The sequence below is a fragment of the Micromonospora sp. SYSU B005 genome (genome assembly GCF_055362685.1).
In genome coordinates, this window is sequence record NZ_JAXCFU010000002.1 from 115,343 (window position 1) to 229,142 (window position 113,800).

General features: G+C 73.5%; 102 protein-coding genes and 1 riboswitch. Of the genes, 66 read left to right on the plus strand and 36 right to left on the minus strand.

What is annotated here, in order from left to right:
* The first annotated feature begins 72 nt into the window (after positions 1–72).
* The 6 genes from SM452_RS05750 (at position 73) to mmsB (ending at position 7,313) form a co-directional block, all read left to right on the plus strand.
* Positions 73–441: a MerR family transcriptional regulator gene (locus SM452_RS05750; RefSeq protein WP_262011908.1), complete on the plus strand. Its 369-nt coding sequence runs from the start codon at positions 73–75 to the stop codon at positions 439–441.
* A 42-nt stretch (positions 442–483) separates the two neighbouring features.
* On the plus strand, positions 484–1,578 hold the full coding sequence (locus tag SM452_RS05755; protein WP_355514572.1) for an oxidoreductase: 1,095 nt from the start codon (positions 484–486) through the stop codon (positions 1,576–1,578).
* 170 nt (positions 1,579–1,748) lie between these two features.
* Positions 1,749–3,101 (plus strand): glycoside hydrolase family 10 protein, encoded by a 1,353-nt coding sequence (locus SM452_RS05760; protein ID WP_463839430.1) that lies wholly within the window; start codon positions 1,749–1,751, stop codon positions 3,099–3,101.
* 202 nt (positions 3,102–3,303) lie between these two features.
* Positions 3,304–4,443 carry a multiple monosaccharide ABC transporter substrate-binding protein gene (gene chvE / locus SM452_RS05765; RefSeq protein WP_071094585.1) on the plus strand — a complete coding sequence of 380 codons (1,140 nt, stop codon included), beginning with the start codon at positions 3,304–3,306 and terminating at the stop codon, positions 4,441–4,443.
* A gap of 84 nt (positions 4,444–4,527) precedes the next feature.
* A complete protein-coding gene (gene mmsA / locus SM452_RS05770; protein ID WP_262011905.1) occupies positions 4,528–6,066 on the plus strand; it encodes a multiple monosaccharide ABC transporter ATP-binding protein in 1,539 nt (512 codons plus the stop codon).
* The gene (mmsB, locus tag SM452_RS05775; protein ID WP_262011904.1) at positions 6,063–7,313 is read left to right on the plus strand and encodes a multiple monosaccharide ABC transporter permease; all 1,251 of its coding nucleotides are present in this window, start codon (positions 6,063–6,065) and stop codon (positions 7,311–7,313) included. The genes mmsA and mmsB overlap by 4 nt, the downstream gene beginning before the upstream one ends.
* A 59-nt stretch (positions 7,314–7,372) precedes the next feature.
* Here the strand turns inward: mmsB and SM452_RS05780 are convergent, their stop codons facing one another.
* Positions 7,373–9,028, minus strand: coding sequence for a glycoside hydrolase family 27 protein (locus SM452_RS05780; RefSeq protein WP_463839431.1), 1,656 nt, complete (start codon positions 9,026–9,028; stop codon positions 7,373–7,375).
* A gap of 654 nt (positions 9,029–9,682) precedes the next feature.
* On the opposite strand from SM452_RS05780, the gene araB reads away from it, so the two are divergent.
* From araB to SM452_RS05825, 9 genes are all read left to right on the plus strand, one after another.
* Positions 9,683–11,365: a ribulokinase gene (gene araB, locus SM452_RS05785; RefSeq protein WP_262011902.1), complete on the plus strand. Its 1,683-nt coding sequence runs from the start codon at positions 9,683–9,685 to the stop codon at positions 11,363–11,365.
* Complete coding sequence (locus SM452_RS05790) at positions 11,362–12,033, plus strand: L-ribulose-5-phosphate 4-epimerase (RefSeq protein ID WP_366619540.1); 672 nt, start codon at positions 11,362–11,364, stop codon at positions 12,031–12,033. Before araB ends, SM452_RS05790 begins: the two co-directional genes overlap by 4 nt.
* 98 nt (positions 12,034–12,131) lie before the next feature.
* Positions 12,132–13,127, plus strand: coding sequence for an ABC transporter substrate-binding protein (locus SM452_RS05795; RefSeq protein ID WP_262011900.1), 996 nt, complete (start codon positions 12,132–12,134; stop codon positions 13,125–13,127).
* A gap of 71 nt (positions 13,128–13,198) precedes the next feature.
* A complete protein-coding gene (locus SM452_RS05800) occupies positions 13,199–14,740 on the plus strand; it encodes a sugar ABC transporter ATP-binding protein (RefSeq protein WP_262011899.1) in 1,542 nt (513 codons plus the stop codon).
* The gene (locus SM452_RS05805) at positions 14,737–15,807 is read left to right on the plus strand and encodes an ABC transporter permease (RefSeq protein ID WP_262011898.1); all 1,071 of its coding nucleotides are present in this window, start codon (positions 14,737–14,739) and stop codon (positions 15,805–15,807) included. The genes SM452_RS05800 and SM452_RS05805 overlap by 4 nt, the downstream gene beginning before the upstream one ends.
* Positions 15,804–16,796, plus strand: a complete 993-nt coding sequence (yjfF, locus tag SM452_RS05810) for a galactofuranose ABC transporter, permease protein YjfF (protein ID WP_013286824.1) — start codon at positions 15,804–15,806, stop codon at positions 16,794–16,796. The genes SM452_RS05805 and yjfF overlap by 4 nt, the downstream gene beginning before the upstream one ends.
* Positions 16,797–16,822: 26 nt before the next feature.
* On the plus strand, positions 16,823–18,325 hold the full coding sequence (gene araA, locus SM452_RS05815) for an L-arabinose isomerase (RefSeq protein ID WP_463839432.1): 1,503 nt from the start codon (positions 16,823–16,825) through the stop codon (positions 18,323–18,325).
* Positions 18,326–18,571: 246 nt separating this feature from the next.
* Positions 18,572–20,650: an RICIN domain-containing protein gene (locus SM452_RS05820; RefSeq protein WP_355508094.1), complete on the plus strand. Its 2,079-nt coding sequence runs from the start codon at positions 18,572–18,574 to the stop codon at positions 20,648–20,650.
* Positions 20,651–20,967: 317 nt separating this feature from the next.
* Entirely contained in the window at positions 20,968–21,957 is a 990-nt protein-coding gene (locus tag SM452_RS05825; protein WP_209310301.1) for a LacI family DNA-binding transcriptional regulator, read from the plus strand.
* Positions 21,958–22,011: 54 nt separating this feature from the next.
* Here SM452_RS05825 and SM452_RS05830 read toward each other — a convergent pair whose 3' ends face one another.
* Genes SM452_RS05830 through SM452_RS05840 form a run of 3 tightly spaced genes read right to left on the minus strand, consistent with a single transcriptional unit; the run spans position 22,012 to position 24,442 of the window.
* On the minus strand, positions 22,012–22,599 hold the full coding sequence (locus SM452_RS05830; protein WP_355508092.1) for a copper resistance CopC family protein: 588 nt from the start codon (positions 22,597–22,599) through the stop codon (positions 22,012–22,014).
* A 20-nt stretch (positions 22,600–22,619) separates the two neighbouring features.
* Entirely contained in the window at positions 22,620–23,852 is a 1,233-nt protein-coding gene (locus SM452_RS05835) for a Dyp-type peroxidase (protein ID WP_355508090.1), read from the minus strand.
* On the minus strand, positions 23,849–24,442 hold the full coding sequence (locus SM452_RS05840; RefSeq protein ID WP_262011893.1) for a copper chaperone PCu(A)C: 594 nt from the start codon (positions 24,440–24,442) through the stop codon (positions 23,849–23,851). The genes SM452_RS05835 and SM452_RS05840 overlap by 4 nt, the downstream gene beginning before the upstream one ends.
* A gap of 229 nt (positions 24,443–24,671) precedes the next feature.
* On the opposite strand from SM452_RS05840, the gene SM452_RS05845 reads away from it, so the two are divergent.
* Positions 24,672–25,076 (plus strand): Fur family transcriptional regulator, encoded by a 405-nt coding sequence (locus tag SM452_RS05845; protein WP_194799099.1) that lies wholly within the window; start codon positions 24,672–24,674, stop codon positions 25,074–25,076.
* A 44-nt stretch (positions 25,077–25,120) separates the two neighbouring features.
* Here SM452_RS05845 and SM452_RS05850 read toward each other — a convergent pair whose 3' ends face one another.
* From SM452_RS05850 to SM452_RS05875, 6 genes are all read right to left on the minus strand, one after another.
* Positions 25,121–25,513 carry an SCO5389 family protein gene (locus SM452_RS05850; protein ID WP_135240588.1) on the minus strand — a complete coding sequence of 131 codons (393 nt, stop codon included), beginning with the start codon at positions 25,511–25,513 and terminating at the stop codon, positions 25,121–25,123.
* 139 nt (positions 25,514–25,652) lie between these two features.
* Complete coding sequence (locus tag SM452_RS05855) at positions 25,653–31,118, minus strand: ATP-binding protein (protein WP_463839433.1); 5,466 nt, start codon at positions 31,116–31,118, stop codon at positions 25,653–25,655.
* Positions 31,119–31,353: 235 nt separating this feature from the next.
* The gene (locus SM452_RS05860; RefSeq protein WP_013286814.1) at positions 31,354–31,584 is read right to left on the minus strand and encodes a DUF2188 domain-containing protein; all 231 of its coding nucleotides are present in this window, start codon (positions 31,582–31,584) and stop codon (positions 31,354–31,356) included.
* 123 nt (positions 31,585–31,707) lie between these two features.
* The gene (locus tag SM452_RS05865) at positions 31,708–33,087 is read right to left on the minus strand and encodes an MBL fold metallo-hydrolase (protein WP_355508083.1); all 1,380 of its coding nucleotides are present in this window, start codon (positions 33,085–33,087) and stop codon (positions 31,708–31,710) included.
* A 36-nt stretch (positions 33,088–33,123) separates the two neighbouring features.
* A complete protein-coding gene (locus SM452_RS05870) occupies positions 33,124–33,468 on the minus strand; it encodes a rhodanese-like domain-containing protein (RefSeq protein ID WP_355508105.1) in 345 nt (114 codons plus the stop codon).
* Between the two features lie 50 nt (positions 33,469–33,518).
* Positions 33,519–33,833 carry a rhodanese-like domain-containing protein gene (locus SM452_RS05875; protein ID WP_194799104.1) on the minus strand — a complete coding sequence of 105 codons (315 nt, stop codon included), beginning with the start codon at positions 33,831–33,833 and terminating at the stop codon, positions 33,519–33,521.
* Between the two features lie 196 nt (positions 33,834–34,029).
* Here SM452_RS05875 and SM452_RS05880 point away from each other — a divergent pair, with 196 nt between their 5' ends.
* Positions 34,030–34,680, plus strand: coding sequence for a class I SAM-dependent methyltransferase (locus SM452_RS05880; RefSeq protein WP_463839434.1), 651 nt, complete (start codon positions 34,030–34,032; stop codon positions 34,678–34,680).
* A gap of 6 nt (positions 34,681–34,686) precedes the next feature.
* Here SM452_RS05880 and SM452_RS05885 read toward each other — a convergent pair whose 3' ends face one another.
* A complete protein-coding gene (locus SM452_RS05885; protein ID WP_402810835.1) occupies positions 34,687–35,889 on the minus strand; it encodes a sugar efflux transporter in 1,203 nt (400 codons plus the stop codon).
* 56 nt (positions 35,890–35,945) lie between these two features.
* Complete coding sequence (locus tag SM452_RS05890) at positions 35,946–37,520, minus strand: FMN-binding glutamate synthase family protein (RefSeq protein ID WP_355508074.1); 1,575 nt, start codon at positions 37,518–37,520, stop codon at positions 35,946–35,948.
* 40 nt (positions 37,521–37,560) lie between these two features.
* Here SM452_RS05890 and SM452_RS05895 point away from each other — a divergent pair, with 40 nt between their 5' ends.
* The 4 genes from SM452_RS05895 (at position 37,561) to SM452_RS05910 (ending at position 40,068) form a co-directional block, all read left to right on the plus strand.
* Positions 37,561–38,172: an RNA polymerase sigma factor gene (locus SM452_RS05895; protein ID WP_318334420.1), complete on the plus strand. Its 612-nt coding sequence runs from the start codon at positions 37,561–37,563 to the stop codon at positions 38,170–38,172.
* The gene (locus SM452_RS05900; RefSeq protein ID WP_463839435.1) at positions 38,165–38,878 is read left to right on the plus strand and encodes a hypothetical protein; all 714 of its coding nucleotides are present in this window, start codon (positions 38,165–38,167) and stop codon (positions 38,876–38,878) included. The genes SM452_RS05895 and SM452_RS05900 overlap by 8 nt, the downstream gene beginning before the upstream one ends.
* A gap of 67 nt (positions 38,879–38,945) precedes the next feature.
* Positions 38,946–39,470, plus strand: coding sequence for a hypothetical protein (locus SM452_RS05905; protein ID WP_463839436.1), 525 nt, complete (start codon positions 38,946–38,948; stop codon positions 39,468–39,470).
* A gap of 37 nt (positions 39,471–39,507) precedes the next feature.
* The gene (locus SM452_RS05910; RefSeq protein ID WP_318334417.1) at positions 39,508–40,068 is read left to right on the plus strand and encodes a DUF5872 domain-containing protein; all 561 of its coding nucleotides are present in this window, start codon (positions 39,508–39,510) and stop codon (positions 40,066–40,068) included.
* 67 nt (positions 40,069–40,135) lie between these two features.
* On the opposite strand, the gene SM452_RS05915 is transcribed toward SM452_RS05910, so the two are convergent.
* Positions 40,136–41,329 carry an endo-1,4-beta-xylanase gene (locus SM452_RS05915; protein WP_463839437.1) on the minus strand — a complete coding sequence of 398 codons (1,194 nt, stop codon included), beginning with the start codon at positions 41,327–41,329 and terminating at the stop codon, positions 40,136–40,138.
* Between the two features lie 209 nt (positions 41,330–41,538).
* Positions 41,539–42,543: a LacI family DNA-binding transcriptional regulator gene (locus SM452_RS05920; RefSeq protein ID WP_262011873.1), complete on the minus strand. Its 1,005-nt coding sequence runs from the start codon at positions 42,541–42,543 to the stop codon at positions 41,539–41,541.
* 135 nt (positions 42,544–42,678) lie between these two features.
* On the opposite strand from SM452_RS05920, the gene SM452_RS05925 reads away from it, so the two are divergent.
* From SM452_RS05925 to SM452_RS05955, 7 genes are all read left to right on the plus strand, one after another.
* Positions 42,679–43,989 (plus strand): ABC transporter substrate-binding protein, encoded by a 1,311-nt coding sequence (locus SM452_RS05925; protein ID WP_463839438.1) that lies wholly within the window; start codon positions 42,679–42,681, stop codon positions 43,987–43,989.
* Positions 43,986–44,984 (plus strand): carbohydrate ABC transporter permease, encoded by a 999-nt coding sequence (locus tag SM452_RS05930; RefSeq protein WP_463839439.1) that lies wholly within the window; start codon positions 43,986–43,988, stop codon positions 44,982–44,984. The genes SM452_RS05925 and SM452_RS05930 overlap by 4 nt, the downstream gene beginning before the upstream one ends.
* An 8-nt stretch (positions 44,985–44,992) precedes the next feature.
* Positions 44,993–45,847 carry a carbohydrate ABC transporter permease gene (locus SM452_RS05935; RefSeq protein WP_463839440.1) on the plus strand — a complete coding sequence of 285 codons (855 nt, stop codon included), beginning with the start codon at positions 44,993–44,995 and terminating at the stop codon, positions 45,845–45,847.
* Positions 45,848–45,886: 39 nt separating this feature from the next.
* Positions 45,887–48,211 carry a beta-xylosidase/alpha-l-arabinosidase gene (locus tag SM452_RS05940; RefSeq protein WP_463839441.1) on the plus strand — a complete coding sequence of 775 codons (2,325 nt, stop codon included), beginning with the start codon at positions 45,887–45,889 and terminating at the stop codon, positions 48,209–48,211.
* A 149-nt stretch (positions 48,212–48,360) separates the two neighbouring features.
* The gene (locus SM452_RS05945; protein ID WP_463839442.1) at positions 48,361–49,467 is read left to right on the plus strand and encodes a glycosyltransferase family 39 protein; all 1,107 of its coding nucleotides are present in this window, start codon (positions 48,361–48,363) and stop codon (positions 49,465–49,467) included.
* Positions 49,468–49,577: 110 nt separating this feature from the next.
* A complete protein-coding gene (locus SM452_RS05950; RefSeq protein ID WP_463839443.1) occupies positions 49,578–51,446 on the plus strand; it encodes a glycosyltransferase family 2 protein in 1,869 nt (622 codons plus the stop codon).
* Positions 51,440–52,594: a glycoside hydrolase family 26 protein gene (locus SM452_RS05955; protein ID WP_355508057.1), complete on the plus strand. Its 1,155-nt coding sequence runs from the start codon at positions 51,440–51,442 to the stop codon at positions 52,592–52,594. Before SM452_RS05950 ends, SM452_RS05955 begins: the two co-directional genes overlap by 7 nt.
* Positions 52,595–52,600: 6 nt before the next feature.
* Here SM452_RS05955 and SM452_RS05960 read toward each other — a convergent pair whose 3' ends face one another.
* Complete coding sequence (locus SM452_RS05960) at positions 52,601–53,926, minus strand: aminotransferase class V-fold PLP-dependent enzyme (protein ID WP_463839444.1); 1,326 nt, start codon at positions 53,924–53,926, stop codon at positions 52,601–52,603.
* 132 nt (positions 53,927–54,058) lie between these two features.
* On the opposite strand from SM452_RS05960, the gene SM452_RS05965 reads away from it, so the two are divergent.
* Together SM452_RS05965 and SM452_RS05970 are read left to right on the plus strand one after the other, a co-directional pair.
* A complete protein-coding gene (locus SM452_RS05965) occupies positions 54,059–54,949 on the plus strand; it encodes an alpha/beta hydrolase family protein (RefSeq protein WP_262011865.1) in 891 nt (296 codons plus the stop codon).
* A gap of 93 nt (positions 54,950–55,042) precedes the next feature.
* A complete protein-coding gene (locus tag SM452_RS05970; protein ID WP_355508051.1) occupies positions 55,043–57,757 on the plus strand; it encodes a helix-turn-helix transcriptional regulator in 2,715 nt (904 codons plus the stop codon).
* A gap of 58 nt (positions 57,758–57,815) precedes the next feature.
* Here the strand turns inward: SM452_RS05970 and SM452_RS05975 are convergent, their stop codons facing one another.
* Positions 57,816–58,574, minus strand: a complete 759-nt coding sequence (locus tag SM452_RS05975; protein ID WP_357208997.1) for a class I SAM-dependent methyltransferase — start codon at positions 58,572–58,574, stop codon at positions 57,816–57,818.
* A gap of 182 nt (positions 58,575–58,756) precedes the next feature.
* On the opposite strand from SM452_RS05975, the gene SM452_RS05980 reads away from it, so the two are divergent.
* The 22 genes from SM452_RS05980 (at position 58,757) to SM452_RS06085 (ending at position 79,362) form a co-directional block, all read left to right on the plus strand.
* A complete protein-coding gene (locus SM452_RS05980; protein ID WP_355508049.1) occupies positions 58,757–61,036 on the plus strand; it encodes an FAD-dependent oxidoreductase in 2,280 nt (759 codons plus the stop codon).
* Complete coding sequence (locus SM452_RS05985) at positions 61,033–61,353, plus strand: putative quinol monooxygenase (protein ID WP_355508047.1); 321 nt, start codon at positions 61,033–61,035, stop codon at positions 61,351–61,353. Before SM452_RS05980 ends, SM452_RS05985 begins: the two co-directional genes overlap by 4 nt.
* Positions 61,350–62,576 carry a cytochrome P450 family protein gene (locus tag SM452_RS05990; RefSeq protein ID WP_402810869.1) on the plus strand — a complete coding sequence of 409 codons (1,227 nt, stop codon included), beginning with the start codon at positions 61,350–61,352 and terminating at the stop codon, positions 62,574–62,576. Before SM452_RS05985 ends, SM452_RS05990 begins: the two co-directional genes overlap by 4 nt.
* Before the next feature lie 53 nt (positions 62,577–62,629).
* Positions 62,630–63,295 carry a TcmI family type II polyketide cyclase gene (locus SM452_RS05995; protein WP_463839445.1) on the plus strand — a complete coding sequence of 222 codons (666 nt, stop codon included), beginning with the start codon at positions 62,630–62,632 and terminating at the stop codon, positions 63,293–63,295.
* Between the two features lie 85 nt (positions 63,296–63,380).
* Positions 63,381–63,764, plus strand: a complete 384-nt coding sequence (locus SM452_RS06000; RefSeq protein ID WP_355508040.1) for a DUF1622 domain-containing protein — start codon at positions 63,381–63,383, stop codon at positions 63,762–63,764.
* Positions 63,765–63,793: 29 nt separating this feature from the next.
* Entirely contained in the window at positions 63,794–64,267 is a 474-nt protein-coding gene (locus SM452_RS06005; protein ID WP_463839446.1) for a macro domain-containing protein, read from the plus strand.
* 74 nt (positions 64,268–64,341) lie between these two features.
* The gene (locus SM452_RS06010; RefSeq protein ID WP_355508036.1) at positions 64,342–66,399 is read left to right on the plus strand and encodes a heavy metal translocating P-type ATPase; all 2,058 of its coding nucleotides are present in this window, start codon (positions 64,342–64,344) and stop codon (positions 66,397–66,399) included.
* 93 nt (positions 66,400–66,492) lie between these two features.
* A complete protein-coding gene (locus SM452_RS06015) occupies positions 66,493–66,900 on the plus strand; it encodes a TOBE domain-containing protein (protein WP_135240553.1) in 408 nt (135 codons plus the stop codon).
* Positions 66,897–67,679, plus strand: a complete 783-nt coding sequence (modA, locus tag SM452_RS06020) for a molybdate ABC transporter substrate-binding protein (RefSeq protein ID WP_355508034.1) — start codon at positions 66,897–66,899, stop codon at positions 67,677–67,679. Before SM452_RS06015 ends, modA begins: the two co-directional genes overlap by 4 nt.
* The gene (locus SM452_RS06025) at positions 67,676–68,473 is read left to right on the plus strand and encodes an ABC transporter permease (protein ID WP_355508032.1); all 798 of its coding nucleotides are present in this window, start codon (positions 67,676–67,678) and stop codon (positions 68,471–68,473) included. The genes modA and SM452_RS06025 overlap by 4 nt, the downstream gene beginning before the upstream one ends.
* Complete coding sequence (locus SM452_RS06030; RefSeq protein ID WP_355508030.1) at positions 68,470–69,522, plus strand: ABC transporter ATP-binding protein; 1,053 nt, start codon at positions 68,470–68,472, stop codon at positions 69,520–69,522. The genes SM452_RS06025 and SM452_RS06030 overlap by 4 nt, the downstream gene beginning before the upstream one ends.
* A 94-nt stretch (positions 69,523–69,616) precedes the next feature.
* On the plus strand, positions 69,617–69,889 hold the full coding sequence (locus SM452_RS06035; protein ID WP_262011853.1) for a hypothetical protein: 273 nt from the start codon (positions 69,617–69,619) through the stop codon (positions 69,887–69,889).
* 49 nt (positions 69,890–69,938) lie between these two features.
* Entirely contained in the window at positions 69,939–70,958 is a 1,020-nt protein-coding gene (locus SM452_RS06040; RefSeq protein WP_463839447.1) for a zinc-dependent alcohol dehydrogenase, read from the plus strand.
* A 2-nt stretch (positions 70,959–70,960) separates the two neighbouring features.
* The gene (locus SM452_RS06045; RefSeq protein ID WP_463839448.1) at positions 70,961–71,359 is read left to right on the plus strand and encodes a 6-pyruvoyl trahydropterin synthase family protein; all 399 of its coding nucleotides are present in this window, start codon (positions 70,961–70,963) and stop codon (positions 71,357–71,359) included.
* A 4-nt stretch (positions 71,360–71,363) separates the two neighbouring features.
* A complete protein-coding gene (locus tag SM452_RS06050; RefSeq protein WP_463839449.1) occupies positions 71,364–72,401 on the plus strand; it encodes a glycosyltransferase family 4 protein in 1,038 nt (345 codons plus the stop codon).
* The gene (locus tag SM452_RS06055) at positions 72,398–73,207 is read left to right on the plus strand and encodes a class I SAM-dependent methyltransferase (protein ID WP_355508022.1); all 810 of its coding nucleotides are present in this window, start codon (positions 72,398–72,400) and stop codon (positions 73,205–73,207) included. The genes SM452_RS06050 and SM452_RS06055 overlap by 4 nt, the downstream gene beginning before the upstream one ends.
* 147 nt (positions 73,208–73,354) lie before the next feature.
* Positions 73,355–74,251, plus strand: a complete 897-nt coding sequence (locus tag SM452_RS06060; RefSeq protein WP_355508103.1) for a lysylphosphatidylglycerol synthase transmembrane domain-containing protein — start codon at positions 73,355–73,357, stop codon at positions 74,249–74,251.
* Positions 74,252–74,320: 69 nt separating this feature from the next.
* Positions 74,321–74,950, plus strand: a complete 630-nt coding sequence (locus SM452_RS06065; protein WP_262011848.1) for a GTP cyclohydrolase II — start codon at positions 74,321–74,323, stop codon at positions 74,948–74,950.
* Positions 74,947–75,636, plus strand: coding sequence for a RibD family protein (locus tag SM452_RS06070; RefSeq protein WP_463839450.1), 690 nt, complete (start codon positions 74,947–74,949; stop codon positions 75,634–75,636). Before SM452_RS06065 ends, SM452_RS06070 begins: the two co-directional genes overlap by 4 nt.
* Positions 75,637–75,743: 107 nt before the next feature.
* Positions 75,744–77,423 (plus strand): extracellular solute-binding protein, encoded by a 1,680-nt coding sequence (locus tag SM452_RS06075; RefSeq protein WP_463839451.1) that lies wholly within the window; start codon positions 75,744–75,746, stop codon positions 77,421–77,423.
* Positions 77,420–78,445: an ABC transporter permease gene (locus SM452_RS06080; RefSeq protein ID WP_463839452.1), complete on the plus strand. Its 1,026-nt coding sequence runs from the start codon at positions 77,420–77,422 to the stop codon at positions 78,443–78,445. The genes SM452_RS06075 and SM452_RS06080 overlap by 4 nt, the downstream gene beginning before the upstream one ends.
* A complete protein-coding gene (locus SM452_RS06085; protein ID WP_262011844.1) occupies positions 78,442–79,362 on the plus strand; it encodes a carbohydrate ABC transporter permease in 921 nt (306 codons plus the stop codon). Before SM452_RS06080 ends, SM452_RS06085 begins: the two co-directional genes overlap by 4 nt.
* A gap of 13 nt (positions 79,363–79,375) precedes the next feature.
* On the opposite strand, the gene SM452_RS06090 is transcribed toward SM452_RS06085, so the two are convergent.
* The 4 genes from SM452_RS06090 to SM452_RS06105 all read right to left on the minus strand — a co-directional run bounded on the left by SM452_RS06090 (position 79,376) and on the right by SM452_RS06105 (position 82,014).
* Positions 79,376–80,113: an amino acid ABC transporter ATP-binding protein gene (locus SM452_RS06090; protein ID WP_355508013.1), complete on the minus strand. Its 738-nt coding sequence runs from the start codon at positions 80,111–80,113 to the stop codon at positions 79,376–79,378.
* Positions 80,110–80,886 (minus strand): amino acid ABC transporter permease, encoded by a 777-nt coding sequence (locus SM452_RS06095; RefSeq protein WP_135240538.1) that lies wholly within the window; start codon positions 80,884–80,886, stop codon positions 80,110–80,112. Before SM452_RS06095 ends, SM452_RS06090 begins: the two co-directional genes overlap by 4 nt.
* A 38-nt stretch (positions 80,887–80,924) precedes the next feature.
* Positions 80,925–81,779, minus strand: coding sequence for an ABC transporter substrate-binding protein (locus SM452_RS06100; RefSeq protein WP_463839453.1), 855 nt, complete (start codon positions 81,777–81,779; stop codon positions 80,925–80,927).
* A 109-nt stretch (positions 81,780–81,888) separates the two neighbouring features.
* On the minus strand, positions 81,889–82,014 hold the full coding sequence (locus SM452_RS06105) for a hypothetical protein (protein ID WP_013286752.1): 126 nt from the start codon (positions 82,012–82,014) through the stop codon (positions 81,889–81,891).
* Positions 82,015–82,047: 33 nt separating this feature from the next.
* Positions 82,048–82,158, minus strand: a riboswitch (SAM riboswitch).
* 128 nt (positions 82,159–82,286) lie between these two features.
* Between SM452_RS06105 and SM452_RS06110 the strand changes: the two genes are divergently transcribed.
* Positions 82,287–82,739 (plus strand): EVE domain-containing protein, encoded by a 453-nt coding sequence (locus SM452_RS06110; RefSeq protein WP_463839454.1) that lies wholly within the window; start codon positions 82,287–82,289, stop codon positions 82,737–82,739.
* Between the two features lie 908 nt (positions 82,740–83,647).
* On the opposite strand, the gene SM452_RS06115 is transcribed toward SM452_RS06110, so the two are convergent.
* Positions 83,648–85,282 carry a hypothetical protein gene (locus SM452_RS06115; protein ID WP_463839455.1) on the minus strand — a complete coding sequence of 545 codons (1,635 nt, stop codon included), beginning with the start codon at positions 85,280–85,282 and terminating at the stop codon, positions 83,648–83,650.
* Positions 85,279–86,613: an SWIM zinc finger family protein gene (locus SM452_RS06120; protein WP_463839456.1), complete on the minus strand. Its 1,335-nt coding sequence runs from the start codon at positions 86,611–86,613 to the stop codon at positions 85,279–85,281. The genes SM452_RS06115 and SM452_RS06120 overlap by 4 nt, the downstream gene beginning before the upstream one ends.
* Before the next feature lie 59 nt (positions 86,614–86,672).
* Here SM452_RS06120 and SM452_RS06125 point away from each other — a divergent pair, with 59 nt between their 5' ends.
* Positions 86,673–87,215, plus strand: a complete 543-nt coding sequence (locus tag SM452_RS06125) for a GNAT family N-acetyltransferase (protein WP_194799155.1) — start codon at positions 86,673–86,675, stop codon at positions 87,213–87,215.
* Positions 87,216–87,709: 494 nt separating this feature from the next.
* Here the strand turns inward: SM452_RS06125 and pgi are convergent, their stop codons facing one another.
* On the minus strand, positions 87,710–89,344 hold the full coding sequence (pgi, locus tag SM452_RS06130) for a glucose-6-phosphate isomerase (protein ID WP_262011838.1): 1,635 nt from the start codon (positions 89,342–89,344) through the stop codon (positions 87,710–87,712).
* Positions 89,345–89,588: 244 nt separating this feature from the next.
* On the opposite strand from pgi, the gene SM452_RS06135 reads away from it, so the two are divergent.
* From SM452_RS06135 to SM452_RS06145, 3 genes are all read left to right on the plus strand, one after another.
* Positions 89,589–91,556 carry an ABC transporter ATP-binding protein gene (locus SM452_RS06135; RefSeq protein ID WP_463839457.1) on the plus strand — a complete coding sequence of 656 codons (1,968 nt, stop codon included), beginning with the start codon at positions 89,589–89,591 and terminating at the stop codon, positions 91,554–91,556.
* Positions 91,557–91,633: 77 nt separating this feature from the next.
* Positions 91,634–92,683, plus strand: coding sequence for an aldo/keto reductase (locus tag SM452_RS06140; RefSeq protein ID WP_463839458.1), 1,050 nt, complete (start codon positions 91,634–91,636; stop codon positions 92,681–92,683).
* A 201-nt stretch (positions 92,684–92,884) separates the two neighbouring features.
* Positions 92,885–93,427: an RNA 2'-phosphotransferase gene (locus SM452_RS06145; protein ID WP_355507997.1), complete on the plus strand. Its 543-nt coding sequence runs from the start codon at positions 92,885–92,887 to the stop codon at positions 93,425–93,427.
* A 7-nt stretch (positions 93,428–93,434) separates the two neighbouring features.
* Here the strand turns inward: SM452_RS06145 and SM452_RS06150 are convergent, their stop codons facing one another.
* The 6 genes from SM452_RS06150 to SM452_RS06175 all read right to left on the minus strand — a co-directional run bounded on the left by SM452_RS06150 (position 93,435) and on the right by SM452_RS06175 (position 99,358).
* On the minus strand, positions 93,435–94,718 hold the full coding sequence (locus SM452_RS06150; protein WP_463839459.1) for a sulfite oxidase: 1,284 nt from the start codon (positions 94,716–94,718) through the stop codon (positions 93,435–93,437).
* An 82-nt stretch (positions 94,719–94,800) separates the two neighbouring features.
* Positions 94,801–95,439, minus strand: a complete 639-nt coding sequence (locus SM452_RS06155) for a hypothetical protein (protein ID WP_262011833.1) — start codon at positions 95,437–95,439, stop codon at positions 94,801–94,803.
* Positions 95,436–96,842: a selenium-binding family protein gene (locus tag SM452_RS06160; protein ID WP_262011832.1), complete on the minus strand. Its 1,407-nt coding sequence runs from the start codon at positions 96,840–96,842 to the stop codon at positions 95,436–95,438. The genes SM452_RS06155 and SM452_RS06160 overlap by 4 nt, the downstream gene beginning before the upstream one ends.
* A gap of 16 nt (positions 96,843–96,858) precedes the next feature.
* Positions 96,859–97,584, minus strand: coding sequence for an ABC transporter ATP-binding protein (locus SM452_RS06165; protein ID WP_355507993.1), 726 nt, complete (start codon positions 97,582–97,584; stop codon positions 96,859–96,861).
* Positions 97,557–98,393 carry an ABC transporter permease gene (locus tag SM452_RS06170; protein ID WP_262011830.1) on the minus strand — a complete coding sequence of 279 codons (837 nt, stop codon included), beginning with the start codon at positions 98,391–98,393 and terminating at the stop codon, positions 97,557–97,559. The genes SM452_RS06165 and SM452_RS06170 overlap by 28 nt, the downstream gene beginning before the upstream one ends.
* A complete protein-coding gene (locus SM452_RS06175) occupies positions 98,390–99,358 on the minus strand; it encodes a sulfonate ABC transporter substrate-binding protein (RefSeq protein WP_402810910.1) in 969 nt (322 codons plus the stop codon). The genes SM452_RS06170 and SM452_RS06175 overlap by 4 nt, the downstream gene beginning before the upstream one ends.
* Before the next feature lie 143 nt (positions 99,359–99,501).
* On the opposite strand from SM452_RS06175, the gene SM452_RS06180 reads away from it, so the two are divergent.
* Complete coding sequence (locus SM452_RS06180; protein WP_262011828.1) at positions 99,502–100,668, plus strand: LLM class flavin-dependent oxidoreductase; 1,167 nt, start codon at positions 99,502–99,504, stop codon at positions 100,666–100,668.
* Positions 100,669–100,715: 47 nt separating this feature from the next.
* On the opposite strand, the gene SM452_RS06185 is transcribed toward SM452_RS06180, so the two are convergent.
* The 7 genes from SM452_RS06185 to SM452_RS06215 all read right to left on the minus strand — a co-directional run bounded on the left by SM452_RS06185 (position 100,716) and on the right by SM452_RS06215 (position 106,278).
* Positions 100,716–101,225, minus strand: a complete 510-nt coding sequence (locus SM452_RS06185; protein WP_463839460.1) for an NUDIX domain-containing protein — start codon at positions 101,223–101,225, stop codon at positions 100,716–100,718.
* Positions 101,226–101,266: 41 nt separating this feature from the next.
* A complete protein-coding gene (locus tag SM452_RS06190; protein WP_463839461.1) occupies positions 101,267–101,827 on the minus strand; it encodes an NADAR family protein in 561 nt (186 codons plus the stop codon).
* A 403-nt stretch (positions 101,828–102,230) separates the two neighbouring features.
* Positions 102,231–102,872, minus strand: coding sequence for an SRPBCC family protein (locus tag SM452_RS06195; RefSeq protein ID WP_463839462.1), 642 nt, complete (start codon positions 102,870–102,872; stop codon positions 102,231–102,233).
* Positions 102,869–103,234, minus strand: a complete 366-nt coding sequence (locus tag SM452_RS06200) for an ArsR/SmtB family transcription factor (protein ID WP_120569558.1) — start codon at positions 103,232–103,234, stop codon at positions 102,869–102,871. Before SM452_RS06200 ends, SM452_RS06195 begins: the two co-directional genes overlap by 4 nt.
* Positions 103,235–103,333: 99 nt before the next feature.
* Positions 103,334–104,008 carry a peptidoglycan recognition protein family protein gene (locus SM452_RS06205; protein ID WP_120569559.1) on the minus strand — a complete coding sequence of 225 codons (675 nt, stop codon included), beginning with the start codon at positions 104,006–104,008 and terminating at the stop codon, positions 103,334–103,336.
* Between the two features lie 71 nt (positions 104,009–104,079).
* Positions 104,080–104,826, minus strand: a complete 747-nt coding sequence (locus tag SM452_RS06210) for a lysozyme (protein ID WP_463839463.1) — start codon at positions 104,824–104,826, stop codon at positions 104,080–104,082.
* Between the two features lie 126 nt (positions 104,827–104,952).
* The gene (locus tag SM452_RS06215) at positions 104,953–106,278 is read right to left on the minus strand and encodes a flavin monoamine oxidase family protein (RefSeq protein ID WP_463839464.1); all 1,326 of its coding nucleotides are present in this window, start codon (positions 106,276–106,278) and stop codon (positions 104,953–104,955) included.
* A 122-nt stretch (positions 106,279–106,400) separates the two neighbouring features.
* Between SM452_RS06215 and SM452_RS06220 the strand changes: the two genes are divergently transcribed.
* The 8 genes from SM452_RS06220 to SM452_RS06255 all read left to right on the plus strand — a co-directional run bounded on the left by SM452_RS06220 (position 106,401) and on the right by SM452_RS06255 (position 113,698).
* Positions 106,401–106,751, plus strand: coding sequence for a YciI family protein (locus SM452_RS06220; protein WP_013286726.1), 351 nt, complete (start codon positions 106,401–106,403; stop codon positions 106,749–106,751).
* The gene (locus tag SM452_RS06225; RefSeq protein WP_355507980.1) at positions 106,748–107,956 is read left to right on the plus strand and encodes an RNA polymerase sigma factor; all 1,209 of its coding nucleotides are present in this window, start codon (positions 106,748–106,750) and stop codon (positions 107,954–107,956) included. The genes SM452_RS06220 and SM452_RS06225 overlap by 4 nt, the downstream gene beginning before the upstream one ends.
* Positions 107,957–108,096: 140 nt before the next feature.
* Positions 108,097–108,909: an ABC transporter ATP-binding protein gene (locus SM452_RS06230; protein ID WP_463839465.1), complete on the plus strand. Its 813-nt coding sequence runs from the start codon at positions 108,097–108,099 to the stop codon at positions 108,907–108,909.
* Positions 108,906–109,622, plus strand: a complete 717-nt coding sequence (locus tag SM452_RS06235) for an ABC transporter ATP-binding protein (RefSeq protein ID WP_262011818.1) — start codon at positions 108,906–108,908, stop codon at positions 109,620–109,622. The genes SM452_RS06230 and SM452_RS06235 overlap by 4 nt, the downstream gene beginning before the upstream one ends.
* Positions 109,623–109,635: 13 nt before the next feature.
* A complete protein-coding gene (locus SM452_RS06240; RefSeq protein WP_194799177.1) occupies positions 109,636–110,514 on the plus strand; it encodes a branched-chain amino acid ABC transporter permease in 879 nt (292 codons plus the stop codon).
* A complete protein-coding gene (locus tag SM452_RS06245; RefSeq protein ID WP_463839466.1) occupies positions 110,511–111,656 on the plus strand; it encodes a branched-chain amino acid ABC transporter permease in 1,146 nt (381 codons plus the stop codon). The genes SM452_RS06240 and SM452_RS06245 overlap by 4 nt, the downstream gene beginning before the upstream one ends.
* A 52-nt stretch (positions 111,657–111,708) precedes the next feature.
* Positions 111,709–112,980, plus strand: a complete 1,272-nt coding sequence (locus SM452_RS06250) for an ABC transporter substrate-binding protein (RefSeq protein WP_463839467.1) — start codon at positions 111,709–111,711, stop codon at positions 112,978–112,980.
* Positions 112,981–113,071: 91 nt separating this feature from the next.
* On the plus strand, positions 113,072–113,698 hold the full coding sequence (locus SM452_RS06255; RefSeq protein WP_262011815.1) for a TetR/AcrR family transcriptional regulator: 627 nt from the start codon (positions 113,072–113,074) through the stop codon (positions 113,696–113,698).
* Positions 113,699–113,800: the final 102 nt, after the last annotated feature.

The window sequence follows — 113,800 nt, forward strand, 5'->3', positions numbered from 1 at the left end:
TGAGCACCCACCGCCGGCCCGGGCGCCGCTGCCCGGCGGGCGGGCGGGGACGCACTGACACGGGGGGGCGCGATGCGGATCGGGGAGCTGTCGGCGCGTACCGGGGTGAGCGCCCGGTCCATCCGGTACTACGAGCAGCAGGGCCTGCTCGCCGCCGTGCGGACACCGAGCGGGCAGCGGGTCTTCGCCGAGTCGGCGGTGGACCGGGTCCGGCTCATCCAGCGGCTGTTCGACGCCGGGCTGAGCAGCCGCCGGATGGCCGAGCTGCTGCCCTGCGTGACCGATCCGGAGATCCGCACCTCGTGGCTCACCGACCGGCTGCGCGAGGAGCGGGCCCGGATGACCGCCGAGATGGCGCGGCTCGCGCACGCCGTCGCGGTGCTCGACGACGTCGTGTCCGACATGAGCGTGACCGAGGACACCCGGGATCGGGCCGCCTGAACGCTTGCCCTTGACACCGGTGTCAACTCCTAGCGTCGGGTCATGAACGCGACTCTGGACACCGCCTCGCCGCTGGCGCCGCTGCTGGCACCCGTCACCGTCGCCGGGCTGCCGGTGCCGTCCCGCTTCGTGATGGCGCCGATGACCCGTAACCGCGCGCCCGGTGGCGTGCCGACGCCGGAGATGGCCGGCTACTACCGCCGCCGCGCCGCGGCGGGCATCGGCCTGATCGTCACCGAGGGCGTGCTGGTCGACCATCCCAGCGCCGGCCACGAGGACACCGTGCCGCGGATGACCGCCGGTGCGGCCGAGGCCGGCTGGCGGGGCGTGGTCGAGGCGGTGCACGCCGCCGGCGGCCGGATCGCCGCGCAGCTGTGGCACCTGGGCAGCCTGCGCGAGCCGGTGGACGGCCGTCCGGCGTGGACCCCCTCGGGGGTACGCGAGCCGGGCCGCCCGGCGCCGCACGCGATGACCGCCGCCGACGTGGACGTGCTGCTCGCGGCGTACGCGGACGCGGCAGGGGTCGCGGTGCGGGCCGGGTTCGACGCGATCGAGATCCACGCCGCGCACGGTTACCTGCTGGACGAGTTCCTGTGGCCGTACACGAACCGCCGGACCGACGCGTTCGGCGGCTCGCCGGAGCGGCGGGCGGCGTTCCCGGCGGCGGTGGTGCGCGCGGTACGCGCGCAGGTCCCGGCAAACCGGCCGGTGATCGTGCGGTTCTCCCAGTTCAAGGAGCGCGCGTTCGACGCGCGGATCGCCGAGACCCCGGCCGAGCTGGCGCGGATCCTCGGGGCGTTCGCCGAGGCCGGCGCGGACGTGCTGCACGCCTCGCAGCGCCGCTTCTGGCAGCCGGCGTTCCCCGGCTCGCCGCTGAACCTGGCCGGCTGGGCGAAGCGGCTCACCGGCCTGCCGTCGATCACCGTCGGCTCGGTCGGGCTGCGGCGGGACTTCCTGCGCCCGGACGGCCCGGAGTCGGTGGCGGGCCTGGCCGCGCGGCTGGCGGACGGGGAGTTCGACCTGGTCGCGCTGGGCCGCGCGCTGCTCGGCAACCCGGCCTGGGTGACGCACGCCGTGGCCGGCCGGCTGGACGAGATCGTCGACTACCGCAAGGCGCACGAGGACGTCTATCCCTAGGCGGCAGGGGTTGACGCCGGGGGATGTTATCGCTCACAGTCGATGGCAGGGCATGAGCGCCGCAAGGCTCACCGGGCGAGCCGCGCTGGGCGTACCTCGACACCGTCACCGGACGCGGGGTCGGGGACTCGCACCACCACCATCGCGTAACCCCCGGAAGAGGAATCCGCATGAGACGAAAGAGAGCCTTGCTGACCACCGGCATCCTGGCCGGCGCGCTCGCCGCCGGGATGGCGGTGGCCCTGGCGCCGTCCGCGAGCGCCGGCACCACGCTGCGCGCGTCGGCGGCCGAGAAGGGCCGTTACTTCGGCGCCGCGGTCGCCACCGGCAAGCTGTCCGACAACACGTACGCCACTGTGCTGAACCGCGAGTTCAACTCCGTGGTGGCCGAGAACGAGATGAAGTGGGACGCCACCGAGCCGCAGCAGGGGCGGTTCAGCTACACCGGCGGCGACCGGCTGGTCAGCCACGCCCGCGCGAACGGCATGTCGGTGCGCGGGCACGCGCTGCTCTGGCACCAGCAGCAGCCGTCGTGGGCGCAGGGCCTGTCCGGCAGCGCGCTGCGCAACGCCGCGATCAACCACGTCACCCAGGTCGCCACCCACTTCCGCGGGCAGATCTACGCCTGGGACGTGGTGAACGAGGCGTTCGCCGACGGCGGCAGCGGCGGGCGCCGCGACTCGAACCTGCAGCGCACCGGCAACGACTGGATCGAGGCGGCGTTCCGGGCGGCCCGCGCCGCGGACCCGGGCGCGAAGCTCTGCTACAACGACTACAACACCGACGGCATCAACGCGAAGTCGACCGGTATCTACAACATGGTCCGCGACTTCAAGTCGCGCGGCGTGCCGATCGACTGCGTCGGCTTCCAGTCGCACCTGGGCACCACGATCCCCGGTGACTACCAGGCCAACCTCCAGCGCTTCGCGGACCTGGGCGTCGAGGTGCAGATCACCGAGCTGGACGTGATGACCGGCGGGAACCAGGCGAACATCTACGCCGCCGTGACCCGCGCCTGCCTGGCGGTGTCGCGCTGCACCGGCATCACGGTGTGGGGCGTCCGGGACTGCGACTCGTGGCGCGGCTCGGACAACGCGCTGCTGTTCGACTGCTCGGGCAACAAGAAGGCGGCGTACAACGCGGTGCTCGACGCGCTGAACGCCGGCGGCAACAACCCGCCGCCGACCACGACGCCGCCGCCGAACAACCCGACGACCCCGCCGCCGGGCCAGGGTGGATGTTCGGCCTCGGTGACGCTGAACTCCTGGACCGGTGGCTTCGTCGCCAACGTGAAGGTGACAGCCGGCTCGTCGGGCACCCGGGGATGGACGGTCACCATGACGTTGCCGGGCGGCGCGAGCATCACCAACACCTGGAGCGCGACGGCGAGCGGTAACAGCGGCACGGTGCGGTTCGCGAACGTGGACTACAACGGCCAGCTCGGCGCCGGTCAGAGCACCGAGTTCGGGTTCCAGGGCAACGGCAGCGGATCGGGCATGACGCCCACCTGCTCCGCGACCTGAGCCGGGGCCACCGCGAGGGCGGCGCGCGCCGCCCTCGCGGTGCTCCGCCACGCCGTCCCGTCCGACCTGGACCGCCGTCTCTGTTACGAGAAAGAGACATGCGCATTTCGCGCGATTGGTTGACGGGGCAACTTGTGAGCGTTAACACTCCCCTGTGAGGGTTACCTGTGTCACAGGGACCGCCACGACAGGGAGGACGCTCGTGCGCAGACGACTTCTGGCCGCACTCAGCGGTGCCGCGCTCGCGATCAGCCTGGCCGCCTGCAGCGGCGAGGGCGCGGGAGGCGGCGGAGACACCAGCTCGGCCAAGCCCGGCGACCTGACGATCGGCGTCTCGATGCCGACGCAGACCTCGGAACGATGGATCGCCGACGGCAACTCGGTGAAGGAGAAGCTCCAGGCCAAGGGCTACAAGGTCGACCTGCAGTACGCCGGGGACGACATCCCGACCCAGTCGCAGCAGATCGACCAGATGATCACGCAGGGCGCGGACGTGCTGGTCATCGCCCCGATCGACGGCACCGCGCTCAGCGGCCAGCTCCAGGCCGCCGCGGCCGCGAAGATCCCGGTCATCTCCTACGACCGGCTCATCCGCAACAGCCCGAACGTGAGCTTCTACGTCAGCTTCGACAACTACAAGGTCGGCGTGGCGCAGGCCAACGCGCTCCTGGTCGGCCTCGGCCTGCTCACCAAGGACGGCGCCAAGGGCACCGCGACCGGCCCGTTCAACGTGGAGCTGTTCGCCGGCTCGCTGGACGACAACAACGCCGGCTTCTTCTTCAACGGCGCGATGGACACGCTCAAGCCGTACTTCGACGCCGGCACGCTGAAGGTCAAGTCGGGGCAGACCAAGATCGAGCAGGCCGCCATCCTGCGCTGGCAGCAGGAGACCGCGCAGAAGCGGATGGAGGACCTGCTCACCTCCAGCTACAACGACGGCAGCAAGGTCGACGGCGTGCTGTCGCCGTTCGACGGCCTGTCCCGCGGCATCATCACCGCGCTGCAGAACGCCGGCTACCGCGGCGGCGCCAAGAAGATGCCGGTGGTGACCGGCCAGGACGCCGAGGTCGCCTCGGTCAAGCTGATCAACGACGGCGTGCAGAGCTCGACGGTGTTCAAGGACACCCGGCTGCTGGCCGAGCAGGCGGTCATCGCCGCCGAGGCGTTCCTGCGCAAGGAGGAGCCGAAGGCCAACGAGACCAAGGCGTACAACAACGGCGTCAAGGTCGTGCCCGCGTTCCTGCTGCCGGTGCAGACCGTCTACAAGGAGGACATCAAGTCCGTCCTGATCGACTCCGGCTACCTGACCGAGCAGGAGGTCGCCGCCGGACGGGCCGGCTGACCCGCGCGGCGACGGGCCCGGCGGCCACCGCGCCACCGGGCCCGTCCGCTCCGGACACCTCGACCACGAGCAGGACGGATACCCATGAGCGATCACATCCTCGAGATGCGGGGCATCACGAAGACCTTCCCGGGCGTGGCCGCGCTCCAGGACGTCTCGCTCGCCGTACGGCGTGGCGAGATCCACGCGATCTGCGGTGAGAACGGCGCCGGCAAGTCCACCCTGATGAAGGTGCTGTCCGGGGTCTACCCGGCGGGCAGCTACGACGGCCAGATCGTCTTCGACGGCGAGCCGGTCGGGTTCCGGGGGATCCAGGACAGCGAGGCCCGCGGCATCGTGATCATCCACCAGGAACTCGCCCTGGTGCCCTACCTGTCGATCGCCGAGAACATCTTCCTCGGCAACGAGCGCCGCGGCCGCGGCGGGCTGATCGACTGGCACCGGACCAACGCGGAGGCCGCGGCGCTGCTGCGGTCGGTCGGGCTGCACGAGAACCCGGTCACCCCGGTCATCCAGCTCGGCGTCGGCAAGCAGCAGCTCGTGGAGATCGCCAAGGCGCTGTCCAAGAAGGTGCGGCTGCTGATCCTCGACGAGCCCACGGCGGCACTCAACGACGTCGACTCGGCGCACCTGCTGGACCTGATGCGCCGGCTGCGCGACCAGGGCATCACCTGCATCATGATCTCGCACAAGCTAGGCGAGATCACCGCCGTCGCCGACTCGACCACTGTCATCCGCGACGGCCGTACCGTCGAGACGCTGGACATGTCCGACGGCGCCGTCACCCAGGACCGGATCATCCGCGGCATGGTCGGGCGCGACCTGGCCGCCTTCTACCCGACCCGCAGCGTGACGCCCGGCGACGAGGTGCTGCGGATCGAGGACTGGTCGGTGCGCCACCCGACCCAGGACCGCCTGGTCGTCGACCGGGCGTCGCTGCACGTGCGCGCCGGTGAGGTCGTCGGCATCGCCGGCCTGATGGGCGCCGGGCGCACCGAGCTGGCGATGAGCGTGTTCGGCCGGGCGTACGGCCGGGACATCAGGGGCCGGCTGTTCGTCAGGGGCCGTGAGGTACGGGCGCGCACTGTCGCCGAGGCCATCGCCAACGGCATCGCGTACGCCACCGAGGACCGCAAGCACTACGGCCTCAACCTCATCGACGACGTCCGCGGCAACGTCTCGGCCGCCGCGCTCGACAAGCTGGCCCGGCGCGGCTGGATCGACGGCAACCGCGAGATCCAGGTCGCCGAGCGGGGCCGGCGCGACATGAACATCAAGGCGCCGACGGTGATGTCGGTGGTGGGCAAGCTCTCCGGCGGCAACCAGCAGAAGGTCGTGCTGGCGAAGTGGCTGTTCACCGACCCGGACGTGCTGATCCTCGACGAGCCGACCCGGGGCATCGACGTGGGCGCGAAGTTCGAGATCTACACGATCGTCAACCGGCTGGTGGCCGACGGCAAGGCCGTCGTGCTCATCTCCTCCGAACTGCCCGAGCTGCTCGGCATGTGCGACCGCATCTACACCCTGGCGGCCGGCCGGATCACCGGGGAGACGCCGGTGGCCGAGGCCACCCAGGAGAACCTGATGGAACTCATGACCAAGGACAGGGATCTCGTCCGATGACCAGCACGAAGCCTCCTCCCGCCACGAAGGTCGCCACGCCGGACACCGGCGCGGCGGCGACCCTGCACACCGGCACCAGCGACCCGCGCGCGCTGATCCTGGGCAACCTGCGGCAGAGCGGCATCTACATCGCCCTGGTGGTGATCGTCGCGTTGTTCGCCGTCCTCACCGACGGCGTCTCGCTGAGCCCCGGCAACCTGACGAACATCGTCCTGCAGTACTCCTACATCCTGGTGCTCGCGATCGGCATGGTCATCGTGATCATCGGCGGCCACATCGACCTGTCCGTGGGATCGGTGGTGGCGCTCACCGGAGCGGTCTCGGCGGTGCTGGTCATCCGCGAGGGCATGCCCTGGTGGGCCGGCGTCCTGGCCGCGCTCGCGGTGGGCGTCGCGGTCGGCGCGTGGCACGGGCTCTGGGTCGCGTACGCCGGCATCCCGGCGTTCATCGTCACCCTGGCCGGCATGCTGCTGTTCCGCGGCCTGACGCTGCGCGTGCTGGACAACATCTCGCTGTCGCCGTTCCCGGAGGAGTACCAGCGGGTCGCGGCCGGCTTCCTCAACGGCCTGCTGGGCGGCCAGGGCTACGACGCCTTCACACTGTTCATCGGCGCGTTCGCCGTGGTCGGGTACGCGGTGGCCGTGTTCCGGACCCGGGTCGCCCGGGTGCGCCACGAGCAGCCGGTGGAGTCGTTCCCGCTGTTCGTCCTGCGGATCGTGGTGGTCGGCGCCGTGGTCATGTGGTTCGCCTGGCAGCTCGCCCACGCCCGGGGCCTGCCGATCGTGCTGATCGTGCTCGCCGTGCTCGTGCTCGTCTACGGCCTGCTCACCCGCCGCACGGTGTTCGGCCGCCAGGTGTACGCCATCGGCGGCAACCTGCCCGCGGCGATGCTGTCCGGCGTACGGGTGAAGCGGGTCAACTTCTGGATCTTCGTCAACATGGGCTTCCTGTCCGCCGTGGCGGGTGTCATCTACTCGTCCCGCTCGAACGGGGCCCAGCCGGCGGCGGGCAACATGTTCGAGCTGGACGCGATCGCGGCGGCGTTCATCGGCGGCGCGGCCGTCACCGGCGGCGTCGGCACCGTGGTCGGCGCCATGGTGGGTGGCCTGATCATGGCGGTGATGAGCAACGGGATGCAGCTCATGGGCGTCGACCAGTCCGTCCAGTCGGTGGTCAAGGGCCTGGTGCTGCTCGTCGCAGTGGCGTTCGACATCTGGAACAAGCGCCGGGCGGCCGGCGCCCGGTGACGGCCGGCCGGAGGCTCGCCCCTTCGTCCGGCCGACCGCCGTTCACCGGCCGTAGCCGCTCACGCCCGGCTCCACCGTTGGTTGGCGTTGCCGTGGCAGGTCCAGACGATCACCCGGGTGCCGTTGGCGGTGCCCGCGTTGTCGACGTCCAGGCACAGCGACGGGAAGCGCCCGTTGCTCACCGTGCCGTTGCCGTTGACGGTCCACTGCTGGTTGGTGCCGCCGTTGCAGTCCCAGATCTGCACCCGGGTGCCGGCCGTCGCGCTCGTCGGCACGTCCAGGCACTTGCCGAGCACCTGCAACGCCTGCCCGTTGGCGGTGAACTGCTGGTTTGCGTTGTTGTGGCAGTCCCAGATCAGCGTCCCGGTGCCGTTGGCGGTGCCGGCGTTGTCCACGTCGAGGCACCGGCCGGACGACTCGCTGCGCAGCCGGAACGTGGTCGGGACCGGCGGCGGGGTGGTGGTGCCGCCCCCGCTGACCCGGTAGACCACGGTGCCGTGCGCGGGCACGCTGGCGGAGATCGTGCCGGTGCTGGTGGAGGTGGCGTCGGTCCACGCGTCGCGCAGCGTGAAGGAACTGCCGCTCTTGCCCACCGCCGCCGCCGTGGTGGAGACGGTGGTGGTCGAGCCGCCCTGGTTGAACAGGGCGACCGCCACGTCGCCGTTTGCCAGCGGCTTGGCCAGCACCCGCCGGGTGCCGTCGAAGGAGACCTGGGCCGCCTGGCGGCCGAGCGCGTCCTGGTTGATCGCGACCAGGTTCGCGTTGCGCAGGATCGCCAGCGTGGCGGCGTTCGCCGACCGTACGTCGTTGCCCATCATCAGCGGCGCGGCCAGGACCGCCCAGAGCGCGAAGTGGCTGCGCATCTCGGTGTCGTTCATGCCCCCTCGGCCGACCTCGAGCATGTCCGGGTCGTTGAATCCGCCCGGCGCGGCGTAACCGGCCAGCGGCACCGTGACGTCGACGATGTTCTGGATGCCCATCGGGTAGCCGTTCGTCTGGCCGGTGTTCCACGCGTTGGTGATGTCCTCTGTGGTCCGCCAGAGGTTCGCCACGTCGCTCCAGTTGCGCTGCGGCCCGGTCTTGGCGTGGTAGCTGTTGGGGTTGATGCTGTAGACGATCGGCCGGCCGGTGGAGGCCAGCGCGTCGCGCATGATGCCGAACCGCGCCACCTGGTCGTTGATGGTGCCGGTGCCGGAGCACCAGTCGTACTTGAGGTAGTCCACGCCCCAGGCGGCGAACTGCCGCGCGTCCTGGTACTCGTGGTTGAGGCTGCCGGTGGCGCCGGGGAACGCGCCGCCGACCTGGGCGCAGGTCTTGTCCAGCGGCACCTGGTAGATGCCGAACAGCAGGCCCCGGGCGTGCAGGTAGTCACCGAGGGACTTCATCCCGCTGGGGAACCGCTGCGGGTGCGCCTGGAGGTTGCCCTGCGCGTCCCGGTTCGGGTCGAACCAGCAGTCGTCCACGACGACGTATTTGTAGCCGAGGTCGCGCAGGCCGTTGCTGACCATCGCGTCGGCGGTCTGGCGGATGAGGGTCTCGTTGATGTTGCAGCCGAAGGTGTTCCAGGTGTTCCACCCCATCGGCGGGGTACGGGCGACGCCGTTGTCCAACGCCCGGGCGGGACGCGGGGCCACAGCCTGGTCGGTGACTGTCGCGGCGAGCGCCACCGCCGCGACGCCCAGGACGGCGAGCGTCCGTCGGGTCCATCTGCGCACTGATCCTCCTCGGTCGCCGGGCGCCGGCCGTGCCGGCGTCCGGTTGGGAGCGGCCCGCCGGTCGCGTGGCGTCGCCCGGGATGCGCGGGGACGTACGCGGCACGGCAGTGGAGAGGGGCCGGCCGGTCACCGGCGGGCGTTCGTGGGTGGTGGGGTCCGGCGGTCGACGGGGTCGCCGTCCGCGTCGCCGCCCGGCTGCGGCGCCGGGGTTTCCCGGACGGCGGCGCCACGAAGCAGGGATGGCGAGAATGTTATCGCTGACATCAAACCCTGTAAATAGCGATGAGGTCCGTGCGGCCCGTGCCGGCAACCGTTCGCGTGGGTGCCGGGGCCGGGAAAAGTGCCGCTGAGGGGCGCTGTGCGACCTCGGGAGGCCCTCGCTGCGGCTCGGAGTCCGCAGCGCCGATCGCGGCGGCCCGACGATCCACTAAGGCATCGATTGTTGTCGCTAACAAGGCGCTCGCCGGGGCCCGGCGGCCGGACCGGGCACGCGTCCGTGTGGATCTCCTCCGGGCGCGGCCCCGCCGGTCCGTGCCGCCCGGCCGCGGTGGTCCGGCGAGGGTGGTTCCTCGTTACGTAGCTGTTGCCCGGAGGTGTCTTGACGGATGTATATGTGAGCGCTAACACTAACTCCGTGACACGGCGGAGGTGCAAATGAGCGAAGTGGACGCGTCCGACCGGTACGTGATCGGTGTCGATTTCGGCACGCTGTCCGGGCGGGCGCTCGTGGTACGCGTCCGGGACGGTGCCGAACTCGGTACGGCGGTGCACGAGTACCGGCGCGGGGTCATCGAGACCGCGCTTCCCGACGGCGGCCCGGCGCTGCCCCCGGACTGGGCCCTCCAGGACCCGGACGACTACCGCGACGTGCTGCGCCACGCGGTGCCGGCCGCGCTCGCCGAATCCGGCGTGGACCCGTCCCGGGTGGTGGGCATCGGCATCGACTTCACCGCGTGCACCGTGCTCCCGACGCTCGCCGACGGCACACCGCTGTGCGAGATCCCGCAACTGCGCGACCGGCCGCACGCCTGGGTGAAGCTCTGGAAGCACCACGCCGCGCAGCCGCACGCCGACCGGATCAACGCGCTGGCGGCCGAACGCGGCGAGCCGTGGCTCGGCCGCTACGGCGGCAAGATCTCCGCCGAGTGGCAGTTCGCCAAGGGCCTGCAGATCCTGGAGGAGGACCCGGAGGTCTACCGCCGGGCCGAGCGCTTCATCGAGGCCGCCGACTGGATCGTGTGGCAGCTCTGCGGCGCCGAGACGCGCAACGTCTGCACGGCCGGCTACAAGGGCATCCGGCAGGACGGCCGCTACCCGTCGGCGGACTACCTGTCCGCGCTCGACCCCGGCTTCGCCGACTTCGTGACCAAGCTGGACGGTCCGCTGCTGCCGCTGGGCGCGCGGGCCGGCACGCTCAGCGCCCGCGCCGCCGCCTGGACCGGGCTGCCCGAGGGCATCGCGGTCGCGGCCGGCAACGTCGACGCCCACGTCACCGCCGCGTCGGCCCAGGCGCTGCGGCCCGGCCGGCTGGTCGCCATCATGGGCACCTCCACCTGCCACGTCCTCAACGGCACCCACCCGGCCGAGGTGCCGGGCATGTGCGGCGTGGTCGACGGCGGCATCAGCCCCGGCGCCTGGGGCTTCGAGGCCGGGCAGAGCGGCGTGGGGGACATCTTCGGCTGGTTCGTCCGCCACGCCGCCCCGGCCGGGTTCGACTCGCACGAGCGGCTCACCGAGGCCGCCGCCGCCCAGCCGGTCGGCGCGCACGGCCTGGTGGCGCTGGACTGGTGGAACGGCAACCGGTCCCTGCTGGTCAACCACGACCTGAGCGGGATGATCGTCGGGCTGACGCTCGCCACCCGGCCGCCGGACGTCTACCGCGCGCTGCTGGAGTCCACGGCGTACGGCACCCGGATGATCGTCGAGGCGTTCGCGCAGGCCGGTGTGCCCGTCGACGACCTGGTGGTGGCCGGTGGGCTCACCTCCAACCGGCTGCTCATGCAGATCTACGCCGACGTCACCGACCGGCCGCTGAGCATCATCGGTTCCGCCCAGGGCCCGGCGCTCGGCTCGGCCATCCACGCGGCTGTCGCCGCCGGGGCGTACCCGACGATCCACGAGGCGTCCGCCGCGATGGGGCGCATCGACGAGGCCGTCTACCGGCCCGTACCGGAGAACGTCCGGGCCTACGACGCCCTGTACGCCGAGTACCGCGCGTTGCACGACCACTTCGGCCGCGGTGCGAACGACGTCATGCTCCGCCTGCGGGCGATCCGTAACGCGGCGGTCGACGCCGCCGCGGACCGCGCCGCCGCGACCCTGGAGGTGGTCGGATGAACAGCGAGGTCGACGCGCTGCGCGAGACGGTGGCGCGCCTGCACCGCGAACTGACCCGCTACGACCTGGTGGCCTGGACCGCCGGCAACGTGTCAGCCCGCGTACCCGGTCAGGATCTGATGGTCATCAAGCCCAGCGGCGTCGACTACGACGACCTGACCGCGGCGGCCATGGTGGTCTGCGACCTCAACGGCACCGTCGTCGACGGCGACGGCGCCCCGTCCAGCGACACCGCCGCGCACGCCTACGTCTACCGCGCGATGCCCGAGGTCGGCGGCGTCGTGCACACGCACAGCGGGTACGCCACCGCCTGGGCGGCCCGCGGCGAGGCGATCCCGTGCTGGCTGACCGCGCAGGCCGACGAGTTCGGCGGGGAGATCCCGATCGGGCCGTTCGCGCTGATCGGCGGCGACGACATCGGCAAGGGCATCGTCAGCACGCTGTCCGGGCACCGCTCACCCGCGGTGCTCATGCGCAACCACGGCGTCTTCACCATCGGCCGTGACGCCCGGGCGGCGGTCAAGGCCGCGGTGATGTGCGAGGACGTGGCCCGCACCGCACACCTGGCCCGGGCGCTCGGCCAGCCGGTGCCGATCGCGCCGGCCGACATCGACTCGCTCTACGACCGCTACCAGAACGTGTACGGCCAACGCCCGTCGGCGCACTGACCCCGGACCGCGCCGCGCACCCCCCACCACCACACCCGGGCCGCTCCGGCTCCCCGCCGGACGTGCGCCCGGAACATCCAACCCCCGGAGGAGAATCGATGAGAAGCAGGAGCACGGCACGCACGGTCATCGCGGCGTTCGCCGGCGTGCTGCTCGCCGCCAGCATGGCCGCGTGCGGCAACAGCGACACCGGCGGCGGTTCCGGCGACGGCAACGACAAGATCGTCCTGGGCTTCTCCCAGGTGGGCGCCGAGAGTGGCTGGCGCACCGCCAACACCACCTCGATCAAGGAGGCGGCGGCCGAGGCGGGCATCGAGCTGAAGTTCGACGACGCCCAGCAGAAGCAGGAGAACCAGATCAAGGCGATCCGGAACTTCATCCAGCAGAAGGTCGACGTGATCGCCTTCTCGCCGGTGGTGGAGTCCGGCTGGGACACCGTGCTCAAGGAGGCCAAGGACGCCAAGATCCCGGTGATCCTGACCGACCGCGCCGTCGACTCGGCCGACAAGTCGCTCTACAAGACGTTCCTCGGCTCGGACTTCGTCAAGGAGGGCCGCCTCGCCGGCGAGTGGCTGGTGGAGCAGAAGAAGTCCGCGTCCGGCCCGGTCAACATCGTCGAGCTGCAGGGCACGACCGGCTCGGCGCCGGCAAACGACCGGAAGAAGGGCTTCGCCGAGGCGATCGCCGCCAACCCCAACCTGAAGATCGTCGCTTCGCAGACCGGTGACTTCACCCGCGCCGGCGGCAAGCAGGTGATGGAGCAGTTCCTCAAGGCCAACCCGAAGATCGATGTGCTCTTCGCGCACAACGACGACATGGGCCTGGGCGCGCTCGAGGCGATCACCGCGGCCGGCAAGACGCCCGGCAAGGACATCACCATCATCACCGTCGACGCGGTGAAGGACGGCATGCAGGCCCTCGCGGACGGCAAGTTCAACTTCATCGCCGAGTGCAGCCCGCTGCTCGGCCCGCAGCTGATGGACCTGGTCAAGAAGGTCAAGGCCGGCGAGGAGGTGCCCGCCCGGATCGAGACCGAGGAGACCACGTTCACCCAGGAGCAGGCCAAGGAGGCACTGCCCAACCGCAAGTACTGAGTCACCGGGGGCCGCCGTCGCAACCGACGGCGGCCCCCGTACCACCACCGTCGAAGAAGAGGTCCGATGGGATGACGGGTAACCGTCCGGTCCTGACCATGACCGGCATCAGCAAGACCTTCCCCGGGGTCCGCGCGCTGCACGACGTCGACTTCCGGCTGTTCCCGGGCGAGGTCCACGCCCTGATGGGCGAGAACGGCGCCGGCAAGTCCACCCTGATCAAGGTGTTGACCGGCGTCTACGGGACCGACGCGGGCGTCGTCACGCTCGACGGCGAGCAGGTCTCGTTCACCGGTCCGATGCAGGCCGCCGCGGCCGGTGTCAGCACCGTGTACCAGGAGATCAACCTCTGCACCAACCTGTCGGTGGCGGAGAACGTCTTCATCGGCCGGGAACCCCGCAGGTTCGGCGCGGTGCGCTGGGGCGAGATGCGCCGCCGGGCCCGCGACCTGCTGGCCCGGCTCGACCTCGACCTCGACGTCGGCGCGCCGCTCGGCTCGTACTCGCTCGCGGTGCAGCAGATGGTCGCCATCGCCCGGGCGATCGACGTGCGGGCCCGGGTACTGATCCTGGACGAACCGACGTCCAGCCTGGACGCCGGCGAGGTCGCGCAGCTGTTCCGGATCATGCGGCAACTGCGCGACGAGGGGATCGCGATCCTGTTCGTCACCCACTTCCTCGACCAAGTCTACGGCATCGCCGACCGGATCACGGTGTTGCGCAACGGCCAGCTCGTGGGGGAGTACCGCACCGAGGAGCTGCCGCAGTTCAGCCTGGTCGAGAAGATGATCGGGCAGGAGCTGGACGTGCTGGAGCGGCTCGACGAGCAGCAGAAGCGCGCCACCCTCGACGCGGGCGGTGCGGCCCCGCTCGTGGACGCCACCGAACTCGGCCGGCGCGGCGCGGTCGCCCCGTTCAGCCTGCGCATCCACGCCGGCGAGGTGGTCGGCCTGGCCGGCCTGCTCGGCTCCGGCCGGACCGAGGTGGCGCGGCTGATCTTCGGCGCGGACCGGGCCGACCACGGCCAGGTCCGGCTCGACGGCGGCCGGGCGCCGGTCCGCAACCCGATCCAGGCCATCGGCCAGGGCGTCGGGTTCTGCTCGGAGAACCGCCGGGCCGAGGGCATCGTCCCGGAACTCACCGTCCGGGAGAACATGATCCTGGCGATGCAGGCCGCGCGCGGCTGGCTGCGTCCGATCCCGCGCCGCCGCCAGGACGAGCTGGTCCGCAGGTACGTCGAGGCGCTGAGCATCCGTCCCGCCAACCCGGAGCTGCCGGTGCGCAACCTCTCCGGCGGCAACCAGCAGAAGGTGCTGCTGGCCCGCTGGCTGATCACCGAGCCGCGCCTGCTGATCCTGGACGAGCCGACCCGCGGCATCGACGTCGGCGCCAAGGCCGAGATCCAGAAGCTGGTGGTGCAGCTCTCCGACGGCGGCATGGCGGTGCTGTTCATCTCCGCCGAGCTGGAGGAGGTGCTGCGCCTGAGCCACCGGGTCGCGGTGATGCGCGACCGGGAGATGGTCGCTCAGCTCGACAACGACGACACGCTCGACGCCGACCGCGTCATGCGCACCATCGCCAGTGGAACGCCCCGGGAGGAGGTGACCCCATGACCGCCGTCGCCGACCGCCTCCGCCCGCTGACCGGCCACCGCCTGTTCTGGCCGGCACTCGTGCTCGTGGTCATGATCGCCGCGAACACCGTCTACCGTCCCGGCTTCCTCGCCGTCGAGGTCAAGAACGGCCACCTGTACGGCACGCCGATCGACATCCTCCGGCTGAGCGCGCCGCTGATCCTGGTCGCGCTCGGGATGACGCTCGTCATCGCCACCGGCGGCATCGACCTGTCGGTCGGCTCGCTCTGCGCGATCAGCGGCGCGATCGCCTGCCTGCACATCAGCGGGGCGGCCGACCAGAGCAGCCCGGCCACGGTGGCCACCGCGCTCGCACTGGCCTTCGGTGCCGCGCTGGTGCTCGGTGCCTGGAACGGGATACTCGTGGCGGTCATCGGCATCCAGCCGATCATCGCCACGCTGATCCTCATGGTGGCCGGGCGGGGCATCGCCCAGCTGGTCACCGAGGGCCAGATCATCACCATCAACTCCGGTCCGTACCGGGCGATCGGGCTCGGGCACTTCCTGACGCTGCCGCTGGCCATCCTGATCGCGCTCGCCGCCGCGCTGCTCGTGGCCGCGTTCACCCGCCGCACCGCGCTCGGGCTGATCGTCGAGTCGGTCGGCGGCAACGCCGAGGCCAGCCGGCTCGCCGGCATCCGGTCGCGGCGCATCGTCTTCCTCGTCTACGTGATCAGCGCCGCCTGTGCCGCGCTCGCCGGTTTCATGGTCACCGCGAACGTGTCCAGCGCCGACGGCAACGCCGCCGGCCTGTGGATCGAACTCGACGCGATCCTGGCCGTCGTCATCGGCGGCACGTCGCTGGCCGGCGGCCGGTTCTCCCTCGGCGGCACCGTGCTCGGCGCGCTGATCATCCAGACCCTGACCACCACCGTGTACGCGATGAACATCTCGCCGCAGACGTCGCTGCTGTTCAAGGCCGTCGTCGTCATCGCCGTCTGCCTCGTGCAGGCCCCGGCGTTCCGGGCCCGGCTGCGCCGGCGACGGCGCGGGGCCGAACCCGGCCCGGCGGCACCGCAGCGGGAGAAGGAGCAGGTGCCGGCATGAGCAGCACGTCCTTGACCACCGGCCGGTCGTGGCGGCCCAGCCTGCCCCGGCGGCACGTACCGGTGCTGGCCACGCTCGCCCTGCTGCTGGTCATGTACGGCATCGGCGTGTCCCAGTACCGCGCCTTCTCCAACGTCCAGGTCGTCTTCAACGTCTTCATCGACAACGGCTTCCTGCTCGTCGTCGCGGTCGGCATGACGTTCGTGATCCTCACCGGCGGCATCGACCTGTCCGTCGGATCGGTGGTGGCGATGACCGCGATGGTGTCGGCGGCGCTGCTGCGCGACGGCCTGCCCGCGGCCCTGGTGCTGGTGATCGCGCTGCTGATCGGCCCGACGCTGGGTTTCCTGATGGGTTGCGCGATCCATTTCTTCGAGATCCAGCCGTTCATCGTGACACTCGCCGGGATGTTCTTCGCCCGGGGCATGTGCACGTTCATCAGCGACGCCTCGATCTCCATCACCGACGGTTTCTGGACCTCGATGTCGCAGCAGCGCATCGGCGACCCGGCCGGCAACTTCGTGTCGATCAGCGTGCTGATCGCGTTCGCGGTGGTGCTGATCGCGGCGTACGTGCTGGCGTACACCCGGTTCGGCCGCAACGTGTACGCGGTCGGCGGCAACGCGCAGTCGGCGCTGCTGATGGGCCTGCCGGTGGCGCGGACCCGGATCGCCGTCTACACGATCAGCGGGCTCTGCTCGGCGATCGGCGGCATCCTGCTGTCGTTCTACACGCTGTCCGGCGCGCCGCTGATCGCCGTCGGGATGGAGCTGGACGTGATCGCCGCCGTGGTGATCGGCGGCACCGTGCTCACCGGCGGCTCCGGATACGTCTTCGGCACCGTGCTCGGCGTGCTGGTGCTGGGCGTGATCCAGACGCTGATCACGTTCGACGGCAGCCTCAACTCCTGGTGGACCAAGATCGTGATCGGCGGCCTGCTGTTCGCGTTCATCCTCCTCCAGCGCCTCATCGGCATCCGGTTCAAGTGACGGTTCCTAGCGCGGAAGGCAACAACATGGCAACTCACCCCCAGCCCGAGGTCTGGTTCCTCACCGGCAGCCAGGGCCTCTACGGCGAGGACACCCTGCGGCAGGTCGCCGAGCAGTCCCGGCAGATCGCCGCGCGCCTGGACGAGTCGCCGGACATCCCCGTACGCGTGGTCTGGAAGCCGGTCCTCACCTCCAGCGCGGACATCCTCGCCGCCTGCCGGGACGCGGCCGCGCAGGGCGCGGTCGGGGTGATCGCCTGGATGCACACGTTCTCCCCGGCCAAGATGTGGATCTCCGGGCTGGACGCGCTGCGCACGCCGCTGCTGCACCTGCACACGCAGGCCAACGTGGCGCTGCCGTGGGACGACATCGACATGGACTTCATGAACCTCAACCAGGCCGCGCACGGCGACCGGGAGTTCGGGTTCATCCAGACCCGGCTCGGGGTGGCGCGCAAGACCGTCGCCGGGCACGTCACCGACCCCCGGGTCGTCGGGCGGGTCGCGGCCTGGGCCCGCGCCGCGATCGGCTGGTCGGCGGTGCGGACGCTGCGGCTGGCCCGCTTCGGCGACAACATGCGCGACGTCGCGGTCACCGAGGGGGACAAGGTCGAGGCGGAGCTGCGCTTCGGCGTCTCGGTGAACACCTACGGCGTCAACGACCTGGTCGCCGCCGTCGACCAGGTGCCCGACGCGCAGGTCGACGACCTGGTCAAGGAGTACGACGACACCTACCGCGTGGCCGCCGAGCTGCGGCCGGGCGGGAACCGGCACGACTCGCTGCGGTACGCGGCGCGCCAGGAGCTGGGCCTGCGCGCGTTCCTCGACGCCGGCGGGTTCCGGGCGTTCACCACGAACTTCGAGGACCTCGGCGGGCTGCGCCAGCTCCCCGGGATCGCGGTGCAGCGCCTGATGGCCGAGGGCTACGGCTTCGGTGGCGAGGGGGACTGGAAGACGTCGGTGCTGGTGCACACGCTCAAGGCGATGGCCGTCGGCGTGCCGGGCGGCACCTCGTTCATGGAGGACTACACCTACGACCTGACGTTCGGCCAGGAGCTGATCCTCGGCGCGCACATGCTGGAGGTGTGCCCGAGCATCGCCGCCGACGTGCCGAGCGCGGAGGTGCACCCGCTGAGCATCGGCGGCCGGGAGGACCCGGTACGCCTGGTCTTCGACGCCGCGCCCGGTCCGGCGGTCGTGCTGGGCATGGCGGACATGGGGGAGCGGTTCCGGCTGGTCGCGAACGCGGTGGACGTGGTGCCGCCGCCGCATCCGCTGCGCCGGCTGCCGGTGGCGCGCGCGGTCTGGCGTCCGCAGCCCGACCTGGCCGGCTCGGCGGAGGCGTGGATCACCGCGGGCGCGCCGCACCACACCGTGCTGTCCCAGGCCGTCGGCGTGGAGGAACTGCGCGACCTGGCCGAGATGGCCCGCACCGAGCTGGTGGTCATCGACGCCGAGACGCGTCCGCACCGCTTCGCCGACGAGCTGCGCTGGAACCAGGCGTACTACCGGCTCGCCCGGGGCTTCTGAGCCCTCGCCGGCCGGCCGTGCCGGCCCGCGCGGCGGTGCCCCGTGTTACGCCTTGACGTACGGCATGTTATCGCTCACAGTCGATGGATAGGGTCACCGGCACCGCTCGCGGGCCGTTCCGGGCGCGATCTGCGCCGCAGTTGCCAGGGATCCGACTCCCGCCTGGGTGGGCATCGCTGTTAGCGATAACGCCGACGTCGTCGGCGCGTGCCGCCGTGCCCGGGCTCCGGTCGACGAAGGAGGATCATGGTGACGGCTCGACTGTCCCGTGGACGTGGACGCCTGTCCCGGCTGCTGGCCGGGGTGGTGGCGTTGCTTGTCGGCGGCGTGGTGGTGGGCGCCGTGCCCGCGCCCGTCTCCGCGGCCACCGTGGACACCAGCGCGTACTACGTGCTGGTGAACCGCAACAGCGGCAAGGCGCTGGACCTGTACAACCAGGCGACGAACGACGGGGCGCGGATCACCCAGTGGACGCGCAACGACGGTGCCTGGCAGCAGTGGCAGTTCGTGGACTCCGGCGGTGGCTACTACCGGCTGCGGTCCCGGCACTCCGGCAAGGTGCTGGACGTGACCGGCGCGTCCACCGCCAACGGCGCGGCGGTGGTCCAGTGGACCGACCACGGCGGCACCAACCAGCAGTTCCGGCTGGCCGACTCCGACGGCGGGTACGTCCGGCTGATCAACCGGAACTCGAACAAGGTGATGGAGGTGCAGAACGCCTCCACCGCGGACGGCGGCAACATCGTGCAGTACGACGACTGGAACGGCGCGAACCAGCAGTGGCAGCTCGTCCGCGTCGGCGACAACCCCGGCAACCCGGGCACCCCGGGCGGCAGCTTCACCAACCCGGCCGTCTGGCAGGACTTCGCCGACGTCGACATCATCCGGGTCGGCGACGTCTACTACATGTCCGCCTCCACCATGCACTACTCGCCGGGCGCGCCGGTGCTGCGCTCCTGGGACCTGGTGAACTGGGAGTTCGCCGGCCACTCGGTGCCGCGGCTGGAGTTCGGCACCAAGTACGACCTGAGCGCCGGCGAGCAGGCGTACGTGGACGGCATCTGGGCGTCGACGCTGAACTACCGGCCGAGCAACCGCACGTTCTACTGGGCCGGGTGCATCGACTTCGCGCAGACCCACATCTACACCGCCACCGCCGTGGACGGCGCGTGGAACCGCCTGACCACCATCCCCAACTGCTACTACGACGCCGGCATGCTGATCGACGACAACGACACCATGTACGTCGCGTACGGCAACGGCACGATCAGCGTGGCCCAGCTCTCCGCCGACGGGCGCAGCCAGGTCCGGGCCCAGCAGGTCTACCAGACGCCGTCGAGCATCGGCACGCTGGAGGGCGCGCGCTTCTACAAGCGCAACGGCGCGTACTACATCTGGCTGACCCGGCCGGCCAACGGCCAGTACGTGCTGAAGTCCACGAACGGCCCGTTCGGCCCGTACGAGCAGCGGCAGGTGCTGCTCAACCTGCCCGGCCCGATCTCCGGCGGCGGCGTGCCGCACCAGGGCGGGCTGGTGCAGACGCAGACCGGCGCCTGGTACTACATGGCGTTCACCGACGCGTACCCGGGCGGCCGGATGCCGACGCTGGCGCCGATCACCTGGACCTCCGACGGCTGGCCGCAGGTGCAGACCGTCAACGGCGCCTGGGGCGCGAGCTACCCCAACCCGTTGCCGACCCGCCCGGTCAAGCCGCTCACCGGCACCGACACGTTCTCCGGCACCACGCTCGGCCCGCAGTACGAGTGGAACCACAACCCGGACAACAGCAGGTGGTCGGTGAACAACGGCCTGCGGTTGCAGACCGCCACCGTCACGAACGACCTGTACCGGGCCCGCAACACGCTCACCCACCGCATCCAGGGGCCGACCTCGACCGGCACGATCGAGCTGGACTACTCGACCATGCGCGACGGTGACCGGGCCGGCCTGGCGATGCTGCGGGACAGCTCGGCCTGGATCGGCGTACGGCGGGACAACGGCGCGACCCGCGTGGTGATGACGAACGGCCTGACCATGGGCTCGAACTGGAACACCACGAGCACCGGTACGGAGATCGCCGGCGCGGCGGTGTCCGGCGGTCGGATCTGGCTGCGGGCGAACGCCGACATCCGGCCCGGCTCGGGCCGGCAGGCGCGGTTCTCCTACAGCACCGACGGGGTGAACTTCGTGTCGCTCGGTAACGCGCTGACGCTCAACAACGCGTGGCAGTTCTTCATGGGCTACCGGTTCGGCTTCTTCAACTACGCCACCCAATCCCTCGGCGGCGCGGTGACGGTGCGGCAGTTCTCGCTGACGACACCGTGACAACGGTCACTATTCGCGGCCGTTGACACATCTTCGACAACCCGGGGTGCGGCTCTGGCAATCGCCGGAAATGCCGCACCCCGGGCGCAATTCCACCCGCTCCGAGCTGCCTGTTCGTGCCACTGCGTAACGGCAGGGAATGAGCCGCCTGTCGATTCCCCGATATCGCCGCGCCACGGCCGGAACGGGCGATCGACGGTGCCGATACCGATGGGACCGCTGGCGTAGACTGTCGCCACCCGGGACGGTCCGGTCGAGATCGACCGGGTGTGGCCGCGGGCAGTGGCGAAAGTGAGGTGGCCGTGCGCGGTCCTGCGATGACGGACGTGGCCCGCCTCGCCGGGGTATCGCACCAGACGGTCTCCCGGGTTCTCAACGGGCATCCCAACGTGCGTGAGCAGACCCGGTTGCGGGTGCAGGCCGCCATCACCGAACTCGGCTACCGGCCCAACCGCGCCGCCCGCGCGCTGGTGACCGGCCGGTCCCAGGTGATCGGTGTGGTCGCGCAGAACACCACGCTCTACGGCCCGGCGTCGCTGCTCGCGGCGCTGGAGCAGACCGCCGCCGAGGCCGGCTTCGCGGTGAGCGTCGGCAGCGTCCGCGACCTCGACCACCGCTCCATCTCGGCCGCCGTGGAACGGCACCTGGCGCACCGGGTCGCCGGCATCGTGGTGATCGCACCGGTCGAGTCCGCCGGGGAGGCGCTGGAACGGCTGCCCCAGGACGTGCCGCTGGTGACTGTCGACGGCGACCCGCGGCGGCCGATCCCGCTGGTCACAGTCGACCAGGTCGCCGGCGCCCGGGCCGCCACCGAGCACCTCCTGGCCGCCGGGCACCGCACGGTGTGGCACGTGTCCGGGCCGTCGGACTGGTTCGACAGCGCCGGGCGGATCGAGGGGTGGCGCGAGGCGCTGCGGCAGGCCGGCGCCGAGATCCCGCCGCTGGTCCATGCCGACTGGTCGGCTGCGGCGGGCTACCGGTGCGGGCAGATGCTGGCCCGGATGCCGGAGGTCACCGCCGTCTTCACCGCCAACGACCACCTGGCGCTGGGCGTGCTGCGGGCGCTGCACGAGCACGGCCGCCGCGTCCCCGACGACATCAGCGTGGTCGGGTTCGACGACGTGCCCGAGGCGGCGTACTTCATCCCGCCGCTGACCACCGTCCGGCCGGACTTCGGCGCTGTCGCCGCGGCGAGCCTGGACCTGCTCCTGGCGCAGATCGAGTCGCAGACCGTCGGGCCGCTGCGGCAGACGATCGCGCCGACGCTGGTGCCGCGCCGCAGCGTGGGCCCGCCGCCCGCCCGCTGAGGCGGTAGCGGCCCGCCTGCCCGTGGCCCGACCCCGCCGTGCGAGGTCCGGTCGTCAGTGGTCGGTGCGGTGAGTGCGCGCCCGGCGCGCGATCAGCAGCACGATTCCGGCGACCACGAGCAGACCGGCGACCGCCCCACCCGCAAGCAGCGCGACCGGCGGGCCGTCGTCGCCGGACCGCGCGCCCGAGGCGTCCGGCCCGCCCGCGCCGTCCACGCCGGCCGACGCGGCAGCCGCCGCCGACGCGGGAGCCGACGGCGCGGGCGCGGCCGGGTCGGCCACGGTGAAGCGGTACGACCCCTGGACCGGGTGGCCGTCGCGGGACACCACCCGGTACGCGACCGTGTAGGTGCCGTTGCCCAGCGGCTCGTCGATCGTCACCGTGCCGGTGGCACCGTTCACCGCCGGTACGGAGGTGGGGACCTTACGCTGACCGGCGTCGCTGACCGTGATCGTGGTGAAGGAGGGGTTCAGCCCCTGCATGAACCGCAGCGTGACCTGCGTCGGCGCGGCGGTGAGCCGGGCGTCGCGCGCCGGTGTGGCCTCCTGGAGCGAGTTGTGCGCCGCCGCCGGCGTGGCCGGGACCAGCAGCAGGGCGGTGAAGACCGCGGCGAGCAGCGCGGTGACGGAACGGGTACGCATGACGCGCCTTCCTGTGCTGGTCAGCCGAGCAGTTGCCGGCCGATCCAGCCGCCCTCGGGGCAGCCGGGCGGTACGGCGAACACGGCGGAGCCGATCGGGGTGGTCCACTCGTTGAGCAGGTCGCGCTCGGCGAGCCGGCGTTGGACGGGCAGGAACTGACCGGCGATGTCGGCCTGGTACGAGGCGAAGACGAGCCCGCTGTCCGCGTCGCCCTCGGGCGTCGGCACGCCGTCGTAGTTGTACGGCCGGCGCAGGATCTTCTGCCGGTCGTCGGTGACGCGGGCCCGGGTCAGGTGCGAGAAGTCGGGGATCACGGTGAGCCCGTCGGGGCCGAGCGCGGCGAAGTCCGGCTCGTCGTGTTCGGCCCGGCCGGTCAGCGGCGCGCCGGTGTCGAGGCGCCGCCCCACGGCGAGTTCCCGGTCGGTGCGGCCCAGCAGATCCCAGGTCTCCAGGTTCATGCTGATCCGCCGCACCACGAGCGTGGTCGAGTCGCGCAGCCAGTCCGGTCCGTCGGTCACCCACACCGCGGTGTCCGCCGGGGTGCCGGGCTTCGGGTTGGCGGTGCCGTCGAGCTGCCCGAACAGGTTGCGCTGGGTACGCCCGGGCTCGGCGCCGGCGGCCCGGCGGAAGCCCTGCTGCACCCAGCGGACGACGGCGAACGGACGGCTGTCCTTGACCAGGACCCGCTGGGCGTGGGCGACGGTGAGCGGGTCGTCGGCGCAGATCTGCAGCAGCAGGTCCCCGCCGGACCAGCGGGGTTGCAGCCGGTCGATGCCGAACGCGGGCAGCTCGGCCACCGAGGCGGGCCGCCGGTCGTCGAGCCCGGCGGCGGCGTAGAGCCCGGGACCGAAGCCGAACGTGACCGTGAGCCGGGCCGGCAGGACGCTCAGTTCCGGCTCGGTGTCGGCCAGCGCCGGGCGGCCCTGGGTGAGCCGCGCCGCGTCGTCGGAGAGCAGCCGCAGCATCCGCCCGAGCGCCGCCCGGTCGGTGCCGGGGCGCAGCGTGAACGCGACGAACGCGGCGTGCGCCTGCGGGTCGGTGGTGACCCCGGACTGCCTGCTGCCGTGGAACGGCTCGACCGCGCTGCCCACCTGGGCCACCGGAACGGGCTCGGCGGGGCGTACCCCGGCAGTGCCGGAACGGACGGCGGTGAGGGCGCCGGCGCCGGCCAGCGCGCCCCCGGCGGCCATCGCGCCGCCGGTGAGCAGGCCGCGCCGGCTCACCCGGCGGGCCGTGGCGGGACTGTCGCTCATGACGCCGGGCTCATGCTCATTTCCGGCATCGGGGACTCACCGTGGCCGGGTGCGTAGGACTCCTGGGCGCCGGTGAACGGCTTCGCCACCGCGGTGAACGTCTGGGTCCGGCCGTCGGCGAAGGTGAGCGTGATGTCGAGCTGGTCGCCGGGGCGCACCGGGCGGGTCAGGTCCATCAGCATCAGGTGGTCGCCGCCGGGCTCCAGGGCGGCCTGGGAGCGGGCAGCGACCACGACGCCGCCCTGCTTCTGCCGCATCGCCATCTTGCCGTCGGTCATGGCCATCTCGTGGATCTCGGCCCGGGAGACGTCGGTGGTCACCCCGGTGATCGTGACGTCGGTGTCGCCGTCGTTGGCGAGCGTGGCGAACGCGGCGGTCATGCCCTTGTCGGCGGCCTTCACCCAGGGGTCGCGGACGGTGAGCACGCCCGCCGCCGCGCTCGCCGGAGCCGAGGCCGACGCCGAAGCCGAGGACGACGTGGCGGCGGACGGCGTGTCCGAGGACCCGCAGGCGGTGACCGACGCGGCGAGCACGGCGGCGCCGATCAGGGCCGCCGGGCGCAGGAACCGGCGGCGGGTGGTGCTGGGCATGACGTCGTCCCCTCGAAGATCCGGTGTTCGTACCGTTTGTCGGCGCGGTACGCCGGATAGTTCCGGCCCGGGTGGTCGATCACGTCACACCCCGCCCGGCGGACCGGCGCCGACCGGGGACCGGCGGTGTGGCCGGAAGGCATAATGGTTCCGGGTGTCACGTGGCGCGCCGGGCGCGGCCGCGGCCGGACGAGGGTGCCGGGCGGGTGCCCGGACGAGGGAGGCGACGGTGAGCCAGGTGACGACCGGGGCGACCCGCAACACCCGGCAGCGCGCCGAGGTGCTGGCGCTGCTGCGGGAGCTGGACGGCTTCCACAGCGCGCAGCAGCTGCACCAGATGCTCGTCCAGCGGCAGGCGAAGGTCGGCCTCACCACGGTGTACCGGACGCTGCAGATGCTCGTCGACAACGGCGAGATCGACTCGGCGCGGCTACCCGGCGGCGAGCACCTCTACCGGCGGTGCAGCCAGAGCCGCCATCACCACCACCTGGTCTGCCGCCGCTGCGGCCGGGCCGTGGAGGTGGCCGGCCCGGCCGTGGAGCGGTGGGCCGACCAGGTCGCCGCGCAGCACGGCTTCACCGACGTCGGGCACACCCTGGAGATCTTCGGCACCTGCGACCGCTGCGCCGCCTGAGCGGTGCCACGGGCGGGCGGTGGCCCGCCCGCCCGTGCGTCCGGTCAGCAGTTGCGCAGCGTGGGGGACTGGTTGAGCAGCTGGCCCCGGCTGGAGGTGAACCGGCGGTACGCCTCGGAGCCGGCCGCGCCGGGGCGGAAGGCCGCCACCCGGTGGCAGTTCTGGAACGCCAGCGTCACCCCGAAGTGCCGTTCCAGACCGGCGCGGATCGCGTCGCTGGCGAGTGCGCGCAGCAGTTGCCCGCGCTCGGCGTCGCCCGGCGGCGGAACGACGTTGTCGGCGAACTCGGCGTCGGACGCGGCCAGGTCGGCTGCCACCCGGCTGACCGTCTCCCAGGCGTACGGCAGGGAGTCACGGACGCAGGCGACGAACGCCTCCTCGTCCACGGGACCGGTCTCGGCGGCGCGCAGCAGGGCGGGCGGAACGGTGAGCGACATGGGTCCTCCGTCATCGCTAACGAACACGGTTTCCATTACCGATTGGGCACACCACGCGGCGGAGGGCCCGTCAACTACCGGCGCACGCGAAACGGCGGGCGGACCCGAAGGCCCACCCGCCGTCCGGCGGTGCGACGTGTCAGCGCAGACGCGCCTCGATCGCCTCGATGACGCGGGGACGCAGCTCGGCGGCGCGGACCACCGCGTCGACCGAGCCGACCTCGACCGCCCGCTGGATGCTGTGCACCCGGTCGAACTCGGCGGCCACCTCGCCCAGCTTCTCCGCCCGCACCGACGAGCGCAGCTCGTCCAGCTCGGCGGTGAGCGTCGCCCGCTCGGTGCCGGCCGCGGCGGCGACCTTCGCCTCCAGGTCGCGTACCCGCGCGTCGGCGGCGGTGCGGGCGGCGACCTCGCCGGCGAACACCACGGCGGCGGCGGGCGCGCCACCGAGCACCGAGGCGAACGACCCCTCGATCGCCAGCACCGTCATGTCCGGGTTGAGCGCCTTGGAGAAGACAACGAACGCGCCGCCGTGATAGCGCGAGATCACGCAGAACACGATCGGGCCGCGGAAGTTGACGATCGCCCGCCCGATCTCCGCGCCGTACTCCAGTTGCAGCTTGCGCATCGACTCGGGTGAGCCGTCGAAGCCGGACAGGTTGGCGAGCACCACAAGCGGCCGGTTGCCGCTGGCCGCGTTGATCGCCCGCGCGGCCTTCTTCGACGAGCGCGGGAACAACGTGCCCGCGGTGTACGTGTCCGGGCCGTCGGTGGGCGGGAAGCCGTGCCGGGGCACCGAGCGGGACTCGATGCCGAGCAGGCACACCGGGATGCCGCCGAGGTGCACGTCCTGCACCACAGCGGTCTCCGCGTCGGCCATGCCGGCCCACCGCTCCAGCACCGGGTGGTCCTGGTCGGCGAGGGCCCGCATCACGGTACGGATGTCGAACGGCTTCTTGCGGTCCGGGTTCGCGGTGGCGGAGAAGATCTCGCCCACCGTGGCGAAGTCGCTGCCGGCCACCGCGTGCGGGTAGCCGCAGATGTCCCGGTCCACCGGGTCCATGGTGACGGCCCGGCGCGGGGCGTCCTCGCCCGGCGCCACGTACGTGTGGTCGTAGTGCGCCATCAGCACGTCCCGCGCGGCCGGCAGGTCCGGCGCCCAGTACTGCGCCTGCCCGTTCGGGCCCATCACCCGGTCGTAGCCGCCGATGCCGAAGTTGTCCTCGGCGGAGACGCCGCCGGAGAAGTCGAGCGACTGCTTGCCGGTGAGCACCATCGCCGAGTCCGGCGTCATGACCAGCACGCCCTTGGTGTGCATGAGCATCGTCGCCTCGGCGTTCCAGTACGGCTGCGCGCCGACGTTGATGCCCGCCACCACGATGTTGATCTCACCGCCGTCCTGGGTGAACTCGACGATCCGCTTGAGCGCCGCGGCCACCCAGTCCATGTTCTCGGTGCCGGAGGTCATCGAGATCCGGGCACCGGCGGACAGCGCGTACCACTCCAGCGGCACGCCCATCCGCTGCGCCAGGTCCAGCGCGGCGATCACCCGCCGGCACTCCGGCTCGGACAGCGCGCCCAGCGACTTGGTCGGGTCACCGAGCAGCACCACCCGGGTCACGCCCTGCGGGTGCCGCGGCGTCGGCGTGGTGACCACACCGGCCACGATCGCCGCCGTGTTGCGGCCCTTCGGCCGGTCCACCGGCACGAGCCGGTGGTCGGCGTCCAGGTCGTGCTCGGCGAAGTCACCGAGCAGGCCGGTCAGCTCGTACGGGTAGACCGTGTTGCGCCCGGCCGCGCGCAGCACCTTCAGCCGGTAGTCGTCAAGCGGCTCGACCGGCTCGGCCGGCGGCTCGCCCACCGTCAGCTGCGCGTGCCCGGTGACGTCGAACGTGATCCGCACGCCGACCTTGGTCAGCTCGCCGGTACGCCGGTCGCGCTGCCGCGCGATGAACAGGATCTCCTCCAGCTCGGCGCCCACTGTGGTCGGGCGTACCCGCCCGGCGATCAGCTCCATCTCCTCGCGGGTCAGCTCGCTCGGCGGCCACACGTAGACGACGATCCGGTTGGTCGGGAACCGCGACTTCGACGGCCGCCTCGACTGCGCCCGGCGGATCGAGTCGATGCAGGCCGCCACCGTGTCCTCGGTGGTCGGCAGCGCCACCAGCCGGCCGTCCTGCTCCCGCAGCCCGGTCAGGTCACGCACCTGCGCGAACGCCACCAGCCGCTGGTCGGACGGGTTCTGCCGGGCGACCGCCTGGAACAGGTAGACCTCCTCGTCCAGCGACGGCAGCCGGGTCAGGTCGAACTCGCGCAGCCGTTCCAGCTGCATCCGCTGCGCGATGTACGGGTGCAGGCCGCGGATCAGGCGCTCCTCGGCCATCCCGCCGTCCTGCGCCGGGCGGAACGTGACGTGGTGGTGCATCACCGCGCCGGCACGCCCGGCCACAGTGGTGGTGAGGCGGCGCACCTGCTGCGGCAGCGGGTGCGCGTTCACCACCTCCAGCAGGGCGGCGGCGGTGGCGTCCAGGTCCTCCGGCTGGTTCTCCCAGGCCAGGTAGACGTCCGCGTCGACGGCCTCGCAGTCCCGGGCCACCTCGGCCAGGCCGCGCAGCGCGTCGCCGAGCGCGTCGAACCGGACGGCGGCCGAGACCACGCTCGACCCGTCCCGCCCGGCCACCACGAACGTGCAGCCACCGGCGGTGCGGGTGCTGACCTCGGTGAGCGCCTTGTTGCCGTAGTAGCGGCGGGTCAGCACCTCCAGCATGGCCGCGTTGTCCACGTCGTTGCGGACCAGGCGCTGGCCGAGCAGCCGGACCAGCGGCTCGGTGCTGCGCACCATCTCGGCGATCCGCTCGGCGCGGTCCGGCGCGTCCGGCTGCGCGTCGAGGTGCCGCAGGTGGGTGCGGACCTGGGCGTAGACCCGGGCCCGGTTGCGGCGCAGCAGCGGCTGGGCGAACCAGGCGAACACCACGCCCCGGGCCAGGTCGGCGACCACCGGGAAGCGGACCTGGGTGGCCGCGACGAGCCGCTCCAGCGCGAGACCGGCCGGCTCGCGCAGCGCCTCGTCCGGCGGCGGCTCGCGCAGCCAGGAACGCAGCAGCGCGGCGATCACCGTGGCGTCGGCGGCGGCCCGCTGCTGGGCCAGGAAGATCCGGAAGACCGCGGCCTCCAGCTCGGGGGAGCGGTCCAGCTCGGTGACGCCGTAGTGGGCGAGCGCCTTGGCCAGGCGGGCCCGGAACGAGTCCGGCGAACCGGCCCGCTCGACGTCGAGGCTCTGCAGGTAGGTGTGGAAGTACTCGCGGGCGCTGTGCACGTGCCCGCCCGGCCCGTCGTCGCCGCCGGGCCGGTTACGGCTCAGCTCCGCCAGGTCGGCGAAGACGTTCACCAGTTCCAGTTCCTCGGCCAGCGGCCGGTGCCCCGCCTCGGTGGCCGCCCGCCGCGCGTCCAGGTAGTCGCCGAGCACCCGCCGCTCGTCGTGCGGGTCCACGTCGTAGCCGAGCAGCAGCGCGCACAGGTCCTCCTGGCCGCGTTCGGCCCGGGACCGCGCCGGCACGTCCGCGGGCGCCGTGGGCAGGTCCAGCTCGACAGCCGGTCCGGCCGGGCCGGCGGCCGCCTCGGTGCCCTCCTCGGCGATCGGCTCCAGGCGCAGCAGCGGCGCACCGGCCTCGACCTGGGTGCCCACCGCCACCGACGACTCCTTGAGGCGGGCCCGGAACGGCGCCCGCAGCACCGTCTCCATCTTCATCGCCTCCAGCACCAGCACCGGCGCGCCGGCCTCGACCTCCGCGCCGACCTGAAGCGGCGTGGCGACCACCAGCGCCGGCATGGGGGAGCGCAGCACGCCGCCCTCGTCGCGGCTGATCCGGTGCGTCACACCGTCCACCTCGACCAGGTGGACCGGGCCGTGGGTGTCGGTGAGCAGGCGGAACCGGGCGCCGTTGACGGCGATCTGGCCGGTGTGCCGGTCGAAGCGGTCCAGCTCGACGTCCGCGGTGCGCACGTCGCCACCGGCCTCGACACCGACCCGGAACCGGTGCGCGCCGACCCGGGCCACCCGCATCCGGTAGGTCACGCCGCGCAGCTTCAGGTCCAGCGGCCGGCCGCTGCGGTGCTGCACCTGCGGGCGTCCACCGGCCGCGGTGGACAGCAGCCGCTGCCGTTCGGCGGTCTCGTCCTCCTCGTACGCCTCGATCGCGGCGGCGGCCAGCGCGACGGCGGAGTGCCGGTGCGCGACCAGGCGGCCCTCGCCGCGTACCCGGTCGATCCAGCCGGTGTCCGCGCTGGCGTCGATCACTTCGGGCTGGTCGAGCAGCTCGAGCACGAAGCTCTTGTTCGTCGCGCCGCCGGCGATGACCACAGTGGTGTTCGCCATCGCCCGCCGCAGGCGGCCCAGCGCCTCGTCCCGGTCCCGGCCGTACGCGATGATCTTCGCGATCATGGAGTCGAAGTCGGCCGGGATGGTGTCGCCCTCGCTGACCCCGGTGTCGACCCGGATGCCGGGCCCGGCGGGCAGGTCCAGCCGGGTGATCCGGCCGGGGGAGGGCGCGAAGTCGCGGTCCGGGTCCTCGGCGTTGAGCCGCGCCTCGATCGCGTGCCCGCGCTCGACCGGCGGCTCACCGGTGAGGCGGCCTCCGCCGGCCACGTGCAGCTGCGCCTTGACCAGGTCGAACCCGGTGGTCGACTCGGTGATCGGGTGCTCGACCTGCAGGCGCGTGTTGACCTCCAGGAACGCGAACAGCCGGTCGCCCGGGTGGTAGAGGAACTCGACGGTGGCCGCGCCCCGGTAGCCGACGGCGACCGCCAGCCGCTCCGCCGACGCCTTCAGCTCCGCGGTCTGCTCCGGGCTCAGCACCGGCGACGCGGACTCCTCGATCACCTTCTGGTTGCGCCGCTGCACCGAGCAGTCCCGTACCCCGAGCGCCCACGCGGTGCCCTGACCGTCGGCGATCACCTGGACCTCGACGTGCCGGGCACCGGTGACCAGGCGCTCCAGGAACACCACGCCGCTGCCGAACGCCCGCGCCGCCTCCTGGCTGGTGCGCTCGTAGGCGTCGGCCAGCTCGGCGTCGCTGCGGATCACCCGGATGCCGCGCCCGCCGCCACCGGCTGTCGCCTTGAGCATCAGCGGGTAGCCGATCGAGGCCGCCGCGCGCAGCGCGTCGTCCAGGCTCTCCACCGCGCCGCGGCTCCACGGCGCGACCGGCACGCCGACCTCCTCGGCGATCAGCTTCGCGCCGATCTTGTCGCCGAGCTTGCGCATGGCGTCCGGGCTGGGCCCGACGAACGTCACGCCGATCTTCTCGCACAGCTCGGCGAACGCCGGGTCCTCGGCCACGAAACCCCAGCCCACCCACGCGGCGTCCGCGCCGGTCTCGACCAGCGCGCGCTCCAGGGCCTTCAGGTCGAGGTACGGGCGGGCGGACGCGGGGCCCAGGTCGTAGGCGACGTCCGCCTCGCGGACGAAGGTGGCGGTACGGTCGACGTCGGTGTACAGCGCGACGGTCTCGATCCGGCTGCCGGTCTCCGCGGCCAGTTCCCGGACCGCGTGGATGAGCCGCATCGCGGCCTCACCACGGTTGACGATGGCGACACGGGTGAACACGTGACCGTCCCCTTCGGTTGACCCACTCCTGCGCGCCGGGCGCGGCGATGCCCCCGGCTCGCCTCACCTTTCCGGCTGTGCGCGGGCGGCGCCATGTCGTAACGGCCGAAGCCTGAGCGGGGACCGTTGTAGGAACCGAACAAAAGTTTTTAGCCAGCCACTCACTACCCGCCGGTACGCGACAGGGCGCCGGACCCGAGCGGGTCCGGCGCCGTATATCGCCTGCGCTGCGTGCTCAGCCCGGGATCTCCCGGGGGTCGCGGCTGCGGGGGTACGTGTTCTTCTCGCCGATCGTGCCGTCCTGCTTCTTGATCACGTGCTCGGCGCCGCGCTCGGCCGCCATCTCCCGGCCGGCCGCCTCGGCCTCCGCCTTGGTGTCGTGGCGGCTGGTCGCGCGCTCGTTGCCCTCCGGGCGGTTCTTCCACTGCCCGTCCTGCTGGTAGGTGTCGATGTCGCCCTTCGCCATGCCGTCAGCTCCCTCGTTCGCGTGTCCGATGACAAATGTCTGCCCATGCGAGGGGAGTGCTAATCCTGACGGCGAGGGACAACCCGGGCCGGGCGGGGGAGGGACCCCGCCCGGCCCGGTGGTTCACGCGGCGGCGTGCAGGCCCTGCCAGGCGCCGTACCCGCCGAGCAGGTCGGACACGTCGGCGTGCCCGGCGTTGCGCAGCAGGCTGGCGGCGACCGAGGAGCGGTAGCCGCCGGCGCAGTGCACGACGACCGGCCGGCCGGTGGGCACCTCGCCGAGGCGGTGGGTCAGTTCGGCCAGCGGGATGTGCCGGGAGCCGTCCACCGCGCCCTGCTCCCGCTCCCCGGCGTTGCGGACGTCGAGCACCAGCGGCGCGTCCGGACCGTCGAGGGCCGCGCGCAGCTCGGTGGCGGTGACCCGGCTCGCCCGCGTCATCTCGGCGACCATCTCCAGGAAGGCGCCCTCGGGCTCGCGCAGGTAGCCGATCACCCGGTCGAAGCCGATCCGGGCGAGGCGGACGACGATCTCCTCCTCCCGGTCCTGCGGAGCCACCACGAGCACCGGCCGGTCGGGCGCGACGACACTGCCGGCGGTCTCGGCGAACCGGCCGTCGGCCGGCACGTTGAGCGCGCCGCGCAGGTGCCCGGTCGCGTACTCCTGCGGGTCGCGGGCGTCGACCACGACGGCGCCGTCGGCCCGGGCGGCCAGGAACTCGGCCGGGGTGAGCGGGCGGGCCGGCCGGGCGTGGTCGAACAGCTCCCGCGCCTTGCGGTTCAGCACCGCGTCGAAGGCGAAGTAGCCGGGCGCGGCCGGCTGCCCGCCGGTCACCAGGGCGAGGAAGCGCTCCTCGCTCATCGGCGCGCAGGCGTAGTTGGTGCGGCGCTGCTCGCCGATGGTGGACTGCCGTTCGGTGGACAGGTTCTTGCCGCAGGCCGAGCCGGCGCCGTGGGCGGGGAAGACGCGCACCTCGTCGGGCAGGCCCATCAGCTTGTGCTGCACGCTGTCGTAGAGCATGCGGCCGAGTTCCTCGGCGGTCACGCCGAACGAGGCGAGCAGGTCGGGGCGGCCCACGTCGCCGATGAACAGCGCGTCGCCGGTCAGCACGCCGTACGGGACCGGGTCGTCGGCGTGCTCGTAGACCAGGATGCTGATCGACTCCGGCGTGTGGCCCGGGGTCTCCATGATCTCCAGGGTCACGTCGCCGAGGCTGATCCGTTCGCCGTCGGTGAGCTTGCGGCTCGGGTACTCGGTCTCGGCCCGGCTCCCGTAGCCGATCCAGGCGCCGGTCGCGGCGGCCACCTCGAGGTGCCCGGCGATGAAGTCGGCGTGGAAGTGGGTGTTGACGACGCCCTCGATGGTCAGGCCGTGCGCCTTCGCGTCGGTGAGGTACTCGTCGATGTCCCGGCGCGGGTCGACGAGCACGGCCCGGCCGGTGGTCTCGTCGGCGATCAGGTACGAGGCCTGGGACAGGCAGTCGAGGTAGTACTGGGTGAACAACATCGGCAGTGCTCCTTCTCCTGGTGATGAGGGGTCTGCTCAGGCCACGTGGCCCGGCCTGCCGCCCTTGGCTCGTACCGCCAGCCCGGCGTTCGTCCACGCCCGCATGCCGCCGGTCAGGTCGTGCACCTCGTGGCCCGCCGCGGCGAGCAACTTGGCCGCCCGTCGCGACCGCGCGCCGGACCGGCAGACGGTCACCACGGGCCGGTCCGCCGGCCCCTCGGACAGCCGGTCCGCGAGCTGGCCGAGCGGGATGTGCCGGGCGCCGGGGGCGTGTCCGGCCCGCCACTCGGCGGGTTCCCGGACGTCGAGCAGCAGCGCGCCCGCGCCGGACAGCGCCGCCGCCTCCGCCGGGGTGACCCGGGCGACGCGCGGGCCGAACAGGCGGCGGAGGAAGCCGGTGCGCGGAGCGGCAGCCGTCTCCGGGCGCCCGGTCACGGCCGGCTGCCCGCGGTGACCGGGCGGCCCGAGCGCACCCAGGCCGAGGTGCCGCCGGTCACCGACAGGGCGGTGATGCCGGCGCGTTCGAGCAGTTCGGCGCCGACCCGGCTGCGTCCGCCGGCCTCGCAGATCACGTAGACGGGGCCGGTGCGGGGCACCTGCGTCATCTGGGCGGGCAGGTGACCCAGTGGCACACAACGGGCACCGGGGACGTGGCCGCCGAGGTACTCGGCGGTCTCCCGGACGTCGATGACCGTCGCCCCGTCGGCGTGGGCGGTGGCGAACGTGGTCAGGTCGACCTCGCGCATGGGCGTTCTCCTTCCGGATCAGCTATACCCCCGGGGGTATCCGCTCTCAACGGTAGCGCGGCGTCCGGCCGTCCGCCACCCCCTGCTCGTCCGGTGCGCACGTTTGCCGGAACGGCAAGGTTCCTTGCTGTCCGGTCGGCGGCGGCGCACGATGGCGGGGCCCGGACGGGAGACGCCCGGCGGCGAGGAGGCAGACATGACGGGGCACCACCACGAGCACCCGGCGGCGGACACCGACCCGGCCCGCTTCTGGGACGAGCGGTACGGCCAGCGCGACCGGATCTGGAGCGGCCGGGTCAATCCGGTCCTGGCCGAGGTGGCCGCCACGCTGCCCCCGGGCACCGTGCTCGACCTGGGCAGCGGTGAGGGCGGCGACGCGGTGTGGCTGGCGTCGCACGGCTGGCGGGTCACCGCCGTGGACATCTCGTCAGTCGCGCTGGACCGCCTCGCCGTGGAGGCCGAACGGGCCGGGGTGGCGGAGCGGATCACCACCGTCCGGCACGACCTCACCCAGGGCTTCCCGCCCGGCCGGTACGACCTGGTGTCCGCGCAGTTCTTCCAGTCGCCGCTGGTCCTGCCCCGGGAGAAGGTGCTGCCCCCGGCGGCCGAGGCGGTCGCGCCCGGTGGCCGGCTGCTCGTCGTCGAGCACGGCGCGCCGCCGCCCTGGGCCGGGCCCGACACCGGCCACCACCGGTTCGCCGAACCCGAGGAGATCCTGGCCGCGATGAACCTCGACCCGGACGGCTGGGACACCGAGCGGCTGGGCGCGGCGCGCCGTACCGCCACCGGCCCCGACGGCCAGACCGGCGAGCTGATCGACCACGTGGTCCTGGTGCGGCGCCGCTGACCCCGGTCAGGCCCGGGCCGTCGGCCGGGTCAGCAGCAGCACCAGCAGCCCGGCCGCGCACAGCGCGGTGCTCATGCCGTACGCCCACCGGTAGCCGACCTGCGCGGAGAGCCCGAGCAGCGGCCCGGCGAGCATGGCGCCGATCGGGAACGTGTTTGTGAACAGCGTGGTGGCCCGGCCCGGCTCGCCCGGCAGCAGATCCTGCACGTAGGCGATGCCGACGCCGGACACCGCGGCGATGAACAGCGCGTTCACCGGCTGCGCGAACAGCAGGAACGGCACGCTCGGCGCCAGCGCGGCGGCCGCGTAGTAGGCGACCCCGCAGGCGCCGCCGACCAGGATCAGCGGCCGCAGCCGGACCCGCGCGGTCAGCGCGCCCAGCCCGAGGATCAGCGGGATCTCCAGCGCCGCGCACAGGCCCAGCACCAGCCCGGCGCGGGAGGGGTCGTCGTTCAGTTCGGTGTCGATGAACAGCGGCATCGCCTGCACGCCGACCGTCAGCGGGCACTGGAGCAGGACGAACGCGAGCGCCGTCAGCGCCAGCCGCAGCCGGGACGCGCCGGGCGGGCCGGGCACCGCGCCGTCCGGATCGGCCGCGACCGGCCGCGCCGGCAGCGGCAGTTCCTCCAGCCGGAACGCGGCCACCAGCGCGGCCAGCGCGTACATGACGGCGGCCATGCCGTAGACCAGGCGGAAGCCGCCGACGTCGAGCAGCACCGCGGCCAGCGCCGGCCCGGCCACCCAGGCGACCGAGAAGACGGTACGCATGAGGCTGACGCCGAACGCGGCCCGCGTGGGATCGTCCCTGTCGAACAGCGCCCGGGTGTACGCGAACGACTGCGGGAACAGCGAGTTCGCCAGCGCGGTGGCGGTGGCGGTCAGCCCCAGCAGGATCCAGTAGTCGCGGACGTACGCGGTCGTCCCCGCGCCCACCACACCGGCCAGCGCGGCGCCGACCAGCAGCGCGCGCCGGATCGGCAGGCGGTCCGACAGCCGGCCGATCAGCGCGGAGGCGACCACCCCGGACAGCGGGGCGACGACCAGGAACACGGTCACCCGTACCGGACTGGCGTGGACCTCCCGGTCGAGGAACAGCGACAGGAACGGCAGCACCACGGCGGTGGACAGACCGACGGTCAGGAAGACCACACCCAGCGGGAGCAGCCGGAATCGGCCGGCGCGAACCGCCGGCCTCGTGTCCACAGCCATGCGGCGGACTGTACGCGGCGGCGGCGCGGCGGCCGACCGGGTTTCCGCAACCCGGACTAGCCGACGGCGGTGGGGGAGGGCGGAGCGCTGCCGCCCTGCGGCGCCTCGGCGGTCATCAGCCGGACGATCTCCGCCCGGTCGGCGGCCGACGGCATCCCCCACTCCGGCCGGTAGCCGAACGCCCGGTCCAGCGGGATCGACGAGGTCCGGCCGTCGAGGATCTCCACCGCGTCGGTACCGATCAGCCCGGGATGCTCGACGCCGCACGCCTCGGCCACCTTGACCAGGTCGCGGCGCAGCGTACGGATGTAGTTCGCGGCCCGCACCGACTTGCGCGCCGGGTCCAGACCCCGGGCCAGCCACGCGTTCTGCGTGGCGACGCCGGTCGGGCAGGTGTCGGTGTGGCACTTCTGCGCCTGGATGCAGCCGATCGCCAGCATCGCCTCCCGCCCGACGTTGACCATGTCGGCGCCGAGCGCGAACGCCACCACCGCGTTGTCCGGCAGACCGAGCTTGCCGGCGCCGACGAACACCACCTGCTCGTGCAGGTCGCGTTCGGCGAACGTCCGGTAGACCCGGGAGAAGCCCTGCTGGAACGGCAGCGAGACCGAGTCGCTGAAGATCAGTGGCGCGGCGCCGGTGCCGCCCTCGCCGCCGTCGACGGTCACGAAGTCCACGCCGCGCCCGGTGTCGCGCATCAGCGTGGCCAGTTCCTCCCAGAACCCCAGGTCACCGACGGCGGACTTGATGCCGACCGGCAGGCCGGTCTCGGCGGCGAGCAGCTCCACCCAGTCCAGCAGGCTGTCGCAGTCGGAGAACTCGGCGTGCCGGGACGGGCTGACGCAGTCCTGACCGGCCGGGACGCCCCGGGTGGCGGCGATCTCGGCGGAGACCTTCGCCGCCGGCAGCAGGCCGCCGAGGCTCGGCTTGGCACCCTGGCTGAGCTTGATCTCCAGCGCGCGTACCGGCGCCGACGCCACCAGGTCCCTGAGCCGTTCCAGGCTGAACCGGCCCTGCTCGTCGCGGCAGCCGAAGTACGCGGTGCCGAGCTGGAAGACCAGCTCACCGCCGTTGCGGTGGTACGGCGACAGCCCGCCCTCGCCGGTGTTCTGCAGGCAGCCGGCCAGCGCGGCGCCCCGGTTGAGCGCCTCCACCGCGTTTGCGGACAGCGAGCCGAAGCTCATCCCGGAGATGTTCACCACCGACTCCGGGCGGAACGCCCGCGACCGGCCGCGCGCCGCGCCGAGCACCTTGGCGCAGGGCAGCGTCACGTCGTGCCCAGCGGTCGGCGTCGACGGTGGCACCGCCCGGCCGAACGTGCGGTGCTTGATGATCGGATAGCCGGAGGTGTGCTCGATGTCGTTGTCGGTGCCGAACCCGAAGTAGTTGTTCTCCTGCTTGGCCGAGGCGTACACCCAGCGCCGCTGGTCGCGGGTGAAGGGCCGCTCCTCGTCGTTGCCGGCCACGATGTACTGCCGCAGCTCCGGGCCGATCGACTCGATCAGGTACCGGGCGCGGCCCAGCACGGGGAAGTTGCGGCGCAGCGCGTGGTCGCGTTGCAGCAGGTCCCGCGCCGCCAGCGCGGCGACGGCGGCGACGGCTGCGGGTACGGCTCTCTTCGCCCAGCTCATCCCGCCACTCTTTCCGGCCCGGCACCCGGTCAAACGCCTGATGGAACCCGGCCGCCCCGGGCGGTGTCATGGAAGCGGACCGACGGCGGAGGCTGCCCTGGACGACGACGACCTCGTCACCCGCGTACGCGCCGGCGACCGGGAGGCGTACGACGCCCTGGTGGCCCGGCACACCGCGTCCGCGTACCGGACGGCGGTGCTGCTCGGCGCCGGTCCGGACGCCGAGGACGTGGTCCAGGAGGCGTTCGTGAAGGCGTACCGGAAGCTGTCCCGCTACCGGGCCGAGGCGTCGTTCCGGTCCTGGCTGCTCGCGATCGTCGCCAACGAGACCCGGAACCTGCACCGGACGCGGACCCGGCGCGACGGGCTGACGCTGCGCGCGGCGGCGGCGGACCCGGTCGCGGCGGTCACCGCCGAGGACGGGCTCGACGCGGTGCTGGCAGCCGAGCGCCGGGCCGCGCTGGTCGGGGCGCTGCGCCGGCTGCCCGCCCGCGACCGCGAGGTGATCGTCTGCCGCTATCTGCTCGACCTCGGCGAGGACGAGACGGTGACGGTGCTGGGGGTGGCCCGGGGCACCGTGAAGTCCCGGACCCACCGGGCGCTGGCGAAGCTGCGGGCCCTGCTGGACCGGGAGGTGGCGCACCGTGGATGACCTGGAGCGGGAGCTGCGGGAGCTGACCGGCTGGCTGGAGCCGGCGCGGACGCCGGATCTGACCGCCCGGGTCCGGGCCCGGCTCGACGCGCCCGCGCCGCGCCGCCGGTGGCGGTACGTGCTGGCCGCCGCGCTCGCCGCGCTGCTCGTGGCGGCGCTGCCGCCGGGGCGGGCCGCGCTCGCCGACGCGGTGACCGGGCTGCTGCGGTTCTCCGGGGTCGTGGTGGACACCGCGCCCGCCCCGCCGCCGACGGGTACGCCGTCGCCGCTGCCCGCGCAGCACGAGGTCGCCCTGGCCGAGGCGCAGCGGCAGGTGCGCTTCCCGATCCGGGTGCCGGCCCGGCTCGGCGCGCCGGAACGGGTGCTGGTCGCCGATCCGGACGGCACCGGCGCGCACCGGGTCGCCAGCCTGCTCTACCGGGGCGGGACGGTCCGGCTGGACGCCTTCGACGGCTCGCTCGACATCGTGTTCCACAAGCGGTCCCTCGGGGCGGACGTGACGCTCACCCACGTCGGCGGCGAGTTCGCGATCTGGGTCGGCGGCCCGCACGCGCTCGCGTACGTGGACCGCTCGGGCACGGAACGGGTCGCCACCGCGCGGTTGTCCGCCGCCACGCTCATCTGGGAGCGGGCCGGGGTGAGCTACCGGCTGGAGGGCGACCTGACGCGCGAGCAGGCGCTCGACATCGCGTCCTCGCTTGAGTGAGTGCGGCGGGAACCTCGGGGCGCCGGGCGGTGTCCTGTCGACGAGAGTCGTCGACGGGGGAGGCCGGATGTCCGTTCCGAGAAGAGTCCTGCTGGTGCCGGTCCTGCTGCTGGCCGGGTGCACCGGCCCGGCCGCGCAGCCGGCCGGCGGGCCGGCCACGGGCACCGTGCCCGCCACCGGACCGTCCACGCCGGCGGCCTGTGCCGAACGGCTGGAGACCGGCCGGCTGCCGGGCTGGGCGGACGCCGGGTTCACCGGCGACACCCGGGTGCGGCACGTGTTCGGCGCCCGGGGCGACATCGTGGCGATCCTGTTCGCGTACCCGCTGGTGCACGCGCGCGGCGACGGCGCGAACAACAAGATCCTCTGGGTGGCACGCCCCGAGCCCGGACGGTCCGAGCCGGCCTCGCGGACGCCTCTGGTGATCACCGCGACGCGGGACGGGACGGACACCCCGGTCGTCCGGGAGGTGGCGGGCGGACCCGGGCCGTCCATCGTCGACCTGCCGTCCGCCGGGTGCTGGCGGCTGCGGCTGGACTGGTCCGGCCGCAGCGACACGATGGATCTGGTCTACCGGCCGGCGTCCGGCTGACCGGCATGGCCGCTGCCGGTCCGGGTAACGCCTCGTCATGGCGAAGTACACCGAGCCGGAACTGCGCGAGCGCCTCAAGGCCGAGATCCGGGCCTCCGACAAGGGCGGACGGCCGGGGCAGTGGTCGGCCCGCAAGTCGCAGCTGCTGACGAACGAGTACAAGAAGGCCGGCGGGGGATTCGAGGGCCCGAAGGACGCACGGCAGCGCTCGCTGCAACGCTGGGGCGGCGAGAAGTGGCAGACCCGCAGCGGTGACACGCGCGCCCGCAACGGCGGCGAAACGCGGCGTTACCTGCCCAAACAGGCGTGGGAGGAGCTGTCGGAGCCCGAACGGCGGGCCACCGACACCCGCAAGCGCCGCGCGTCGCGTTCCGGCCGCCAGTACGTGCCGAACACCGGCCCGGCGAAGCGGGCCCGCCGGGACGCCACCGCCGCCGAGCAGATCAACGAGCTGCCGGTGACCGAGGCGGTCAAGCTGGTCCGTGACCTGGACACCCGCCAGCTCGACGCGGCGCTGCGCCGGGAACGCGGCGGCAAGGCCCGCAAGACGCTCATCGGACGGCTGGAGTCGGAACTGGGCCGGCGACGGGCGGCGTGAGCGCGTAGTCCCGTGGCGCACCGCGACCGGAAGGGCCGGCCCGCGGGCCGGCCCTTCCGCGCGACGGTCAGCGGCGCGGGTGCTGCGGGATGCGCGGCAGCACGTAGGGCGGACCGGAGAAGATCAGGTCGGCCTTCAGCTCGTGGTACGCGCGCTTCGGCTGGTAGTTCTCGTCGTAGACGGTGGCCAGGCCCTCCGGCGGGTCGGAGAACGCGCCGGGCACCCAGGAGTGCTTGTCGGTGAAGCCCCAGAGCGTGAACGACAGGCAGTGCCGCTCGGCCAGGCAGGCCTGCATCAGCACGCTGAAGTTCGCCGCGGACGCCTGCAGTCGCGGGTTGATCTCCGCGGAGTCGCCGGCCTCCACCCCCTCGGTGATCTGGCTGCGCACGTCCACCTCGGTGAGGGCCGTGGCCAGCCCGAGCCCGGCGAACTTGCGCAGCGCCGCGGCCACCTGGAGCGTGCTGAAGTTGCCGTACTGGGTGCCCAGGTGGCCCTGTGCGCCCACGCCGTCGATCGGCACGCCCTTGGCCCGCAGGTCACGGGCCATGTCGTAGACGAACTGCGTCTTGTCGTCGGCCGGGTTGCCGGAGCCGAACGCCTCGATGTTGTAGTCGTTGTAGAACAGCAGCGCCTTCGGGTCGGCGGCGCGGGCCCAGCGGAACGCGTCGGCGATGTAGCCGGGGCCGAGGTTCTGCGCCCAGAACCCCTTGTAGTGCAGGGTGGACGGGGTGTCCCAGGGGTCGCTGACCGCCTCGTTCACCACGTCCCACTGCCAGATCTTGCCCTTGAAGTGGGTGACCACGGCGGTGATGTGGTCGCGCAGGATCTGGCGCAGCTCGGTCTTGCTGATCGAGCCGTCCGCGACGCCGCCGGTCAGCCACGCGGGCAACTGGTTGTGCCAGACCAGCACGTGGCCGCGGACCCGCTGGTTGTTCTTGCGGGCGAACTCGACCAGCTCGTCGGCCGGGCCCCAGTTGTAGGTGCCACGGGTGGGTTCGAGGCTCTCCCACTTCATCACGTTCTCGGCGGTGACAGTGGAGAACTCGGACGCGGCCAGCTCGCGGTAGCGCGGCTCGGAGGCGTCGTTGAGGGCGGCCATGTCCACGGCGGTGCCGACGTACAGGCCGTGGCGCTTGGCCAGCTCGCGAAGGCTCTGCGCGGCCGGGTCGTACGGGCGTCCGGCCGTCGCGGGGACGACGTTGAGGGCGGTGGCGGTCGCGACGGCGACGGCGCCGGCGGCGAGCCATCGTCTCAGCTTCATGGTCGTTCCTTTCGGGAGGGTGCGCGCGGCCCGGGGGCCGGCGGTGGCGGTGCCGGAGACGCCGCGCCGTGGAACGGTTCGGCGGGCGCCGGGGTGGACTGACGAAGCGGCTTCCGAAACTTCCGATCAACCTTCCGGAAGTAGCCCGAAACATTACGGACGCCGATAGCCGTCCGTCAATCACCTGGCGGGGAGGGTGAGCCGGCGCCTCAGCGCAGCGGGTGGCAGGAGGCCCGGACGACCAGCTCGGTGGGGAGCTGGATGTGGGTGTCCCGCTCGACGCCGGCGATGAGGTCGATCAGCAGGCGCAGCGACTCGGCGCCCATGCGTTGCAGCGGCTGCCGGATCGTGGTGAGGGGCGGGTCGACCAGCGCCGACTCGGGGATGTTGTCGAAGCCGATGACCGACAGATCCTCCGGTACGCGCAGGCCGAGACCGCGGGCCACGTCCACTGTGGAGATGGCCGAGAGGTCGTTGCCGGCGAAGATCGCGGTCGGCCGGTCGGCGAGCGCGAGCAGTTCGGCGGCCGTGCTGGCGGCGGTCTCGGTGCGGAAACCGCCCACCCGCACGAGCCGCTCGTCCACCGGCACGCCCGCGTCGGCCATCGCCTTGCGGAATCCGGCTTCGCGCAGGCGGGCCGACTCCAGGTCGGGCCGGCCGCTGATGTGCGCGATCCGCCGGTGCCCGAGCGACAGCAGGTGGTCGGTGGCCAGCACCGCGCCGGCGAAGTTGTCGGAGTCGACGGTGGGCAGGCCGGACGGGCCGGTGTGCGGGTCGACGGCCACCACGTGGAAGCCGTGCTTGGTCTCGACCACGGTCGGCGTCACGATCACCGCGCCGTCGATGAGCGTGCCGGACAGCCGCGCCAGGGAGCGCCGCTCCCACCCTATGGCCGCGCCCTCGCCGTCACCGCTGGAGTAGGCGAGCAGCTGGTAGCCGCTGCCGGCGACCTCGCGGGACGCGCCCTTGAGCAGCTCGGTGGAGAACGGCTCGAACTCGGCGACCAGGATGCCCAGCACGTTCGTGCGGTGGCTGCGCAGGCTCTGCGCGCCCAGGCTGGCCTCGTACCCGAGCTCGTGGATCACCTGCTGGACGCGCTCGACGGTGGCCTGCGCGACGCCGTACCGACCATTGACGACCTTCGATACAGTTGCCACCGAGACGCCGGCCGTACGTGCCACGTCCGACATCTTGACGCGCTCCTGGAACACCACGCCGACGATGATAGAGGGCTCTCCCAGGGGGATCGAAGACGATGTCGAAAACGTTATCGATACCGATTGACTTCACGTTACGGCCCTGTAAAACTCCCCGGCAGGTAACCCGACTGAGTGGTCGAGGAGACATCTATGGTGATGAAGCGCCGTGCTGGCGCCGTCCTGGCACTGTTTGTGACAAGCGCTCTGCTGGCCTCCGCGTGCAGTGGTGGTGGCGACGAGGAGAAGGCCGCCGAGAGTGAGCTGTACAAGAACCCGGTGACGTTGACCTGGTGGCACAACGCGTCGCAGGACGGGCCCGGCAAGACGTACTGGGAGAAGGTCGCCAAGGACTTCTCCGCGGCCCACCCGACCGTCAAGATCGAGATCGAGGCGATCGAGACGAACCAGCTCCAGCGCACCCGGCTCCCCGCCGCGCTGCTGAGCAACGACCCGCCGGACATCTTCCAGGCGTGGGGCGGCGGCGAGATGCGCGAGCAGGTCGAGGCCGACTACCTCAAGGACATCACCGACCAGGTGAAGGGCGAGGTGGCCGACATCGGCAGCGCCGCCGAGATCTGGCAGGTGGAGGGCAAGCAGTACGGCCTGCCGTTCCGGATGGGCATCGAGGGCATCTGGTACAACAAGGACATGTTCGCGAAGGCGGGCATCACGGCGCCGCCGACCACCTTCGACGAACTCAACACCGCTGTCACCAAGCTCAAGGCCATCAACGTCGTCCCGATCGCACTCGGCGCCGGGGACAAGTGGCCGGCCGCGCACTGGTGGTACAACTTCGCGTTGCGTGCCTGCTCGGTCGACACGCTGAAGAAGGCCTCCAAGGACCGGACCTTCGACGACCCGTGCTTCGTCAAGGCGGGCCAGGACCTGAAGACCTTCATCGACACCAAGCCGTTCCAGAACAACTTCATCGCCACGCCGGGTCAGAACGACCCGACCAGCGCCAACGGCCTGCTCGCCAACGGCAAGGCCGCGATGGAACTGATGGGCGACTGGAACCGCGGCACGCTGGACACCGTCGCCACGGACAAGGCGGCCCTGGGCAAGTTCCTCGGCTGGTTCCCGGTGCCGGCGATCTCCGGCTCCGCCGGTGACCCGAAGGCGGCCCTCGGCGGCGGCGACGGCTTCGCCTGCGCCAAGAACGCCCCGGCCGAGTGCGTCGAGTTCCTCAAGTACATCGTCAGCCCCGAGGTGCAGAAGGGCTACGCCGCCACCGGCACCGGCCTGCCGGTCGCCAAGGGCGCTGCCGACGGCGTCACCGACCCGGCGCTGAAGTCCATCCTGGAGGCCACCTCCTCGGCCACCTACGTGCAGCTCTGGCTGGACACGGCCTTCGGCAGCACCGTCGGCACCGCGATGAACGACGCGATCGTCGCGATCTTCGCCGGCAACGGGACACCTGAGAAGGTCGTCTCGGCCATGAAGGCGGCCGCAAGCAAGTGACGTCCGCATCGCAGACCCGTACGCCCGCCGTCGGCGCGCAAGCGCCGCCGGCGGGCCTCCGGCCCGGCGCACGGGCCGCCTCCCGCCGCGCCGAGACCCGTCGCAAGTGGTACGAGATCATCGGCCTGACCACGCCCGCGATCGTCATCTACGTGATGTTCGTGCTGGTGCCGATGGGCTTCGCGTTCTACTACAGCCTGTTCCGCTGGCGCGGCGTCGGCCCGCCCACCGAGTACGTCGGCTTCCGCAACTACACGCTCGCCTTCCAGGACCCGATCTTCCTCGACGCGCTGCGCAACAACGCGATCATCGTGTTCGGGTCGCTGCTGATCCAGGGCCCGGTCGCGCTGGGCATCGCCCTCCTGCTCAACCGCCGCTTCCGCGGGCGCTCGGCGTTCCGCCTGCTGGTGTTCGTGCCGTACGTGCTGGCCGAGGTCACCGTCGGCATCATGTGGAAGCTGATCCTGACCGAGAACGGCACGCTCGACGCGCTGCTGCAGTCGATCGGGCTGGGCGGCCTGGTGCAGGCGTGGCTGGCCGACCTGGACGTGGTGATCTGGACGCTGCTGTTCGTCCTCACCTGGAAGTACGTCGGCTTCGCCATCATCCTGCTGCTCGCCGGCCTGTCGAACGTGCCGCAGGAGCTGAACGAGGCCGCGGAGATCGACGGCGCGAGCTGGTGGCAGATCCAGCGCCACGTCACGCTGCCGCTGCTCGGCCCCACCATCCGGATCTGGATGTTCCTGTCGATGATCGGCTCGCTGCAGGTCTTCGACATGGTCTGGGTGACCTCGGTGGCGGCGGTGCGCTCGCTCGGCGCCTCGGCCACCATGGCGACGTACATGGTGGACAACGGCTTCTTCGCCCGGCTCTGGGGCTACGGCAACGCGGTCGCCGTGATCCTGTTCGCCATCTCGTTCGTCGCGGCGCTGCTGTTCCAGCGTTTCCTGCTCCGCCGGGACATCGAGGGCGCCATCACCCGGAAGGGGAAGTGACAGTGGCCATGAACTCCGTATCCGCCCCCTCGGCCGGGCGCCGGCCGGTGCAGTGGAGCTCGCCGCTGACGTACGCGATCGCGCTCGCGGTCGCGGCCGTGTCGATCGCACCCGTGGTGTACGTCGTCGTCGGCGGTTTCCGGACCACGCCGCAGATCGTGGACGACCCGGCCGGCCTGCCGGACCCGTGGGTCTGGGACAACTACTACCGGGTGCTGACGCAGAGCGACTTCTGGATGCAGGCGTTCAACAGCGCGGTGGTCGCCCTCGGCACCACGCTCGGCGTGGTGGTGCTCGGCATGGCCGCCGCGTTCGTGCTCGCCCGCTACACGTTCCGGGGCCGCGAGGGGCTCTACACCTTCTTCACCCTCGGCCTGCTGTTCCCGGCCGGCGCGGCGATCCTGCCGCTGTACCTCATGCTGCGCGACCTGAACCTGATCAACTCCTACTACGCGGTGATCCTTCCGCAGGTGGCCTTCTCGTTGCCGCTGACGATCGTCATCCTGCGGCCGTTCCTGTCGGCCATTCCGCGGGAGCTGGAGGACGCGGCCGCCATCGACGGCGCCGGCCGGCTCGGCTTCCTCTGGCGGATCGTGCTGCCGCTGTCGCGGCCCGCGGTCGTCACCGTCGGCATCCTCGCGTTCGTGGCGAGCTGGAACGCGTTCCTCCTGCCGCTGCTCGTCCTCGGGGACGTCAACCTGCACACCCTGCCGCTGGGCGTGCAGAACTTCTCCAGCCAGTACACCACCGACACCGCGGGAGTCCTCGCCTTCACGTCGCTGGCGATGTTGCCGGCGCTGCTGTTCTTCACCCTGGCGGAGAAGCAGATCGTGGGCGGTCTCCAGGGCGCGGTCAAGGGCTGAGCGGCGGCGGCACCAGCACAACCAGTGGAAAGGCACACCATGACAGAGGTCCACGCGGTGGTGGACGGGCCGGTACCGGCTCAGGCAGGTTCGGACCACGACCGGCCGGACGGACACGACGCCGAGACGCGCGTACGGGAACTGCTCGCTCGGATGACGATCGAGGAGAAGGTCGCGCAGCTCGTCGGGTTCTGGGAAAAGGAGGACGGTGAGGCGGTCGCGCCCCTGCAGGGCGAGTTCGCCGACAGCGGCCGGCTCGAGGACTTCTCCCGGCACGGGCTGGGTCACCTGACCCGCGCCTACGGCACCCGCCCGGTCGACGCCGCCGCCCGCGCCGCCTGGCTGTGGAAGTTCCAGCGGGACCTGGTGACGGGCACCCGGCTGGGCATCCCGGCCATCGTGCACGAGGAGTGCCTGACCGGCCTGTCGGCGTGGAAGGCGGCGACCTTCCCGACGCCGCTGGCCTGGGGTGCCGCGTTCGACCCGGAGCTGGTCACCGAGATGGCGGCGGCGATCGGGGCCTCGATGCGCGCGCTCGGCATCCACCAGGGACTGTCCCCGGTGCTGGACGTGATCCGGGATCCCCGCTGGGGCCGGGTCGACGAGTGCATCGCCGAGGACCCGTACCTCGTCGGCACCATCGGCACCTCGTACGTGCGGGGACTCCAGTCGCAGGGCGTGCTCGCGACGCTGAAGCACTTCGCCGGCTACTCCGGCTCGCGGGCCGGGCGCAACTTCGGCCCGGTGCACGCCGGTCCCCGGGAACTCGCCGACGTGCTGCTGCCGCCGTTCGAGATGGCGATCCGCGATGGCGACGCGCGCAGCGTCATGCACTCGTACGCCGAGATCGACGGCGTGCCGGTCGCCGCCGATCCGACCATGCTCACCGATCTGCTGCGGGAGCGGTGGGGCTTCGACGGGACGGTGGTGGCCGACTACTACGGCGTCGCCTTCCTCAACCTGCTGCACCACGTCGCGGCCGACAACGCGGACGCGGCGGTGCAGGCGCTGGGCGCGGGCCTCGACATCGAGCTGCCCACCGGCGACGCCTTCCTGACCCTGACCGAGTCGGTGCGGGCCGGCCGGGTCGACGAGGCGCTGGTCGACCGGGCGGTGCTGCGCGTCCTGCGCCAGAAGCAGGAACTCGGGCTGCTCGACGCCACGTTCGACGACGAGCCGCCGGGCGCGATCGACCTCGACTCGCCGGAGCACCGGTCGATCGCGCGCCGGCTCGCCGAGGAGTCGGTGGTCCTGGTCGCCAACGAGGGCGTGCTGCCGCTGCCGGCGGGCCGCCGGGTGGCGGTCGTCGGGCCGAACGCGGACCGGCAGGGCGCGCTGTTCGGCTGCTACTCGTTCCTGAACCACGTGCTGGCCCACCACCCGGGCGTGGAGACCGGCTTCGAGGTGCCGACCGTCCTGGAGGCGGTGCGCGCCGAGTTCGGCGCCGACTCGGTCACCTTCGCGGCCGGCTGCGAGGTGGACTCGGCGGACCGGTCCGGGTTCGACGAGGCGGTCGCCGCCGCGTCCGCCGCCGACGTGGCGGTCCTCGTGGTCGGCGACCACGCCAGCCTGTTCGGCCGCGGCACCGTCGGCGAGGGCTGCGACCGGGACGACCTGGAGCTGCCCGGCGTGCAGCGTCAGCTCGTCGAGGCGGTGCTGGACACCGGCACCCCGGTCGTCCTGGTGCTGCTCACCGGCCGCCCGTACGCGCTCGGCTGGGCGCTGTCCCGGTGCGCGGCGGTGGTGCAGACGTTCTTCCCGGGTGAGGAGGGCGCCGGGGCGATCGCGGGCGTGCTCTCCGGGCGGGTCAACCCGTCCGGCCGGCTGCCGGTCACCCTGCCCGGCTCGGCCGGCGCGCAGCCGTACTCGTACCTGCACCCCGAGCTGGGGGAGGGCATGAACGGCACGAACCTGCCGGCGACGCCGGTGGCGCCGTTCGGGCACGGGTTGTCCTACACCACGTTCGCGTACACCGACCTGACCGTGCCGGCCGAGGTGCCGACCGACAGGCCGCTGAAGGTGTCGGTGCGGGTGACGAACACCGGCCCGGTCGCCGGTGACGACGTGGTGCAGCTCTACGGCCGCGACCTGGTCGCCTCGGTGACCCGGCCGGTGGCGCAGCTGCTCGGCTACCGGCGGGTGCGCCTGGAGCCGGGCGCCTCGGTGACCGTCGAGCTGACCGTGCCGAACACGCGGCTGGCCTTCACCGACCGCACGCTCACGCGCGTGGTGGAGCCCGGAGAGGTCGACGTCTGGGTGGGCACGAGCGCCCGGCGCGACGTCCAGGCGCGGACGACGCTGACCGGCGACACCGTCGCGATCACCGCGGAGTCGCCCCGCTGGACGACGACCGACCTTCGCTGAGCCGGGTCCGCCGGTCGTCCACGGGGCGACCGGCGGACCCTTTCATCTCATATTGGCGTTATGTCGTTTTTGGCTCAGTAGGCTCCAGGATGTCATCCAGCCCCGGCTGGATCCCGGTCGCCGGCACCCACAGGGATGCGTGAGTCACGATGATGGACGCGGACACCATGGTCCTGCCCCGGCTCGGGGACGCCGTGGTCGAGGACCCGTGGGGCGAGGACCGGCCGCGCCGGGCCGCCGCCCGCGCCGCTACCGCCGCGAGGCGCTGGCGGATCGCGGCGTGGCTGCTGCCGGCGGCCCTCACGGGTGCGCTCGGCGCCGCCCGGATCACCGCGTCGGCGCCGAGCGCCGGAGAAGTCGCGACGCGGCGCGCGGCCACGTCGTCGTGGCCCGGGATCGGCGCCGCGCTGACCGGCGACGAGGTCGCGCTCGGGCCGTACCACCTTCTCCTGCGTGCCTGGGCGGCGCTGTTCGGCGCGGCGGACCTCGCGCTGCGCGTACCGTCGCTGCTGGCCATGATCGGGGCCGCGGCGCTCGTCGGCGCGCTCGCCGCCCGGATCGCCACGCCCGCCGCCGGCCTGGCCGGCGGGGCGATCTTCGCGGTGCTGCCGACCTCGATCCGGTACGCGCAGGAGGCGCAGCCGTACGCGCTGGCGGTGTTCGCCGCCGTGCTCGCCACCTGGCTGCTGGTGCCCGCGCTGGACCGGCCGGGCCCGCGGCGCCTCGTGCCCTACGCGGGCGCGGTGCTGCTGCTGGGCCTGTGCCAGCCGGTGGCGTTGCTGCTGCTCGCCGGCCACGGCTGGATCGTGCTGGCGTTCCGTCGCCGCGTCGCCGTCAGATGGCTGGCCGCGGTGGTCCTCGGGCTGATCCCGGTCGCCGCGCTGCTCGCCTCCGGCCTGCGCGACGGCGGTCATCTGGCGTCCGGCGTGCGACCCGGCGCCGCCGTGCTGGCGGCCACGCCCGGCGACCTGTTCGGCGTCGCCGCGCTCGGGGGCGTGCTGGCCGGGCTGGCGTTGTTCAGCCTCCCGCTGCGGTACGCCGCCGCGATCTGCACCGCCTGGGCGCTGGTGCCGGCGCTCGGACTGCTGGCGCTGGCACAGGCCGCGCCGGTCTGGTCGGCGGCGAACCTGCTGTTCACGGTGCCGGCCTGGGCGGTGCTCGGCGGGGTCGCCCTGTCCCGGGCGCGAGTCGCCGGGGCCGTCGCCGTGCTGGCTCTCGTCGCGCTGCTCGCCGTGGCGGCCCAGCTTCCCGGCTGACCGCGTGACCCGTCGACGATTGGGCGATGTCTGCCTGATTCGCACTTTTTGCGGTTGATTGTCGGCTTAGCATTCGGTCGGCTCCAGAGCCTGCAGACCATGGGGGAAACGTGGCCGTCGCCGCCGATACACGCCCGTCCCGCGCCACGACGGCCGGGCCGCCGGGTGCCCGCCCGATCGCACCCGTCCCGCCCGGGACGCCGGCCGATCCGGACCGCCGGCAGCGCAACGTCCGCGCCCGCCTCGCGTACGCCCGTTGCGGTGCCACCGCCGGCCCGCTGCGACCGCCCCGCCGCCCCGACGCGGCGGTCGAGTTCCGCCCCACCGCCTCGGTCGCCGCGCGGCTGGTGCTGACGCTGCTGGTGCTCGTCAACAGCGCCGCCGGCCTGGTCTTCGTCGGCTGGCTGCTGCTGCCCCAGCACGTGCCCGGGCCCGGCGTCGTCGGCCTCGGCGGCTGGCAGACCGTCGTCGCCCGGCTGGCGTTCTGCGTCGTCGTCGGCGTCGAACTGATCCGCCTGGCGCAGAACGTGGTGGTCTGGGTCTTCGCCTACCACGCCCGGGACCCGGTGCCGGTCGACCCGCCGGTCGGCCTGCGGGTCGCCCTGCTCACCACGATCGTGCCGAGCAAGGAGCCGATCGAGGTCGCCGAGCGGACACTGCGCCGGCTGCGGGAGATCGTCTACTGCGGGCACGTCGACGTGTGGATCCTCGACGAGGGCGACGACCCGGCGGTCCGGGCGATGGCCGCGCGGCTGGGCGTCCGCCACTTCACCCGCAAGGGCCGGCCCGAGTACAACCGGCCCGGCGGCGAGTTCCGGGCCCGGACCAAGTCCGGCAACCACAACGCCTGGCGGGCCGAGCACGAGCACCGCTACGACGTGGTCGCGAACGTCGACCCGGACCACGTGCCGCTGCCGAACTTCCTGGAACGCACGCTCGGCTACTTCCGCGACCCGGACGTCGCGTTCGTGGTGACCCCCCAGGTGTACGGCAACATGCACCAGAACTTCGTCGCCCACGGCGCCTCGGTGCAGCAGTACCTCTACAACGGGCTGATCGCCCGCGGCGGCAACGGCCTGGACGCGCCGCTGCTGACCGGCACCGGACACCTCTACCGCCCGGCGGCCTGGCGGACCATCGGCGGCTACCAGGACTCGATCATCGAGGACCACCTCACCAGCATCCGCGTGCACGCGGCCGTGAACCCGGCCACCGGCAACCGGTGGAAGGGCGTCTACACCCCGGACGTGGTGGCGCTCGGCGAGGGACCGACCTCCTGGGCGGACTACTTCAACCAGCAGAAGCGCTGGGCGGCCGGGATCTGCGAGATCCTGCTCCGCCGCGAGCTGCGTACGCCGCGCGACCTGCCGTCCCGCCGCCGCTGGCAGTACCGCCTGCTCCAGTTCTACTACCCGAGTGTGGCGGTGAGCCTGCTGCTCGGTAACGCCGCCACCGCGCTCTACCTGCTGACCGGCGTCGACGCGGGCCGGCTCGACCCGCAGGTCTGGGCGACGCTGTGGGGCTCCACCATCGGCACCTGGTTCCTGCTGTGGCTGTGGCTGCGCCGGTTCAACATCGCCCCGCACGAGCGGGAGGAGGTGGGCATGGTCGGCATGGCGCTCGCCCTGTTCGCCGGGCCGGTGTACGTGGCCGCCGCGGTGGGCGCGCTGCTGCGCCGCAAGCTCGGCTTCGTGGTCACCGCCAAGGGTGCGCTGCGCACTGTCGAGTCGGCGCGTACGTTCCGGCTGCACCTGTGCTGGGCGCTCGCCGCCGCCGGGCTGCTCGCGGCGAGCTTCGCGCTGGATCACGACTACCCGCTGCTGCGGGTCTGGCCGGTGCTGACGCTGCTGACCGGGCTCGCCCCGCCGCTGATCTCCTGGGTGGAGAGTCTGCGGGCCCGCCGGGACCGGGCCGCCGAACCGGCCCGGGAACCGCAGGTGGTGCCCCGGACCGTGACCGAGGGCGGTGTGCCGTGCTGAGGCCGACGCTGCCCCGGATGGGCCTGGCGCTGGCCGGGTTGCTGCTGCTCGCGTACGCCTTCGTGGTGGCGCCGGGCGCGTGGCGCGACCCGGGCACCGACGCCGCGGCGCGGCGGCCCGCCCCTGCCACGCCGCAGGCGAGCACCGACGTGCCGGCGGCGGCCGTGCCGAGCCCGCACGGTGGCCCGTTCCCGCCGGCCGGGCAGGCGTTCTTCGGCGTGATGACCGACAAGGGACCGTACGACTTCGCGCCGGTCGACAGGTTCGCCGAGGCGGCCGGGCGCGCGCCGCAGGTGATGCTCTTCGGCGCGGACTGGGCGTCGGCCGCGTTCGACCGGAGCCTGTTCGACCGGATCGCCGAGCGGGGCATGATGCCGATGCTCGGCTGGGAGCCGTGGGACCACACCGTCGACAAGGCGGCCCGCCGCACCGAGCTGACCGACAGGCAGATCGACCGGCTGCGCGCCACCCAGCCGGACTACCGGCTGTCCCGGATCGCACGCGGCGACTTCGACGCGTACCTGCGCTCCTGGGCCGACGGCGTCCGGTCGCTGGGCTACCCGGTCGCGATCCGCTTCGCGCACGAGATGAACGGCGACTGGTACCCCTGGTGCGAGCGGGCCAACGGCAACCGCCCCGGCGACTACGTCCGCGCCTGGCGGCACGTGCACGACGTCTTCGCCGAGGCCGGCGCCACGAACGTCACCTGGGTGTGGAGCCCGAACGCCCGCTGGGACAAGACGACCGCCGGGGTCACCGGGCTCTACCCGGGCGACGAGTACGTCGACTGGGTCGGCGTCACCGGCTACTACGGCAGTGGCGCGTTCACCAAGACGTACTGGTCGTTCGACCAGATCTTCGGCCCGACGATCGCGGAGATCCGCAAGGTCACCGGCAAGCCGCTCGTGGTCACCGAGACCGGCGCGGCCGACGCCGCCGGGCACAAGGCGCGGTGGATCCGGGACACGTTCCGCGCCCTGCCCCGCTATCCGGGCCTGATCGGGCTGATCTGGTTCGAGGTGGACAAGGAGAAGGACTGGCGTATCGCCGGCTCACCGGCGGCGGCGACCGCGTTCGCCGAGGCGGTGGCCGCCGAGCGCTACGACGTCACCTGGTCGCCGGCGGTACGGCCGCGTACCGGGCCCTGATCCGGCTCAGACCAGCGTGCGGACCGCCCGCAGCGCCGCCTCCACGTCCTGCTCGCCGTTGGCGATCGTCGCGCCGAATCGCAGGTACGACGGCCGGTAGGGGGTGCTGCTGGCGATCACGCCGGCCGACCGCAGCCGGTCCACCGCCCGGTCCGCCGGCACGCCCGGCACCTCGCAGCAGACCACCCCGGCGGACAGGTCGGCGGCGCGCGGCGTGACCAGCCGGACGCCCCGGATCCCGGCCAGCCCCTCCTTGAGCCGGTCGGCCAGCTCCCGGGTGCGTTCGGCGACCCGGGCCGGGCCGATGCGCCGGTGGAACGCGAACGCGTCGGCGAGCGCCCACCGGTGCTCGAAGCTGTGGTAGCCGCCGGGTGTGTGCGCCGCGCCCGGCGGCACGGGCTGCCCGCCGGTGCCGCCGGCGAGCCAGCGACCGATGCCGCGCCTGTCGAAGCTGGGGATCACCGGTGTCATCCGGGCCCAGGCCCGCTCGGCGGCCCAGACCAGGCCGGTGCCGCGCGGCCCGAGCAGCCACTTGTGGCAGCCGGAGACGAGCACGTCGCAGCCGAGCTGCTCCGGTGTGGACGCGTCCGCGCCGAAGCCGTGCACCGCGTCGAGGCAGAGCAACGCCTCCGGGCTGCGCTCGCGGACCGCCTCGGCCAGCCGGCGTACCGGCAACTTCACGCCGGTGCTGGAGTGCACCCAGGTCAGCGCCACCACCCGGGTACGGGGCGTGAGCGCCGCGGTCAGGCCGGCGACCATCTCGTCCGCCGTGGCCGTGGCCGCGTCCTGGTAGAGGCGGGCCCGGCGCACTGTCACCCCGTCGCGTTCGGCGCGCAACCGCAGCGCCTCGTGCGTGGCGTAGAAGTCGTGCTCGGTGGTCAGCACCTCCTCGCCCGCTCGCAGCCGGATCGCGCTGTAGACCAGGCCGAGGCCCATGGTGGTGGAGTCGGTGAGCGCGATCTGCTCCGGCCGGGTGCCGAGGTGCCCGGCCGCCGCGTCCAGCACCGCGCGGTCCAGCCGTTCCTCGTGGAGCCCCAGGTAACCCGAGGCGTCCCGGTCGAGACCGGCGCGGTGGACCGCCACGGCGGCCCGTACCGGTGCCGGGTGCGGGGCGAAGACGAACGTGGCCAGGTGTGCCCGGGAGGGGTCGAGCGCGAACTGGGCGCGGACGCTGTCCCAACTGGCCGGATCCAGGGCGGGAGCGTCGTCCGGCGCCGCGGTCCCGCCCGCCGGGCGGTCCGGCTCGCAGCCGGTGGCCAGGCCGGTGACGCCTGCCGCCGCTGTCGCGCCGAGCAGGTGCCGCCGGGTCAGGTGCCGTCGCGTCGGGTGCATGGGGCAATCGTCCGCCGTGCATGTCACGGCCGGGTCACCGCCGGGGGACCGGTGATTTCACCGATGCGCACCGGCGGCAGGGCATCGATGCTGACGCATGTCGATGTAATTCCGGCGCAAGGAGTGACCGACGTGCCCACCACCACCCGTTCCCGTACCCCCGTCCGTGCCCTCGCCCGCCTCGCCGTGGCGGCACTGCTCGCCACCGGCGGCGCCCTCGCCGTCCCGGCCGCGGCGAGCGCGGCAAGCCCCTACGAGCGCGGCCCGGCGCCCACGAGCGCCATCCTGGAGGCCAGTCGCGGCCCGTTCGCCACCTCGTCGATAAACGTCTCCTCGCTGAGCGTGACCGGCTTCGGTGGCGGCGTCATCTACTACCCGACCAGCACCGCCGAGGGCACCTTCGGCGCGGTCGCCATCTCGCCCGGCTACACCGCCTCCTGGTCCAGCCTGAGCTGGCTCGGCCCGCGGATCGCCTCGCACGGCTTCGTGGTGATCGGCATCGAGACCAACACCCGGCTGGACCAGCCGGACAGCCGGGGCCGCCAGCTCCTGGCCGCGCTGGACTACCTGACCCAGCGCAGCTCGGTGCGGGGCCGGATCGACTCGTCCCGGCTCGCCGTGGCCGGGCACTCGATGGGTGGCGGCGGCAGCCTGGAGGCGGCGGCGGCGCGGCCGTCGTTGCAGGCCGCCGTCCCGCTCGCACCGTGGAACCTGGACAAGACCTGGTCCGAGGTACGGGTGCCGACGCTCATCATCGGCGGCGAGACCGACAGCGTGGCGCCGGTGGCGACCCACTCGATCCCGTTCTACAACAGCATCCCGGCGTCGTCCGAGAAGGCGTACCTGGAGCTGGACGGCGCGAGCCACTTCTTCCCGCAGACGACGAACACGCCGACGGCGAAGCAGATGGTGGCCTGGCTGAAGCGGTTCGTCGACGACGACACCCGTTACGAGCAGTTCCTCTGCCCCGGCCCGAGCGGGTCGGCGATCCAGGAGTACCGCAACACCTGCCCGAGCGCCTGATCCGGTCCGCTCCCGGGGTGGTCGCCGTGGCGACCACCCCGGGAGCGTGTCCGCCTCTTTTCCGACGGGTTGCCCATCTGTGACACTGCATGCATGGTTTCTGCATCGACAGTGCATATAGACCTGTGGGGCCGGGACGACGAGTGCGACGCGATCCGCCGGCTCCTCGACCACGACGACGGCGGCGCGCTGCTGTTCCACGGGCCACCCGGCTCCGGGCGCACCGCCCTTCTGGCGTACGCCCGCAGGTGGGCGGGACAGCGCGCGGTGCTGGCCGGCGCCGGCGTGGCCGACGAGGCGACACTGCCCTACGCCGGGCTGCACCGCCTGCTCGACCCGGTGCTGGACGCGGACACCGCACTCCCGGTGCGGCAACGCCGGCTGTTGCGCCGCACGCTCGGCGGCGACGGGTGCCCGGCCGAGCAGCGCCTGGCCCTGGCCGCGGCGGTGCGGTCACTGCTCGCCGCCGCGGCGGCGGACCGGCCGCTGCTGTGCACGGTGGACGACCTCGACATCGGCGATCCGCAGAGCGCCTGGACACTGGCGGTGGTGGCGCGCCGGCTGCGCCGGCTGCCGGTGGCGATGCTGCTGACCGCCACCGCACCGGCCACCGTCGACGGCGTACCCGCCCACCGGCTGCGCCCGCTGGACGCCCACGAGTGCCACGCCATGCTCGCCGGCCTGCGGGAGCGGCCACCCGTGGCGGTGGCCACGGCGCTGGCCGCGCTCAGCCGAGGCAGCCCGGCGGCGCTGGCCGACCTGGCCGGCACGCTCACCGCCGCCCAGTGGCGGGGTGAGGCGCCGCTGCCCGACACGCCGCCGGTGGACGGCGTACTCGCCGCCGCGTACCGGGCCCGCCTGGACCGGCTGCCCGTCCCGACCCGGCGGATGGTGCTGCTCGCCGCGCTCGACCCCGGCGACGACCCGGCCACGCTGGTCCGCGCCGCGTGGGCGGCCGGACTGACCGTCGAGGCGCTCGCCCCCGCCGAAGCGGCCGGCCTGCTGCGCACCGGGCCGGGCGGGGTGACGTTCCCGCACCCGCTCGCCCGCACGATGATCACCGCAGTCGCGCCGCTCGCCGACCTGCGCTCGGCGCACCTGCTGCTGGCCGGCACGCTCGCCGAGGGCACGCTGGGCCGGGCGCTGCGCCACGCCATCGCCGCCGACTGTCCGGCCGACATGCTCGCCGCCGAGTTGAGCGCGGCGGTCGACGAGGTGCCGGACCGCGCCGCCGCGGCGGTCGTGCTGCGCCGGGCCGCCGAGCTGAGCCCCGACCCCGGGCGCGCGGCCGAGCTGACCATCGCGGCGGCGCGGTGCGCCTGGACCGCCGGCGACCCGGAGCAGGCCCGAGGGCTGCTACGGCGCCTGACCGCCGGACCGGCGCCCGGTCGGGCCGACCTGCTCCGCGGCGAGATGCAACTGCGCTGCGACGCGCCCGCCGCCGCGGTCGCCACGCTGCTGGCCGCCGCCGACGCGGTCGCGCCGGCCGACCGGCGGGCCGCGCTGCTGGCGCTGGTCCGGGCCGGCGAGGCCATCTGCGTCACCGGCGACCAGTACCGGTACGCCGAAGTGGCCCGCCGGGCCGAGGCGCTGCGTCGGCCCGGCGACCCGCCCGAACTCGACCTGCTGGCCACGTTCGCCGCCGGTGTCGGGGCGACGCTGCGGGGCGACCACGCCCGTGGCGGTCCGGCGCTGCGCCGCGTCGTCGTCCTCGGCGGCCGGCTGGCCGGTCCCGCGCTCACCCCGGGCGCGCTCGTCTGCGCCGCCGCGGCCGCACTGCTCGTGGCCGTGGACGGTCCCGCGCACCGGCTCGCCGGCCGGGCGGTCGAGCTGGCCCGCTCGCGCGGCGAGCTGTCCCTGCTGCCCCGGGCGCTGGAGCTGCGAGCAGTCGCCGAGTACTGGCTGGGCCGGCACGAGGCGGCGGCGGAGACCGCCCGCGAGGGCGTGCGCGCCGCCCGCGCCACCGGCCAGCACGTCTGCGCCCAGGTGCACCTCGGCATCCTCGCCGTGCTGGCCGCGGTCCGCGCCGACCGGGACGCCGCGCTGGCCCGGATCGCCGAGATCGGGGACGGGGCCGCACCGGGAAGCCGGCCGGACGCGTACGCCCGCTGGGCGCTCGGCGTGCTGGACCTGATCGACGGCCGGTACGCCGACGCGGTGGCCCGGCTGTCCGCGCTGGCCCGTACCGGCACCGGCCGGGGCCAGGTGCTGGTCCAGGTGATGGCCACGCCGTACCTGGTGGAGGCCGCCGCCCACGACGGCGGGCGGCCGGCCGCCGCGCTCGCCGTGTTCGACCACTGGGCCAGCAGCACGGCGAGCCCGTCGCGGCGGGCGCTGGCCGCGCGCTGCCGGGCGCTGCTCGCACCCCGGGGCGGCCCGGAGGCCGAACGGGAGTTCCACGCGGCGCTGCGGCTGCACCCGGCCGACACCGACCGGTTCGAGCGCGCCCGCACCGAGCTGCTGTTCGGTCGCGAGCTGCGCCGCCGGCGCCGCCCCCGGGACGCCCGGGCGCACCTGCACCGGGCCCGGGAGGCGTTCACGCTGCTCGGCGCCACCGTGTGGGCCGAGCGGGCGGGGGAGGAGCTGCGCGCGGCGGGGGAGTCGGTCGGGCCGGTGCGGCGCGGCCCGGAGCAGATGCTGACCGGGCAGCAGTTGCACATCGCCCGGCTGGTCGCGGAGGGGGCGACCAACCGGGAGATCGCCACCCGGATGTGCCTGTCCACCCGGACCGTCGACCACCACCTGCGCAACGTCTTCCACCGGCTGGGCGTGCGCTCGCGTACCGAACTGGCCCGCCTGCTGTCCTGACCGCCCGCCGTCCTCGGCCCGCGTGGTGTCGGCCGCCGGGCCGGGCGCGCCGCCGGGATCAGCGCAGTGCGGCCACCGCGGCGTCCGCGCCGCCGCGCCAGAGCACGCCGGCCTCGGTGAAGCCGGCCGCGCGCAGCGCGTCCAGGTGCCATGCCGCGGGCGGGTTCCACTCCGGGCTGTGCCCGGTCGGGTAGATCTGCCGCCGCTTCTCCACGAGCGGGCCGAGCACCGGGTCGTCGGCCGCCTGCGCCCACCAGTCCGGCCAGGACAGCGCCGCGCCGGCACGGTGCCGGGCGTCCCGGCGCGCCCGCGCGCGCTCGCCGAGCCGTGCGGTGAGCGTCGGCATCGCGTCGTCGGGCATGTGGTCGGCGTTGACGAACACGCCGCCGGGGCGCAGCACGTCGCGGATCTCGCGGTAGAGCTCGGTCAGGCGCGGACCGTCCACCCAGTGCAGCGCGGTGGCGGTGAGCACGGCGTCGTAGTCGCGGTGCGGCAGCGCGGCGGCCCAGTCGGACCGGTTGAGGTCGGCGGTGACCACGGTGGCCCGCCCGGCCAGCGCCGCCTCGGCGAGGGTGAGCAGCACCGGGTCGAGGTCGAGCACCGTCACCTCGGCGTCGGGCCGGCGGGCCAGCGTCCGCAGGCTGATCGATCCGGTGCCGCCCGCGAGGTCGAGCACCCGTGGCGGCCGGTCGCCGGTGACCGCTTCGACGGCGTCGAGCATCGCGTCGAAGCGGTGCTCCCGGTCCGGCAGGTACGCCTCCTGCTGCCGGTCCCAGCTCTCCTGCCAGGCCCGTACATCCAGATCGTAAGGAGTCATACCCCTCACGATAGTTACCAGCAGGCGACCCTGTCGAGGCTTGTTGCCAAACTTTTGCAATAAGCGGGGGCGTCCCGGCGGCGTCACCGGGGCCGGACGTCCGGCGGGCCGACGGTGACGAGGCGGTGACGCGCGCTGCGGCAGGGTCGCGGCACGACGACGGCACCGTTCGAGGGGGCTGCATGATCAGGACGATGCTCCGGCTGCGCGCGCGCCCCGGCTGCGAGCCCGCGGTCGGGCCGGCCTTCGAGACGGTCGCCGGGCAGCTCGGCGCACTGCCCGGCAACATGCGGCACGAGCTGCTGCGCGACGCCCTCGACCCGCGCGGCTTCGTCGTCGTCACCGAGTGGGCCGACGACGCGGCGCTGCGCGCGTACCGGCGCGGGCCGGTGGCGGCCCGCCTGGCCGACCTGCTCCGGCCGCTGACCGAGCCGGACGGCGACCCCGGCTACCCCCTGATGCGCGAGACCGGGGACGGGACGGGTCCGGTCTACGTGGACGTCGAACTCACAGTGCCGCTCGACCGGCTCGCCGAGTTCCACAGGGGCTACCCCGAGGTGGTCCGGCGGATGGCGGCGATACCCGGCTACCGCCGCGAACAACTGCTGCGGGAGCCCGGCTCGGACATCCACCACATCTTCGCCGAGTGGGACGGCTCCGCGCCGTTCCTCGCCTGGATCGGCGACCCGGCCCACGCCTCCGCGCAGGCCGGGCCGATTGCGCCGTTCCTTCTCGACATCCGGCGCCGGCTGTTCCACGTCGTGCCAGACGCGGACGACCGCCGACACCCCACCACGGGCTGGGAGGCCGACGTGCACAGGACAACAGACGTACTCGTCGTCGGGGCGGGGCCCACCGGGCTGACCGCCGCCGTCGAACTGGCCCGGCGGGGCATCGACTGCCTGGTGATCGACAAGCAGGCCACCCCGCCCGGCCACGCCGACAAGGCGATCGGTGTGCACTGCCGCACCATGGAGATCTGGGAGGAGCAGGGTGTCGTCCGGGAGGCCATGGACGCCGGCATCTGGCTCACCGGCAACACGGTCTTCGTCAACGGCGAGCAGACCCACCGGATGAGCTGGGAACTGCCCGGCCTGCCGTACGACCACCTCGGCCTGCCGCAGTACGAGACCGAACGGATACTCACCACCCGGCTGGCCACCCTCGGCGTCCGCCCGCAGCGCGGCGCCGAACTCGTCGACTTCACCCAGGACGCCGACGGCGTGACCGCCACCGTCCGCACCGCCGACGGCGGCACCGAGACGGTACGCGCGGCGTACCTGGTCGGCGCCGACGGCGCGCACAGCCGGGTACGGGAGCGGCTCGGGCTCACCTTCACCGGCGGGCTCGGCCGGTTCCCGCAACTGTTCATGCTCGTGGACGTCGACGTGGACTGGGACATGCCGGACGGGCACCTGCTGCGGTTCCTGCATATGACCGACGGGCAGATGGACGGGATGCTCGTCTGCGTACCGCTGCGCGGCGAGCGCCGCTACCGCATCGCCACCCTCGCCCCGCCCCGGTTCTTCGCCCAGACCGGCGGGCGCGACGCCCCGCCCGGGTTCAGCGAGGAACTCGACGAACCGACGATCGAGGACGTGCAGGCGGCGCTGGACCGCCTCGCGCCACCCGGCACCCGGGCGAGCAACCTGCGCTGGTCGTCGGTGTTCCGGATCAGCCACGGCATCGTCGACCGCTACCGCGACGGCCGCGTGTTCGTCGCCGGGGACGCCGCCCACCTGCACCCGCCGGCCGGCGGCCAGGGCATGAACACCGGCATCCAGGACACCTGGAACCTGGCCTGGAAGCTCGCCCTGGCGGTACGCGGGCTTGCCGCGCCCGGCCTGCTGGACAGCTACGAGACCGAGCGGCGGCCGGAGGGCGAGGAGATCGTCGGCCGGGCGGTACGGATGGCCGGCACCGAGGAGGTGGACCGCGCCGACCTGGAACGGCAGTTCCTCCAGGAGATGTCCATGCTGCTCAGCTACGCCGGCAGCCCGCTGGTCGGGGAGACCGTCGCCGACCCGGCCGCGCTCGGTGACGCGCCCCGCCCCGGCGACATCGCGCCCGACGTCGACGGGCTGCGCCGGCGCGGCGTCGGCCACCCGCTGCGGCTGCGTGACCTCACCCGGGGCACCCGGCACACGCTGCTGCTCTACGCCGACCGCACGGCCGGCGCGGAGGAGCTGGCCGCGTTCACCGGCCTGTGCGCCGACGCGCGGCGGCTCGCCGGCGGGGAACTCGACGCGTACCTGCTGCTCGACCCGGACGCCGGCGAACCGCGACTGCTCGACCCGCCGGTGGTACGCGACGCCGAGCGCCGCTTCCGTGCCGGGTACGGCCTGGCCGGCACCGGCCTGTACCTGATCCGCCCGGACGGGCACATCGGGTTCCGGGGCGCGCCGGTCGACCCGGACGCGCTGCGCAAGCACCTGCACCTGGTCTTCGGGAGTGTCCGGTGAGCCGGGTCCGGACCGTGCTGTCGATGCGGACCCGGGAGGGCTGCGAGGAGCGCTTCGAGGCGGAGTGGCTCACCGCGGCCGAACAGATCCGCACGCTGGACGGCTGCCTGCACCAGGACCTGGTCCGTGACGCCGACGACCCGCGCAGCTACCTGATCATCAGCGACTGGGCGGACCGCGAGCGGCTGGACGCGTTCGGCCGCAGCACGCACCGGGACCGGCTGCTGAGCATCATCCGTGAGCTGCGCGAGTCCGCCGACCGGCACACCTACCAGGTGCTGCACAGCGTGGCCGGCGAGCAGGGGGAGGGGCGATGACCGACGACGTGATGCCGGCGAGCGAGCTCTACACCGACGGGTTCGCCGCCGACCCGTACCCCGCGCTGGCCCGGCTGCGCGCCGAGCGGCCGGTCTGCCCGGTCGGCTCGCCGCGCTTCGACTCCTGGCTGATCACCCGATTCGACGACGCCCGCACCGCGCTGACCGACCCGCGCCTGTCCAAGGACCTGTACGGCCCGGGGCAGCACTACCTGAAGATCTTCGGCCCGAACTCCGAGGGCCTGAACCGCAACATGCTCAACTCCGATCCGCCGGAGCACACCCGGCTGCGCCGCGTGGTGTCGCAGGCGTTCGCGCCGCGGCGGATCGAGGCGTTGCGTCCCCGGGTGGCGTCGATCGTCGATCAGCTCATCGACAAGATGGCACCGCACGGCGAGGCGGACCTGATGCACGAGTTCGCCATTCCGCTGCCGATGACAGTCATCTGCGAGCTGCTCGGTGTGCCGCCGGCCGACCACGACCGGGTGCTCGACTGGACCCAGGTCATCCGTACCTCCGGCTCCACCAGCCGGCCGCCGGCGCAGGAGCGGGCGGCGGTGCAGGAGGCCCAGCTCCGGCTGCACCACTACCTGGCCGGGCTGGTCCGCGCCAAACGCGACGACCCGGCCGACGACATCATCGGCGCGCTCATCAAGGCCGTCGACCGGGACGGGACGCTGTCCGAGGCGGAACTGGTCACCACCACGTTCCTGCTGCTGTTCGCCGGGCACCAGACCACCGCCGACTTCCTCGGCAACGCCGTGCTGGCTCTGCTCACCCACCCCGAGCAGATGGAACTGCTGCGCGACTCGCCCCGCCTGCTGCCCGCCGCGATCGAGGAGCTGCTGCGCTTCGACGGGCCCCTGCCCGTGGCCAGCCCGCGCATCGCCACCGAGGACGTCGACTACCAGGGCGTACGCATCCCGCGCGGCGCGATCGTCGGGGTCGGGATCAACGCGGCCAACCACGACCCGGCGCACTTCGCCGACCCGGACCGGCTGGACCTGCGCCGGGTTCGGGGCCCGCACCTCGGGTTCGGGCACGGCGTCCACTACTGCCTGGGCGTCTCGCTGGCCCGGATGGAGGCCGAACTCGCGCTCGGCGCGCTGCTGCGCCGGCTGCCCGGACTGCGTCTCGGCGTGCCGCTCGCCGAGGTGCGCCGGCTCCCCGCCGCCTCGCCGTTCCGTGGCCTGCTGGAACTGCCTGTCACCTTCACCGCCTGACGGCGCCGCCGTCTCGCGCCGCCGCCCCCGTCGCAATCACTCAAGGAGCAGTCATGGTCTTCCGCAACGTGATCGTCTGTCACATGGCCCCCGGCAGCGAGCAGATCGTCGGCGGCGTGTTCGGCCACTACGATCAGGCCACCCGGCCGCAGGATCTGGGCGTCATCGGCCGGTACCTGCTGTCGCACCACGACCTCTACCTCCACGTGATCGAGCGGGAGCAGGACCCGCGGATCTCCGGGCAGACCCGTGGCCTGCCCGCCTTCCAGAAGATCGCCGAGGAGATCGGCCCGTACGTCACCCCGTACCCGCGCTACTGGAAGAACCCGTCGGACTCGGTGGCGAAGGAGTTCTACCACTGGGCGCCCGAGGGCGAGCCGCCCGCCGACACCACGCTCACCGTGATCGTCGGGCGGATCAAGCCCGGCGCCGAACCGGACGTGGCACGGGTCTTCGCCGAGTCCGACGCCGGGTCGCTCCCGGCCGACCTCGGCGTCACCGGGCGCTGGCTCTACTCGATCGACGACGTCTACGTGCACCTGCTCGAACAGGAGTCGTCGGCGGCCGAGGCGACCCGGGACCAGCACGGCGACAAGCCCGCCTTCGGCAAGGTGATGCAGGACCTGGGCCCGTACATCGAGCCGTACCGGCCGGAGAAGTGGCAGGGCCCGCAGGACTCGGTGGCCACCGTCTTCTACCGCTGGCAGGCCCAGGACTGAGCACGCTCCGCGCTCCCGTCGGCCGGGAGCGCGGAAACGCCGCCCCCGCGACCGGCCGTACGCCAGGCTGGTGCGGGGGTGCCGGGTGTCGACGAAGGAGATCGTCCAGCACGCCGGGGCGCTGCTGGACCTGGCCGGGGTGCTCGTCATCGCGGTCGGCGTCGCGGTCGCCACGGCGGTGTTCGCGGTGCGTTGCGCCCGGACCCGGCAGGTGGTCGCGCACTACCGGGCGTACCGGCAGGGGGTCGGCCGGGCCATCCTGCTCGGCCTGGAGTTCCTGGTCGGCGGCGACATCATCCGTACGGTAGCGGTGTCGCCCACGTTCACCAGCGTCGGCGTGCTGGCGCTGATCGTGCTGGTCCGCACGTTCCTCAGCTTCTCCCTCGAGGTGGAGCTGGACGGCCGCTGGCCCTGGCAGGGCCGGACTCCGGCCGCCCGGCCCAGCGTCGGCGCCCGCCCCCAGCGCTGAGCGTCGTACCCCTGCGGCAGCATGCGGGCATGGCGGAGTTCCGGATCGTGCGCGGCGACGCGACGAGCCCGCAGGCGAAGGGCCCCAAGATCGTCGCCCACGTCTGCAACGATCTCGGCGGGTGGGGGAAGGGCTTCGTGCTCGCCGTCTCGCGGCGCTGGCCGGAGCCGGAACGCGACTACCGGGAGTGGCACCGGCACCGGGCCGGGAACGACTTCGGGCTGGGTGCCGTCCGGCGGGTCCGGGTCGCGCCGGACCTGTGGGTGGCCAACATGGTCGGCCAGCGCGGGATGCGCCGGGGCAGCGCCGGGCCGCCGATCCGGTACGACGCGGTGGAGCGTTGCCTCGCGACAGTTGCCGGCCACGCCGAGGAGCTGGGCGCGTCGGTCCACATGCCGCGCATCGGCTGCGGGCTGGCCGGCGGCTCGTGGCAGCGGATCGAGCCGTTGATCCGGCGCGCGTTGTCCGACCGCGGCATCCCGGTGACCGTCTACGACAGGTAGTGACCTCCGCCTGTCGCCCGCGTCACTTCGTCGAGCCGGTACCGGCAGGTACCCCCAGGGGGTATGGTGGTGCGATGGAGCACGGATCCGGTCACGACACCGGCCACCACGGCGACCACGGCGGCGGTCACGGCGCGCACGCCGGGCACGACCCGGAGCAGTTCCGCCGCCGGTTCTGGCTGAGCCTGGCGCTGACCGTGCCGATCGTCGCCACCAGCCACATGGTGATGGACTGGTTCGGCTACTCGCTTGAGTTCCCGGGCGTGCGCTGGGTCGGCCCGGTGCTCGGCACCGTGGTGTTCGCGTACGGCGGCTGGCCGTTCCTCACCGGCGGGCTGCGTGAGCTGCGCGAGCGCGCCCCCGGCATGATGCTGCTGATCTCGATGGCGATCGTCGTCGCGTACGTCGCCTCGGCCGCCACCAGCCTCGGCCTGTTCGACCTGGACTTCTGGTGGGAGCTGGCCGCGCTGGTCACCATCATGCTGCTCGGCCACTGGCAGGAGATGCGGGCGGTCGGGCAGGCGCGCGGCGCGCTCGGCGCCCTCGCCGCGCTGCTGCCCGACGACGCCGAGCGCCTGGACGACGCCGGGCGGCCGCATCCGGTGCCGGTCGCCGAACTGCGGGTGGGCGACCTGGTGCTGGTGCGCCCCGGCGGGCGGGTGCCGGCCGACGGGCGGATCGTCGAGGGCGCCGCCGAGCTGGACGAGTCGATGATCACCGGCGAGTCGCGGCCGGTGGCCCGCGCCGCCGGTGACCGGGTGGTCGCCGGCACCGTCGCCACCGACTCGACCCTCCGGGTACGCGTCGAGGCCGTCGGCGCGGACACCGCGTTGGCCGGCATCGGGCGGCTCGTCGCCGAGGCGCAGGCCTCCGGTGGGCGCGCGCAGGTGCTCGCCGACCGGTTCGCCGCGCTGCTGTTCTACCTGGCGGCGTTCGCCGGCCTGGCGACGTTCGCGGTCTGGGCGCTGCTCGGCGACCCCGACCAGGCGGTGGTACGCACCGTGACGGTGCTGGTGATCGCCTGCCCGCACGCGCTCGGCCTGGCGATCCCGCTGGTGGTGGCGCTGTCCACAGCGCTGTCGGCCCGCGCCGGCATCCTGGTCAAGGACCGGCTCGCGCTGGAGCGGATGCGCACCGTCGACACCGTCCTGTTCGACAAGACCGGCACGCTCACCACCGGCCGGCACACGGTGACCGGGGTGGCCGCCACCGGCGGGACGGACGAGGCAGCCGCCCTGGCTCTGGCCGGCGCGGTGGAGGCCGACAGCGAGCACCCGCTGGCCCGGGCGCTGGTCGCCGCCGCCGACGCCCGCGGCGCCCGTCCCGCCGCGCGCGGCTTCCGGGCGCTGACCGGCCGGGGTGTGCGCGCCACGGTGGACGGCGTGGACTGGGCGGTCGGCGGGCCGGCGCTGCTGCGCGAACTCGACGCCGCGGTGCCGGACGACCTGGCCCGGGCCGCGCGGGAGTGGTCGGGCCGGGGTGCCGCGGTGCTGCACCTGGTCCGGCTGTCCGAGGGCGGCCCACCCGAGGTGGTCGCCGCGTTCGGGCTGGAGGACCAGGTCCGCCCGGAGGCGCGGGCCGCCGTGGCGGAGCTGCGAGACCTCGGCGTACGCAAGATCGTGATGATCACCGGCGACGCGCGCCCGGTCGCCGAGGCGGTCGCCGCCGACCTCGGGTTCCGGCCCGGTGTCGACGAGGTCTTCGCGGAGGTGCTCCCCGCCGACAAGGACAAGGCGGTGGCCGAGCTGCGTGGCCGGGGACTCACGGTGGCGATGGTCGGCGACGGCGTGAACGACGCCCCGGCGCTCGCTCGCGCCGACGTCGGGCTGGCCATCGGCGCCGGCACCGACGTGGCGATCGAGTCCGCCGGGGTGGTGCTCGCCGGCTCCGACCCGCGCGGTGTCGGCGGCGTGATCCGGCTGTCCCGCGCGTCGTACCGGAAGATGCGGCAGAACCTGGCCTGGGCGGCCGGCTACAACGTGGTGGCGATCCCGCTCGCCGCCGGTGTCCTCGCCTGGGCGGGGATCGCGCTCAGTCCGGCGCTGGGCGCGGTGCTGATGTCCGCCTCGACGATCGTGGTGGCGCTCAACGCCCAGCTGCTGCGCCGGGTCCGGATCACCCCGGCCGACTGAACCGCAGTTCCGGTCCCGAGCCGCCTGACGGTTCGCGTATGCGAGCCACCACGCCACTTCCGGCTGGCACCTGCGGGCCGCTAGGGTGAGCGCGTGACGGTGTTCCGGATCGGTGAGGCAGCCGAACTGCTCGGGGTCAGCGCGGACACGGTCCGCCGCTGGATCGACGCCGGCAAGCTGCCGGCCACCCGCGACGAGCACGGCCACCGGGTGCTCGACGGCGCCGACGTGGCAGCGTTCGTCCGCGCGCCCGGCCACCCCGAGCTGTCCTCGGCCCGCAACCGGCTGCGTGGCATCGTCACCGCCGTCGTCAAGGACACCGTGATGGCCCAGGTGGACATCCAGGCCGGGCCGTTCCGGGTGGTGTCGCTGATGAGCCGCGAGGCCGTCGACGACCTCGACCTCCAAGTCGGCTCCGTCGCCGTCGCGGTGATCAAGTCGACCACCGTCGTGGTCGAGCGCGCCCCCGCCGCCACCCCCAGGGGAAGGACGAGCCCGTGACCGTACGGTGGATCCGCGCCGCGCTCGCCGCCGCGCTGGTGGGGGCGCTGGGCCTGACCGGGTGCGGCGGCGCCGACGAACCGGCCGGGCCCGACGGCGCCGGCCCGGTGACCGTGTTCGCCGCCGCCTCGCTCACCGAGTCGTTCACCACACTCGGCAAGGAGTACGAGGCCGCCCATCCGGGCCGCACCGTCACGTTCAACTTCGGCGGCAGCTCGGGCCTCGCCACCCAGATCACCCAGGGCGCGCCCGCCGACGTGTTCGCCGCCGCCTCCCCGGCCACCATGAAGACGGTCACCGACGCCGGTGATGCGGCCGGCGAACCGGCAGTGCTGGTGCGCAACCAGCTCGTCGTCGCCGTACCCCGAGGCAACCCGGCCCGGGTCGGCGGCCTGGCCGACCTCGCCCGCCCCGGTGTCAAGGTGGCGCTCTGCGCGGAGCAGGTGCCCTGCGGTGCCGCCGCGCGCACCGCGCTGGACGCCGCTGGTGTGCGGCTCACGCCCGCCACGCTCGAACAGGACGTCAAGGGCGCGCTGGCCAAGCTGCGTCTCGGCGAGGTCGACGCGGCACTGGTCTACCGCACCGACGTCCGCGCCGCCCCCGGACTCGACGCGGTCGAGTTCCCCGAGTCGGCGCGCGCGGTGAACGACTACCCGATCGTGGTGCTGCGCGCCGCCGGCAACCCGGCCGGCGCTCGCGCCTTCGTCGACTTCGTCCGCTCCGACGCCGGGCTCGCCGTGCTCACCGCCGCCGGGTTCCAGGCGCCCTCCGGCACATGAGCCGTGCCGTACGCCGGCAGCGGGTGCCGATCGCCCTGCTCGTGCCCGCCGGGTTGGGACTCGCCTTCCTCGTCCTGCCGCTCGCCGGGCTGCTGCTCCGGGCACCCTGGACCACGCTGCCCCAGCGGCTGACCGAACCGGGTGTGCTCACCGCGCTGCGGCTGTCGCTGGAGACCGCCACCGTCGCCACGCTGCTCTGCGTGGCGCTCGGCGTACCCCTGGCCTGGCTCTTGGCGCGGGTGGAGTTCCCCGGCCGGCGGCTGGTCCGGGCGCTGGTCACGGTGCCGCTGGTGCTGCCGCCGGTGGTCGGCGGCGTGGCGCTGCTGCTGGTCTTCGGCCGGCGCGGGCTGGTCGGGTCGTGGCTGGACGAGACGTTCGGGGTGACGTTGCCGTTCACCACCGCCGGGGTGGTGCTGGCCGAGGCGTTCGTGGCGATGCCGTTCCTGGTCATCGCCGTCGAGGGGGCGCTTCGTGGCGCCGACCCCCGGTACGAGGAAGCCGCCGCCACGCTCGGCGCCGGACGGTTCACCACCTTCACCCGGGTGACCCTGCCGCTCGTCGCCCCGGGAGTGGCGGCCGGGGCGGTGCTCTGCTGGGCCCGCGCGCTCGGTGAGTTCGGCGCCACCATCACGTTCGCCGGCAACTATCCCGGCCGCACGCAGACCATGCCGCTGGCGGTCTACCTGGCGCTGGAGACCGACCTGCAGGCGGCGATCGTGCTGAGCCTGATCCTGCTCACCGTCTCCGTGGTCATCCTCGCCGCGCTGCGCGACAAGTGGGTCGGGACGACATGAGTGTGCTGGACGCGCATCTGGTCGCCGAGCGGGACGGCTTCACCCTCGACGTGCGGCTGCGCATCGCCGCCGGTGAGGTGGTGGCGCTGCTCGGCCCCAACGGCGCCGGCAAGACCACAGCGCTGCGGGTGCTCGCCGGGCTGCACCCGCTCGCCGCCGGTCACCTCACGCTCGACGGCGCCGACCTGGACCGGCCGGACCGCCGGGTGTGGACGCCGCCGGAGCGCCGGCCGGTCGGCGTGGTGTTCCAGGACTACCTGCTGTTCCCGCACCTCAGCGCGCTGGACAACGTGGCGTTCGGGCCGCGCCGCCGGGGCGCCGACAAGCGCGCCGCCCGCGCCCGGGCCCAGGGGTGGCTGGACCGGGTCGGCCTCGGTGACCAGGCCCGGCGCCGGCCCCGGCAGCTCTCCGGTGGGCAGGCGCAGCGGGTCGCGCTGGCCCGCGCGCTCGCCGTCGACCCGGCGCTGCTGCTGCTCGACGAGCCGCTCGCCGCGCTCGACGCCCGGACCCGGCTGGACACCCGCGCCGAACTCCAGCGCCACCTCGGCGCGCACCCCGGCGCGACGCTGCTCGTCACCCACGACCCCCTCGACGCCCTGGTGCTCGCCGACCGACTGGTCATCGTGGAGCACGGCCGGGTGGTGCAGGAGGGCGACGCCGCCACCGTCACGGCCCGGCCGCGCACCGACTACGTGGCCCGGCTGGTCGGCCTCAACCTGCACCGGGGCCGCGCCGACGGACATGTCGTCACCGTCGGTGAGCTGACGCTCACTACCTCCGACACCGTCCACGGTGAGGCGTTCGTCGCGTATCCGCCGGCCGCCGTCGCGCTGCACCCGTCCCGGCCGGAGGGCAGCCCGCGCAACGTGTGGGCGGCCACCGTCACCGGTGTGCAACGCCACGGCGACAACCTGCGCGTGCAGCTGGCCGGGCCGGTCGAGGTCGCCGCCGACGTCACGCCCGCCGCCGCGGCCCACCTCGGACTGATCCCCGGCCGCCTGGTCTGGGCGGCGGTCAAGGCAGCCGAGACGCGCGCCTATCCGGCGTGACAAACACCGCTGGTCGCGACATGTGCGCAGTGAGAGGTTTGATCTGCGCTCAACCGGTCACTGGGACGGTAGCGACGACGCAAAGGGGGACACGGTGCCCGACACGATCCGCAACAGGTCCAGTCTGGACGCCGACCTGCCACGGGGAGTCACCGACCCGTTGCTCTGGCGGGCCGCGTACGACGTTGCCGTCGCCCACCGGCCCGACGATTCCGGCCGGTGCGAGAGCCTGCTGTGTGACGGTCAGGTCGCGCCGTGTGACGCGCTGACCGCCGCCCACCGCGCCATGGAACTGGCCGGGGACCGGGACTCCGACCGGGCCGAGGCCGAGACCTGGCGTACGGAGCAGCGCCGGCGCGCCGCTTGAGCGTCAGGTCGCGGGCGGTTCGAACCGCTGATGCCCCGCTTCCGTGTTTATGATCGACAACTCGGTCGGAATGCGGGGAAGAGGAGAGTTCGTGACGGTCGACGCCCACGCGTTCTGGCTCCGCGCCCCCGGCGAGGGCGAGATCCGGCCGGTCCGGCTCGCCGACCCAGGCCCCGGTGAGGTGCTGGTCCGCACCCGCTTCTCGGGTGTCAGCCGCGGCACCGAGACGCTGGTGTTCACCGGCCGCGTCCCGGCCGACCAGCACGACGCCATGCGCGCGCCGTTCCAGGAGGGCGACTTCCCGGCGCCGGTCAAGTACGGCTACCTCAGCGTCGGCACCGTCGAGGCGGGCGACGAGCGGCTGCTCGGCCGTACCGTCTTCTGCCTCTACCCGCACCAGAGCGCGTACGTGGTGCCGGCCGACGCCGTGACCGTCGTGCCGGACGGCGTATCGGCCGAGCGCGCCGTGCTGGCCGGCACCGTGGAGACGGCTGTGAACGCGCTGTGGGACGCCGCCCCGCTGGTCGGCGACCGGGTCACCGTGATCGGCGGCGGGATGGTCGGCTGCGCGGTGACCGCGCTGCTGACCCGCTTCCCCGGCGTACGCGTCGAACTGGTCGACGCCGACCCGGCCCGCGCCGGTGTGGCCGCCGCGCTCGGCGCCGACTTCGCCACACCCGCCGCCGCCACCGGCGAGCGCGACCTGGTGGTGCACGCCAGCGCCACCGCCGACGGGCTGCAACGCGGCCTGGAGCTGCTGCGCCCCGAGGGCACCGTGCTGGAGCTGAGCTGGTACGGCGACCGGCCGGTCACGCTGGCGCTGGGCGGCGCGTTCCACTCCCGACGGCTGGGCATCCGCAGCAGCCAGGTCGGCACCGTCTCGCCCCGGCGGGCCGACCGCAGCTACGCCGACCGGCTCGCGCTCGCCCTGGACCTGCTGGCCGACCCGGTGTTCGACGCGTTGCTCACCGGCCGGTCCCGCTTCGACGACCTGCCCGACGTGCTGGACCGGCTCGCCTCGGGTGAGCTGCCGGCGCTGTGTCATCTCATCACCTACGGCGAGGAGTGATCGTGTTCAGCGTGACCGTCCGGGACCACATGATGGTCGCCCACAGCTTCCGCGGCGAGGTCTTCGGCCCGGCGCAGCGGCTGCACGGGGCGACGTTCGTCGTCGACGCCACGTTCCGCCGCGCCGAGCTGGACGACGACGGGATCGTGGTCGACATCGGGCTGGCCACCGAGCAGCTCAGGGCCGTGCTCGCCGAGCTGAACTACCGCAACCTCGACGACGAGCCCGCCTTCGCCGGGGTGAACACCACCACCGAGGTGCTGGCGCAGACGATCGCCGACCGGCTCGCCGACGCGGTGGCGGCCGGCCGGCTGGGGGAGGGCGCGCGCGGCCTGGCCGGGATCACCGTCACGCTGCACGAGTCGCACATCGCGTGGGCGAGCTACGAGCGGTCGCTCTGACCGGATGACAGTCGTCCACGTGGTGCTGCCGGGCGACATCGACGACCCGGCGGACCCCAGCGGCGGCAACGCCTACGACCGCCGGGTCTGCCGAGGTCTGGCCGCGCGTGGCTGGGCGGTAAGCGAACACCAGGTACCCGGCGGCTGGCCGCATCCGGGGCCGGGGGAACGCGCCGACCTGGCCGGGCTGCTCGGCGGGCTGCCCGACGGCGTACCGGTGCTGCTCGACGGCCTGGTCGCCTCGACCGTGCCGGACGTGCTCGCCCCGCACGCCGCGCGGCTGCGCCTGGTGATCCTGGTGCACCTGCCGATCGAGGGCGAGACGGAGGCACGGTCACTGGCGGCGGCCACCGCAGTGGTCGCCACCAGCGCGTGGACCCGCGACCGGCTGCTCGACCGCTACCGGCTGCGCCCCGAACGGGTGACTGTCGCGCCACCCGGCGTCGACCCGGCGCCCGTCGCCGACGGCACGCCCGGCGGGGGACGGCTGCTCTGCGTCGCCGCGGTCACCCCGGTGAAGGGCCACGACGTGCTCGCCGCCGCGCTCGCCGAGGTGGCGGACCTGGACTGGACCTGCGACTGGGTCGGTCCACCGGACCGGGACCGGGCGTTCGCCGACCGGCTGCGCGGGCGGCTCACCGCTACCGGTCTCGCCGGCCGGGTCCGGTTCACCGGTCCGCGCACCGGCCCCGACCTGGCCGCCACGTACGCGGCGGCCGATCTGCTGGTTCAGCCGTCGCGGCGGGAGACGTACGGGATGGTGGTCACCGAGGCGCTGGCCCGGGGCGTACCGGTGCTGGCGAGCGACACCGGCGGCCTGCCGGACACGCTCGGGCACGCCCCCGACGGCGACCGGCCCGGCCTGCTGGTGCCGCCGGGCGACCCGGGCGCGACCGCCGCGGCGCTGCGCCGCTGGCTCACCGACCCGGGCCTGCGGGACCGGCTGCGCCGCGCCGCCCGGCAGCGGCGGCACACCCTCACCGGCTGGACGGTCACCGTGGACCGGCTGGCGACGGCACTGAAGGAGGCGACCGCGGCATGACCACCTCACTCCCGCCCGGCTTCGCGGACTGGCTGCGACTGCGCGAGCCGGCCGACGCGGCGGCCCGCAGCACCGAGCTGGCCGACGCGGTCCGCGATCGGCTGCCCGCCGGCCGGCCGCTCGTCGTGCACGACCTGGGCAGCGGCACCGGATCGATGGCCCGCTGGCTCGCGCCCCGGCTGCCCGGCCCGCAGCGCTGGGTGCTGCACGAACGCGACGCGGACCTGCTGGCGCTGGCCCGGGCCGGACGGCTCACCGCCGCGGACGGCGCCGAGGTCACCGTGACCACGCGCGGCTCCGACGTCACCCGGCTGACCGCCGCCGACCTGGCCGACGCCCACCTCATCACCGCGTCGGCGCTGCTGGACATGCTCACCGCGGAGGAGGTCGAGCGGATGGCGGCGGCCTGCGCCGGCCACCCGACGCTGTTCGCGCTGACCGTGACCGGACGGGCCGAGTTCACCCCGCCGGACCCGCTGGACGCCGAGCTGACCGCGGCGTTCAACGCCCACCAGCGCCGCACCGTCGACGGCCGGGTGCTGCTCGGGCCGGACGCCGTGGACGTCACGGTGGCCGCCTTCCGCCGCCACGGCGTCGAGACGCTCGTGCGGCCGACCCCGTGGCGGCTCGGCCCGGAGCAGGCGGAACTGGCCGCCGAGTGGCTCACCGGCTGGGTCGACGCGGCGATCGAGGAACGACCGCATCTGTCCGGGCCCGCCGCGACGTATCAGAAGTGGCGGCTCGCCGAGGCCGCCGCCGGGCGGCTCGACGTGGTGCTGCACCACGCGGACCTGCTCACCGGCTGAACCGAACCGGCTGCTGGCACGTGACAACCGGTGGGAACGAGGGAGGACCGTTTGTCACACGTCGCCGTCGCCGTCGCCGGACCCGTACCGGCTGTCACACCCGCGCCACCGGGCCGGGCTCGGCCGGGCGGGGCCTGGCTCCGCCCGCTGCTCGGGCTCGCGGTGCTCGCCGCGCTCGTCGCGTCGGTGGGCACCGGCCCGTTCCTGGCCGGGTTGCGGCTGATCGACGCGCCCGCGCTGGCCGCCGCGCTCGGCATCGGCGTGATCACCACCGTCTGCTGCGCCTGGCGCTGGTCGCTGGTCGCCGGTGGGCTGGGCGTGCGACTGCCGATGCGCGCCGCGGTGGCGCACTGCTACCGGGCGGTCTTCCTCAACTCCACACTGCCCGGCGGCGTGCTCGGCGACGTGCACCGGGCGGTTCGGCACGGCCGCGACGCCGGGGACGTGGCCCGGGGCGTGCGGGCGGTGGTGTGGGAGCGCACCGCCGGGCAGGTGGTGCAGGTGGTCATCGCGGTGGCGCTGCTCGCCGCGTTCCCGTCGCCGGTACGCCGGTACCTGCCGGCGCTGGCGGCAGTGCTAGCCGTGGTCGCGCTGGCGCTGGTGCTCGCCGCCCGCGCGGTGCCCCGCTCCGGGGCGTCCCGCTTCGCCCGGGCCGCCCGGACCGTTGTCGCCGACGTCCGCTCCGGCGTGCTGGGCCGCCGGACCTGGGCCGGCGTGGTGGTCGCCTCGACAGTGGTGTTCGCCGGTCACCTGGCCACGTTCGTGGTGGCCGCTCGCACGGCCGGCACGGACGCGCCGCTGTCGCACCTGCTGCCGCTGACGCTGCTGGCGTTGCTGGCGATGGCGGTGCCGCTGAACGTGGGTGGTTTCGGGCCGCGCGAGGGGGTGGCCGCGTGGGCGTTCGCCTCGGCCGGGCTGACCGCCGCGCAGGGTGTGGCGACCGGCATGGTGTACGGCGCGCTGGTGCTGGTGGCCAGCCTCCCCGGCGCCGCGGTGCTGCTCGCGCGGCGGCTGCCCCGGCGCGAGCCCGGCAACTGTCGGTGATCCCGCCTACGGTGGGGGAGCGAGGTGTGCGTCGCCGGGTCCGCCCGGCGACCGGACGACAGGAGAACCATGGACGAAACGCTGCCCACCGCGACGGTCCGGACCCGCGTGACGGTTCCGCTCCGGTTCCCCGACGGCTACGTGACCACGGCCCGCGTGCACACCTTCCACGGTCTCGTCGACGGCCGCGAGCACCTGGCGTTCGGTCTCGGTGAGCACGCCGACGCCGACCCGCCGCTGGTCCGCCCGCACAGCGAGTGCCTCACCGGGGACGTGTTCGGCAGCCAGCGCTGCGACTGCGGCCCGCAGTTGCGCGAGGCGGTCGAGCGGATCGCCCAGGCCGGCGGCTACCTGCTCTACCTGCGGCAGGAGGGGCGCGGCATCGGCCTGTACGCCAAGCTCGACGCGTACGCCCTGCAGGACGGCGGCCTCGACACGTACGAGGCGAACCTGGCGCTCGGGCGCGGCGCGGACGAGCGCGACTACACGGTGGCCGCGCAGATGCTCGCCGCGCTGGGCGTGGACCGGGTGTCCCTGCTCAGCAACAACCCGGACAAGGCGGCCCAGCTCGAGCGGCTGGGCGTGAAGGTGGCCGACCGGGTGTCCACCGGCGTGCACCTGTCGCCCGCCAACGCCGGCTACCTGGCGGCCAAGGTGACCCGCGCCGATCACGCCCTCGACCTGCCGTTCGTGCCGTGACCACCCGCCCGTACGTGCTGCTCAGCTGCGCGATGTCGATCGACGGCTACATCGACGACGCGAGCACCGAGCGGCTGCTGCTGTCGAACGACGACGACCTGGACCGGGTGGACGCGACACGGGCCGGTTGCGACGCGATCCTGGTCGGTGCGGCCACCGTGCGCCGCGACGATCCCCGCCTGCTGGTGCGCAGCGAGCACCGGCGCGCCGAGCGGGCGGCGCGCGGGTTGCCGCCGTCGCCGGTGAAGGTGACCGTCACCGGCAGCGGCGACCTCGACCCGCGGGCCCGGTTCTTCACCGCGGGCGACGGGCTCAAGCTGGTGTACTGCCCGAGCGGCGTGGTGGACAAGGCCCGCGAGCAGGTGGGCGCGGTGTCCACTGTCGTCGACGCGGGCGATCCGGCCACCGCGGAGGCGGTGGTGGCCGACCTGGCCGGGCGCGGGGTGACGCGCCTGATGGTGGAGGGCGGCGGCTCGATGCACCGCCAGTTCCTCACCGCCGGCCTGGCCGACGAGTTGCACCTGGTCGTGGCGCCGTTCTTCGTGGGGGACGGGCGGGCGCCGCGCTTCGTCGGGGACGGCCGCTTCCCGTGGCACCCGGGCCGTCGCGCCCGGGTGGTCGAGGTACGCCAGATCGGCGACGTGGTCCTCACCCGGTACGCGCTGTCCGACCGCTGCCCGGCCTGACCGTCGTGTCGATGCGGTCCGCCCTTGTGCAAGCTCACGGTCGTGATTAGTTTGTTGACCATCCATACGAACTAATCCGCTGCGCTTCCCTTCCCGAAGGGGGACCGATGACCGCGCACCACCCCGACCCGGGCTCCTCCCGCCGCCGATTCCTCGGCCTGGTCGGCCTCGGCGTGGCCGCCACCGCCACCGGCCCGATGCTCGCCGGCTGCTCGGAGAAGCCGGCCGGCTCCGGCGCCGCCCAGAACCTCGACGCCGTCTCCGGCCTGCTGCCCACCCGCAAGGACCTGCCCGGCGGCATCAAACCCGACATCACGGGTACGCGTCCGGTGCCCGACGGCTACACCAGCTACCCGGCGAACCTCGTCGACGCCATCACCGACAAGCCCGGCACCAGCGGCAAGCAGGTCACCGCGATGACCCCCGCCTGGGGTCCGGCGCCGCCCGGAGCCGCGCAGAGCGCCTACCTCCAGGCCGTGAACGCCGAGCTGGGCGTGCCCGTCAACTTCACCATCCAGGACGGCAACACGTACGCCGACAAGCTCAACGCGATGCTCGGCGCGCGGGACGTACCGGACCTGCTGTGCGTGCCGGGGTGGGAGGTGGAGAAGATCCCGCGCTTCGCCGAGGCGATCAAGGTGCTCTTCGAGGACCTGACCGACCACCTCAAGGGCGACGCCGCCGCCGCGTACCCGATGCTGGCGAGCTTCCCCACCGGGGCCTGGCGGCGTGCGGTGTGGAACGAGCGGATCATGTCCGTGCCCAACCCCACGGACGGGCCGTTCCCGTGGGCGCTGTTCACCCGCAAGGACGTGCTCGACGCCCGCGGCCTGGGCGTGCCGGCGAACCTGGACGACCTGCTCGCCGCGGCCAAGCAGGTCACCGACCCGGCGCGCAAGGTGTGGGCGTTCAACGACGTCTTCGCCATGATCCAGATGTTCCACAAGGTGCCGGGCCACAAGGGCGGATGGCGGGTCAAGCCGGACGGCACCCCCGAGTTCAAGTACGAGACCCCGGAGTTCCGCCGCGCGCTGGAGGTCATGGCCAAGATCTACGCGGACGGCCTGGTCCACCCGGACGTCGTGGCCAGCAAGGGCGCGGACGCCAAGCAGCTGTTCGCCAAGAACGGCGCGATCGTGTTCCTCCAGGACGGCGTCGGCTTCTGGCAGGGCGCCCAGGCCGAGCACCAGAAGACCAACCCGAAGCTGAACATCCAGCCGGTGCCGATCTTCTCCGCCACCGGCGGCGACCCGCTGGTCTGGGGCGACGACGAGCCGATCTCCTACACGTTCGTCAAGAAGGGACTCGGCAAGGACCGGGTCCAGGAACTGCTGCGGATCATCAACTGGTGCTCCGCGCCGCTCGGCAGCCAGGAGGCGCAGCTGCGAGACTTCGGCGTCGCGGGCAAGCACCACACCCCGTCGCCGAACGGTCCCGTCAAGACCGACCTGGCGTTCAAGGAGATCGCCAACCAGTACTTCTTCATCAGCGGCCGCAATCCCACCATCGGGCCGTTCCCGGACACTCCGCGCTTCGTGCCGGACGTGCTCGCGTACTCCAACGAGATGGTCAAGCACATGGAGCCCAACCCCTGGGCCGGGGTGAAGCTGGAGATGCCCGCGGCCTACAAGGCCAACCAGGTGCCCACCGAGGACAAGTTCACCGACGTGCTGCGCGGCCGCCGGCCGCTCAGCGACGTGGACGCCATCGTCAAGGAGTGGAAGGCGAACGGCGGCGAGGAGGCCCGCAAGCTGCTCGCCGACTCGCTGCCCAAGGAGGGCCGGTGAACGAGCCGGCCGTCCTGGCCGGGCCCGAACGGGCCCGGCCGGACGCGCCGGCCCCACCCGGCCGCCCGCCCCGCCGTCGCCCGTCCCGCCGCCGGGTGCCGCTGCGCACCCGGCTGCGCCGGGACTGGCAACTGCTCGCCATGGTGGCGCCCGGCTTCCTCATCCTGCTGATCTTCAGTTACCTGCCGATCGCCGGCAACGTGATCGCGTTCCAGGACTACAACCCCTACCTGGGCGACAACCCCTGGCAGGCGTTCCTGCACAGCGACTGGATCGGCTTCGGGCAGTTCCAGCTGCTGTTCGACGACCCGGCGTTCTGGGACGCGTTCCGCAACACGCTGGCGATCACCGCGTTCCAGCTCGTCTTCTTCTTCCCGCTGCCGATCCTGCTGGCGATCGCACTGCACAACCTGCTGTCCAGCCGGCTGCGCGGGCTGATCCAGACGATCGTCTACCTGCCGCACTTCTTCAGCTGGGTACTGGTGGTGACGTTCTTCGTCGCGATGCTCGGCGGCGCCGGGCTGCTCGCCCAGAGCATGCGCGAGGCCGGAATGCAACCGTGGAACGTGATGACCAACCCGGACACGTTCATCGCCCTGGTCACCGTCGAGGCGGTGTGGAAGGACGTCGGCTGGGGCACCATCGTCTTCCTCGCCGCGCTGTCCACCATCGACCAGAACCTCTACGAGGCCGCCGCCGCCGACGGCGCCGGCCGGTGGCGGCGGCTCTGGCACATCACGCTGCCCGGCCTGCGCCCGGTGATCGTGCTGCTGCTCATCCTGCGGCTGGGCGACGCGCTCTCGGTCGGGTTCGAGCAGTTCCTGCTGCAACGCGACGCCGTCGGCCGGCAGGCCGCCGAGGTGCTCGACACCTTCGTCTACCACTTCTCCATCGCCACCGGGAACTACGGCTACGGCGCCGCGGCCGGACTGTTCAAGGCCGTCATCGGGCTGGTTCTCATCCTGGCCGCGAACCGCGTGGCGCACATGCTCGGCGAACGAGGGATCTACTCGAAGTCATGACCACGCTGATCCGCCGGGCCGCCGGCGACCGATCCCGCCGGCCGGTGTGGCAGGAACCGCCCACCCCGGTCGGCCAGGGGCTCAAGGCCGTCCTGCTCACCGTGCTGGTGGCGGGCGTGCTGTTCCCGCTCTGGGTGATCCTGGTGACCAGCCTCTCCTCCCGGGAGACCATCGCGCGGGCCGGCGGTCTGGTGGTCGTGCCCCGGGGCATCGACACGTCCGCGTACGAGACGATCTTCGCCGGCGGTGCGGTGACCCGGGCGCTGTGGATCAGCACGCTGGTCACCGTCTTCGGCACCGCCATCGCGCTGACCGTCACCGTGCTCGCCGCGTACGGGCTGTCCCGGCCGGGCTCGCTGGGCCACCGCTGGCTGCTGGCGTACTTCCTGATCCCGTTCCTGGTCTATCCGCCGCTGGTGCCGCGCTACCTGGTGGTCACCGGGCTGGGCCTGAAGGACACCATCTGGGCGCTGGTCCTGCCGCCGGCGATCAGCGTGTTCAACCTGGTCGTGGTGCGCGGGTTCTTCCAGGGCATCCCGTCGGAACTGCTGGACAGCGCCCGCATCGACGGCGCGAGCGACTTCCGGACGCTCGCGCGTATCGTGCTGCCGCTGTCCCGCGCGGTGATCGCCGTGGTCGGCCTGTTCTACGCGGTCAGCTACTGGAACGTCTGGTTCGACGCGTTGCTGTTCATCGACCGCAACGACATGTACCCGATCCAGCGGGTGCTCCAGAGCTACCTGCTGGCCGGGCAGGCCCCGCACACCTCCGGCGGCAGCAGCGGGGTGACCATGCCGCCGACCGAGGCGGTCAAGATGGCGGTGGTGGTGCTGACCGTCGCGCCGATCGTCGCGGTCTACCCGTTCATCCAGCGGCACTTCGTCAAGGGCGTGCTGATCGGCGCGGTGAAGGGCTGAGGCCGCGGGTCTGTCACAGCACCTGGGACAGGAAGCGTCGCAGCCGCGGGTGCTCCGGCGCCTCGAACACCGCCTCCGGTGGCCCGGCCTCCAGCACCACGCCCGCGTCCATGAACGCCACCGTGTCGGCGACGCTGCGCGCGAACCCCATCTCGTGGGTGACCACGACCATCGTCATCCCGGCGGCGGCCAGGTCCGCCATCACCGCGAGGACGCCCTTCACCAGTTCCGGGTCCAGCGCGCTGGTCGCCTCGTCGAACAGCATCACCTGCGGGCGCAGCGCGAGCGCCCGCGCGATGGCGACGCGCTGCTGCTGGCCGCCGGAGAGCTGCGCGGGCCGCGCGTCCGCCTTGCCGGCCAGGCCCACCAGGTCGAGCTGGGCGCGGGCCAGCGCCACCGCCTCGTCCTCGCTCATCTTCTTGAGTTTGCGCAGCGCCAGCGTGATGTTGCGCAGCACGCTCAGGTGCGGGAACAGGTTGAACTGCTGGAACACCATGCCGATGCGCTGGCGCAGCGCGTCCGGGTCGTCGCGCAGCACGCTGCGCCCGTCCAGCAGCACGTCACCCCGGTCCGGCTCGATCAGCCGGTTGATGGTGCGCAGCAGCGTCGACTTGCCGGAGCCGGACGGGCCGATCACGCAGGCCGCCCTTCCCCGGGCCACGTCCAGGTCCGCGCCGCGCAGTACCCGGTGCGCGCCGAAGGCCAGGTGCACGTCGCGGACGGCCAGGCTGACCGAGGTCGTGGTGGTCATCGCGGGTCCTTTCCGGACGGGGTGAGATCCGCCGGCTCGGCGTCGGGCTCTGGCTCGGGCGGCGCGGCCGGGCGGCCCTGCCGCAGCCGCCGGTCCAGCCAGTTGACCGCGTGGGTCAGCGGCACGGTCAGCACCAGGTAGAACAGCCCGGCCAGCAGCAGCGCGGACTGGTTGCCGGTGTTGGCCGCGTAGTCCTGCCCGATCCGGAACAGCTCCCGCTGGCTGGCCAGCAGGCCGAGGAAGTAGACCAGGCTGGAGTCCTTGATCAGCGCGATGAGCTGGTTGACCCAGGCGGGCAGGACCCGGCGTACGCCCTGCGGGATGATCACCAGGCGCATCGCCTCGCCCCAGGAGAAGCCGAGCGCCCGCGCGCCCTCCAACTGGGCGGCCTCCACGCTGAGGATGCCCGCCCGGAAGATCTCACCGAGGTAGGCGGCGGCGATCAGGGACAGCGCCAGCACGCCCAGCGGATAGGGGTTCGGGCCCCACACCTGCATGCCGAGCGGCGCCAGGCCCACGCCGATCAGGAGGATGGTCGCCGCGGCCGGCAGGCCGCGGAACACGTCGGTGTAGACCCGTGCCGGCCACCGCAACCATCGGGTACGCGAGATGCCGGCGACGGCCAGCAGCATGCCCAGCACCGAGCCGAGCAGGGCGGCGGAGACCGCCAGGGTGAGCGTGTTGGGCAGCCCGACGGTGAGCATCTCGGGCAGCGCCTCGCGCATCGAGTCCCAGTCGAAGAACGTCTCCCACAGCGTGCTCAGTGGATCCATGTCCGCTCCGTCCGCCCCGCTCGTGCTCGGTTACCGGTTCAGGAGGCGGCCGACGGCGACGGCACCGCCACCGACCCGCTGCCCGGCTTGAAGTCGGCCGGGATCGGCCGCCCCGGGTAGTACTCGGCCTGCAGGCGGCTCCACGTGCCGTCGGCGATGACCTCGTCGAGGCCCTTGTTCAGCGCCTCGCGCAGCTTGTCGTCGCCCTTCGCCACCGCGTACGCGGTAGGGGTGGGGCTGAGCTGCTTCGCCGCGACCTTGATCTTGCCGTTGCTGTCGGCGGCGGACTTGTCGCCGATCTCAGCCGGGGCGATCCAGGCGTCAGCGGTACCGGCCTTGAGCTGGTTGATCGCGCTGTTGTAGTCGGGCACCCGCACCGGGTCGAGGTTCTGCTTGGTGGCGTAGTCGTCCTGCACCGTGCCCTGGACCACCACCACGCGCTTGCCGGCGAGCTGGTCGAAGCCGGTGATCGAGGAGCCGGCCGGCACGTCCAGGCCGAAGTAGCCGAAGTCGTAGCCGTTGCCGAAGTCCACTGTCTTCTTCCGCGCCTCGGTGATCGTGATCGAGGAGCTGCCCACGTCGAACTTGCCGCTGTTGACCTGCGCGAGCAGGCCGGAGAAGTCGGTGCCGACGAACTCCACCTTCAGGTCGATCTTGGCGGCCACGGCACGCAGCAGCTCGTTGTCGAAGCCGGTGAACTCACCGTCCTTCAGGAAGACGTTCGGCGGGGCGTCGGTGAGCGTGCCGGCGCGGATCACGCCGGGCTGGAGCAGGCCGTACGGGTTGTCGGCCGCGGCGGTGTCGTCGTTGCCGCAGGCGGTGAGCGCGGTGGCGGCGAGCAGGGCGGCCGCGCCGACGGCGGCGGCACGGGTCAGGACGGTACGGAAACGCACGATGTCTCTCCAGAGTGGATGGACGCGCGCGGTGCGCGTCGACGCCGGCCCGCCGGACGGACGGCCGGGCCGGAGAAGGGTGGAACGGGGAAGGAGGGGTGGCGCTCGCTCAGCGCGCGAGGCGACAGGCGTCGCTGCACACCCGCATCAGGTCGACGTGGCGGCGCTTGACCAGCGCGAAGCGGGCCGGGTACGCGGCGACGTCGCCGGACGGGGTGGAGGGTGGTGCGGACATCGGTCTCCCTGGTCTGTTGCTGACCTGGGTGCCAGGCCACGCTTGCACCGGCGGCTGCCGGTGCCTGGTCTTCACCCGGGGCACCCCACCGCGGAGGAGGGTTGCCGGCCAGCGAGCCGGGGCTTCGCGCTGGCGCTCATGACCTGCCCAGAAGGCTAGCAGCACCGCCGCGGCGGTCGTCCAGCGGTTATGACCACCCTCACGTGGCCCCCGCACCGGCGGGCCGGGACGCCTGCCGCGCGGGTGCGGCCGGTGAGCCGCAGAATGGGCGAATGAGCGACCGGCGGGTGGCAGTCGACGACCTCGGTGCGTGGTTGATCAAGGGGAACGCGGACGCGGTGGACCTGACGGCCCGCTTCGTCGCCGACCCGCGCGTCACCGGCTGGTGCGTCCGACCGGGTTACCGGGTACGGCTGATGCGCGCCGGTCAGCCGGTCGTGTTCTGGGCCAGCGGCAGCAGGGGCCGGGCGCCGTACGGCGTCTGGGGCGTCGGCCGGATCGCCGCCCCGCCGGAGCCGGGTGCGCCGGGCGAGGCGTGGACCGCGCCGCTGGACCTGACGATCCTGGACGAGCCGCTGCGGGTACGCCGCGAGGTGCTGCGCGCCGACCCGCGGCTGGCCGGCGCGGAGGTGCTCCGGCAGCCGCAGGCGCCGAACCCGTCCTACCTGACAGTGGCCCAGTTCGAGGCGCTGCGCGCCTACCTGCCCCGCGACATCGGCACCTGACTCAGGCGGCCAGGGTGGCGGCGAGCCGGCGGGCCTCGGCGACCAGTCGGCTGCCGCCGCCCCGCTCCACCACGTCGGCCAGTCCGGGTACCTCGATCCGGACACCCGTCGCGATCGCCGCTTCCGCTGCCACCGCCAGCAGGTCCGGCGTGCCCCGGGGCGGCGTCGGCGCGGTCAGCAAGGGCGGCAACGCCGCGGCGAGCAGCCGCCACACGCTCAGCGGAGCACCCGCCGCCACCGCGTCGCGCAGCGGCGTGACCGCCCGGGTCAGCGTCACCTGCCCGCCGGCCGCCAGCGTGCCGAGGTGCCCGCCGGTCGCCGGCGCGTCCAGGTCACCGGCGGCGGCCAGGATCAGCACCGCGTCGAGCGCGGCCACCCGGTCCGCCTCGTGGCGGGCGCACAACCCGTAGGCCAGCGCGAGGTCGAGGGCCGGTCCGCCCGCGCCCGTGCACTCGGCCAGCACCGGCAGGGCGGCGGCGTGCCCGAGGGTGTCCTCCTGCGCCGCGCCGGCCACCTCGGGCAGCAGGTGGGCGGCGACCACGCCCCGGTGCCCGGGCAGGACGGCCGGCCAGACGTCACCCCAGCCGTCGGTCCACCGGCCGATCGGCGTGGGGGTCAGGGTGAGCAGGCCGAGCCGGTCCTCGACGCCGTCCGGCGGGGTGAGCGCGACCAGCGTCCGGCCCTCGGGTAGCCGGTCGTAGCCCCAGTCGTACCCGGCCGACCGCGCCCTCCGGCCCACCGTCACCACCTGCTGCGCCGGGGCCGGCACGGCGGCGCCGCGCAGCCAGCGGGCCAGCTCGTCGCCAGCCGGCGTGCGCAGCGCCGCGGCACGTTCGGCAAGTGGCCCGTCGACGCCGGCCGGCAGGCGAAGCAGGGCCTGCGCGAGATCCCAGCGCCACACCGGACGGTCACCCAGCGCGGCCAGCCGTTCGTAGAGCGCCACCGGCTCGATCGCCCCGGTGACCGAGGTCGGCGTGGACAGCAGGCCCGGGTCGTCGCGGCCGTCCAGCCGCTGCCCGATCTCGGCCAGGCGGGCGCAGGCGAGCTGGACGGGCGCGGGCCGGCGTGTGGCCGGCACCGGCGGACCACCCCGGAACGGGAGCGGCGCGCGTGGGCGGGACTCGGTCAGCAGCGTGCTCCACTGGTCGCGGCGGGTCGCCGCCTCGGCGTCGCCGCAGACGGCCAGCAGGAGCCCGTGCATCTGGACCGAGATGTTGAACACCGACCAGGGATGGTCGTACGCGCCGACCTGCTCGCGGCGTACCACAGGCAGCAGCGCCGCCGCGAGCCGCTCGCGGTCGGCGGTGCCGAGCCGGACCAGGCCGTCCATGACCCGTTCCGCCGTCAGCGCGGGCCAGCGCCGGCCGAGCGACGCCGCGACCTCCTCCACCAGCTCGTCCACCTCCTGGATCCGCGGCCGCCGCCGGCAGCGGCGGCGGCAGGTCGTCGCGGGCCTCGGCCACTGTGGCGACGGCCACCGGCCGGTGACCGTGGCGCGCCGCCAGCGCCAGCGCCCGCTCGCGCAGGCCGGCGTCGGGATGGCCGGCCGCCACGGCGAGCACCGCGCCGATCTCCGCAGCCTGGTCCGGGTGCTGCCGGGCCAGCCGGTCGAGCCAGGACACCTGCGCCCGGACCAGTGCCTTCTCCGGCCGGGCCAGCACCGTCCGGGCGGTCTCCCACAGCGCCTCCGGCTCGGCGGCGTCACCGGCCTGCCGTAGCGTCCGCTGTGCGGCGCGGGCCACCGGCCCGGGACCGTCGGCGAGCAGCCGCAGATAGGCGCTCGACCGCACCGCCACCTCGTCCGGGGTCGGCGTCAGCAGGTCGTGCAGGACCAGGAACGGGCGCAGCGCGCCCGGACGGTCGCCGCGCAGCAGCCGGCCGAGGACGCCGTTGAGCAGGACCGCCCGGTCGAGCCGGCCCTCCGCCGCCAGCGCCACCAGCGCCCGGGGCAGCGCCTCCGTGCCCGCGCCGTCGCCGCGGGCCAGCTCGGTGCCGACCCCGTCCACCTCGAACAGGCGCGGCAACAGCGCGTCGAGGAACGGGTCCGCACGCAGCCGGTCCACAGTCGGCGGACGCGTTCCGCGCGGATCCGGCCAGCCCTGCGCAGCGGCCCAGCCTCGCACGAAGTCGTCCCCCGTCGGCGGCGGAGCCTTCTCGGCCAGCAGGAGACCGGCGACGAACCGCCAGCCCGCGACCATCCGGTCCCGGGGGAGCCGGTCGGCCAGCTTGTACGCCACGTCGGCCAGCCAGGTCACCCCGCGCTCCCGGGCGACGTCGACCACCGGCGCCGCGTCGACGCCACTCAGCCAGACCGAACGGCGGCCGAGCAGCGCGGCCACCTTCGTCGGCGTGCTCAGCGTGCCCACCGCCGCGACCGCCAGCGTCGCCGCCTCGCCCTGCCACCACCAGGCGTCCCGCCTGCGGCGCACGACGGCGACGAGGTCGTCGCCGAGTGCCCGCCGGGCCGGCTCGTCCAACCCGGCCAGAGCCGACCGGACCTGCGACATCCGGCCGCGCACCACCGCCTCGACGAAGCCGGTCACGACAGCGCCCCCACCGGCGCCGCGACCATCGACACCGCCAGCGCGTGCCGGCACGGCCCCCGCTGCCCGCGGTGCCGCGCCCACCAGCGGCAGGAACAGGAGTACGCGCCGTCCGGGTGCCGTCGTACCCGGTAGGTCTCGGCGTCGGTGCGGACCGTCGCGGTCTCGCCGTCGCGCTCGACGGCGCCGCGCTCGACCAGCGCACGCGCGCCGACCAGCCGGGGGTTGTCCCGTTCCGCGCGGCCCGCGTCGTAGGGCATCACCCGGTGGAAGTACGCCCCGTCCGCCACGTCGTACCCGACCCGCCCGGCGGTGCCGAGCTGGGCGAGCGCGGCCCGCACCCGCTCGTCGGGCAGCGCGGCGGCGTCGGCCAGCGCGGCCACGTCGATCGCCGGATCCCAGTTGAGCAGCGCGCCCACCAGCTCCGCGTCGTCGACCACGTCGTCACCGGCGAGCGCCGCCAGTGCGGCACCCTCACCGGAGAACCCCCGGTACGGCTCGGGGGACAGCGTCAGCGACACCCGCAGCGCCCCGGTGTCCAGCTCCCAGGTGCTCGGCACGGCCGGCGACCCGGCGCGTACCGCCGGGCCGTACACCCGCAGGGTGCGCGCGTGGCGCAGCACGCCGCGCAGCGCCGCGAGCCGGCCCGCGCCGGCCAGGCAGACAGCGCCCGGCACCGGGCGGGAGGTCAGCCGCAGGGTACGCCCGGCGGGCACCGCCCACAGCACACTGCGGTCGTTCGCGGCAGGCAGCCGGCGCAGGAACGCCGCCGCCTCCGCCGCCGCGATCTCGGCGCGCGGCTCGAAGCCGGCGGTGAGCACGTGCACCTCGGCGAAGCCGCGCAGCCAGCGGCCGGGCAGCGGCACCTTCCGCTCGACCACCGAGCCGTCCATGGTGGAGACCGTCAGGTCGTCCGGGCCGACCGCCACGTGCAGCGGCTCGATGCCACCCACCCGGGCCAGCGCCTCCCGCAGCGGCGGGTTCACATCCACGTTAGTGGTGCCGTGGCCGCTGATCTCCCCGTCCAGCCCGGCCGGCAGCACGTCCATCCGCGCGTACACCCCGCAGCAGCCGGAGAACGACTCGAACCGCAGGCGGCCGCGGCTGCCGGTCACCACCGGGTCCAGGCTGGCCGGGTTGACCGGCTGGTGGTAGCGGGTGCGGGCCACCTCGGCGACGGCGAGCAGCCCGGCCGCCGACGCGGCCGGGGCGGTGAGGAACCCGGCGAAGAAGCGCGGGTTGGCCGCCGGGCCGCCGCAGGTCTGCAGATCGAGACCGGCGGCGCGCAGCGCGGACGGCTGAAGGTATCGGTACGTCTGGACGGCGTTCACGGCGCAGACCGTAGAGGGACCGACCGACAAAAGCGGGACGGTCCTGCTAGCTTCCTCGGATGTTCGCCCACGCCCTCACCGACGACGCCGAGCTGCGTCCACTGTCGCCCTGGCACGCCGACGAGTTCCTGGCCAACCTCGACCGCTGCCGCGACCACATCTCGCCCTGGGTCGGCGCGTCCTTCGTCGCCACCGACGCCGCGTCGGCCCGCAAGGTCCTCCAGGCGTACGCCGACCGGTGGGCCCGCGACGACGGCGGCATCTGGGGCATCTGGCAGCGCGGCACGCTCGTCGGTGGCGTGCTGTTCGTGTCGCTGAGCACCGAACGCGGGGTGTGCGAGGCGGGCTGCTGGCTGGAACCCGGCGCCGAGGGGCAGGGCCTGGTCACCCGCGCCGCCCGCTTCGTCATCGACTGGGCGGTGCGGGAGCGCGGCATCCACCGCGTCGAGTGGGTCACGAAGGCCGGCAACGACCGTAGCGTCGCCGTGGCGCGGCGGCTCGGCATGAGCCGCGACGGCGTCATGCGCGGCGCCGCACCGACGCCCGACGGCCGCGCCGACCTGGAGGTCTGGTCCGTGCTGGCGCCGGAGTGGACCGGCTGACCGCCGAAATTGTCGTACCCGGACGTGAACATCTGTCCATGGCTGTCCCCGCACTGGCCGACCGGTCCCCCCAGCCGCGCGCCCTGCCGCTGCGCGAGGTCCGCACCCGGCTCACCCAGATCGTCTCCCTGGCCGAGCTGACCGACACCGTCACAGTCGTCACCCGCGACGGCGATCCCCGGCCGGTCGCCGCGATCGTGCCCGCGTCCGCCGCCCGCACCGGCGCCCAGGCGCGCGCGGACGCCGAACGCGTCGCCGCGATCAGCGCCGGCTGGGCCCGCCGCCTGGAGGAGTTGCACCGGCAGTCCAGCTCGGCGGCACGCCGCCGAGCTGCGGGCGCTGGCCGACGCGCTCGCCGAGGCGTGGGCCGAACTCGACCGCCGCGCGCCGGCCGGCGACGCGGCGCTGACCCGGCTGCGCGCCGCGCACGCCGACCTGCTGCGCCGCTGACCCGTGGCGTCCCGCCGGTGTACGCGGGACGCCACGGGGTGCGGTCAGCTCCGGCCGCGCTCGGCCCGGTAGCGGCGGATCAGCTCGGCGGTCGAGGTGTCCACGTCGGCCAGGTCCGGGTCCGGCCCGGTGAGCTTCGGCGCGAGCTGGTTGGCCATCACCTTGCCCAGCTCCACACCCCACTGGTCGAAGGCGTTGATGTCCCAGATCGCGGCCTCGGTGAACGTGATGTGCTCGTAGAGCGCGATCAGCTGACCCAGCGTCGCCGGGGTGAGCTTCGGCGCCAGGATCGAGGTGGTCGGGTGGTTGCCCGCCATCACCCGGTGCGCCACCACCTCGGGCGCGGTGCCCTCGGCCTCCACCTGCTCCCGGGTCCGCCCGAACGCCAGCGCGGCGGTCTGGGCGAAGAAGTTCGACATGAACAGGTCGTGCATGTCGCCCAGGTCGTGGTTGGGCCGACTGAACGCGATGAAGTCCGCCGGGATCAGCCGGGTGCCCTGGTGGATGAGCTGATAGAAGGCGTGCTGCCCGTTGGTGCCCGGCTCGCCCCAGAAGATCTCCCCGGTCGGGTACGTCACCGGCGAGCCGTCGACGCGTACCGACTTGCCGTTGCTCTCCATGGTGAGCTGCTGGAGGTAGGCGGGGAACCGGTGCAGGTACTGCGAGTAGGGCAGCACCGCGTGGGTCTCCGCGCCGAGGAAGTCGGTGTACCAGACGTTGAGCAGGCCGAGCAGCGCCGGCACGTTGCGCTCCACCGGTGCGGACCGGAAGTGCTCGTCGACCGCGTGGTAGCCGGCCAGCATCTCGCGGAACCGGTCCGGCCCGATCGCCAGCATCACCGACAGGCCGACCGCGGACGGCAGCGAGTAGCGCCCGCCCACCCAGTCCCAGAAGCCGAACATGTTCTCCGGGTCGATGCCGAAGTCGCGGACCCGCTGCTCGTTGGTGCTCACCGCGACGAAGTGCCGGGCCACCGCGTCGTCGTCCGCGTCCAGCCCGGCGAGCAGCCAGCGCCGCGCCTGGTCGGCGTTGGCGAGCGTCTCCTGGGTGGAGAACGTCTTCGAGACCACGACGAACAGCGTGCTCGCCGGGTCCAGGTCGGCCGTCTTGTCGTGGATGTCGGTCGGGTCGATGTTCGACACGAACCGGCAGCCGATGCCCGCGTCCCGGTACGCCTTCAGCGCCTCGTACGCCATCACCGGCCCGAGGTCCGACCCGCCGATGCCGATGTTCACCACCGTGGTGATCCGCTCGCCGGTGTGGCCCCGCCACGAGCCGGAGCGCACGCGCTGCGCGAACGCCGACATGCGGTCCAGCACGGCGTGCACGTCGGCGACCACGTCCTGGCCGTCCACGGTGAGTGACGCGTCGGCCGGCAGGCGCAGCGCGGTGTGCAGCACGGCCCGGTCCTCGGTGACGTTGATGTGCCGTCCGGCGAACATGGCCGCGATCCGGTCGGTCAGGCCGACCCGCTCGGCGAGCGCGCCGAGCAGCGCGATCGTCTCGTCGGTGACGAGGTTCTTGCTGTAGTCCACGTGCAGGTCGGCGACCTCACCGGTGAGCCGCTCACCCCGCTGCCCGTCGGCGGCGAACAGGTCGCGCAGGTGCGTGGCGCGCATCGCCTCGGCGTGCTTGCGCAGCGCCTGCCATTCGTCGGTGGTGGTGACGTCCACAGCCATCGGGTCGATCTTCTCCTTCACGACGGGCGGTCGGCCGGCGCGCGCCGGCGAACCCCACAAGCCTGCCACCCGGACCGGCCGCGCGCGACGCGACCCGGCGGCGACCACCGTGCGGGCGGGTCTTTCCGGCCACCGCCACGGGACACGCCGTTGGGACGCCTGTACGACACGCCGAACACGGGGAGACATCTGTCGATTGCGGAACGTAAGCTCCGGAGTCGTCGGCGTACCGGAGGAGACGCGTATGGCAGCGGTTTTCGGTCCTCGGCGCCCCTCGGACGAGCGCCCGCCGGACGAATCCGCCGCGGCCGGGAGCGCGGCGGGTGACGAAACGCCGCTGCCGGAGCTGGCGGACGGGCACTGGATGAACCGCGCCACCGAGTTCGCCCACACCAGCTTCTGGTCGGTGGCGCGCCGGCTGCCTGCCCTCGTCCGCGAGGCCATCGGCCTGGCCTGGGCGACCAGCCGCCGGGACACGCTCGCCTCGATCGGGCTCAACGTGGTCGCCGGCCTGCTCACCACCTTCGGGCTGCTCGCCACCACCGGCGTGCTCCAGCAACTCTTCGCCGACGGGCCCACACCGGACCGGATCCGGGCGGCCCTGCCCGCGCTGCTGCTCGCGGCCGCCGCCGTGACGGCCCGGGGAGCGCTGACTGTCGCCGCCGGCTGGGCGCAGGCGCGGCTCATCCCGCAGATCAACTACCAGGTGGAACTCCGGCTGTTCGAGGCGACCACCGCTGTGGAACTCGCCGCGTTCGACGACGCCGGCTTCGCCGAGGAGATGGATCGTGCCCGCGATCGGGGCATGGCCGAGGCCGCGTCGATCGTGGACCACACCGTGAACCTGGTGACCGGCGTCGTGGGTGTGCTGGCGACCGCCGCCGCGGTCACCGTCATCCAGCCCGTCCTGCTGCCGTGCCTGCTGCTCGCCGCGGTGCCCGAGGCCGTCACCGCGGTCAAACTGGCGCGGCGGCAGTACCTGGCGCTGCTGGCCTGGATCACCCGTCGCCGCCGGATGTACCTGCTGGCCCGTTTGATGGCCGATCGGCACACCGCCGCCGAGATCCGTGCCTACCAGATGCGGGACTTCCTGCTGGCCGAGTACCACCGGATGATGACCGTCGAGACCCAGGCCCAGCTCCGGCTGGCCCGTTCGCAGACAGTCACCCGAGGGCTCGGCCTGTCGGTGACCGGCGTGGCCGCGTTCGCGGTCTATGCCGTACTGGGCGGGCTGCTGATGGGCGGTGTGGTGGCGCTCGCGGCGGCGGCCACCGCGCTGCTCGCGCTCCAGGCCGCGCGTACGAGCCTGCGCACCGCGATCTTCGCCACCAACTCGCTCTACGAGGACGCTCTCTACTACCAGGACTACCGCGACTTCCTCGACCGGGCGGCACGGCGGATCCCGGCCGGCGGGCACCTGCCCGTCGACGGGTTCACGCGGATCGACGTCGACCGGGTCAGCCTGCGCTACCCGGACACCGACAGTGCGGCGGTCGACGAGGTCAGCCTCACGTTCCGGCGCGGCGAGGTGATCGCGCTGGTGGGGGAGAACGGCTCCGGCAAGACCACGCTCGCCAAGCTGATCGCCGGCCTCTACCGGCCCACCGGCGGCACGATCCGCTGGGACGGCGTGGACGCCGCCGAACTGGATCCACGCCAGACCGCCGCCCAGGTCGCGGTGATGAGCCAGGACTGGTGGAAGTTCCCGTTCACCGCCCGGCAGAACATCCGCGTCGGCCGCCACGACCGCGCCGACGGCCCCGGACCGAGCGTGGAGACCGCCGCCCGCGACGCCGCCGCGCACGACATGATCAGCGAGCTGCCGTTCGGGTACGACACGCTGCTGGACCGGCAGTTCAAGGACGGCCAGGACCTGTCCGGCGGGCAGTGGCAGCGGCTGGTGGCCGCACGCGGCCTCTACCGCGACGCCCGGCTGCTGATCTGCGACGAGCCGTCCGCCGCGCTCGACGCGCGTGCCGAGCACGCCCTCTTCCAGCATCTGCGGCGGCACCCGGACCGGGCCGTCGTGCTGATCACCCACCGGCTCGCGAACGTCCGGCACGCCGACCGGATCTTCGTGATGGACCACGGCCGGCTCGTGCAGTCAGGCGACCACGACACGCTGATGGCGCAGGGCGGGCTCTACCGCGAGCTGTTCGAGTTGCAGGCGGCCGGCTACCTCGCCGGCAGCGCGGAACCCGCCGACGGTTGACCTCCAGCGCACTCGAACTCCTACCGTGACCGGACCGCGCGCCACCCGGCCGGCGCGGTGCAACCCAGGGAGTTCACATGCGCTATCGCGTCCTCGGCGGCACCGGCATCGAGGTCAGCGTCCACTGCCTCGGCACCATGATGTTCGGCGCGGTCGGCAACCCCGACCACGACGACTGCGCCCGGATCGTCCACGCGGCACTCGACCGTGGGATCAACTTCGTCGACACCGCCGACATGTACTCGGCCGGCGAGTCGGAGGAGATCGTCGGCAAGGCCCTGCGCGGCCGCCGCGACGACGTGGTGCTCGCCACGAAGGTCCACTTCCCGATGGGGGAGGGGCCCAACCGGGGCGGCAACTCGCGACGCTGGATCGTCCGTGCGGTCGAGGACAGCCTGCGCCGGCTGGGCACCGACTGGATCGACCTCTACCAGGTGCACCGCCCGGACCACACCACCGACGTCGAGGAGACGCTCGCCGCGCTCACCGACCTGGTCCGGGCCGGGAAGATCCGTGCGTTCGGCTGCTCGACCTTCCCGGCCGAGGAGATCGTGGAGGCGCACCACGTCGCCGAACGGCGTGCGCTCGCCCGGTTCCGCACCGAGCAGCCGCCGTACTCGATCCTGGCGCGCGGCATCGAGACGTCGGTGCTGCCGGTCTGCCGCCGCTACCGGATGGGTGTGCTGGTGTGGAGCCCGCTGGCCTCCGGGTTCCTGTCCGGCCGGTACCGGCAGGGGCGGCCCGTCGACCTCGGCGCGGGCCGCCCGGCACTCACCCCGGCCCGGTTCGACCCGGCGCTACCCGGCAACACCGCCAAGTACGCTGCCGTGGAGGACCTGGTCGCGCTCGCCGGCGAGGTGGGCTGCACACTGCCGCAGCTCGCTGTGGCGTTCACCGCCGTGCACCCGGCGGTCACCTCGACCATCATCGGGCCGCGCACGATGGACCAGTTGGACGCGCTGCTGGCCGGGGCGGAGCTGACGCTCGACGACGCGGTGCTGGACCGCATCGACGAAATCGTCCCGCCGGGCACGAACCTCTACCAGCCCGACGGCGCCTGGTCCCCGCCGACCCTGACCGACCCGTCCCACCGCCGCCGCCCCCTCCCCGAGCGGGCCGCCGCCTGACCCCCGCTCCTCCCGCCAACCCCCGTCTCCGCCCTCAGCCCTCAGCCCGTCGATCATGGAGTTCCGGCCCCGGCAGACAGCGCGAACCGGACACTCGAGGGGCGCAAACCGCAAGATCGGCGGGGCGAGGCGAGGCGGGGCGGGGCGGGGCGGGTGGGGAACTGCGTCGACACGGGACGGGGGCGGCTCCACACTGGGCCTGTGGAACATCGGGAACTTGTTCGGGTGAGCAAGCGGCTGTCGCTGGCGTTGCGGCACCGGCCCGACGCGTACGGGCTGCGACTCGACCGGGCCGGCTGGGTGCCGGTGGCCGACGTGCTCGCCGGGCTGAGGATCAGCCGCGCCCAGCTGGACGCCGTGGTCGCGGGCAACGACAAGCAGCGCTTCGCCGTGGAGGCCGGCCCGGACGGGGCCGACCGGATCCGCGCCAACCAGGGCCACTCCGTCCCGGTCGACCTCGGCCTCACTCCGGCCGCGCCGCCGCCCCGGCTGTTCCACGGCACCGGCGAGGCAGTGCTGGACGCGATCCGGGCGCAGGGGCTGCGCCGGGGCGGGCGGCACCACGTACACCTGTCACCTGATGTGGCGACGGCCCGGCGCGTCGGCGCGCGCCGGGGCGGCGCGGTGGTGGTGCTGACCGTGGACGCGGCGGCGATGGCCGAGGCCGGGCACCTGTTCTACCGCTCGGCGAACGGGGTGTGGCTCACCGACTCCGTGCCGCCGCCCTACCTCGGCACCACCTGAGCGGCGGTCAGCAGACGGTCACCGGGTGGGCCACCACGGCGTCGAACAGGTACGCGAGGTCGTTCGGCGCGGCCCGGTCGGGCTGGACGGCGCCGGTGCAGTCGGTGGCGCGGGCGCGCAGCACGTGCCGGCCCGCGCCCGGCGGACGCCACCGGACGGTCCAGCGCTGCCAGGCGCCGCCCCGGTCGGCGGCGACCAGGTCGGCCGGGCGCCACCCGTCGCCGGTGTCCACCTCGACGTGCGCGATCGGGCCGTTGCCGGACCAGGAGCGGCCGGTCAGCAGCATCTCCTCGCCGGCCGGCACCCGGGCGTCCCAGGGCAGCTCGAACGCGCTGCGGACCGGCTGGGCGGTGAGGACGGTGCCGTCGGCCGGGTGGCCGGGGCCGAACATCCGGTAGAACTGCGTGTTCCACGGCGAGAACAGGGCAGTGGTGGAGACCTCGATCGCGCCGACCCACTTGATCGAGGAGATACCGACCCAACCGGGCACCACGACGCGTACCGGGAAACCGTGGTCGGGGGGCAGCGGCTCGCCGTTCATCTCGTACGCCAGCAGCACGTCGTCGAGCGCCTTCGCGACCGGCATCGGTCGGCGTACCCGGCCGAGGTTGACCCCGCCGGAGACGTAGTCCGGGTCGAGTCCCTCGGGCATCACGTCGACCGCCTTGTCGCGCAGCCCGGCCAGGCGCAGCACCGTGCCGAGCCGCACGCCACGCCACCGGGCCACGCCGACGCTGCCCAGCCCCCACGCCACGCCCGGGGCGGGCTCGTCCTGCTGCTCGGCGAAGTAGCGCCGCCCGTTGCCGGCGCACTCCAGCAGCGCCGCGTGCTCCTCGGCGGGGAGCCGGCGCAGCTCGTCGAGGTCGAACTCGACCGGCTTGTCGCGGGTCGGCGCGCCGCGCAGGCCGTCGCCGACCAGGCGCAGCCGCCAGGTGGCCGCGTCCAGGTGCGGAGTGACGGTGTGGTTGCGGACGAAGAATCGGTCGGTCGGGACCACGTACCCCTGGCCGGCCATCGACGGCCAGCGCATCTCGGCGTTGGTGTCCAGCGGGCGCAGCAGGTCCGCCGGCAGCGGCTTGACGATCGGCGCGCCGGGGTCGACGCCGACCGGCGCGGACCCCACCGCGACCGGCTCGCGTTCCGCGGCGGCGGCGGTCACCGCGGCCATCGCCGCGCCCACCTCCAGCAGCCGGTCGCGGTCGACGCCCGGCCCGTGTGCCTGCCCGGCGAGCCACTGCCGGCTCCGGTCGGCGTCGTGGACGGCTTCGGCGGGGGACGGGGAGTGACTCACTGCTGACCTCCGGGGTAGGCGACGCTGCCTTTCCTATTCAATCAGTAGGACTTTTCGTCGATCCGTCGCAGGTGGTGGCGACTCACGCCGCAGCGATCAGCGTCACCACCCCGGCCGCCACGAGCACACCGGCCCAGAGCCGGTCGACGTTGAACCAGGCCCGGCGCAGCACACCGACGCCGAGCACCTCGTACACCAGCAAGGCCACCACCAGCGCGACGGCGAGCATGGCGACTGTGTGCACGGCGGCGGCGAGCAGGCCGGTCAGCGCGCCGGCCGGCGCGGCGGCGAGGTGCCCGGCGTGCGGGCCGGCGCCGGCCGCCGGTTCGGCGAGCAGCACCGGCAGCAGCATCAGGCCTGCGCCGTGCGCCGCCGACATCAGGAACGACCAGGCGGTGAGCTGCGCCGCCGACAGCCGCATGCCGGCCCACCGGAAGTGCCGCTCGGACAGCAGCCGCCACAGCCCGAACCCGACCAGCAGCACCCCGCCGGCCACCGCGACCAGCGTGCTCGCCGTCACCGACCGGGTGGCGCTGACCAGGGCGGCGACCACCGCCACCGACGCCAGGTGGCCGGCCGCGATCGGCGGCAGGGCCGCCAGGAGCGCCGCCCGGCGACGCTCCTGCAGGCCCCGGGCCACCGCGAACAGCCATCCCATCGCCGGGTTCAGGCCGTGGAACGCGCCGAGGCCGGCCAGCGCCGCCCAGGTCGCGCCGGTCACGGGAAGCAGTACGAGTCGGACGAGGCGTCGCCGCCCTGCAACCGGGTCTGGTGCACGCGCAGGCCGCGGAACTCCTCGCCGCGCGGGAAGAACCGCGGGTCCGGCACGAGGCCGCCGGTCGCCGGGTCGACGTCCAGCTTCGCCACCCAGGCGCCCACCCCGTCGGGGTAGAACTGGTCGTCCCAGGCGCCGTAGAGCGAGTTGCTGACGTAGACGCGGCGGCCGTCGCGGCTGATCTCGACCATCTGCGGGCCGCCGGCCAGCGGCTCGTCCGGGTACGCCGGGTGCGGGGTGCGGTTGACGATGCCGCCCAGGCGCACCGAGCCGACGCGTACCGGGTGGAACGGGTCGCTGACGTCGTAGCGGATCAGTTCGCCGGTGCCCCAGCAGGAGACGTGCAGGAACCTGTCGTCCACCGACAGGTCGATGTCGGTGACCAGCGGCGGCACCGCACCGAACGGCTTGAGCAGGTCCGGCAGGTCGGCCGGGTCGGCCGGCTCGGCCGGGATGTCGATCACCTTGGTCACCGCCCAGGTGTCGCCGTCGCGGTGCCACAGCCAGATCGAGGCGGACAGGTCCTCGACGCTGATCACCACGCCGACGAAGCCGTACGACTTCGTCGGGTCGTGCGCGGGGCGCAGCTCCAGCGGCATCTGGTACTGGTCGCCGAGGTCGACGCGCTGCACGTGCCGGCGCCTCGCCAGGTCCCAGAAGTGGATCGCGTGCCCGTACCTGCGGCCCAGCAGCAGCTCACCGACGATGCCGTCCTCGATCATCGACGGCGTGCCCCACTCGCTGGTGACAAGCACGTCCTGGGTGTAGTGCCACCAGAAGTCGTACGCCAGGAACTGCGGCCCCCGGTCGGCCTCCCACGCGCCGCGTACCTCGAAGGTGGTGTGGTCGAGCACGGCGATGCCGCCGGGCCCCTCCTGCCCGTCCGCGCCGCCGAGCGCGGAGACGTAGATGCCGTCCGGCCCGCAGTGCACGGTGTGCGGGCGGGAGTACCCGGCACGCTCGCCCAGCTCCTTCGCCTCGATCACCTTGACCAGGCTCGGCCGGCGCGGGTCGGGCTTGGTGTCCAGCACGTGGATCCGGGACGAGCGCAGGCCCGGCACGATCAGGTAGCGGCGTTCCACGTGCGGGTGCGGCGCGGTCGGGCAGAGCGCGCTGCTGCACGCGTTCCAGCCGAAGTGGTGCAGCTCGTCGCCGGTGTTCGGCAGCTCGGTCCAGCCCACCACCCGGCCGTACGAGCCGGAGTCCGGGTCGGTGTCGAGGACCGCGATGGCGTCGGGGCGCTGCCCGGCGCGGTCGAACGCGGCGACGTACGCGAGTTTCTCGGCCGGCGCGGTGGCGGCGAGCGCGGGGGAGGGGTAGAAGGTCGGGTCGGGGGTCCAGCGGGTCATCGGTTCTCCCTCGCGGTCAGCCGGCGGGTACGCCGAGGCGGTCGAGCAGGTGGCGGCGCAGCGCGCCGAGGGCCGGGTCGTCGGGGCTCGGGGACGGGCCGAGGCGTACCGGCACCTCCTCGGCGATCACGCCGTCGTCGAGCAGCAGGACGCGGTCGGCCAGCAGCAGCGCCTCCTCCACGTCGTGGGTGACGAGCAGCGCGGCGAAGCCGTGCTGGGCGCGCAGCCGCCGCAGCAGCCCCTGCATGCGCAGCCGGGTCAGCGCGTCCAGCGCGCCGAACGGCTCGTCCAGCAGCAGCAGGTCCGGTTCGCGGACCAGCGCGCGGGCCACCGCGACGCGCTGCGCCTGCCCGCCGGACAGTTCGGCCGGCCAGGCCCGGCCCCGGTCGGCGAGCCCCACCTCGGCCAGTGCGCGGCCGACCCGGTCGCCCACGTCCGGCCCGGTCAGGCCGAGCGCCACGTTGTCCGCCACCCGCTTCCACGGCAGCAGCCGGTGCTCCTGGAACACGACCGCGGCGGTGCCGTGCACCGCGTGCTCGCCGCCCGCGTCGCCGTCGAGCCCGGCCAGCACCCGCAGCAGCGTGCTCTTGCCGGATCCGCTGCCGCCGAGCAGCGCCACCGTCTCCCCGGCGCCGATGGTCAGGTCCACCCCGGCCAGCACCACCGCCGGGCCGAACGCCCGGGTCACCGCGCGTGCGGTGAGCACCGGCCCGGTCAGGTCGCGCGCAGTCCGCGTCGCCACGCCAGCGTCCTCCTCTCCGCGTACCGGATGAGCAGGTCGGAGGCGAGCCCCAACAGCGCGTAGACGAGCAGGCCGAGCACCACCACGTCGGTCTGGCTGAACTCGCGCGCCTCCATCATCAGGAAGCCGACGCCGGTCTGCGCGTTCACCTGCTCGCCGACGACCAGGCTGAGCCAGGCCGCGCCGATGGCCAGCCGCAGCCCGAGGAACAGCGACGGCAGCGCGCCGGGTAGCACCACGTGCCGCAGCCGGGCCGCCGCGCCGAGACCGCAGGTACGCGCCGCCTCCACCAGCCGCTCGTCGATGTCGCGGATGCCGGCGTACGTGTTGAAGTAGATCGGGAAGAACGCGCCGAGCGCGACCAGCGTGACCTTCAGCGACTCGCCGATGCCGACCCAGATGATCAGCAGCGGGACCAGGCCCAGGTGCGGCAGCATCCGGGCCATCTGCACCGGCGGGTCGACCAGGTCGTCGCCGAGGCGCAGCAGCCCGGCCGCCGCGCCGAGCACCAGCGCCAGGCCGCCGCCGATGAGCAGGCCGAGGGCGGCGCGGGTGAGCGAGTCGAGCAGGTGCACGCCGAGTGTCCCGTCGCTCGCCAGCCGCCACCCGGTCGCGAGCACCGCGCTGGGCGCGGGCAACTTCTCCGCGGCGAGCAGCCCGGTCCGCGCGGCGGCCTCCCAGGCGAGTACCAGCACGACCGGGCTCGCCGCGCGCCGCCACCGCCGCGACGCGCGGGCCCGCGACCGCCGCGGCGTCGCCCGTTCGGGTACGACCGGAGCGGCCGCCTCGGCCAGCGCCGGACCGCTCACTGGAACGCCTCGTTGAACCGGCCGTCCACCCGTCCGGCGATGTCGACCGGTCCGGGCACGAGCTTCAGCTCCACGAAGCTGTCCGCGATGGCCTGCAACTCCGCGCCGATCTCCGGGGTGACCGGGGCGAGCGGCTTGGCGCTGCGGGCCAGCGCCCGGGTGGTCACGTCGAGCGGGATCTTCAGCTCCGGGGCGAGGACGGCGGCCCGCTCGCCCGGGTGGGCGATACCCCAGTCGGTGGTCTGCCGGTACGTGTCCAGGAACGCGCGTACGTCGTCGGTGCGGTTCTTCACCGCGTCCGGTGCGGCCAGCACGTACTCGCGGTTGCCGGCCAGGCCGGTGGCGTCGGCGAGCACCCGTACGCCCGGCTGCTCGGCCAGCGCGAAGTACGGATCCCAGATGATCCACGCGTCGACCTGCCCGTTGTCGAACGCGGGCCGCCCCTCGGCGGGCTTGAGGTACTTCACGTTGATGTCGGCGAGCGTCATCCTGTTCGCCTCCAGCAGCTTGACCAGCAGCCAGTGCACGTTGGAGCCCTTGTTCAGCGCGACCGTCTTCCCGCGCAGGTCGGCGAATCCACGATACGGGCTGTCCGCCTTGACCAGCACTGCCTCGCCCTGCGGGATCGGCTGGGAGGTGCCGACCACGGAGAACGGGATCTTTCCGGCGGCGGCGAACACCGGTGGCGCCTCGCCGACCTGGCCGATGTCGATCGAGCCGGCCTTCAGTGCCTCGGTCAGCGCCGGGCCGCTCTCGAACAGCGACCAGGTGACGTTCTTCGCGTCGCCGCGCGCCTTGACCAGGCTGAGCCCGCCGAAGCGCTGGTAGCCGATCCGCAGCGGTCCGTCGCCGCCGCTGGCGTCGGCCGCCTCGCCGCCGCAGGCCGTCAGCGCCGTCGCGGCGAGCAGTGCGAGGGTGGTGAGCAGCGCGGCCAGCGGCCGGCGGCGGGTTCTGGGGGTACGCATGGCGACTCCTCGGGGAGGGATGGGCCCGGCCGTCGGCGGGCGACAGCAACCTACCAACCCGATAGGTTTTATGGGTAGGGTGTCGGCGTGGTCGTCCCACCACTCAGGAGGCGACCCGTCCCATCCCGCACCGGAGGTACACCATGTCGCTCACCTTCCACTGGTTCCTGCCGACCTACGGCGACAGCCGGGACATCGTGGGCGGCGGACACGGCGTACCGGTCGGCACGGCCGGTGGCGCGCGGCCCGCGAGCGTGGCGTACCTGGGGCAGATCGCCCGCACCGCCGAGCAGCTCGGCTTCGCCGGTGCGCTCACCCCCACCGGCGCCTGGTGCGAGGACGCCTGGCTGACCACCGCCATGCTCAGCGAGGTCACCGAGCGGCTGAAGTTCCTCGTCGCGTTCCGGCCCGGCCTGCTCTCACCCACCCTCGCCGCGCAGATGGCCTCCACGTTCCAGCGCCTGTCCGGCGGGCGGCTGCTGCTCAACGTGGTCACCGGCGGCGAGTCGGCCGAGCAGCGCGCGTACGGCGACTTCCTGGACAAGGACGCCCGCTACGCGCGTACCGACGAGTTCCTGCACGTGGTGCGGGCGCTGTGGCGCGGCGAGACGGTCGACCACGACGGCGCCCACGTGCGGGTCGAGGGCGCCCGGCTCAGCCGGGTGCCCGACCCGGTGCCGCCGGTCTACTTCGGCGGGTCGTCCGGCGCGGCCGGGCCGGTGGCGGTACGGCACAGCGACGTGTACCTCACCTGGGGCGAGCCGCCGGCCCAGGTGGCCGGCAAGCTGGACTGGATCCGCGGGCTCGCCGCCGAGGCCGGTCGCGAACTGCGCTACGGCATCCGGCTGCACGTGATCAGCCGGGACACCGCCGAGGAGGCGTGGGCCCAGGCGCGCAAGCTGCTCGACGGCATCCCCGAGGCCGACGTGCGCGCGGTGCAGGACGGGCTGCGGCGCAGCGAGTCCGAGGGGCAGCGGCGGATGCTCGACCTGCACGGCGGCTCCCGCGACGGGCTGGAGGTCTCGCCGAACCTGTGGGCCGGATTCGGGCTGGTACGCGGCGGCGCGGGCACCGCACTCGTCGGCAGCCACACCGAGGTCGCCGACCGGATCGCCGAGTACCACGCGCTCGGCCTGGACGAGTTCATCCTCTCCGGCCACCCGCACCTCGAGGAGGCGTACTGGTTCGGCGAGGGCGTGCTGCCGATCCTGCGGCGGCGCGGGCTGTGGCGGCACCCGGCCGGTGAGCCGGAGACCGAGGCGCCGGCCGCCGTGCCGTTCTCACCCCAGCCCGTCCCGGCCCGCGGCTGACCGCGCCGCGAGTGGCCGCCGGTCCGTCCGGCGGCCACCGGCTCCGGTCAGATCGGGCGTTGACCGGCGAGGAAGTCGGCCAGCACCCGGGTGTGCGTGGAGAAGGCCAGCTCGACCGGATCGGTGAGCACCAGCCACTCGGTGGCCTCCTCGGTCGGTGCCGACGGCGGCAGGTCACCGACCGGCCGCTCGGGTAGCACCCCGAAGACCATCATGGTGCCGCCCGCCGGGGCGCCGTGCACCGCGAACAGGCGCGCCTCGCCGGCCTCCGCCAGCAGGCCGGTCTCCTCCCGCAGCTCGCGGACGAGCGCCTCGGACCACTCCTCGCCGTACTCGATGAAGCCGCCCGGCAGCGCGAGCCGCCCCCGGGCCGGTTCGATGTCGCGGCGTACCACCACCACGCCGAGCCCTTCCGGCGTGTGGACCGGCAGCACCGCCACCGCCACCGGCAGCGGATTGCGCCACACCGTCTCGCCGCAGGAGGAACAGACACGCGGCCACCCGGCGCCCGCCGGGTAGGCCGCGCCGCAGAACGAGCAGTGCGAGTACGCGGTCACGCCGCAGCACGTTACCCGCACCTGTCGCCCGAGGTCAGGCGTCACCCCCTCGGGCCGGCGAGCGCGGCGCGCGCCTCCATCAGGGCGAACCCCAGGAGGTTGTCGCCCCGCCAGGTCGCCGGGTCGGCGGCGCGCGGATCGTCGGCGGTCAGGCCGATGCCCCAGATCCGGTCGGTCGGGCTGGCCTCGACGAGCACCCGGTCGCCGGTGCCGAGCAGGAACCGCCGCAGCGGCTCGTGCTGGGCGAACTTGGCGACACTGCCGGCCACCACGATCTCGTACCGGCGGGCCGTCCAGGTCGCCTCGTCGAAGTCACGGACCTGCCGCCCGAGCGCCTTGGCCCGGTGCGGATGCCCGGCGGCCAGCACGCGCTCGGCGATCGCGTGGTCACCGAAGAGGGTGGCCTTGTGCCACATCATCCAGTGCTCGGCCGTCGCGAACTCGCGCCCGTCCACCGTGAACGCCGCCGGCCACCACTGGCCCAGGCAGCTCGCGCCGATGCTGCCGTCAGGCCGTGGCCGGTGCCCCCAGAAGTGCAGGTATTTGAACGTCTCGCCGGCGTCGAGCGCGGCGGTCAGGTCGGCGACGGAACGGATCGGCATGCCCGCAGTCTGCCCCACCCCACCGACATCCCACCCCGCACTTTCGCAATGGCGCACCGACATCACCGTCCACCACGGACACCTCCGCCCCTCCCCGCCCACTGCCTCGACCCGTCCGCTCGCGCCGACAGGCCGACTACACGCGCCGCACGACGTCCAGCCGCATCTCTCCGGCCCGAGCCGATCCCGCCTCTCGACCGCAGAGAAAGCCGTCCCGCATCACGAGATCCCAAGAGATCTTGGAGCGAACAGGCCCCCATGAGGGCCATTTCCTACCAAGATCTCCACGCGCCGCCCTCCCTCCCCGTCGATCTTGCACTTTGGTGCCCCGTATAACGCGCCTACCGGACATTCTGCGGGCTCAAACTGCAAGATCAACGGGGAGAGGGAGCGGGGGAGGGGGTTAGGGGGTGGGGGCGCCTGTGTAGAACGCGGTTACTCGGGTGCCTGCGGTTTGTGCCTGCTCGGTGGGGGTGCCGGCCTCGACGCTTGCTGCCGTCCAACTGTTGCTGGACTCGGTGACGAAGCGCAGGCCCTCGGGTGAGGCCATCCACTCGGCCGCGGCGGCCGGGTCGACGCCCGTGCCGTCCACGGCGAAGTGGGAGGCCAGGCCGACCAGCGCCAGGTCCCAGCCGATGCCGACCGCGCCCGGGCCGTACTCGGCCCACCGCTGGTCGTCGACGTGCGCGACGTGTTCCAGCTCGAAGCGGGTACGCCCCGGTCCCGCCTCGCGCAACCGCACCTCGATCCAGCTCACCTCGCCGCCGAACTCCCAGGTTGCGGCGAAGCCGTGCGGCGGGTCGCAGCGTTCGACGGTGCCGCCGGCGTTGCCCTCCAGCTGGTAGCGGCCGCCGAGGCTCAGGTCACCGGAGACCGGCAGGAACCAGCGGGGTATGCGTTCCGGGTTCGTGCAGGCGTCGAAGACGTCGGCGACCGGCGCGTCGTACGTCTGGGCGATGGTGAGCACCCGCGCCTGCCCGGCGGGGAGTGTACGGGCGCCGATGTGGCGCTCGACGGCGCTGATCTGTCCGCTCACGTCGATCATGGGTCGGTCCTCTCGTCGTCGGTGGTGTCCTCGCGCAGCCGTCGTTCGCGGCGGCCCCGGGCCAGCTCGGTGGCGAGCGCCGCCAGTGGCGGCGTCCAGAAGCGGCGGAACCCGTCCAGCCACGCGTCGATCTCGCGCAGCGGGCCGGGGTCCACGGCGTAGAGCCGGCGGGTGCCGTCGGCGCGCACAGTGGCGAAGCCGTGCTCGCGCAGCACCTTGAGGTGCTGGGAGACGGCGGGCTGGCTGATGCCGAACTCGCGCCGCACGGTCTCGCCGAGCGCGCCGGCGGGTTGCTCGCCGTGGGCGAGCAGTTCCAGGATCCGGCGGCGCACCGGGTCGCCGAGGACGTCGAAGGCGTGCACGACCCATGTATATCAGGCGACGCTTATATAAGCGAGAAATGACACTGACGTGTACGCGGGACGCCCGTCGCACCCGGGCGCCCCGCGTATCCCCGTTTGTCAGCCGCCGAGACGGGCGGCGACGGTACGGCGCAGCTCCGGCAGGCGGCCGTGCAGCAGGCCCGGGCACTGCGTGTCGTTGAAGTCCTTGTGCCCGTAGATCTCGGTGGGCGCGATGCCGTACTGCTGGCAGGTGAACGCGCAGAACGTGACCAGGCTGTTCCAGAGCGCCTGGGGCGGCTGCACGTCCACGTAGATGCCGTCGTTCTCGATGCCGATGGCCTGGCTGTTCTGCCCGACGCAGTGCGCGCCCTGCACCATGGTCTGGCCGTGCAGCAGCGCGTAGAGGCTGCCGTGCCGGCCCTCGGTCAGGTAGCCGCCCCGGCTGTTGGTGAAGTGCTGCCCGGAGTCGAGCCAGCCGTTGCTGTCCATGTGCAGGTTCTGGATGTCGCGGGAGTTGCGGTACGCCTGGGCGAGGCTGTAGTCGGTGGTGTTCGGGAACGCCGTGTGGTGGACGATGATCTTGTTGGGCCGGCTGGACACCACGCTCACCGGCGACGAGGGCGGGCGGGCGCCCCAGGTCGCACAGTTGGCGATGGTCGGCTGGTCGACCCGGGTGGCGGCGGCCCGCGCGTCGGGGCCGGAGCCGATCTGGGTCAGCGCGCCGACGCCGGCGGCGGCGCCGAGCAGGACCGCGCCGCGCAGCACGGTCCGCCGGGGGACATGGGCAGGCATCGCAGCCTCCTGGGGAAGAGAGACGGCCGGGCGTGGCGGGACCGGCACCGCCCGCCACGCCCGGGCCGGGGTCAGCAGGGTCCGTTGCAGGCCAGGACGCGCAGCCGGTCGAGCGAGCCGTTCCACACGTTCTGGTCACCGGGGAAGACCCCGGAGGAGGACCACTGCCAGAACGAGTACGTGCCCCAGCCGGCCGGCAGCGTGCCGACGCTGCCGGCGTACCTGGCGATCCACAACGGGTTGTTGGCGGCGAACTGCGAGGTGTTGCCGGTGCAGGTGCTCCACCAGTCGGTGGTGGTGTAGATGGTGGCCCACCGGCCGGTGCGGGCGTAGTACTGGTTGACGAACGAGGCGATCCAGCTGCGCATCGACGCCTGGCTCAGCCCGTAGCAGGTCGCGCCGTACGGGTTGTACTCGATGTCCAGCGCGCCGGGCAGCGTCCGCCCGTCCTTCGACCAGCCGCCGCCGTGGTCGACGAAGTAGTTGGCCTGAGTGGCGCCGCTCGTGGTGTCCGGGCGGGCGAAGTGGTACGAGCCGCGGATCATCCCGACGTTGTACGAGCCGTTGTACTGCTGGGCGAAGTACGGGTTGGTGTAGTACGTGCCCTCGGTCGCCTTGACGTACGCGAACCGGGCGCCGTTGGCCCACGCCCCGGACCAGTTCACGTTGCCCTGGTAGCTGGAGACGTCCATGCCGGGTAGCCCGGCCGGGGCGGCGCCGGCGGGGGCCGCCCCGGTCAGGGCCGCGGCGGCGACGGTGACGGTGGCGAGCAGTGCGGCTCCGGCCGCACGCAGCGCCGATCGGATCGATCTGTGCATCTGTCCTCCCTGGGGGTTGCCGCGCTCCGGCGGCGGGAGTATGACGAAAGGAACTGTCGTCATTAGGGCACAGGGCGGAGAAACTTTTCAATAGATTGCATCGAAGAATCTCACTGAATTGGGTGCTCAGCCGAGCTGGGCGAGCGCCTCGGCGGCGGCGCGCTCGCCGGCGGTCACCGCGCCCTCCAGGTAGCCGCTCCACCGGGTCGCGGTCTCGGTGCCGGCCCAGTGCACCCGGCCCACGGGCGTGCGCAGTTCCGGGCCGTACGCGCACCACGCGCCGGGTGGCAGGACGCCGCAGAAGCAGCCGCGCGTCCACTCGTCCGCCGACCAGTCGTACTCGACGATGTCGTCGGGACGCGCGGCGGCCGGGCCGAGGATCGCGGCGAGCGCCTCGCACAGTGCGTCCCGGCGGGCGTCTGGCGGAAGCCGGCGCAGCGCCCGGGCCTGCGCGCCGTAGCTGAACGCGGTGAGCACCCCGCCGGGCGCGTCCGGCAGCGAGTTGTCGACCGTCTCGGTGAGCGGCCCGGTGTCGGTGCTCGACACGCCGGAGCGGCCGTCGGCCCGCCAGAACGGCTCCGGATAGAGCGCGTGCACCTTCAGCGCCACACCCATCGGCATCCGCTGGGTCAGTCCGTCGCGCAGCGGCGGCAGCGGCGGGTCGTACCGGATGCGCCCGGCCAGCGTCGGCGCCAGCGCGACCACCACCGCGTCGCCGCGGTACGTCTCGCCGCCGGAGCGCACCCGCACGCCGTCGCCGTCCTGCGCGACACCGTCCACCGGGGCGCGCAGGCGCAGGCTCCCCGGCGGCAGCGCGGCGGCCATCCGCTCGGCCAGCGCGGCCGGACCGCCCGCCATCCGGTCCTGCTGGGCGCCACCGGCCATGCGCAGCAGCGAGCCGGTACCGCCGCCGCTGCGCAGGTAGAACAGCATGTGCAGCAGCGAGACCTCGTCCGGTGAGGCGGCCAGCAGGCCACCGGCGAGCATCCGGCCCGCGTATCCGGCGGTGACCGGGTCGGCCGCGCTCGCGTCGAGCCAGCCGCCGAACGTGACCCGGTCCCACCGTGCCGCCTCGGCGGCACGCCACGGCGCGGCCGGGTCGAGCGTGCCCGCCATCTCGTCGAGCGTGCCCAGCAGCGCGGACAGCCCCGGCGGCTCGCCGGTGGCCGGGCGTCCGCCGAGCAGCAGCGCCGCCGCACCGTGCGCGGGGGAGGAGAAGGTGGTCAGGCCGTACGCGGCGACGAGCGCGTACATCCGGTCCTGAGTCGGGCCGATCCACTGCGCGCCGAGATCCAGCCAGCCGCCGCCTGGTAGCGGGCGGCTGCGCGTCCGGCCGCCCACCCGGTCCCGCGCCTCCAGCACCCGTACCTCGGCGCCCGCCGCGTCCAGCGCGAGCGCGCAGGCCAGACCGGAGAACCCGGCGCCCACGACGACGACCCGGTGACGGCGCACGCGACGGCGTACCCCGCTCCCGGCCGGATTCACCCGGCCCGGCGTGTCGAAACCGGCATCAGTCGTTCGTGTGGAGGGTGAGAGGGCGGCGCGGGGCCGTCCCCGGCGGTGAGGAGACACCGATGAAGCAGTACCTGATCAGCATGTACCAGCCGGCCGGCGAGGGCCGTCCCGACCCGGAGTTCCTGGCCGGGGTGATGCGCGAGGTCGAGGCCATCGGCCGGGACCTGCGGGAGGCGGGGTGCTGGGTGTTCGGCAACGGCCTGCACGACCCGCAGACCGCCACCGTGCTGCGCCCGGCCGGTGACGAGGTGCTGGTCACCGACGGGCCGTTCGCCGAGGGCAAGGAGTACCTGGGTGGCGTCACCATCATCCGGGCGCCCGACCTGGACGCCGCGCTGGACTGGGGCCGCCGCTACGCCCTCGCGACCACGCTGCCGATCGAGGTCCGCCCGTTCCAGGGCGAGGGATGACCGACGTCGAACGGGTCTTCCGGGCCGAGTACGGCCGCGCGGTAGCCGTCCTGGTCCGCCTCCTCGGCGACATCGACCTCGCCGAGGAGGCGGTCCAGGAGGCGTTCACCGTCGCCGTCTCGCGGTGGGCCGCCGACGGGCCGCCGGCCAGCCCGGCCGGCTGGATCATCACCACCGCCCGCAACCGCGCGATCGACAGGCTGCGGCGCGAGGCGACCCGGGCCGCCCGGCACGCCGAGGCCGCCCTGCTGCACGCCGACGACGACCCGCCCGCCGAGGAGGGGCCCGTGCCCGACGACCGCCTGCGCCTGATCTTCACCTGCTGCCACCCGGCGCTCGCCGCTCCCGCCCGGGTGGCGCTGACGCTGCGCCTGCTCGGTGGCCTGAGCACCGCCGAGATCGCGCGCGCCTTCCTGGTGCCGGAGCCCACCATGTCGCAGCGCCTGGTCCGGGCCAAGGCGAAGATCCGCGACGCCGGTATCCCGTACCGGGTGCCGCGCGACGCGGACCTGCCGGACCGGCTGCGCGGGGTGCTCGCCGTGGTGTACCTGATCTTCAACGAGGGGCACACGGCGAGCGCGGGGGAGCGGCTGGGCCGCGCCGAGCTGGGCGCCGAGGCGATCCGGCTGGGCCGGCTGCTCGTGACGCTGATGCCGGACGAGCCGGAGGCGCTCGGCCTGCTCGCGCTGATGCTGCTCACCGAGGCGCGCCGCGCCGCCCGGACCGGCCCGGACGGCGTGCCGGTGTCGCTGTCCGAGCAGGACCGCCGCAGGTGGGACCGGGAGCTGATCGCCGAGGGGCAGGACCTGGTCCGCCGGTGCCTGCGGCGAGGCCGGCCCGGCCCGTACCAGATCCAGGCCGCGATCGGCGCGGTGCACGCGGACGCGCCCACCGCCGCCGCCACCGACTGGGGACAGATCCTCGCGCTCTACGACCAGCTCGCCGCCGTCGCGCCCGGGCCGGTGGTGGCGCTGAACCGGGCGGTCGCGCTGGCCGAGGTACGCGGACCGGCGGCGGGACTGACCGAGGTGGAGCGTCTGGATCTGGGCGGCTACCACGTGTGGCATGCGATCCGGGCCGACCTGCTGCGCCGGCTGGACCGTCCGAAGCAGGCGCGGAAGGCGTACGACGCGGCGATCGCCGGCACCGGCAACGCGGCGGAGCAGACGTTCCTGCGCCGCGCCCGCGACCGCATGCCGGGATGATCGCACCGACCGTGCAGGTAGGAGGCTCGCAGCCGGTCGAGAAGAGTAGTGATCGTCGGGGGCATTGACGCGGCGGCAGAGAAAAGTACACTCCCGGTGTAATTAGTTTTCTCTGCTCCCTCGACCGGCACGAGGTGACGATGAGCCCACCGGCCGCCCCCGCCGACGAACCGGGCCTGGCGCTGCACCACGTCGGCGTACGCTTCGGCGGCCTGGTCGCCCTCGACGACGTCTCGCTGCGGGTGCCGCCCGGCCGGATCGTGGGTGTGATCGGCCCCAACGGCGCCGGCAAGACCACGCTGTTCAACGTGGTCTGCGGCTTCGTCCGGCCGACCGAGGGCTCGCTCACCCTCGACGGCCGGCCGTTCCGGCCCCGCCCGCACGCCCTCACCCGGCTCAGCATCGCCCGCACGCTCCAGGGCGTCGGCCTGTTCGCCGGGCTGACCGTGCTGGAGAACGTGGTCGCAGGCGCCAGCCACACCGCCCGCGCAGGTTTCGCCGCCGCGCTGTTCGGCCTGCCCCGCAGCGACGACGACGAGCGGCGGCTGCGCACCCGGGCGATGGACCTGCTCGCCGAACTGAGCATCGAGAAGTACGCCGACGCCGCCCCCGCCACCCTGCCGTACCCGGTACGCAAGCGGGTCGCGCTGGCCCGCGCGCTGATCGCCCGGCCCCGGCTGCTGCTGCTCGACGAACCGGCCGGCGGTCTCGGCGCCGACGACGTGGCCGAGCTGGCCGACCTGGTCCGCGCGCTGCCCGACCGGGAGGACGGCTGCGCCGTGCTGCTCGTCGAGCACCACATGGACCTGGTCATGTCCGTCTGTCAGGAACTGGTGGTGCTCGACTTCGGCAAGGTGATCGCGGCCGGGCCGCCGGAACGCATCCGAGACGACCCCCGGGTCACCGAGGCGTACCTGGGCGCCGACGTGCCGGCCGAGGGGAGCACGCGGTGACCGCCGTGCTGGAGGTGGAGGCGCTCAGTTGCGGCTACGGGCCCGTGCCGGTGCTGCGCGACGTCGCGTTCACCGTCCCGGCCGGCACCGTCACCGCCGTGCTCGGCGCCAACGGCGCGGGCAAGACCACGCTGCTGCGTACCCTCTCGGGTCTGCTCCGTCCCACCGGCGGCCGGGTCCGGTACGCGGGCGAGGACCTGCGCGGCGTCCGGGTGGAACACCTGGTCCGGCGCGGCCTGGCGCACGTGCCGGAGGGGCGGGGTGTGGTCACCGAGCTGACAGTGGCGGAGAACCTGCGCCTGGGCGGGCTGTGGCGGCGCGACCGCGCCGACGCCCGGCGCGCGCTCGACGAGGTGTACGAGCTGTTCCCCGCCCTGGCCCGCCGCCGCGACCACGCCGGGCACCAGCTCTCCGGCGGGGAACGGCAGATGCTCGCGATCGGCCGCGCGCTGATCGCCCGGCCCCGGCTGCTGCTGCTCGACGAGCCGTCACTCGGGCTGGCGCCCAAGGTCACCGCGCAGATCATGGCGCTGCTGCGGCGGCTGCGCGACGAACGGGGGCTCACCGTGCTGCTCGTCGAGCAGAACGTGCGCAGCGCGCTGTCCGTCGCCGACCAGGGCATCGTCATGTCGCTCGGGCAGGTGGTGACGGCCGCGCCGGCCGCCCGGCTACGCGACGACGACCAGCTCCGGCACGCGTACCTCGGATTCTAGGAAGGGGTCGCGGATGGAGCGGTTCTGGTTCCTCACCTTCGACGGGCTCGCCTCCGGGGCGGTGTACGCGGCGTTCGCGCTCGCGCTGGTGCTCATCTGGCGGGCCGCCCGGGTGGTCAACTTCGCCCAGGGCGCGATGGCCGTGGCCACCGCCTACGTCGGGTACGCGGTCGTGTCCGCCACCGGCTCGTACTGGCTGGGCCTGGCCGCCGCGATCCTGTCCGGGCTGGCCCTGGGCGCGCTGGTGGAGCGGGTGCTGATGCGGTTCGCCGGCCCCGGCGGCCCGCTCAACCAGGTGATCGTCGCGCTCGGGCTGGTGCTCGTCATCCAGGCGGTGCTCGGCATGGTCTTCGGCAACGACTACCGGCCCGCACCGGCGCCGTTCGACACCGACGCGCTCACCATCGGCGGGGTGGCCGCGCTGTCCCCGTACGACCTGTGGGTGCTCGGCGCGGCGCTGACGGTGGTGGCGCTGCTCGCGCTGCTGTTCACCCGTACCCCGGTGGGACTGCGGATGCGGGCCGCCGCGTTCGCCCCGGAGGTGTCCCGGCTGCTCGGCGTCAGCGTCGGCCGGATGCTCACGCTGGGCTGGGCGCTCGCCGCCGGCGTCGGCGCGCTCGCCGGCATGCTCGTCGTCCCCACCGGACTCGGCCTGCACTCGCACGCCATGGACCTGGTCTTCGTGGTCGCGTTCACCGCCGCCGTGGTCGGCGGCCTGGACAGCCCGGTGGGCGCGGTGGTCGGCGGCCTGCTGGTCGGGCTGATCCTGTCCTACGTCACCGGCTACCTGGGACCGGACACCACCCCGCTGGCCGTCCTGGTGCTGCTGCTGTCCGTCCTGCTGGTCCGCCCCGGCGGGCTCTTCTCCGCGGCGAGAGCGAGGCACGTGTGACGAGCACCCCCACCGAGATCGCGCCCGCCGCGCCGTCCCCGCTGCGGCGGCTGCTTCCCGGCGCCCCCGCCGGACACGAGGCGCGCGGCTCCACGCTGCTGCGCCACCTGGCGCTCGCGGTGTTCGCCGGCACGCTCGTCGTGCTGGTGACCAACCAGCTCGCGCCGTACCAGAACCTCCAGGTGGCGCGCGTCTGCGCGTTCCTCTGCGTCACCGCCGGGCACACCGTCCTGGTCGGACTCAACGGCCAGCTCTCGCTCGGGCACGGCGCGCTGATGGCCACCGGCGCGTACACCGTGGCGCTGACCCAGCAGGCCCTGGACGAGCGGGCGATACGCGGCTGGTGGACGCTGCCCGCGTCGCTGCTCGTCGCCGTCGCGGTGACAGCGCTCGGCGGGCTGGTCGTCGGGCTGGCGGCGGCCCGGCTGCGCGGCCCCTACCTGGCCGGCGTGACCCTCGCCGTGGCGACGCTCGTCCCGGCGGTCACCACGATCTTCACCGGCGTGTTCAACGGCGAGCAGGGGCTGCGGTTCCCGGCGCAGACGCCACCGGCGGCGCTCGGCGCCTACTTCCAGCCGGAACGCTGGCTGGCCTGGATCGCGCTGGCCGCCGCGCTGCTCACCATGCTGCTGCTGGCCAACCTGGTACGCAGCCGCTTCGGCCGGTCCCTGCGGGCGGTCCGCGACGACGAGGTCGCGGCCCGGCTCGCCGGCATCCCGGTGGCCCGCACCCAGGTGCTCGCGTTCGTGGTCAGCGCCGCCTGTGCCGGCCTCGGCGGCGGCGTGTACGCGATGCTCACCGCCACCGTCGCGCCCGGCAAGTTCCCGCTGGACCTGTCGCTGTTCCTGCTCATGGCGATCGTGATCGGCGGGCTGGGCAGCCTCGCCGGCGCGGTCTGGGGAGCGGTGCTGCTGGTCGCGCTCCAGGACCTGCCCGGCCTGCTCACCGAACACCTCAGCCTGTCCGCCGGGCTGGCCCAGCGGCTGGAGGGCAACCTCGCGCTCGCGGTGTTCGGCCTGATCCTCATCGTCGTCATGCTCGCCGCCCCGGGCGGCCTGCAGGGCGGCGTGCGTGCCGTCGGCGCCCGGCTGCGCGCCGCGCTGCGCCGCCGTCGCGCCACCCGCCGGTCGCCGGACCGCTGACCTCACCGGTTCCACCCACACCGTTCGCACCGTCGCACCGGATTGGAGAACCATGCGCCCCACCACCCGCCGCGTTCTCGCGGCCGCCGCCGGCCTGGCCATGCTGGCCGCGCTGCCGGCCTGCGCCGACGACGAGAAGCAGGCCGCCGAGAACGTCCCCGGCGTCAGCGACTCCGAGGTCGTCATCGGCACCCACCAACCGCTCACCGGACCGGCCGCGCCCGGCTACTCGAAGATCTCCGCCGCCACGAAGGCGTACTTCGAGCACGTCAACAGCAAGGGCGGCGTGCACGGCCGCAAGATCGTCTACAAGGTCATGGACGACGGCTACAACCCCGCCAACACCGAGAACGTGGTCCGCAAGCTGGTGCTCGACGACAAGGTCTTCGCGCTGCTCGGCGGCCTCGGCACGCCCACGCACACGAACGTGCTGGAGTTCGTCAAGACGCAGAAGGTGCCGGACCTCTTCGTCGCCTCCGGCAGCCGCAACTGGAACCAGCCGGACAAGTACCCGACCACGTTCGGCTGGCAGCCCGACTACACGGTCGAGGGCAAGATCCTGGCGAGCTACGTCAAGAAGGAGTTCCCCGGGGCGAAGGTCTGCCACTTCGGGCAGAACGACGACTTCGGCCGGGACTCGCTGGCCGGCGTCGAGCAGATCCTCGGCCCGGTCGCGGCGAAGCAGACGTACACCACCACCAACCAGCAGGTCGGCCCGGCGATCGGGGCGCTGCGCGCGGCCGGCTGCCAGGTGGTCATCTCGGCCACCATCCCCGGCTTCACCGCGCTCGCCATGGGCCAGGCCGCCGGGCAGGGCTTCAAGGCGCAGTGGGTGGTCTCCAACGTGGGCGCCGACTACACCACGCTGTCCGCCCAGCTCGGCGACAAGAAGGTGATCCTCGAGGGCATGGTCGCCGACAACTACCTGCCGAACGTGGCCGACACCGCGAACCCGTGGATCCAGGAGTTCACCAAGATCCACCAGAAGTACAACGCGGGCAACCCGGTCGACGGCAACGCGATCTACGGCTACTCGATGGCGTACACGTTCGTGCAGGCGATGCTCGCCGCCGGGCCCGACCCCACCCGGGAGAAGCTGGTCGAGGCCGTGCGCAAGGGCGGATTCCGCGGGCCCGGCCTGGTCCCGTTCCGGTACGCCGACGGCGTGCACGCCGGCTACGGCGGTGTGCGGCTCACCAAGGTGAGCAACGGCGTGCAGGAGTACTTCGGTCCCGCGTACACCACGGATGACGGCGACGGCGCGGTCACCGAGTTCACCGACCCGCCGACGACCCCGCCCGCGGACGCGGTGCCGACCGCATGAGGCGTCCCCGCCGGGCGGCCGGGTGCCGGCCGCCCGGCGGGACGCACGTAGAGTGGCCGCCGGCAGACGAGCAACAGGAGATTCCGTACCCATGATCGAGGTGGAGGCCGACCCGCCGGAGCGGGTGGACGGCCGGGCGGCGCGGGCCGAGCGGACCCGGGCCGCGATCGTGGAGGCGCACCTGGCCCTGATCGACTCCGGTGACCTGCGGCCCACCGGGGAACGGATCGCCGAGCGGGCCGGGGTGTCGCTGCGCACGCTCTGGACCAACTTCAAGGACATGGAGACGCTGTTCGCCGCGACCGGGCGGCGGGTCGGCGAGCGGCAGGCCGCGCTCTGGCGGCCGGTGCCGCCGGAGCTGCCGCTGACCGCCCGGATCGCCGCGTTCTGCGACCAGCGCGCCCGGCTGCTGGAGGTGCTGGCGCCCTCGGCCCGCGCGTCGGCGCTGCGGGAGCCGTTCTCCCCGCAGTTGCGGCGCAACCGGGAGGCGGCGGTCGCCCGGGTCCGGCACGAGATCGAGGCGGTGTTCGCCCCGGAACTGGCGCAGGCCGGGCCGGGCCGCGCGCAGCTGCTGGACGCGCTGACGGTGGCCGGCACCTGGTCGGCGTGGTCGATGATGCGCGACTCGATGGGGCTCGACGTCGAGGCCGCCCGCGCCGTGATGGCCCGTACGCTGGGCGCGCTGCTGGTCGACGCGATCGCCGCCGGCCTGCGCTGAGCGGCCCCCGCCGGCCTCGCGCTGACTGCTCCCGCCGGCCCGTGCTGAGTGCTCCCGGCGGCCTGTGCTGAGTGCTCCCGGCGGCCTGTGCTGAGTGCTCCC

What these genes read in the sequence shown, in the direction of transcription:
- SM452_RS05970 (WP_355508051.1), top strand. Translation starts at nt 55,043, where the DNA reads ATGGTTTCTGCATCGACAGTGCATATAGACCTGTGGGGCCGGGACGAC.
- SM452_RS06005 (WP_463839446.1), top strand. Translation starts at nt 63,794, where the DNA reads ATGGCGGAGTTCCGGATCGTGCGCGGCGACGCGACGAGCCCGCAGGCG.
- pgi (WP_262011838.1), bottom strand. Translation starts at nt 89,344, where the DNA reads ATGGCTGTGGACGTCACCACCACCGACGAATGGCAGGCGCTGCGCAAG.
- SM452_RS05755 (WP_355514572.1), top strand. Translation starts at nt 484, where the DNA reads ATGAACGCGACTCTGGACACCGCCTCGCCGCTGGCGCCGCTGCTGGCA.
- SM452_RS06225 (WP_355507980.1), top strand. Translation starts at nt 106,748, where the DNA reads ATGACCGACGTCGAACGGGTCTTCCGGGCCGAGTACGGCCGCGCGGTA.
- SM452_RS06205 (WP_120569559.1), bottom strand. Translation starts at nt 104,008, where the DNA reads ATGCCTGCCCATGTCCCCCGGCGGACCGTGCTGCGCGGCGCGGTCCTG.
- SM452_RS05850 (WP_135240588.1), bottom strand. Translation starts at nt 25,513, where the DNA reads ATGTCGCTCACCGTTCCGCCCGCCCTGCTGCGCGCCGCCGAGACCGGT.
- SM452_RS05980 (WP_355508049.1), top strand. Translation starts at nt 58,757, where the DNA reads ATGATCAGGACGATGCTCCGGCTGCGCGCGCGCCCCGGCTGCGAGCCC.
- SM452_RS05995 (WP_463839445.1), top strand. Translation starts at nt 62,630, where the DNA reads ATGGTCTTCCGCAACGTGATCGTCTGTCACATGGCCCCCGGCAGCGAG.
- SM452_RS06135 (WP_463839457.1), top strand. Translation starts at nt 89,589, where the DNA reads ATGGCAGCGGTTTTCGGTCCTCGGCGCCCCTCGGACGAGCGCCCGCCG.
- SM452_RS06085 (WP_262011844.1), top strand. Translation starts at nt 78,442, where the DNA reads ATGACCACGCTGATCCGCCGGGCCGCCGGCGACCGATCCCGCCGGCCG.
- SM452_RS06210 (WP_463839463.1), bottom strand. Translation starts at nt 104,826, where the DNA reads ATGCACAGATCGATCCGATCGGCGCTGCGTGCGGCCGGAGCCGCACTG.
- SM452_RS06160 (WP_262011832.1), bottom strand. Translation starts at nt 96,842, where the DNA reads ATGACCCGCTGGACCCCCGACCCGACCTTCTACCCCTCCCCCGCGCTC.
- yjfF (WP_013286824.1), top strand. Translation starts at nt 15,804, where the DNA reads ATGAGCAGCACGTCCTTGACCACCGGCCGGTCGTGGCGGCCCAGCCTG.
- SM452_RS05910 (WP_318334417.1), top strand. Translation starts at nt 39,508, where the DNA reads ATGGCGAAGTACACCGAGCCGGAACTGCGCGAGCGCCTCAAGGCCGAG.
- SM452_RS06055 (WP_355508022.1), top strand. Translation starts at nt 72,398, where the DNA reads ATGACCACCTCACTCCCGCCCGGCTTCGCGGACTGGCTGCGACTGCGC.
- SM452_RS06250 (WP_463839467.1), top strand. Translation starts at nt 111,709, where the DNA reads ATGCGCCCCACCACCCGCCGCGTTCTCGCGGCCGCCGCCGGCCTGGCC.
- SM452_RS06230 (WP_463839465.1), top strand. Translation starts at nt 108,097, where the DNA reads ATGAGCCCACCGGCCGCCCCCGCCGACGAACCGGGCCTGGCGCTGCAC.
- SM452_RS05890 (WP_355508074.1), bottom strand. Translation starts at nt 37,520, where the DNA reads ATGAGCTGGGCGAAGAGAGCCGTACCCGCAGCCGTCGCCGCCGTCGCC.
- SM452_RS06040 (WP_463839447.1), top strand. Translation starts at nt 69,939, where the DNA reads ATGATCGACAACTCGGTCGGAATGCGGGGAAGAGGAGAGTTCGTGACG.
- SM452_RS05960 (WP_463839444.1), bottom strand. Translation starts at nt 53,926, where the DNA reads ATGCACCCGACGCGACGGCACCTGACCCGGCGGCACCTGCTCGGCGCG.
- SM452_RS06090 (WP_355508013.1), bottom strand. Translation starts at nt 80,113, where the DNA reads ATGACCACCACGACCTCGGTCAGCCTGGCCGTCCGCGACGTGCACCTG.
- SM452_RS05750 (WP_262011908.1), top strand. Translation starts at nt 73, where the DNA reads ATGCGGATCGGGGAGCTGTCGGCGCGTACCGGGGTGAGCGCCCGGTCC.
- araB (WP_262011902.1), top strand. Translation starts at nt 9,683, where the DNA reads ATGAGCGAAGTGGACGCGTCCGACCGGTACGTGATCGGTGTCGATTTC.
- SM452_RS06140 (WP_463839458.1), top strand. Translation starts at nt 91,634, where the DNA reads ATGCGCTATCGCGTCCTCGGCGGCACCGGCATCGAGGTCAGCGTCCAC.
- SM452_RS05840 (WP_262011893.1), bottom strand. Translation starts at nt 24,442, where the DNA reads ATGCCCAGCACCACCCGCCGCCGGTTCCTGCGCCCGGCGGCCCTGATC.
- SM452_RS05875 (WP_194799104.1), bottom strand. Translation starts at nt 33,833, where the DNA reads ATGCGCGAGGTCGACCTGACCACGTTCGCCACCGCCCACGCCGACGGG.
- SM452_RS06025 (WP_355508032.1), top strand. Translation starts at nt 67,676, where the DNA reads ATGAGCCGTGCCGTACGCCGGCAGCGGGTGCCGATCGCCCTGCTCGTG.
- SM452_RS05925 (WP_463839438.1), top strand. Translation starts at nt 42,679, where the DNA reads ATGGTGATGAAGCGCCGTGCTGGCGCCGTCCTGGCACTGTTTGTGACA.
- SM452_RS05895 (WP_318334420.1), top strand. Translation starts at nt 37,561, where the DNA reads ATGGAACCCGGCCGCCCCGGGCGGTGTCATGGAAGCGGACCGACGGCG.
- SM452_RS05860 (WP_013286814.1), bottom strand. Translation starts at nt 31,584, where the DNA reads ATGGCGAAGGGCGACATCGACACCTACCAGCAGGACGGGCAGTGGAAG.
- mmsA (WP_262011905.1), top strand. Translation starts at nt 4,528, where the DNA reads ATGAGCGATCACATCCTCGAGATGCGGGGCATCACGAAGACCTTCCCG.
- SM452_RS05940 (WP_463839441.1), top strand. Translation starts at nt 45,887, where the DNA reads ATGACAGAGGTCCACGCGGTGGTGGACGGGCCGGTACCGGCTCAGGCA.
- SM452_RS05990 (WP_402810869.1), top strand. Translation starts at nt 61,350, where the DNA reads ATGACCGACGACGTGATGCCGGCGAGCGAGCTCTACACCGACGGGTTC.
- SM452_RS06240 (WP_194799177.1), top strand. Translation starts at nt 109,636, where the DNA reads ATGGAGCGGTTCTGGTTCCTCACCTTCGACGGGCTCGCCTCCGGGGCG.
- SM452_RS06105 (WP_013286752.1), bottom strand. Translation starts at nt 82,014, where the DNA reads ATGTCCGCACCACCCTCCACCCCGTCCGGCGACGTCGCCGCGTACCCG.
- SM452_RS05760 (WP_463839430.1), top strand. Translation starts at nt 1,749, where the DNA reads ATGAGACGAAAGAGAGCCTTGCTGACCACCGGCATCCTGGCCGGCGCG.
- SM452_RS05975 (WP_357208997.1), bottom strand. Translation starts at nt 58,574, where the DNA reads ATGACTCCTTACGATCTGGATGTACGGGCCTGGCAGGAGAGCTGGGAC.
- SM452_RS06075 (WP_463839451.1), top strand. Translation starts at nt 75,744, where the DNA reads ATGACCGCGCACCACCCCGACCCGGGCTCCTCCCGCCGCCGATTCCTC.
- SM452_RS05905 (WP_463839436.1), top strand. Translation starts at nt 38,946, where the DNA reads ATGTCCGTTCCGAGAAGAGTCCTGCTGGTGCCGGTCCTGCTGCTGGCC.
- SM452_RS06220 (WP_013286726.1), top strand. Translation starts at nt 106,401, where the DNA reads ATGAAGCAGTACCTGATCAGCATGTACCAGCCGGCCGGCGAGGGCCGT.
- mmsB (WP_262011904.1), top strand. Translation starts at nt 6,063, where the DNA reads ATGACCAGCACGAAGCCTCCTCCCGCCACGAAGGTCGCCACGCCGGAC.
- SM452_RS06030 (WP_355508030.1), top strand. Translation starts at nt 68,470, where the DNA reads ATGAGTGTGCTGGACGCGCATCTGGTCGCCGAGCGGGACGGCTTCACC.
- SM452_RS05790 (WP_366619540.1), top strand. Translation starts at nt 11,362, where the DNA reads ATGAACAGCGAGGTCGACGCGCTGCGCGAGACGGTGGCGCGCCTGCAC.
- SM452_RS06255 (WP_262011815.1), top strand. Translation starts at nt 113,072, where the DNA reads ATGATCGAGGTGGAGGCCGACCCGCCGGAGCGGGTGGACGGCCGGGCG.
- SM452_RS05830 (WP_355508092.1), bottom strand. Translation starts at nt 22,599, where the DNA reads ATGCGTACCCGTTCCGTCACCGCGCTGCTCGCCGCGGTCTTCACCGCC.
- SM452_RS05820 (WP_355508094.1), top strand. Translation starts at nt 18,572, where the DNA reads ATGGTGACGGCTCGACTGTCCCGTGGACGTGGACGCCTGTCCCGGCTG.
- SM452_RS05915 (WP_463839437.1), bottom strand. Translation starts at nt 41,329, where the DNA reads ATGAAGCTGAGACGATGGCTCGCCGCCGGCGCCGTCGCCGTCGCGACC.
- SM452_RS05805 (WP_262011898.1), top strand. Translation starts at nt 14,737, where the DNA reads ATGACCGCCGTCGCCGACCGCCTCCGCCCGCTGACCGGCCACCGCCTG.
- SM452_RS05935 (WP_463839440.1), top strand. Translation starts at nt 44,993, where the DNA reads ATGAACTCCGTATCCGCCCCCTCGGCCGGGCGCCGGCCGGTGCAGTGG.
- araA (WP_463839432.1), top strand. Translation starts at nt 16,823, where the DNA reads ATGGCAACTCACCCCCAGCCCGAGGTCTGGTTCCTCACCGGCAGCCAG.
- SM452_RS06110 (WP_463839454.1), top strand. Translation starts at nt 82,287, where the DNA reads ATGAGCGACCGGCGGGTGGCAGTCGACGACCTCGGTGCGTGGTTGATC.
- SM452_RS05835 (WP_355508090.1), bottom strand. Translation starts at nt 23,852, where the DNA reads ATGAGCGACAGTCCCGCCACGGCCCGCCGGGTGAGCCGGCGCGGCCTG.
- SM452_RS05825 (WP_209310301.1), top strand. Translation starts at nt 20,968, where the DNA reads ATGACGGACGTGGCCCGCCTCGCCGGGGTATCGCACCAGACGGTCTCC.
- SM452_RS05800 (WP_262011899.1), top strand. Translation starts at nt 13,199, where the DNA reads ATGACGGGTAACCGTCCGGTCCTGACCATGACCGGCATCAGCAAGACC.
- SM452_RS06190 (WP_463839461.1), bottom strand. Translation starts at nt 101,827, where the DNA reads ATGCCGATCCGTTCCGTCGCCGACCTGACCGCCGCGCTCGACGCCGGC.
- SM452_RS05880 (WP_463839434.1), top strand. Translation starts at nt 34,030, where the DNA reads ATGACGGGGCACCACCACGAGCACCCGGCGGCGGACACCGACCCGGCC.
- SM452_RS05885 (WP_402810835.1), bottom strand. Translation starts at nt 35,889, where the DNA reads ATGGCTGTGGACACGAGGCCGGCGGTTCGCGCCGGCCGATTCCGGCTG.
- SM452_RS05865 (WP_355508083.1), bottom strand. Translation starts at nt 33,087, where the DNA reads ATGTTGTTCACCCAGTACTACCTCGACTGCCTGTCCCAGGCCTCGTAC.
- SM452_RS06095 (WP_135240538.1), bottom strand. Translation starts at nt 80,886, where the DNA reads ATGGATCCACTGAGCACGCTGTGGGAGACGTTCTTCGACTGGGACTCG.
- SM452_RS05795 (WP_262011900.1), top strand. Translation starts at nt 12,132, where the DNA reads ATGAGAAGCAGGAGCACGGCACGCACGGTCATCGCGGCGTTCGCCGGC.
- SM452_RS06195 (WP_463839462.1), bottom strand. Translation starts at nt 102,872, where the DNA reads ATGATCGACGTGAGCGGACAGATCAGCGCCGTCGAGCGCCACATCGGC.
- SM452_RS06125 (WP_194799155.1), top strand. Translation starts at nt 86,673, where the DNA reads ATGTTCGCCCACGCCCTCACCGACGACGCCGAGCTGCGTCCACTGTCG.
- SM452_RS06010 (WP_355508036.1), top strand. Translation starts at nt 64,342, where the DNA reads ATGGAGCACGGATCCGGTCACGACACCGGCCACCACGGCGACCACGGC.
- SM452_RS06180 (WP_262011828.1), top strand. Translation starts at nt 99,502, where the DNA reads ATGTCGCTCACCTTCCACTGGTTCCTGCCGACCTACGGCGACAGCCGG.
- SM452_RS06050 (WP_463839449.1), top strand. Translation starts at nt 71,364, where the DNA reads ATGACAGTCGTCCACGTGGTGCTGCCGGGCGACATCGACGACCCGGCG.
- SM452_RS05945 (WP_463839442.1), top strand. Translation starts at nt 48,361, where the DNA reads ATGATGGACGCGGACACCATGGTCCTGCCCCGGCTCGGGGACGCCGTG.
- SM452_RS06065 (WP_262011848.1), top strand. Translation starts at nt 74,321, where the DNA reads ATGGACGAAACGCTGCCCACCGCGACGGTCCGGACCCGCGTGACGGTT.
- SM452_RS06175 (WP_402810910.1), bottom strand. Translation starts at nt 99,358, where the DNA reads ATGCGTACCCCCAGAACCCGCCGCCGGCCGCTGGCCGCGCTGCTCACC.